Origin of the sequence: Nonomuraea sp. NPDC050394 (assembly GCF_044459065.1) — a bacterium.
Classification (GTDB): domain Bacteria; phylum Actinomycetota; class Actinomycetes; order Streptosporangiales; family Streptosporangiaceae; genus Nonomuraea.
Map to the genome: position 1 here is coordinate 300337 of NZ_JBITIO010000002.1, position 115343 is coordinate 415679.

The window sequence follows — 115343 nt, forward strand, 5'->3', positions numbered from 1 at the left end:
CGGGCATCGCCCGCCTGGACGCTCTTGTGGGTCTCCAGGAAGTCGATCGCGATGAGAATCTTGCTCACCGAGGCCGACCGGAACTTCCTGCGCGCGTTCTGGTGAACGACGATCTTCCCCGTGGTCCGGTCGAACACGACGTACCCGGCGGTGGTGCCCGCGGGAACCTTGGGCCGCTTCACGGCAGGTGTCTTGGAGGCGGTCGCGTTCGAACGCTCCGCACCGCCGGCGGTGCCGGATCCGAGGGGGTGCGCACTGCTCCGCGCGCTCGACGACGACCCGGCGGCACCGGCCGCACATCCGGCCACCAGGGGTACGGCTGCCGCGAGCGCGGCCAAGGGCTTCATTCGCACCCGACCATAACTACCAGATCCACCCACACCCCACCGGCCGCCCAGCCATTCCCCCACCCCGCCAAGCCACCGGCCACACCCCCACCCCATCCACACCCCGGCCCGCCGCGACAGACCGGACCCGCGGGACAAGCCCTGCGAGAGCACCCCACCGGCACCCGCCCGACCTGCCGGGGTACACGGACCCGAAAGTCCGCCGACACCTCGGACACGCCGGCGGGACACGCGCCCGCGCGTGCCCCGGTGCGCGATGGCAGGACGCGCGGCACGGCGGGCCCGGAACCCGTCCGCGCCTCGGGGCACGGTGGGCCGGAGGTGGGGTCAGCCGGAGGATTCCAGGCTTTGTTCGGGGACCTCCTGCGAGGTGGCGGCCGGTTCCGGGGTCGTGGCGTGGAGCATGAGGCGGTCGTCGGTGCCGGCGTCCACCTTGACCGTGCCGCCCTCTCCCACCTCGCCGGTCAGCACCATCGTGGACAGGCGGTTGTCCAGTTCCCTCTGGACCGTGCGGCGCAGCGGGCGGGCGCCGAACTCCGGCTGGTAGCCCTTTTCGGCCAGCCAGTCCTTGGCCGCGTCGGTGACCTCCATGCCGATGTCCTGGCCCTTCAGGCGCTGCCGGGTCTTTTCCAGGAGGAGGTCCACGATCTGGCGCAGTTCCTCCTTCTCCAGGCGCTTGAAGATGATCGTCTCGTCGATCCGGTTGAGGAGTTCGGGGCGGAGCGAGTGGCGCAGCAGCTCCATGAGGCGCTCTTCCAGCTCGGCCTCATCACTGGTGGAGTCGAGGATGAGCTGGGCGCCGATGTTGCTGGTCATGATGACGATCGTGTTGGTGAAGTCGACGGTACGGCCCTGCCCGTCGGTGAGGCGGCCGTCGTCGAGCATCTGGAGCAGGATGTTCATGACGTCGGGGTGGGCCTTCTCGATCTCGTCGAGCAGGATCACGCCGTGGGGACGGCGGCGCACGGCCTCGGTCAGCTGCCCGGCCTCCTCGTAGCCGACGTATCCGGGCGGGGCGCCGATCAGCCGGGAGACGGTGTGGCGCTCCTGGAACTCGCTCATGTCGATGCGGACCATGTGGTCCTCGCCGCCGAACAGCGCGTCGGCCAGGGCGCGGGCCAGTTCGGTCTTGCCCACGCCGGTCGGGCCGAGGAACAGGAAGCTGCCGATCGGGCGGTTCGGGTCCGACAGGCCGGCCCGGGCGCGGCGGACGGCTTCCGCGATCGCGACCACGGCCTCGTCCTGGCCGATGACACGCTGGTGAAGGTGTTCCTCCAGGCGCATGAGCTTGTCGCGTTCCTGCTCGGTCAGCTGGGCCACCGGGATGCCGGTGCGCCGGGAGACGACCTGCGCGATGTCGGCGACCGACACCTCGGGGACGCTGTCGTCGCCGTGGCGGGCGTTCTCCAGCTCGGGACGGAGCTTGTCGATCTCGCGGGTCAGCTCCTTGGCGCGGTCGAAGTCGTCGCCGGCGACGGCCTGGTCCTTGTCCCGGTGGAGGCTGTCGAGGCGTTCCTCCAGCTCGCGTACGTCGGCGCCGGGGGTGCGGGCGCGCAGCCGTACCCTGGCGGCGGACTGGTCCATGAGGTCGATCGCCTTGTCCGGCAGGAACCGGTCGGAGATGTAGCGGTCGGAGAGCGTGGCGGCGGCGTCCAGCGCCTCGTCGGTGATGCGGACCTGGTGGTGGGCCTCGTAGGCGTCGCGCAGGCCGGCGAGGATCTCCACCGTCTGCTCGACCGTCGGCTCCGGGACGAGGATCGGCTGGAAGCGGCGTTCGAGCGCCGCGTCCTTCTCGATGTTCTTGCGGTACTCGTCGATGGTCGTGGCGGCGATGACGTGGAGCTCGCCGCGGGCCAGGGCGGGCTTGAGGATGTTGGCCGCGTCCATGCCGCCCTCGGCGGAGCCGGCGCCGACCAGGGTGTGGACCTCGTCGATGAAGACGATGGTCTCGTCGGCGTGCTCGCGTACCTCGTCGATGACCTTCTTGATCCGCTCCTCGAACTCGCCGCGGTACTTCGAGCCCGCGACCATGCCCGTCAGGTCCAGGGCGATGACGCGGCGGTCCTTGAGCGTGTCGGGAACGCTGCCGTTGACGATGCGCTGGGCGATGCCCTCCACGATCGCGGTCTTGCCGACGCCCGGCTCGCCGATGAGGACCGGATTGTTCTTGGTACGGCGCGAGAGCACCTCGATGGCCTGCTCGATCTCGTCCTCACGGCCGACGACCGGGTCGATCTTGCCCCGCATGGCCTCCTCGGTCAGGTCGCGGCCGTATTCGTCGAGGGCGGGCGTCTCGCCGGAGGCTCTGGCCGCGCCTTCCGTGCGGCGGCCGGGCTGGGCGGCGCCGGACATGAGGGCCTGCTGCAGTTCGTTGGCGGAGGCGCCCTGCTCGGCCAGCAGGCGGGCGGCGCTGGAGTCCGGGTTGGCGGCCAGGGCGAGCAGCAGGTGCTCGGGGCCGATGTAGGAAGAACCCAGCGCCCTGGACACGCGCTGCGCGTCGAGGATGGCCCGCTTCGCGGCCGGGCTCAGCGTGTCGGGCGGCTGACCGGCGGCACCGGCACCGGCTCCGGCACCTGCTCCGGCTCCGGCTCTGGTGAGGGCGGCGATGCGGTCGTGCAGGCGGTCGGCGTCCACGCCCGCGGTCCGCAGCAGCGCGCGGCCCGGGTCGTCCTGGGAGGCGGCGTCGAGCAGGTCGAGCACGTCCAGGTCGTGGGCGCCGCGGCGGGCGGCGATCTCCAGGGCACCGGTCAGCATGTCGCGGGCCGACTGACTGAGGAGCTTGCCCACGTCCACGCGCTGGACGCTGGGACGGGAGGGCGGCCACGCGTCCATCCCGCCGAAGACCCGGCCTGTGAGCTCCTCGAATCCGCGGAACGGATCCCTGCCAAAGAACGACCCGAACGGCGATGCTTCCGACATGACCTCTCCCCTCTCCGGAGAGGCCCATTACCGGAAAACCAGACAAACAACCCCAGGTTTCCGCAAAGTTCCCAACCTGCCTGAAGCCCCCAGAAGCAACCACCGTGGCCCCCCGGGCGAACGTCCGAGGCGACCCCACCCCCAGGGGTTGACCCCTCGGAACCGGCCACCCCGGGAGGGGTCAACGCGTGAGCGTGTCCTCCGGCAGAGGCCAGCACGTGGGGGTGCGACACGCGTGGAGGAAGCCACGGCGCGCAGGGCGAAGAGCAGGGGCCTGCGGGCTGCGGGCGGGCCGTGGGTGGGGGCGGGCCGTGGGTGGGCGGAGGGCGACGCGTGGGTCGGATCCAGCGACGCGTGAGCGCAACGCGTGCTTGTGTGGGGGTGCGGTCTCCGGTGCCTGTGGATGTAAGCCGGAGGGGTCAGTGGGTGTAGCGGGCGCAGGCTTCCTGGATGGGGGTGGGGCCGGAGATCAGTTCCAGTACGTCCCCCGCACCCGCCCCCGTGCGCAGCAGTTCCACCACCACCGCGGCCACGTCGGCCCGCGGCACGGAGCCGCCCGGCACCGACGGCTCCAGCAGGACCGAGCCCGTGCCGCCGGTGTCGGTCAGGCGGCCGGGGCGCAGGATGGTCCAGTCCAGGTCGCGGCCGCGCAGGTCGTCCTCGGCCGCCGTCTTGGCGGTGATGTAGGCGGCCCACACCTCACCCCGTGACAGGTCGGGCGGCGAGCCCGCCCCCACCGAGGAGATCTGCACGATCCGCCGCACGCCCGCCCGCTCGCAGGCCGCAGCCAGCAGTACGGCGGCGCCCCGGTCCACGGTGTCCTTGCGGGCCGCCCCGCTGTTCGGCCCGGCCCCGGCGGCGAAGACGGCGGCGTCCGCGCCCGCGAGGAGCGAGGCCACCTCCTCCACCGGCGCGTGCTCCAGGTCGCACACGAGGGCGGCGCCGCCCGCGGCCTCCACGTCGGCGACGTGGCCGGGGTTGCGGACCAGCCCGACCGCGTCCTTGCCCATCAGCGCCGCGAGCCGCAGCGCGATCTGACCGTGTCCACCCGCGATGATGGTTCGCATACGCCTCATGGTTGCATGGGGAATATCCCTCCGAACCCCCGGGCTTGATCGTGCGTATCACCGGCAAAGGAGCCTGAACATGGATTTGGCAGACATCGGCGTCACGGGCCTCGCGGTCATGGGCCGGAACCTGGCCCGCAACCTGGCCAGGAACGGGTACGCGGTGGCGGTGCACAACCGGACGGCCAGCCGTACCGACGACCTCGTGAAGGAGTTCGGCGGCGAGGGGACGTTCCTTCCCGCGCACGACGTGGCGGGGTTCGTCGCGTCGCTGAAGCGGCCGCGGCGCGCGATCATCATGGTGAAGGCCGGAGCGGGCACCGACGCGGTGATCGAGGAACTGGCGGGGCACATGGAGCCGGGCGACATGATCGTCGACGGCGGCAACGCGCACTTCGCCGACACCCGCCGCCGCGAGGCTGCGCTGCGCGAGCGCGGCATCCACTTCGTCGGCACCGGCATCTCCGGCGGCGAGGAGGGCGCGCTGAACGGCCCGTCGATCATGCCGGGCGGTTCCGTGGAGTCGTGGGAGGCGCTCGGGCCGATTCTGCAGGACATCTCGGCCAAGGTGGACGGCGTGCCGTGTGCGGTGCACGTGGGCCCCGACGGCGCCGGGCATTTCGTGAAGATGGTGCACAACGGCATCGAGTACTCGGACATGCAGCTCATCGCCGAGTCCTACGACCTGCTGCGCCAGGCCCTCGGCGCGACCCCCGCCGAGCTGGCCGAGGTCTTCCGCGAGTGGAACAAGGGCGAGCTGGAGTCGTACCTCATCGAGATCACCGCCGACGTGCTCGACCAGGTGGACGCGGCGACCGGCAAGCCGTTCGTGGACGTGGTGGTGGACCAGGCCGAGCAGAAGGGCACCGGCCGCTGGACCGTGCAGAGCGCCCTGGACCTGGGCGTGCCCGTGACCGGCATCGCCGAGGCGGTCTTCGCCCGCGCGCTGTCCGGCCACCCGGAGCAGCGCGCCGCCGCCCGCTCGCTCGAAGGTCCGGCGCTGTCCGGGGTGGGAGGCCGCGAGCTCATCGAGGACGTACGGCAGGCGCTGCTGGCCTCCAAGATCGTCGCCTACGCGCAGGGCTTCGACCAGATCGCCGCCGCCTCCAAGGAGTACGGCTGGGACGTCGACCCCGGCGCCATGGCCACCATCTGGCGCGGCGGCTGCATCATCAGGGCCCGCTTCCTCAACCGGATCCGCGCCGCCTACGACGCCGACCCGGACCTGGCCACGCTGCTGGCGGCCCCCGAGTTCGCCGCGGTGGTCAACGCCGCGCAGGACGCGTGGCGGCGCGTGGTCACGACCGCGGTGCGCATCGGCGTGCCCACCCCGGGCTTCTCCTCCGCGCTGGCCTACTACGACGGGCTGCGCCGCGACCGGCTGCCCGCCGCGCTCGTCCAGGGCCTGCGCGACTACTTCGGCGCGCACACCTACCACCGGGTGGACCGCGAGGGCACCTTCCACACCGACTGGTCCGGCGACCGCGAGGAGCGCGCCACCGGCTCCTGACCCGCAGGCGCCGGACGGGCGAAGAACCGCTGAACATCCGCCGACATCGCTTGCCCCCGGCGCCCGCTTCGACTGGGCTTTGCGCCATGGACGTGGACGTGGCGGGTGCGGGGGCCGGCGGTCCCGTCACCGTGTTCGCCGACGTGGGCGCGGCGCCCGGCGGCGAGCCGGACCACGGGGGGAACCGGGCCCCCGACGTCGCGGTGCTCGACGGGCGGCTGATCGTGGCCGGCTGGCGCGCGGGCGCCGCGGGCCCTGCGCCCCATGGCCAAGGCTCCATCGGCGTGGCCCGCTCGCGCGACGGCGGGCGTACGTGGACGGTGGGCACCCTCGCGGCGGCCACCGGCCACCACAGCGTGACCTTCCTCAACGACGGCGCCGCGCTCTACGCCTTCCTGGGCGGGATCGACGGCCTCCCCGCCGAGCTGACCGCCAGGCGCAGCGCGGACGGCGGCGCGACCTGGACCGGCTGGCCGATCGAGGTGGACGTTCCCGGCGACGGACGGGGCGTCGTGGTGACGGGCAAGCCGGTCCGTCATCGCGGGGCCTGGCTGCTGCCGTATTCCGAGCGCGCGGGATCGGGCGTGCTGCGCTCGTCCGACCTGCGCACGTGGCGGCGCGGAGGGCTGGCCGTGCCGCCACGCGGAATCGTCGTCGGGGAACCGCAGGTGGTGCTCTCCCAGGACGACCCGGACGCGCTGCTCATGGTGGTGCGCACCCGGGCCGGGGACGCCCGCGTGACACATGCGGCGACCTGCCTCAGCCGCGACGGCGGGCTCACCTGGACGCCGATGGTGCTGGACGAGAACCTGCCGGGGAAGGGCTTCTTCACCAAGGACTCTCAAGGCCGATATGTCACGATCTACTGTGCGTTGGCCGGGCCCATCCGTGGCGATCGCCCCGATCAGGACCGCGAGGTGCTGCACTACAAGGTCAAGGAGCCGGGACGGCCGTGGAGCCCGGGGCGGCTGTTCGCGGCGGGCACGGCACGCGGCGGGGACGTCCGCGCCGAAGAGGAGGCTCCCGGCAGGCTGCGCGTCGTCTGGGAGCACGACCGGACCGCCATCCGCACCGCCACGCTCGACCTGGCGACCTGCTTCACCGGCGTGCGCACGCGGCGGCCCGGCGTCTGGGAACCGGGGCTGCGGGGACCGTACGCGGTGACCGCCTCGGGCGCCGGGTTCGCGGTGGAGGCCGGCGGCATGGTGCTGGAGTGGCACGACGACGGGCTCTACGAAGGCGGCAGGCTGCTGACCCGCTCGCGCCCCGGCCCGTGGCGGGTGCTGGTGGACGGCGAGGGCCGCGCCACCCTGCTGGGCACCGATCTCGCGTGGAGCGCCCGCGTGCCGGCGGGGCGGGTGACCGTACGGGGGAAGCCGGAGTTTCTGGAAGTGACCGACTGCCTGGCGGCGTGGCCACGGCCCCTGGCGCTGCGCGGGACGAGCGTGACGCGGCCGGTGCCGGCCAGTGACTTCACGGTGGAGTTCCTCGGCGAGGCCATCGACGGCACCCTCGACACCAAGGTGGCGAACGGCGCCCGGCGGCTCATGCTCTCCATCGGCCGCTCGGAGGTGCTGGCGATGCGCGAGGGCTCGCAGCGGTGGGAGCACGTCCACGCCCACCCCGGCGGCCCCGCGGTCTGGCGGGTGAGCGTGGACAGCGCGGGCGTGGCGCGGCTGTTCCGCGACGGCAAGGACACCGGCGTCTCCTGGATGACGCAGGACAGCCGCGAGCGCGCCCACGCCGCGCACCGGGCCGACGGCGCCGCCCGCGTCGAGTGGAGCCTGGTGACCGCGACGATCGGCAGCTGACCTAGCCCGCGCCCAGGGGCACCGGGTTGGCCACGGCGGTGACCACGCAGTAGCCGATCGGCCCGTCCGCGTCGTGCAGGACGCAGTCGCCGGTGCCGATCCCGTCGGCGCTGAGGTGCCCGGCGGCCTGCATGCCGATCAGCTCGCCGACCGGCTCGCGGGCGAGGGTGAGCGTGAAGTCGGCGTTGATGAACTGCACGCCGAGCGTCCCCGACCCGCTCAGCGGGCTGGCGAAGTCGGCCGCCAGCGCCGCCCGCGTGAACGGGCTGAGCTCCTCCTGCCCCACCAGCGGCCGGTTCTCGCGCATCCACACGCGCCGCGGTCCGGCGGTGTCCCACGCGGTCAGCCGCCACAGGTCGAAGGGCGGCCGCCAGTCCAGCTCGGCGGGAGGGTGCCGAGGCGGCCGCTCGTCCCACGCCGGCGTGTCGTTGCGCTCACCGCCGGGCTGCTCACCCTCTCTCAGCAGTACGGCGGAGGCCCGCCCGATCACGCCCTGCCCGGTGCTGAGGGTGGCGTCGGCGACCCGGATCCGGCGCCCGTCCCTGACCCGGACCGTCTCCACCCGCACGGGCAGCAGCGGGCTGTTCTTGAACAGGTCGACCGTGAGCCGGGCGAAGCGCAGCCCGTCCGAGCGGTGCTCCAGCTCCAGGCAGCGGGCGGCCAGCCCGCCGAGCAGGCGGCCGTGGAGCATGTCGGGGGACCAGGGGCTGTGGGCGTGGGGGGCGGGCAGGAACTCCCCGCCCTTCAGCTCGAAGAAGGCTTGGGACACAGAACGGGATTCTAGTCGAGGGCCTTCTCGTGGGCCCGGATGAGGGCCGCCAGCCCGCGTTCCATGAAGGCCCGCACGACCGGCTCCCGGTCGGCCGGCAGGAAGTCGGCCTGCCAGGCGAACGTGCACCGCCCCTCGCCCGCCTCTATGACCTGCGAGATCGCGTGATGGTGGACGAGTGCGAGCGGGCTGTCCACGATCGCGTAGGCGACCCGGCGGTCCGCCTCGTCGACGTCGACGATCAGCTCCGTGGCCACCGCCCCGTTGTCGAAGGTGATGACCCTGCGCTCGCCGTCGCGCTCGCTCTTCACCACGAAGCCGGGCGCGAGCCGGGGCAGGTCGTGGACGTCCCGCAGCGCCGCCCACACCGTCGCGGCGGGAGCGCCGACCACGGCCGAGATCCGGATGGAGGCCATGGGTCAGCCCGCCATGACGCAGAACGGGTGACCCTCGGGGTCGGTGAGCACCGTCCAGTCGCCGCCGCCCGGCTGCTCCTGCGGCAGGCCGGCACCCAGCGCGACCAGGTCCTTGACCGCCGCGTCGAGGTCGGCGACGGCGAAGTCGAGGTGGACGTGATGGCCCGGCCCCGGCCAGACCGGGACCTGGTATCCCGCCACACGCTGGAAGGACACCGCCGTCGCGCCGCCCTTCAGCGTGGCGAAGTCCGCGTCGTCCGAGGTGACCTGCCAGCCGGTGGCCTTGGAATAGAAGGTGGCGAGCGCGACGGGGTCGGCGCTGTTGATGACGATGGAGATCATGTCGTTCATGGCTGCCAGCCTGCCGCCTGGGGCTCCGGGCGGTCTTGAACATCCTTGCGGGATTGTCGTACCCGCCGCGTAACGTTCCCGGCATGCGTTCAAGCGTCCGCCTGGGCTCGGGGCCCGGATTCACCCTCGACGCGGTGACCTGTGTCGACGACCACCGCCGCTGGGGCGCGGCCGAGGTCAGTTCCGACTTCCGGGTGGTGCTGGCGCGCCGGGGGCGCTTCCGCCGCATGGCCGACGGGCGGGCCGCCGACGTGGATCCGGCGATGGCGTATGTGGGCAAACCGGGCGAGGAGGAGCACTTCGCGCATCCGGCCGGGGGTGATGAGTGCACGTCGCTGTGCGTGTCGGCGCGGCTGTGGAGGGAGCTGACGGACGGGCGGGAGGTGCGTTCCGCCGTGTACGTGGACGGCGGGCTCGACCTGGCCCACCGCCGCCTGCTGGCCGCCGCGCGCACGGGCGACGTGCCGTACGCGCTGACCGAGGCCCTGCTCGCCCTGCTCGGTGCCACCCTGCGCGCCTCCGTCGCGCCGGGTGAAGGTGCGGCGGGCGCCGGTGCCGGGGGCGCCGGTGCGCCGGGCAGCGGTGCGGCGGAGGCGATCGTCGAGCGCGCGAGGGAGGCGATCGACGCCGGTCATCCCGCCGCCGCCGGGCTCGTCCCGCTGGCCGCGCTGCTGGACGTGTCGCCGTTCCGGCTCAGCCGGGCCTTCACCGGCGTCGTCGGCGTCTCCCTCACCCACTACCGCAACCGCGTGCGGGTGGGCCACGCCCTCGACCGGCTGGAGCAGGGCGAGACCAGCCTGGCCGCGCTCGCCGCCGACCTGGGCTTCGCCGACCAGGCGCACCTGACCCGCACCGTACGCCGCCACCTCGGCCACACGCCCGCCGCGCTGCGCCGCCAGCTCGCCCCGGAGAGGACCTTCTCATGATCGTCGACGAGTCGCTCCTCATCCCGGCCCCGCCCGAGCGCGTGTGGCGCGCCCTGACCGACGCGCTCGACCGCGCCGAGTGGTGGGGCTACATCGACCTCGACGTCACCCCGGGCGGCAAGGTCGAGGAGCGCTGGAGCGACGACTCCGGCCACCCGATGCTCACCCAGGGCGTGGTGACGGAGGTGGAGGAGGGCCGGATGTTCCGCTTCACCTGGTCCGACACCGACCGTCCCGTCGCGACCGCCGTCGAGATCACCCTGACCGCGGCCGAGACGGGCACGGTGGTCCGGGTGCTGGAGTCCGGCTGGGACAACCTCCCCGGCGGACCCGCCGCCGGCTGGCGCATCCACCTCACCAACCTGCGCCGCCACCTATCCCCGTGATCTGCCGGAGAAGCTTTCTCATGCGTTACGGCAGGCCGCCCCGCCCCCACCCGCCGCACCGCGCGGGCGACATTCCAGGAAACGGCCGTCCACCGCGCGTGGCAGCCCGCCGTGACGACCGCACCCTTGGCCCGCGACGTGGAAACCCCTCGTGCGGCACCCCACTCCTCGCCCTGCTCCCGGCAATGGCCTCCCGGCCCCGGCCTTTGGGTTACACGCTTCTTCAGCCGCGATGGGGTGGCAAGGACCCCTCTTGTGGTGGTTGAGGGTGGTGGCCTTTCAGGGGCCCGGGGCCGTAAGCTCCGTCGCGTGCGTGATCTGGGAGAGGACCCGCGTCCGGCGCGGGGCGCGGTGCGGGAGATCTACACGGTGGACCGGGCCGCGAGCCTGGCCTACTCCCCCGACCTGGACGGCCTGGCCGATCCCGGGGAGGTCGTCTGGGCCTGGGTGCCCTACGAGGAGGACCCGTCGCGGGGCAAGGATCGTCCGCTGCTGATCGTGGGCAGGAGCGGTCGCAGGCTGCTCGGGCTGATGGTGTCCAGCCGTGGGGACGACGGGCCCGAGTGGTTCCCGCTCGGCGCCTGGAACCGCGACGGCAAGCCGTCCTTCCTGCGGCTGGACCGCGTCTTCGTGCTGGACGAGGATGACATCAGGCGTGAGGGCGCGGTGCTGGACGGCGAGCGGTTCGCCCGCGTCGCCGCCCTGCTCAAGCGCACCCACGGCTGGGCCGCCGACGGTTAGGCCTGGCGCCACCCGGCGATCGTGCCCGCCTCGTGCAGGCAGTAGTCGGGGGCGCCTTCCAGCGCCTTCTCCTCGCCGCCGGGAGTGTAGGTGACGATGAGCCGCAGCGGGCGCCACGTGCTGTTGAACGTCGAGTGGTACGCGCCCGCCGGGATGTGGACGGTGTCACCCTCCTTGATCGGGAACGGCTCGCCGTCGCCGACCATCTGCGTGGCCTCGCCGGAGATCACGTAGATCACTTCCTCGGCGTCCGGGTGGTTGTGGCGCGCGTGGCCCTTGCCCGGGTTGACGATCACCTCGCCGAGCGTGGAGCCGGCGCCGGGGATGAGCGACGGTGTGACGAACCACTTGATCGACCCCCAGTCGAAGGTCATCGTCGTCACCCTGTCCGGACTTACCAGCATCAGACCTCCAGGTTCTTGAATGCGGCCACCTGCTCGGTGATGGCGCGCTCGGTCGGCAGACGTTCCACCGACGAGGCGCCGAAGAAGCCCGCCACGCCCTTGGTGTGGCGCAGGACGTGGGCGGCGTCGGCGGGTTCCGCGATGGGCCCGCCGTGGCACAGCACGATCACGTCCGGCCGCTCGGCCACCGCCGCGTCGCGCATCGCCTGTACGCGGGCCACCGCCTCATCCAGGGTGAGCGCGGTCCCGGCGCCGATGGAGCCCTTCGTGGTCAGGCCCACGTGCGGGACGAGCACGTCGGCCCCGGCCCGTGCCATGGCCCGCGCCTGGTCCTCGTCGAAGACGTAGGGGGCGGTCACCAGGTCGCGTTCGTGGGCCAGCCGGACCATCTCGACCTCCAGGTCGAAGCCCATGCCGGTCTCTTCGAGGTTCTGCCGGAAGACCCCGTCGTACAGGCCGACGGTCGGGAAGTTCTGCACGCCCGCGAATCCCATGGCCTTCAGCTGGTCGAGGAAGAGCGGCATGATCCGGAACGGGTCGGTGCCGCACACGCCCGCCAGCACCGGCGTGTCGCGCACCACGGGCAGGACCTCCGCGGCCATGTCCACGACGATCTGGTTGGCGTCCCCGTACGGCAGCAGCCCCGCCAGCGAGCCGCGCCCGGCCATCCGGTAGCGGCCGGAGTTGTAGATGATGATCAGGTCGACGCCGCCCGCCTCGGCGCACTTGGCCGACAGGCCCGTCCCGGCGCCCGCGCCGATGATCGGCCTGCCGTCCCCGACGGTACGGCGCAGCCGTTCCAGAACCGTCTGCCTGTTCACTGGTCCCCCTTGATCAGCAGGTGGAGCCGGTCGGCCATGGCGCGGCCGAACTCCGGGTCGTTGATGTGCGCGGCCAGGCGCACGGTCCGCGGGTGGGCGGCCAGCGCGGCGAAGGCCGCCGCGTCCGCCGCCGGGTCGTGGAAGGGCATCCCGGGCGCGTCGAGTGCGGAGACGCCGCCCTCCGGGATGAACAGCACCGCCGGCCCGCCGGCCCGCGCGAGCTTGGCGGCGATCTCCCGGCCCAGCTCCGCCATCTCGGCCTCGGTGGTGCGCATGAGCGTGACGGCCGGGTTGTGCGCGTAGAGCGTGCGATCGGCGAACCGCTCCGGCACGGTGTCGCGGGGGCCGAAGTTGACCATGTCCAGCGCGCCGGGGGCGACGACCTGCGGGACGCCGTGCCGTCCGGCGGCGGTGAGCCGGTCGGGGCCCGCCGAAAGGACGCCGCCGACCAGTTCGTCGGCCAGCTCGGTGGTGGTGAGGTCGAGAACCCCGGCCAGCATGCCACTCCCGGCCAGGCCCTCCAGGGCGCGCCCGCCGGAGCCGGTGGCGTGGAAGACGAGCACCTCGTAGCCGAGCTCGTCGAGCCTGGCCCTGGCCGCGTCGACGGCCGGGGTGGTGACGCCGAACATCGAGGCCCCGACCAGCGGCCGGTCTCCGTCGTGTGCCGGGCCGCGCGCCGCGTACTCCTTGGCCATGCCCGCGACGGCGGCGGCGGCGTTGCCCAGGATCGCGCGGGACACGCGGTTGATGCCCGCGATGTCCACGACGGAGTACATGAGCGTGACGTCCTTGGCCCCGACGTACGGCGTGACGTCGCCGGAGGCCATGGTCGAGACGATGAGCTTGGGCAGGCCGATCGGCAGGTCGCGCACGGCCCGCGCGGCGATCGAGGAGCCGCCGCTGCCGCCGACGGCCAGCACGCCGTCCACCCGTCCCGCCCGGTGCAGATCCGCCAGGACCCCGGCCGCCCCCTCCCCCATCGCGGTGACGGCCGCGCCCCGGTCTCCCGCCGCCCGCAGTGCCTCCAGATCGGCTCCGGCCAGCGAGGCCACCCGGGCGGCGGGGAAGTCGGCCGCGAGCCCGGACGGCCCCACGCCCGTGTCGACCACGATCACCTCGCTGCCCAGCCCGGCGAGGCGCTCACGCAGCCAGGAATACTCCGGCCCTTTGGTGTCCAGCGTTCCGATCAGTACCACTGCCATGTGACCGACGTTATCCCCGCTGCGATCATCTTGGTATGAGGGTTGTGGTGATCGGCAAGGGAATCGCGGGAGCGAGCGCCGCCTACCACCTGAGCCGCCGCGGGGTGGCGGTGACGGTGGTCGACGCCGGGCTGGCCGGGCAGGCGACGGAGGCGGGGGCGGGGATCGTCTGCCCGTGGGTGGACCACGAGGACGACGCCGCCTGGTACGAGCTGGCACGGGCGGCCGCCCGGCACTACCCGGAGCTGGCGGAGCCGGTCGGCGCCGGATACGCGCGGGTCGGAGCGCTGCTGGTGGCCGGGGACCGGGCGGAACTGGAGCCGGTACACCGCCTGCTCGCGGGCAGATATCCGGACGCGCCGGAAATGGGAGAGATCACGGAGGTCCCGGACCCCGAGGCGCTCTTCCCGCCCCTGGCCCCCGGCCTGAGCGCCCTGCACGTGCCCGGCGCGGCCCGGGTGGACGGCCGCGCCGTCAGGGACGCGCTCCTCGCCGACGCCGTGGCCCGCGGAGTCGCGCTCCTCCACGGCCGCGCCGAACTCCTGCCCGACGGAACCGTCATGCTCCACCACGACGCTTCACCCGGCGAGGGCGTGCCTCTGCCAGCCGACGCCGTGGTCGTGGCCGCGGGTGCCTGGACGGGCCGGGTGTGCGCGCCGCTCGGGACCGACCTGCCGGTCAGGCCGTGGCGGGGCCAGATCGTGCACGCCGTGCTCGACGGGGTGGACACCTCGGGCTGGCCGATCGTGCTGCCGCGGCGCGGGCCGTACCTGCTGGGCTTCCCCGGCTCGCGGGTGGTCATGGGGGCGACGCGGGAGGACGCCGGCTTCGACGCGCGGGTGACGGTGGCGGGGCTGGCGGACGTGCTGTCTTCCGGGGTACGGCTGGCGCCCGGCCTCGCCTCGGCGAGCGTCGCCGAGACCCGGTCGGGGCTGCGACCGGTGATGGACGGCGAGCGCCCGCTCATCGCCCGCCTGAACGGAAAGGTGGTCGCGGTCACCGGCCTCAGCGCCTACGGGCTGACCGCGGGGCCCTATGCCGGGATGCTGGCCACATCGCTGGTTCTGGGCGAAACGCCGGAGATTGACCTGGGGCCTTATGCGGTCGTTCCCGGCGTATGATCGTCTTCTCCCCGCTCGTGATCATGTGGGGAGAGCTGGGTGCGGGTGCCGGTACTGCTGGTGGTGTTGCTCGCGGCGGGCGCGTGCGGTGAGGCCGCCGCTCCCGGGTCACCGGCCCGCGCGCCCGCCTGGGACGTCGAGCAGGCGGACATGTGGCGCTCGACCGTCGCGCTGCCGGGCGTGGCGTGGCCCGGCGTGTCGCCGTCAGCCGTGGAGCGGCCGGACGTGGTGTGGCCGGACGTGGAGCCGGACATCGAGCGGCCGGGCAGCGAGCGGGCGGGCAGCGAGCGGGCGGAAGGTGAACGGCCGGAAGGTGAACGGCCGGATGGACGGCCCGGAGGGGAGCGCACCGCGGCGGACGGACCCGAGCCCGGCAAGCGGGTCAAGGTCCCCTTCTCCGCCTCGGGCCGCTACACCGTGGTCAAGGGCCGGGCACGGCCGCGCCCCGGACGCGCCCCGGCGGTGCGGTACAGGGTCGAGGTGGAGCGCGGCCTCCCCTTCGACCCCGGGGAGTTCGCCGAAGCCGTCCACCGTACGCTCAACGACCCACGCGGCTGGGGCCGCTTCCGGCGCGTCGCCCACGGCCCGGTACGCCTGAGCGTGGCCCTGACCAGCCCCAGCCTGACCGACCGCCTCTGCCTCCCGCTGAACACCGGCGGCGACCTGTCCTGCTGGGACGGCCACCGCTCGGTGATCAACGCGGTCCGCTGGGCCAGAGGCGTCCCTCATTACCGCGGCGACCTGGACCGCTACCGCCACTACGTGATCAACCACGAGGTCGGCCACGGCCTGGGCCACGGCCACCGCTCCTGCCCGGGCAGAGGCCGCCTGGCCCCGGTGATGCTCCAGCAGTCCAAGTCCCTGGACGGCTGCCGCCCCAACCCCTGGCCCCGCCCCTGACCTACCCGGCCGGCCAGTGGATCGGACCCACGGCGCGCGGCGACCCCAGGCGGTGCCTCCCGCCTCAGGACGCGAAACGCGGATGAGCACCGATCCCGGCCAAGCGTAAGTTTGGTACATGACGACGATCTCCACGGGCAAGCTGACCGGTCGGACCACCGACGACGTCACCTCCTTCCTCGGCATCCCCTACGCCGAAGCCCCCTTCGGACCGAACCGGTTCGCGGCGCCCGTCCCGGCCGGTCCGTGGGAGGGCACGTTCGAGGCCGTGCGGTTCGGCCCGGCGCCGCCGCAGCCGCCGATGCTGCCGGGGGTCGCGCCGTGGAGCTCCGCGGACGGCCTGGACTGCCTGTCGGTCAACGTCTGGACGCCCGATCCGGGCGGCTCCGGCCTGCCGGTGATGGTGTGGATCTACGGCGGCGCCTACCTCATCGGCACCGCCGGCCTGCCCGAGTACGACGGGACGCGGCTGGCCCGCGAGGGCGTCGTGGTGGTGACGTTCAACCACCGGGTCGGCATGGAGGGGTACGGCCTCATCGAGGGGGCACCGGCCAACCGGGCGCTCCTGGATCAGGTGCAGGCGTTGCTCTGGGTGCGGGAGAACGTCGCGGCGTTCGGCGGCGATCCCGGCAACGTGACCGTGTTCGGGGAGTCGGCCGGGGCGGGGGCGGCGGCCTGCCTCATGGCGATGCCGTCGGCGGCGGGGCTGTTTCGCCGGGTGATCGCGCAGAGCGTGCCGGCGCCGTTCTACACCCCGGAGCTCGCGGCCCGGATGACCGCGGGGATCATGGCCAGGGCGGGCGGCTCGCCGTACGAGCGCAGCCCCGAGGAACTGCTCGCGGCCGTGCACGACTTCTCCAGCCTCGACCTGCGCGGGAACACCGCGGAGTGGGGCGCGAGCGGCATCGCCGAGATGCCGTTCGCGCCCGTCGTGGACGGCGAGGTGCTGCCGGAGACGCCGTGGGAGGCGCTGGCCGACGGCGCGGCCTGTGACGTGGACCTGCTCGTGGGATTCACCCGCGACGAGTACGCGCTGTTCATGGCGATGGGCGAGGGCGGGGACACCGCGGCGGCGTTGAAGACGCTCGCGCCGCCGCAGGCCGGCGTCGTGTACCGCACCGCCTACCCGGAGGCCGAACTGCAGCTGCGGCTCATGTCCGACTGGCTGTTCAGGATGCCGAGCACGCTGCTGGCCGACGCGCACACCGGCCCGACCTACGCCTACGAGCTGACCTGGGCGCCCACCGCCCTCGGCGCCTGTCACGGGCTGGACGTGCCGCTCACGTTCGGCACGCTCGACTCGGAGCTGGCCCGGCTGCTCACCGGCGGCTCACCCGAGGCGGAAGGGCTGTCGGCGCAGTTCCGCACGGCCTGGACGCGCTTCGCCGCCACGGGCAGTCCGGGCTGGCCGGAGTACGAGCCGGTCAACGCGATGACGCATCTGTTCGACGTGACGCCGTCGGACGTCGGCGACCCGGAGTCCGCGACCCGGGCCCTCTGGTCGGAGGCCGGCTTCCACGCCATGACCTGACCCTCGCGCTCGCCACAACCTATCGCGATATATCTTCGAGAGAGAGTTGACTATGCAAGGAGTGTGACATGGCGGGATTGCGGACGGCACGGCGCCTGCTCGTGGGAGGGGCCGCCCTGGCCGCGGCCGGATGGGCGCTGCGGGACGTGCCGGCCGAGCTCGGGGCGCGGCCGCTGATGTCGGGGCCCGAGCGGTCGGCCAGGATGCGGCGCTCGCCGCAGTTCAAGGACGGCACGTTCTTCAACCCGATGCCCGAGCCGACCCACACGGGCCGGCCCGACCCCGGCATGCTGGCGGAGCTGACGCGCGACCGGACCCAGCGCAGGCCGGCCGGGCTGATCCCGGTGCTGACGCCGCCGCCGGGCGAGCCGGCCGCCGAGGGCCTGCGGGCCATCTGGTACGGCCACGCCTCCACGCTGATCGAGATCGAGGGCAAGCGAGTCCTGTTCGACCCGATCTGGAGCAACCGCCCCTCGCCCTCGCAGCTGGTGGGCCCGCGGCGCCACCACCCGGTGCCGGTCGAGCTGGGCCAGTTGCCGCAGGTGGACGCGATCGTGATCTCGCACGACCACTACGACCACCTGGACATGGCGACGGTGCGGCGGCTGACCAGCTCCCAGAAGGCGCCCTTCCTCGTGCCGCTGGGCATCGGGGCGCACCTGGAGCGCTGGGGCGTGCCGCTGTTCCGGATCATCGAGCTGGACTGGGACGAGGAGGCGGTGGTCGCCGGGCTGCGCTTCGTCTCCACGGCCGCCCGGCACTTCTCCGGCCGCTCGCTGACCCGCAACGACACGCTGTGGGGCTCGTGGGTGGTGGCCGGCCGGGACAAGCGCGTCTTCTACGCCGGCGACTCCGGCTACTTCGAGGGTTACCGGGGTATCGGCGCCGCGCACGGCCCGTTCGACCTGGCGCTCATGCCGATCGGCGCCTACAGCCCCGCCTGGCCGGACATCCACATGAACCCGGAGGAGGCGGTCAACGCCACCATCGACCTCGGCGCGGCGCTGATGCTGCCGGTGCACTGGGCGACGTTCACGCTGGCGCTGCACCCGTGGGGCGAGCCGGTGGACCGGTTGTGGCGCGAGGCCAAGGCACGTGAGGTCAAGATCGTGGTGCCGCGGCCGGGCGAGCTCGTCGACACCGCCGACGCGCCGGCCCTGGACACCTGGTGGGAGATGCTGGCCTAGACGGCGGGGGCGGCGGTCTGGTCCGAATCCTGCCAGTGCCCACGGGGCGGGCGCTGCTTGGCTGGACTCCCATGTCCACCACACCACTCGTCCGCCGGCTCGCCGTCGCCGCCCTCACGCTGGGCATCTTCAGCATCGTCACCAGCGAGATCCTGCCCATCGGCCTGCTGACGTCCATCGGCGCGGACTTCGGTCTCACCGATGGCGTCACCGGGCTGACGATGACGCTGCCCGGCATCGTCGCCGCGCTCGCCGCCCCGGCGCTCACGCTGGCCACGGCCCGCCTCGACCGCCGGGTGATGTTGTGCGCGATGATGGCGCTGCTGGCCGCCGCCGACGTGCTGGCCGCCGTCGCGTGGTCCTACGAGGCCATGCTCGTCTCCCGGATTCTCGTCGGGCTCACGATCGGCGGGTTCTGGTCCGTGGGCGCCGGCCTCGCCGGGCGCCTCGTACCGCCCGCGGCCGTGGGCACCGCGACGGCGCTGATCTTCTCCGCGGTGCCGCTCGGCTCGGTGCTCGGCGTGCCCGCCGGCACGCTCATCGGCCACGCCGCGGGCTGGCGGGCGGCCTTCGCCGTCCTGGCGGGACTGGCCGTGCTCGTCCTGGCCGCGCTGCTGGTCCTGCTCCCGCCGCTGCCCGCCGACCGGATCACCGCCGCCGGAACGCTGATGGCGCTTCTGCGCCGCCGCGGCACCGCGATCGCCCTGCTTTCCACCTTCCTGGTCGTCCTCGCCCACTTCGGCGCCTACACGTACGTGACGCCGTTCCTGGAGCAGGTCACGCGGCTGCACCCGGCCGCCGTCAGCTCCGTCCTCCTCCTGTACGGCGCCGCCGGCGTGGCGGGGAACTTCGCCGCGGGCAGGGCGGTCACCACGCATCCCCGCGCCACCTTCACCGCGGCCGGCGCCCTCATCGCGGCCGCCACCCTGCTGCTTCCCGTCATCGGCGGCACTGCCTGGGGCGCGGTCGCCCTGCTGGCCCTGTGGGGCCTGGCCTACGGCGCCGTCCCGGTCTGCTCGCAGGCCTGGTTCGCCCGCGCCGCCCCCGACGCGCCGGAGGCGGCCACGGTCGTGTTCACCAGCTCGTTCCAGGCCACCTTCGCGCTCGGCGCGCTGTCCGGCGGCATGGTCGTGGACGCGCTGGGCGTCAGCGCGGTGATGCTCGGCGCCGGGGTGGCCGCCCTCGCGATGGCCGTGTCCCTGTGGACGCTCACCCGTTAGGGCGACTGCGGCAGCTTCACCGATCCGCGTTTCGGGGCGGGGGCCGACGGCGGCGGCACGACCGGCCCGATGTCGCCGTCGGGCGCCTCGTCCAGGTCCACGATCACCGGCGCGTGGTCGCTCGGCCCCGTGCCCTTGCGCGCGTGCCGGTCGACCCAGGCCGCCCGCACCCGCCCCGCCACCGGATCGGAGGCCAGCACCAGGTCGATGCGCATCCCGAGATCCTTGTGGAACATGCCCGCCCGGTAGTCCCAGTAGGTGAACACCCGCTCCTCCGGCCACCGCTCGCGTACCACGTCGTGCAGCCCCAGCTCCCGCAGTCCGGCCAGCGCCGCCCGCTCCGGCGGCGTCACGTGGGTCTGCCCCTCGTAGGCGGCCGGGTCGAAGACGTCGGCGTCGGCGGGCGCGATGTTGACATCGCCGCACACCATCGCCTCGACGGGACCGAGCCGCACCACCTCGCGCAGCGCGGCCAGCCATTCGAGCTTGTACCGGTAGTGGTCGTCGTCCGGTGTGCGCCCGTTCGGCACGTACACCGAGTGCACCCGCACTCCCCCGCAGGTCGCCGCCACCGCCCGCGCCTCCTGGTGCGGGAAGCCGGGCGCCGCGGCCAGCCCGGTGACCACGTCGTCGAGGCCCGCTCTGGACAGGATCGCCACGCCGTTCCAGCGGGGCTCGCCGTGCGCGGCCACCTCGTAGCCGCGCGCGGCCAGTTCCTCGCCGAGCAGGTCGGCGAAGGCCTGGTCGGCCAGCTTGGTCTCCTGAAGGCAGACGACGTCGGGGCGGCGCTGATCCAGCCAGGGAAGCAGACGGGGCAGCCGCTGTTTGACCGAGTTCACGTTCCAGGTCGCTACTCGCACCCGATCCACGATATCCGGGATTCACGATCAGCTCTCCCCGGGCAAACCCCGGCTCATAGGCTGGTCCCCTTCACACTGCGGGAGAGCGATGACCTTCGGATGTGCGGGAAACCTGCCTGATGAGGACTCCGGCTTCATCGGACGGCTCGGCGTGCTCGCCACTGTCAGACGGCACCTGACCGAGGCGCGGCTGGTCACGTTGACGGGCCTCGGCGGCGTCGGCAAGACCCGCACGGCGCTGCGTCTGGCCCACGAGAGGCACGGCCGCCACCAGGACGGCGTCTGGTTCGCCGACGTGTCTGCGGTGACGGACCCGTGCCTGGTGAGGCCCATGATCGAGGCGGCGCTGAATACCGGTTCGCTGTCCGAATGGGCGGGCGGGCGGCGCGGGCTGCTCGTGCTCGACGGCTGCGAGCGGGTCGCGCCGGTCTGCGCCCAGGTGGCTGGGGAACTGCTGGGGGCGGCTCCGGGGCTGCACGTGCTGGTCACCAGCCGGGTGCCGCTGGGCCTACCGGATGAGCGGGTGGTCGCGCTGGCGCCGATGGAGACGGCGGGCGCGGACAACGAGGCCGTGCGGTTGTTCGCGGCCCGGGCCCGCTCCGTGCAGCCCGGCTTCGAGCTGGACGAGCTCACCGTCACCTCGGTGGCCGAGCTGTGCGCCCGCCTGGACGGCATCCCGCTGGCGATCGAGCTCGCCGCGCTGCGGCTGACGAGCATGACGGTGAACGGCGTCGCCGCCGGGCTGAAGGACCGCTTCGCCCTGCTGACCGGACCGGCCGACGGCCGGAGCCTGCATGACTCCCTGACCCGCAGCTACGACCTGTGCGAGCCGGCCGAGCGGCTGCTCTGGGCCCAGCTTTCGGTCTTCGCCGGCGACTTCGACCTCGAGGCCGCTCGCTTCGTGTGTGGGGAGGAGATCGACGGCCTGGTCGAGGCCCTGGTGGACAAGTCTGTCCTGCTCATCAGGACCGACTATCCGGGCACCCGCTACAAGCTGCTCGGCACGCTCGCCGAGTACGGCGCGACGCGGCTGGACGACAGCCGCCAGATCCGCCACCGCCACCTGCTCTACTACCTCGGCCTCGCCACCCGCAGCGATCAGGACTGGTCAGGCCCGCGCCAGATGTACTGGTTCGAGCGCATGCGCCAGGAACACGACAACGTCCGGGTGGCGCTGGAGCATGCCCTGCACACCCCCGACGAGGCCGTGCTGGCACTGAGACTGCTGTCGTCGCTCTGGTTCATGTGGGTGTGCTGTGGTTTCGCCGGTGAAGGCCGGAGATATCTGGAACGCGCGCTGGACGCCAACCCCGAGCCGAGCCGGGAGCGCTGCAAGGCCATGTGGGTGCTGTCGTACGTGCGCAGCGCCCAGGGCGACAGCATGGGCGCGATGTCGATGGCCGAGCTGTGCGGCGAGGAAGCGCGGCAGATCAAGGACACGAAGGCGGTGATCCTGTCGTCCAAGATGCAGGGCACCGCCGCCCTGCTCCAGGGGGAACTCAAGCAGGCCAGCGAGCTGCTGGAGGTGGCCATCGAGTTCATCGCCGAGAGCGGGGAGCTCAACCCCGGCTTGCTGCCCGCCGTCGTCGAGCAGTCGATCGTGCTGACCAAACAGGGGGCGCTCAAAGAGGCAGAGTCGCTCCTGCTGGAGTGTCTGCTCACGTGCGAGGAACGGGGAGAGCTGTTTGTTGGGTCCTACGCGTACTGGGCTTTGGCGGACGCGCGCCTGGCCATGGGCCGGTGCCAGGAGGCATTGGGCGATGTCCGGAAGGCGCTGCGGCTCAAACGCCCGTTCCACGACATCCTGGGCATGCTGATCGCGCTGGAGACGGCCGCCGGGATCTACGCCGCCCTGGGGCAGCCCACGGTCTCGGTGCGCCTGCTCGGCGCGCTCGAGGAGAACTGGAAGGCCGCAGGCCTGCCGATGCTGGGCGCGCCGTGGCTCACCGACGACCACGAGGCGCTCACGCGGAAGTGCCGCGAGGCGCTGGGCGAGAACGCCTACCAGAAGGCGTTCGACTCCGGCATGCCGCTGGACCTTGCGGAGGCGACCGCCTTGGCGCTGGGGACGCGTCCCGCGGGCGAGCTGACGGAGCTGAAGATCAGAGTCGCCGGCCCGGCGGGCACCGCGCTTACCGAGGCCGCGGTCGAGCGGGTGGCGCGCGCCTTCGGCTTCACCCTGCTGGTCGAGGAGGGCGACGGCGGCACCACCTACGGCCTGGTGCCCCGCGACGACGGCGAGGGCGTCCCGGCCGAGCAGCGCCTGGAGGAGATGGACCGCCGTCTGCGGGAGGATCCGCCCCGGGCGCCTTCGGTCGCCAGGCTGGTCACCGTGCTGCGGAACACGGGTCCCGCCGTGGTGCTGATCGAGCGGACCCTCATCGTGCACGCCCAGGGAAGGATCACCACCCGCCGCCTGTCATCGGCCGAACAGGCGTTCCTGCGCAGCCGCCCGCGGCTTTTCGACGACCCGGACGGGCTGGTGGCCGAGTTTCGGCAGCTCGCGACGGAGTCGGCGGTGGACGCCTCCCCGCAGGCGGGGCGCGACTACGACCAGGGGATCGCGGCCGAGCTCGGTGTTCCCGTCGCCGTCGCGATCAAGGGGTGGGGCGACCCTGAAGGCCTGGAGATCACGCTGAACACCCCGGTCTGGACCAAACGGGGTTACACCGACTGCAATCTCGCGGCGCTGCTGATCAAACCGCTCCCGGGCACCAGCACGCCGCCGCGCAAGGTGATCGCGAAGGTGTGCCCGCCGGGTCCGCTCTCCCGTGAGTACTCCCGTCACCGGCTCGCGCTGGAGGTGAGCGTGCCGGGTTTCCGGGACAAGCACCTTGTCGGCCTGCTGCCTCATCCGCCGTACATCACCGACACTGGCGGGTATGTGTACTTCCAGGAGCCCGCCGGCGGAAGCCTCACGGACATGGTGCAGATGGCCGAGCTGACCGCGCCTCACGAGCTCGTCCCGGTGTTCCAGCGCGTCATCAAGGGCGTCATGTCCGAGTGGAACCCGTACCCACCCGAGGTGCACGCGGATCTGGATTCGGAGGGCTACCTGCGCGCCGAACTGGGCGCGCGGTTCTGCGACGGCGCGAAGCTGCACACCTGGGCGCGGGAGTGCGGGCTGCTGGAGCCGGAGCGGAGCTGGATCTGGTTCTCCGGCGACCGGTCGGCGAAGGTGCTGCCCAACCCCCTGGCCATGGTCGCGGGGACCGTCGTCGGTCGCCACCATGTCCAGCACCTGCGCGGCTTCTCCCATGGTGACCTCCACCACGGAAACGTCCTGGTCCCCCGCGCGCACACGGGCGAGCTCAAACCCGATCTGTTCCGGCTCATCGACCTGACCACGTTCGAGAAGGCCGCCTCGTTGTCCCGGGACCCGGCGGAGCTGCTTCTGTCGCTCATCGCCAAGCAGGTTCCGCAGCCCCGGGAGGCTCTGCTCGATCTGATCGCGCGCGGCAAGGGGAAGGACAACCTGGTCGCGCCCCTGGTCCGCGTCCTTTACCACGACAAGCTCGTGCCCCTGGGGTTCCGCGACGACTGGCGACACCAGCTCCTGCTGTCTCTCCTGGCCGCCGCGCTGACCCACTGCACCTTCGCCGACGTGGACGAGCACCTCAAGTGGTGGTTCTTCCGGCTGGCCGCCCGCTGTGGCGCCGCGTATCTGCGGAGCACCGCGTCGTGGGACCCGCCCGCGACGGCCGTGCCCCAGCAGCTCCGGCCGGAGCACATGCGGGGCTTCGAGATGCGCAAACGCTGAACGCGTCTTTTTACACACTCCCTGGGCTGAACCCGGGCGGTGCCCGTCCCGTACAACCGGGCGCCACCACGCAGAACCCTCAGCCAAAGGACCGATCATGAAGAAGCTCGTCGTCCCCGGCCTGGCCGTGGCCGCCGCCCTGACCGCCTCCTCCCTGGTCACCGCCCCCGCGCAGGCGACCACCACCCCGGTCTTCCTCGCCGCGACGCTCACCGGCGCCAACGAGGTTCCCACGCCGGGCCAGAAGGCCGGCGACCGCGACGGGCGCGCCGTCGCCGTCTTCCGCGTCCACGGCAACCGGGTCGACTACGCCATCCGCTGGAACCGGGTGGCCGCCCCGACCGCGTTCCACATCCACCAGGGCAGGGCCGGCAGGAACGGCGAGGTGAAGATCCCGTTCTTCGGCGCCGCGCTGCCCGGCAACCTCACCGCCGTCAAGGGCGCGGTGACCGTCAACGACCTCGGCCTGCTGCGCCGCATCACCGGAAGGCCCGGGAACTGGTACGCCAACCTGCACACCGCCGAGTTCGGCGGCGGCGCCGTGCGCGCCCAGCTCCAGCGCGTCCGCCCGGTCTCCCTGGACTCCGTGCTCGCCCACGGCTCCGGCCGTACGCTGACCTCGGTGGCGACCGGCGCGCAGGAGGTGCCCGCCCCCGGCCAGAAGGTGGGCGACCGGGACGGCCGCGCCGCGTGGCTGGTGTGGGCCCGGGGCACCCGGGTCGCGTTCGCCACCGCGTGGGCCAGGATCGGCGCGCCCACCAACGGGCACATCCACCGCGGCGCCAGGGGCGAGAACGGCCCGGTCGTGGCCGACTTCTTCGGTGACCCCAAGGGCCTGCCCGCCTCGATCACCGGCGTGGCGGGCACGACGAGGGCCAAGGCCGGCGTGGTGCGGGGCATCAACAGGAACCCGGGGAACTGGTACACGAACCTGCACACCAAGGAGTTCCCCGGCGGCGCCGTGCGCGGCCAGCTCCACCGCGGCGGCTGGTAGCCCCCGTCAGCGCACCCGTCCCCGCGGCTTCAGCCGGATGCCCGGCAGCTCGGGGGCGGGCAGCGGTTCCCCGTCGAACCCGCGCACCACGCCGAACCCGCTGCCCCGCATCCATTCCTCGCGGTAGGCGGCGATGTCGTCATGGGAGCGGCCGACGAAGTTCCACCACATGACGATCTCCTCCGCGAACGGCTCGCCGCCGATCAGCAGCACCCGCCCGCGCCCCTCCAGCACGATCCGCTCACGGCCCGGCGGCAGGTAGAGCAGGGGGCCGGCGGGGAGCTGCTCGACCGCGCCGTCGAGCAGCAGCAGCCCATGCTCGAACCCCGGCTCGACCGCCAGCTCGGCCCGCCCGTCCACCGAGACCTCCGCGCCGATCAGCGGCGTGTAGGCCGTGGCCGGGGACGGCCCGCCCATCAGCACGCGGGATCGGTGGCCCGGTCCGTCCAGCACCGGCAGCTCCGCGTGGTGCTCGAACGCCGGTTCCACGCGCCGATGCTCCTCGGGCAGCGCCACCCACAGCTGTACCCCGTGCAGCGTGCCGCCCTCCGCGGACTCCTCCGCGTGCGAGATGCCGCGCCCGGCGGTCATCAGGTTGAGCTGGCCCGGCCGGACCGCCCGCAGGCTGCCGAGGCTGTCGCGGTGCAGCACCTCACCCTCGACCAGCCAGCTCACGGTCTGCAGCCCGGTGTGCGGGTGGGGCGGGACCCGCATCGCCACCGCCTCGGGGCCGTAGGCGTCGACGAAGCACCAGGCGCCGATCATGCGGCGCCGTACATGGGGAAGGGTGCGGGTCACGCTCATCGCGCGCGGCCCGCCCAGCGGGACCGCGCGCCCGCTCAGCAGCTCCGCCCCCGTCGCGCCGTCCGCCGCGCAGACGACCTCCTGCGGGTCGCGTTCCAGGTTGCTCACACCCTGACGCTACAGCGACGCCCTGTTCTCAGTAGACCGAGATGTGAGGGTGGTCGTAGTGGTTGGCGGTGGTGCCGCCCCGGTCGGTCATGGTGCGCCACTGGCCGGTGCGCACGTGCCAGATGCGCTGGCGGTAGATCACGTACATGATGCCGAGGCGCTTGGCGTTCTTGACGACCCACGCGCAGATCTCGTTGCCGCGGGCGATCTCGGCGGCTGAGGGCATGGCGCCGCCCCGGCTGAGCATGAAGTCGCAGGCCCGGCCGAGGGGGTGCTCGCCGCCGTCGCGGATCGAGCGGTAGCAGCCGATGCCGAACGGCACCTCGAAGCGCTCCTGGACGAGCTGTTTGACCAGGCGCATGCGCGGGGTGATGTTGTCCTCACCGGCGGGCAGCTGCGGGACGAAGGTGCCGTCGCGGCGGGAGCCGGGCACGTCGTGAAGCTGCTCGATCTTGTCGCGCATCTTCTCGATCAGCTTCTCGGCCTTCTTCTTGCGGGACTCCAGGTCCTCGACGGTCGCGCGCAGCTCCTCCTCCTGGGCCGCCGACTCCTCCTGGGCGCGCTGGAACTCATCGCGTACCTGAGCGAAGCCCCGCAGCCTGGCGTTCTGGACGTCGACCACGTGGCGGTTGAGCGCGAGCCTGTTGAGCAGGGACGCCGGGTCGCCGCCGCCGCTGAACATGTTGGCCAGGTTGGGCTCGCCGCTGATGTACTGGGTGGTGCCCATGAGGCGGAGGTTGGTGGCCTCGCGGTCGTAGACGGCCTGGGCGCCCTTGAAGCGTTCGCGGGCCGCCTTCTCGGTCTTGTCGACCTTCTGCAGCTCGACGCGGCTGCTGTAGTAGTCGGTGATGAGCTTGTCCGACTCCTTCTGGAGGGCGGCCAGCTCCTTCTTGAGCTGCTTCACCGTCGGTTTGGGCTTGGCCGAGGCCGGTATCGGGGCCACGGCGAGCGCCACCACCGCCGTCAGCGCCGCGAGTTTTCTCCACAGCGGCCCGCGCCGCACGCCAGCGGGTGACGCAGCCGCCACGCTTCTCCTTCGACCGAGCCCACGGGCGGTCGCCGTTCCTTAACCGCAGGCCGGGGGCGCCCTCTGTCCGATCGAAGATAGTAGGGGATAGCGGCCGTTGAGGTGCAATCAGGTCATTCGGTATCGCGGCGGTGGCGGTTCCTGCCGGCCTGCCGCGCGGCGAGGTGGCGGCCCAGCAGTACCGAGCCGGGCAGCACGGCCATGCCCAGCAGGCTGCTGCCCAGGCCGAGGTCGAGGTCGGCGTCGAGCAGCTTGTTGCCGCCCTTGAGCACGGGCAGGTCCAGGGAGACCTTCAGCGACACCGACAGCAGCGGCTCGGGTTTCTTCTCCGGGGGCTTGCCGCCCGAGGGCTGGGACTGCGTCGCGGGCGGCGGGGTGACCTTGGTGGGCTCGCCTTTGGTCGGCGTGTCCTTGGTGGGCGCGTCCTTGGTGGGCGCGGGGCCGTGGGTCGGTCCGGTGTCGCGGGCGGGGCTGCGGGTGGGCTCGGCGGTCCTGCCGGGGGTGCGGCTCGGCGCGGCCGTACGGCTGGGCTCGTGGGTGGGCCCCAGCGTCCGCGTCGGCTCCCCCGCCGCGGTGACCTCGTCCGGCGGTACGGCGGTGCCCACGCGGTCGCCCGCGTCGGTGATCGGCGGCGAGAAGGGTATGCCGGTGGAGGGGCCGGGTGTGCGCGAGGGTGTGGCGGCCGGCGGCGACAGCGGCGGCGCCGAGCTCACCGGAGGTAACGCGCGCGCGGTCTCGATCGGCGGGTCCTCGGCCCACATGACGAAGACGGAGACCACGGCGGCGGCCGTGGCCGTGATCAGCCCGCCGGCGATGGCGAACTTGGCCACCGGTGACAGCGCGCTGCGCGCGAACCCGGTCGCCACCTCGGCCCCCGCCGACGGCACCAGCGGCAGGAGCGCGATGTGCGGGACGGTCAGCAGCCCGAGCCCGGCGCGGCCGCGCCGCTCCCACCCGCTCCCGTACGCCCTGCCCGCCACCTCCTCCAGCTCGGCCAGGAAGGCCTGCGCGGACGGGGGCCGCTCGGCCGCATCCTTGGCCATGCCGAGCTCGACCAGCCCTCTGACCTGCTCGTCCACGTTGGCCAGCGGCGGCGGCACGTTCTGGTGCTGGTAGGCGAGGACGGCGGCGTCCTCGCCGGGGAACGGGCGGTGCCCGGTGAGGCACTCGAAGAAGACGACGGTGGCGGCGTAGACGTCGGTGGCGGGCCCGGCGGGGGCGTCCTCCCACTGCTCGGGCGCCATGTACGACGGCGTGCCCACGTAGGTGCCGGCCTCGCCGAAGCGGGTGGCGAGGCCGAAGTCGACGAGCTTGCTGACGCCGTCGGCGGCGACGATGACGTTCTCCGGCTTGAAGTCGCGGTGGGCGACGCCGAGTCCGTGGGCGGCGGCCAGGCCGGTGAGGGCGCCCTTGAGGACGGCGAGCGCCGCCTCGGGGCCGGTGGCGCCCTCGTGGGTGAGCAGGCGGCGCAGGGTGATGCCGTCGACCAGTTCCATGACGATCGCGGCGTCGTCCTCGCCCTCGACGTACTCGTAGAACCGGGCGGTGTGCGGGCTGTCCAGCGCGCCGATCACCCTGGCCTCGTCGCGGAACCTGGCGACGAACTCCTTGTCCTCACGGAGCCCGGGCGACAGGTGCTTGATCGCCACGGGTAAGCCGTCCGACGCCCGCACGGCCAGCATGACCTGGCCCGTGCCGCCGTGTCCGAGCTCGCGAATCTCCGTGTAGCCCGGAACCTGCATCGCGGAACCCCCTGGGCAAAAGATCCAGTATCCCGGACACTAGCCCGTATTGGCGGGCGGTACAACACGCTCCGTCGAGAAGCCGTGACGGGATCGGCAGAGCAGGTGTACGCCCGCCGCGCACCCCAGTCCCACCACGACCAGCCCCCACCAGGCCAGACCCGCCTCCAGCGCGGCCCCGGTCAGCACGTTGCCGGCCGCCACGCCGATGCCGGAGGCCGTGCTGTAGAGGCCGTAGTAGGTGCCGATCCGCTCGCCGCCGAAGCGCGCCACGGTGGCCATCTCGAAGGGGTAGACGATCATGCTGCCGAGCGTGAGCAGGACGGTGGCGGCCATCACCGCCACGCCGCCCGGGAGCCCGGCCGCCATGAGTCCGGGCGGCGCGAAGGCCAGGCCCATCAGCGCCAGCCCGCGGGTGATCGCCTGTCCGGGCGTCCAGCGCGCCGCCGCCCACGCGGTCACCTTCACCTGGCCGAGCATGGCCATCGCGCCGGACACCACGAAGATCCACACCGCCTGCTCCGGTACGGCCAGCGGCAAGCTGAGATACACCTGGAACCCGAGCACGTACGAACCGGTCATGGCCAGCGCGAACAGGCGGAACGCCCGGTCGCCGAACGCGCTGCGCCAGTCGGCCAGGATCGAGACGTCCGCGTCCGCCCGGCTGCCCCGCCGCGCCGGCAGCGCCCTGGCCTGGGCGAGCGCGAGCACCGCGAACAGCGCCGCCGCGCTCAGGCAGGTCAGGCGGAAGGCGACGGCGTTGAGCACCAGCCCGACGAGCGGCCCGGCCAGGATGCCGGTCTGGTAGAACACGTTGAACAGCGCGAACGCCTCCACCTTCCGCTCCCCCGCCTCCTGAGCCAGGTAGGCGCGGGCGGCGGGGTTGAAGAACGCCCCGGCCAGGCCCGTCAGCGCGGAGGCGGCCAGCAGCGCCGGCAGCGCCTCGACCAGGCCGAGCATCGCGAACCCCGCCGTGCGCAGGAGCAGGCCGGTGAGGATCATCGGCTTGTAGCCGAGCCGGTCGGCCAGGCTGCCGCCGAGCAGGAACAGGCCCTGCTGGCACAGGTTGCGCACGCCGAGCACCAGCGCCGCCGCCCACACCGCCAGGCCCAGGTCGCCGGTGAGGTGGGCGGCCAGGTACGGCATGAGCATGTAGAAGCCGACGTTGATGGTGAGCTGGTTGATCATGAGCAGCCGGATCGGCGTGCCGTAGCCGGACATCACGGCGTCGCTCCCGCCGGGCGGGTGACGGCGGCGCAGCGGGTCCAGCGCTCGGCTTCTGCCGCCGCCGGGTGCGGCAGCTCGTCCGGTTCCGGCTCGGGTTTGCCGTCGAGCAGGCCGTGCTCGGCGCAGTAGGCGTCGCCGTACACGGTGTCGAAGTAGCGCTCGGGACCGTCGGGGAAGACGGCGGCGATGCGGGTGCCCGGCGGCTCGCGCCGGGCCAGCCACGAGGCGACCAGCGCGACCGCGCCGACGCTCCACCCGCCGGTGGCGTAGCGGGCGGCGGCCAGGCGGCGGCAGGCCCACACGGCCTCGGCGGGCGCGACCCAGTGCACCTCGCGGAAGGCGTCGTAGGCGACGTTGGCGGGATGGATGCTGCTGCCGAGGCCGCGCATCAGGCGCGGCCTGGCGGGCTGGCCGAAGATGGTCGAGCCGACGGTGTCCACGCCGACCAGCCGCACGTCCGGGCTGTGGCCGCGCAGCACGCGGTGGATCCCGGCGCTGTGCCCGCCGGTGCCGACGCTGCAGACGAGCACGTCGACGCGGCCGAGCTGGGTGGTCAGCTCGGCGGCGAGCCCGGCGTAGGCGGCCGCGTTGTCGGGGTTGGCGTACTGGTCGGGGCAGTAGGCGCCGGGCTCGCCCGCCATGAGCTCGCGCACGCGGGCGCGCCGCGCGGCCTGCCAGCCGCCTTCCCGGTACGGCTCGGCCACGATCTCCAGCCGCGCCCCGTAGGCGAGCAGCAGGCGGCGCATGAGCGGCTCCATGCCCGGGTCGGCCACGAGCGTGACGGGATGACCGTGCGCCACTCCGGCCAGCGCCAGCCCGAGGCCGAGCGTCCCGCTGGTCGACTCGATGATCGGGGCGCCGGGCCGCAGGGCGCCGCGCCTGCGGGCCTCGGCCACCATGTGCAGGGCGGGGCGGTCCTTGATGCCGCCGGGGTTGTACCCCTCGAGCTTGGCCCAGAAGCCGCGCTCGCCGCCTGACCAGAGCTCGGGTATCCACAACACCGGGGTGTTGCCCACCAGTCCTGAAATATCCACTTGTTTCTCCTGTGCCGAGGTTCGGATGGACGCGCCGGGGGCGCTTCTACATCCGGCTCACGCACAGGAGGGCGAGCAGGGCGGCGGGCCGTACGGGCGGCTGGGCCGGGGACGGCGGGGTGGCGGCGACCGGAGGGGTGGCGCAGCGGCCCTGCTGACCGGGCGCGGGCGCGTCGACGGCCGGTTGCTGCGCGGCGGGCGCGTCGCAGGAGGCCTCGTGCTCGTGCGGGTGCGTGCCGGTGTCGCAGCCGGACACCCCGGCGGGCTGCGGGGTGTCGGCGTGCGCGTGCGGTCCGGCCATGCACAGAAGGGTGAGCACGACCATGAGCGCCACGAGCGGCCTCCAGGTCATGGCGTGCACGCTACATCACGCTGCGTGACCACCACCCCGCCAACGCGGCACTTTTTACTACTTCCTATAGTAGCCAGCGCGGCCACATTTGCTCCGTTACCCCATGGGGGTATACCGTGACCGCGCGAGTTTGACGAACGGAGCTTCAAGCATGTCCACGCACCAGGAACACCAGGGCCACCACGACCACGGTGACCACGGTGACCACGCCGCGCACGGAGAGCACGGCGGCCACAGCGCGCACGGCGCCCATGACGCGGACGGCACACACGGCGCGCCCGTCGCGCACACCGGGCACGGACACGGCGAGCACGCCGCGCACGGGCACGGCGAGCACGGACAGGGCGAGCACGGGCACGGCGCGACGACCTGGAAGATGGCGGCGCTGGCCACGCTGCACTGCCTCACCGGGTGCGCCATCGGCGAGGTGCTGGGCATGGTGATCGGCACCGCGCTCGGCTGGGGCAACGTGGCCACCATCGCCCTGGCCGTCGGCCTGGCGTTCGTGTTCGGCTACGCCCTGACCATGGTCGGCGTGCTCAAGGCGGGCCTGACCTTCAAGCAGGCGCTGAAGGTGGCGCTGGCCGCCGACACGGTGTCGATCCTCGTGATGGAGATCGTGGACAACGGCGTCATGGTGATCGTGCCCGGCGCCATGGACGCCGGGCTGGCCTCAGGGCTCTTCTGGGGCGCGCTGGCCTTCGCCTTCGTGGTCGCCTTCCTGGTGACCACACCGGTCAACAAGTGGCTGATCGGCAAGGGCAGGGGGCACGCCGTCGTCCACGCCTATCACTAGGCCGGGTTGTTCGCGTGGGTGAGCGTCTCCCAGCCGAGGAAGTGGCTCACCCCCGCGGGGCGGCCCTGCTCGACCAGCCGCTGGGTACGGGCCATGCCGATGCCCATGCGGTTGCGCAGGGCGTTGAAGCCCACCTCGAACGTCGGGCCGAGCCCCGGCTTCACCGAGCCGCCGCAGAGCCAGGACGGCACCGGCTCGCCCAGTTGCAGGCCGGCGTGGAAGCCCATCGCGTGGCGTAGCCGGTCCTTGCCTTCGGCGTACAGGTCGAGGCCCTGGTGGCGGGCGGTCTCGGCCACGTGGACGGCGGCGGCGATGCCCCAGCCGGTGTGGCCGAAGTCGCGGCAGGTCTCCTGGGCCAGGCCGTTGACGAAGGTGGTCTGGCCGTACCAGTAGCCGATGAGCTCGTCGCGGGTGTCGTACCTGCTGCCCGGGGCCTGCTTGGGCAGGGAGCCGTCGGTGGTCAGGTAGACGTAGGCGGCCAGGCGGCCGCGCCAGGTGGTGACCGCGCGGTCGAAGGCGGCGCGGTCGTCGAGGTGGACGGCGATGCCGATCGCGGCGTCCGTCATGATCAGTTCCCAGTTGCCGTTGGTGTTGGGGCTGCCCGCGATGACGATCGGCAGGTAGACGGTGCGCAGCTTGGTGGCGAAGCGGCCGGCGTTGGCCCAGCCGGTGTAGGTGTGCTTGATGAGCTCGGCGGCCCGGGAGAACGACGCCCCGGCCCAGCCGGTCTGCAGGCGGGCGTTGTGGCCGGTGTGCTCGGTGATCACGGCCGACCAGGCGTCCATGATCTGGACGGCCTTCTTGGCGTGGCGGTCGTCGCCGGTCAGGTACCACTGCAGGGCGTGCGCGTAGGCGGCCATCGCGTCGTTGCGCTCGTCGGAGCAGCCGTTGTTGGGGTTGGAGGACGGGCCGCACTCGACGTTGGCGCGTGGCTTCGGCGTGTAGGACAGTGAGGCGAACGCGCCGGCGCGCAACGCCGCCCACGCCGTCTTCCAGGGCTCGGCGCCGAGGTTGGCCTTGACGTGGTCGAGCTGGGCCCGGCTGACCAGGACGCCGGGATGCCGGAAGGCAGCTCCGACCTTTTCCGCCGAAGCCGGCGGGGCCGGGACCGCCAGTGCGACGGCTAACAGAAGGGCAGCGAGGATGGGGCGCACGACAGGCTCCTTACCGCAGCGGGCAGACATCGGGTGTCTGACCTCCATCCAAGCCAGCAGTCGGAGGCCCGGTCAACGCCCCGGGGGGAACCGGCGCGGGAATCTAGGCGGAAAGAAGCGTGCGCGCCGCCAGGAGGCGCCGGACGTTGCCCGCGGCGGTCCTGCCGGCCCGGTTGGCCCCGATGGTGCTGGCCGAGGGCCCGTAGCCGACGAGCTGCAGGCGCGGCTCCTTGACCACCCGGGTGCCCTCGACCTTGATGCCGCCTCCGGGCTCGCGCAGCCTCAGCGGGGCCAGGTGGTCGAGGGCGGAGCGGAAACCGGTGGCCCACACGATGGCGTCCACCCGCTCGTGCCGCCCGTCCGGCCAGGTGAGCCCGTCGGGAGTGATGCGCGCGAACATCGGCAGCCGGTTCAGGACGCCCTTCTCGCGCGCCGCCCTGATCACCGGGGTGGAGCTGAGCCCGGTGACGCCGACCACGCTCTGCGGCGGCAGCCCGGCGCGCACCCGCTCCTCGACCAGGGCGACCGCGTCGCGCCTGGCGGCCTCACCGAACGCGTCGTCGCGCCAGACCGGCTCGCGCCTGGTCATCCAGAGCGTGCCCGCGGCGACGCCGGCCAGTTCCGCCAGCACGTGCATGGCCGAGGCGCCGCCGCCGACGACGGCCACCCGCCGCCCGGCGAACTCCTGCGGGCCCCGGTAGCCGGCGTAGTGGATCTGGCGGCCCAGGAAGACGTCGCCGCCCGGGTAGTAGGGCCAGTGGGGGCGGGTCCAGGTGCCGGTGGCGTTCACCACGGCCCGCGCGGCCCAGTCGCCGCGGGAGGTGGTCACCACCAGGCGGTCGTCGCCGGCCCCCCGCCCGACCGCGGTGACGCGGACGGGGCGGCGCACGTCCAGGCCGATCGCCGCCTCGTAGGCGCCGTAGTAGGCGGGCACCACCTCGCGGGCGGGGGCGGCGCCGTCCTGGTGTTCCTCCTGCCGGACGCCCGGCAGGTCGAAGATGCTGTGGATCTTGTCCATGGTCAGCGACGGTGATCGGTGCCGCCACGCGCCGCCCGGCCCGTCCTCCGCGTCGAGCACCACGGTGTCCAGGCCGAAGCGGCGCAGGAAGTAGGCGCCGGACAGGCCCGCCTGCCCGGCACCGATGACCACGACGTCAGTGATGTTCACGATCTCTGGCAACCGTCACGGGGTCTGGATCCTTCCCACGACGGTGACGGAGTCGGTGGGCAGGCCACCGGTCGAGGAGCTCAGGTCCACGTCGGCGGGCCTGGGCCGGTAGCCGGTCAGGCCGTCGAGGCCGATGGTGACGTCGCTGGCCACGAGCCGGGGCGCGCCCCTGGTCCGCAGCTCGAACTCCACCCCGTCGCCGGGCGGCGCGAAGAACTGCGCCTCGAACGGCCAGGCCGCCCCCGGACGCGGCGCGCTCTCCGGCTCGGGGAACGGCACGCCGGGCCGCCCGGCCACCTGGATGACGCCTCCGCCGGCGGGCCGGTCGGCGTACAGGTTGAGCTGGTAGGCCGAGCGCTGGGAGCGGACGCGGACCCGGGTGACGGTGTCGGCGCCCTCCTGCCGCCGGCTCAGCACGCTCACCTCGGGCGCGGGCAGGTTGGCCGCCTCGGCCCTGCCCGCGTGGGCGGGGCGCATGCCGTTCGGCAAAGGCAGCTTCCAGTCCCCGGGCGGCCGGGGGGTGAGGCCGGCGGCCCAGGGGTGCGGACGGTCGTCGGCGGTGATCCAGCTCGCGGTGCCGGTGGCGGTGTCGAGCACGTAGGCCAGGTGGGCGGATCGCGGGTACCGCTCGTCGAAGCGGTCGTGGATCAGCCCTCCCCCGATCAGCACGAACACCAGCGCCGTGGCGGTCAGCGGGCCGAGCGCCACACGTAGCCGCCCCCGCGGGCCACGTGTGCCGGGCGTGACCTCCGCCAGCAGCGGCAGCGCGGAGTAGGCGGCCAGCACGAGCAGGACCACCGCCACCGCGGCCAGCGCGAGGCCGAAGGCCGCGAACGTGCGCGCCCCGACGGTCAGCAGCACGACGCCCACGGCGGCGGCCACCGCCCGCACGGCCAGGGCGGCGTGCGGCCGGGCCGGCTCCAGCAGGAGCGCGGCGATCCCGGCGAGCCCGCCGGCCAGCGCGGGGATGGCGCCGTAGTAGGACATGCCGGGCATCACGCCGGCGAGCGCGGCGCCCGCGACCGCCAGCCAGGCCAGCGAGCCCACGGTGAGCGCCACCGTGCCGAGCCGTCGCCGCAGCAGCGCGTACCAGCCCCAGACCAGGGCCACGGCCATCGCGATGAGCGCCAGCCGGTACAGGTCCGGCCGGTACGGCTCGCCGAACACCATCCCCGCGTACCCGGGCTGGATCATGGTCAGCAGCTGCCACACGCGGTCGCCCAGGAGGTAGGCCAGGGCGACGGGCACCACTCCGGCCAGCGTGGCCAGGCCCATCTGGGGCAGGGTGGCGGCCCGCCGTACCCGGGCCAGGACGGCGAGGCCGAGCACGGCCAGGACTCCCAGCGCCGCGAGCGGCGCGACGAACCCGCCGGGGTAGGCGAAGACGACGCCGAAGGCGGAGAAGAAGGCGGCGTCGCCGGCCACGCGCTGGGCGGGCAGATCGGCGGCCAGCGCGGCGCGGGTCAGGGCGAGGCCGTTGTCGCCGTGCATCTGCAGGACGGCGGGGTCGAAGTTCCCGACCGTGTCGCGCGGGTGGTGGTAATAGGCGCGCCCGCCGGCGGTGCCGAGGTCGACGCCGATGAAGCCGTGTTCCTCCAGCGTGGTCAGGTCGGAGTGGAAGCCGGTCTGCCGGTAGATGCCGATGAGGGCGGACTCCCCCACCGGGTGCGGCATCGAGGACAGGGCGCCCACGAGGCCGGTGCCGCCGGGGGTGACGTTGTAGACGGCGGAGGGCGCGCCGTTGCCGGGCCCCTCCAGGTTGACGACCACGCCGCCGTCCTTGGCGAGCGGGTGGTGGGCGGCGAAGGCCTCGGCGCCGATGAGGCCGGGCTCCTCGCCGTCGCTGAGCAGGATGACCAGGTCGTTGCGCGGCTGCCGGCCGGAGGACTTGAGCGCGCGGACGATCTCCAGGATGGCGGCGACGGAGGCCTTGTCGTCGCTGGTGCCGGGGGTCGTGGTGGTGGAGTCGTAGTGGGCGGCGAGCACGACCCTGCCGGTGGAGGCGCTGCCGGGGACGACGGCCACGACGTTCTCGGCCAGGCCGGAGGTGATCTCCGAGCCGAACGAGCGGGCCCCCACTCCGGTCTGGACCTCGGGCTTCAGGCCGAGCGCGGTCAGCCGGGCGAGCAGGTAGTCGCGGATGCGGTCGCCGCCCGGCGAGCCGATCGGCGTGGGACCACCGGTGGCGATCTTCTCCAGGTGCGGCCAGGCGCGGGCGGCGCTGAACTCCCCGGCCGGGGCGCCGGCGCCCGCCACCGCGGGCGGGCGTTCGAACAGCCAGGCGGCGCAGGCCACGGCCACGACGGCCAGTAAGGCGACGGCTCCGGCGAGCGTGCGCCGGGGTGCGCGGACCGGCGCGACGCCGGTTCTCTCTAGCGTGTGCATGGGTACACAATGGCTTGTGCACAACAGATTGTGCAAGCTGGATTGTGCACAGGGCAGCACGAAAACGCAGATGAGGACGGGAAACAATGCACAGAAATCCGGTAGGTTGACGCCCATGGCCGATCATGAGGTACGTACGCTGACCGACCTCGAAGCGCTGCGGACGCTCGCCCACCCCCGCCGCCAGCGCATCCTGGACCACCTCAGCGCCCACGGTCCCGCCACCTCCGCCGACCTGGCCCGCGACCTCGACCTCAACACCGGCGCCACCAGCTACCACCTGCGCGAGCTGGCCAAGCACGGCTTCGTCGAGGAGGTGCCGGAGAAGGCGCGCGGACGCGAGCGCTGGTGGCGCCACGTGCGCGCCGACGTTCGCTTCCCCCTGCGCAGCGAGCAGGACGAGCAGACCCGCGCGGTCATGGACGAGCTCCAGGCCCGCGCCTATAGTGAGGACATCGCCGCGTTCCGCCACGCTCTTGCCACGTCGGAGCCGGGTGGCTGGGGTGACGCCTTCCCCTTCTCCCGCGGCACGATCACGGTCACGTTGACGCAGCTCGCGGAGTTCTTCGAGGAGTACGTGGCGCTGGTCATGCGCTACGGCGACAGCGCCGAACACTCCCCCGAGGCCCGCCGCGTCCACACCCGTTTCCTTGCGTTCCCGGACATCGCCGACTAGGGTCCCCTGTCTATGTCCAGCCCCGAGTCCGACAGACGCTGACCACCGGCGCTCCGGTGGTCGGCCTCCGCATGCCCGCGCGGCATGCGCGGATGGCATGACCGGGACCGCCGTCAAGGTCCTGTCCGTCTCTCACTCGGGAGTCTCACTGCCATGCCTGTGGCGGTCTTCATCCTCGGCCTCGCCGTCTTCGCCCAGGGCACCTCGGAGTTCATGCTCTCCGGGCTGCTGCCCGACATCTCCGCCGACCTCGGCGTGTCCCTGTCCCAGGCCGGTCTGCTGACCTCGGCCTTCGCCATCGGAATGGTGGTCGGCGCGCCCATCCTGGCCGCCGCCACCCTGCACTGGCCGCGGCGGCGCTCGCTGGTGCTGTTCCTGTCCGTCTTCGCAGCCGCCCACGTGGTGTCGGCCCTCACCCCCGACTACGCCGTCCTGCTCGCGGCCCGGGTCGTCTCGGCGCTGGCCAACGCCGGGTTCTGGGCCGTGGCCGCCGCCGCGGCGGTCGCCATGGTGCCGGTCCGGGCCAGGGCGCGGGCCCTGGCCATCGTGGTGGGCGGCGTGACCGTCGCCTGCGTCGCCGGGGTCCCGGCGGGCGCGCTGCTCGGGCAGGCGTGGGGGTGGCGCTCGGCATTCTGGGCCGTCGCCGTCCTGTCGGCCCTGTCCGCGGTGGCCATCCTGCGCGCCCTGCCCTCCGGTACGGCCGGCCGTACCGGGTCCACGGGGCCTTCCGCGGCGGGAGGTGCCGCCGGCGGTGGCGAGGCGCGGACCGGTGTGCGCACCGAGCTGCGGGCGCTGGCCGATCGGCGGGTCATGGTCACCTACCTGCTGAACGCGCTCATCCAGGGCGCCACCTTCTGCGCCTTCACCTTCCTCGCGCCCATGGTCACCGAGGTGGCCGGGCTCGGCGAGGGATGGGTGCCGGGCATGCTGGTGCTGTTCGGCGCGGGGGCCTTCCTGGGCATCACGCTCGGCGGGCGGCTGGGCGACGCCTACCCCATGCGCGTCCTCGGCTTCGGCATGACCGCGCTGACCGCCGGATGGGCGGTGCTCGCCCTGGCCGGCGGCGACCAGGTGGTGCTGGTCACGCTGGTGTTCGCGCAGGGGCTGCTGGCCTTCGGGCTGGCACCGGCCCTGACCTCGCGCGCCTACCAGCTCGCGGCCGGGGCGCCCACCCTGGCGGGGGCGTTCGCCACGGCCGCGTTCAACGTGGGGGCCGCCGCCGGTCCCGGGCTCGGCGGGCTGGCCCTCGACGCCGGGTTCGGTTTCCGCGCCCCGCTGTGGGTCAGCGCGGGCCTGATGGTGCCCGCGCTGGCCGTGCTGGCGTGGGCGGTCCTGCTGGATCGGCGCAGCGCCCACGCGCCGGTCAGCCGAGTGTGATCCGGTCCAGGTTCGGCCCTCCGCCGGCCGTGGTGGACAGCAGGCGGACGGTGTTGGCCCCCGCCTGAAGGCCGGCGGTCACCGTCGTCTCCGCCCAGGTGGTCCACGCGCCGGTGGGGTCGAAGGGCTTCTCGTCGGCGGCGAGCACGCCGTTGACGAGGACGTCCATCGGCCTCCCGGCGGTGGTCCCGTTGGCGAAGCGGATCGTGAGCGGCCGCGGCCCGGCGGCCGCGGCGCTCACGGTGAACTCCACGTAGGAGCCGGCGAGGTTGTCGAGGTTGACGAACCCGGTGCCGGTGAAGCCGGCGTGGTTGGACTCGACCACCCCTTGCGAGATGGCCGCGCTCTCCGCCTGATACTCCGAGCTGGGCGCCGGCGGGGCCGGCACGTCCAGGTAGTCGATGTTCGGGCCGCCGTTCGCCGTGGTGGCGACCAGCTTGATCGAGTTGGCCCCGGCGTTGAGCTCGGCGGTGATCGGCGCGTTCACCCACGTGGACCAGGCGCCGGTGCCGGGGAAGTCGCGGGTGACAGGGGCGCCGCCGTTCACGGAGATGCTCATCGGGCGGCTGACGGCGGTGCCGTTGGCGAAACGCAGGGTGAGCGTCGCGGTGCCGGCGCCGGCGGCGTTGGCGGTGAACTCGATGCCGCTGCCGGTGACGTTGTCGAAGTTGACGAATCCGGTGCCGGAGTATCCGGCGTGGTTGGACTCCACGAGACCCTGCGTGATCACGGCCTGCTCGGCTTCCAGGCGGGCGACGGTTCCGGAGGTGGGCCTGGCCCTGATCAGGCGGGCCTCGCCGGGGCGCAGGGTGGCGCTGTAGGAGGAGGAGACGGTGCCCTCCGCGCCGCCCGACCACAGGTTCGTCACCTCGGCGGCACCGGAGAAGCCGACCTGCGACCAGTTCACGCTCACCGTTGAGTTGCCCGAGGTTCCGGTGTTGAACAGGGCCACGATGTAGTCGCCGTTCGACTCCCGTTTACGCCACACCTGGTTGACGCCGCTGTTCACAATGCGATCGGCCGCGACGCCGTCCTGGTTGACCGCGATGAGCCGCTCGTTGGTGAGCATGGCCAGGTCGGCCGAGGTGAGCGCGGTCAGGTCGCTGCCCAGCAGCAGCGGCGAGGCGGCCATCGCCCACAGCGTCAGGTGGGAACGCCGCTGGTCGGCGTTGATGCCCATCTGGTCGCCGTTGCCGATCTGCAGGGAGTCGAGGTCGTTCCAGCCGCCGGGCGCGGCGTACTGCTGCCACGCGGCGGCGGAGGCGAAGCGACTGGTGATCTTGGCCCAGGTGGTGAGCGGGTAGCCGGAGCCGTTCGGGCCGGGGCCGCAGTAGCACTCGACGTCACCCTGCGTACGCCAGCTGTTGGCCAGCCGCTTCCAGGTGGTGGCCTGGGCGATGGGCAGGTTGTTGGACAGGGCGAAGTTGATCGGCCTGCCGGTCTGCCGCAGCGCCTTGTCCCAGCCCTCGACGTCGGCGATCGTCGTGGCGTCCACACCGTCGATCTTGAGGTAGTCCACGCCCCACGAGGCCATCTGGTTGGCCCAGGAGTTGATGAACGCCTGCGAACCCGGGTGCGACCACTTCAGCCGGTACATGTTCTTGCAGTTGTAGTTCTTGTGCATGCTCGCGCCGGTGTCGGCGATGTCGGCGGCGCGGTAGCTCGTACCCTCGACGGGGGTGTTGCGGGTGACGGCGTTCTTGGCGATGCCCGGCGTGACGTAGAAGCCGAACTTCAGCCCCTTGGAGTGCACGTAGTCGGCCAGCGCCTTGATCCCGGAGGGGAACTTGGCGGCGTCCACCTGCCAGCGGCCGAAGCCGTCGACCAGGAAGCCGTTGGCGTCGCACTTCTGGTAGAAGTCGTCGAGGTTGATGTAGACGTAGCCCTTGGCCGGCAGGCCGCTGCTGACCATGGCGTCGGTCTGGGCCTTCATCTTGGCCTCGTCCGGCCAGCGGCGTACGAAGCTCCAGCTGCTCCAGCCCATCGCGGGCCGGATCGACTGCCCGTTGTCGGAGGCGCCCGCGGGCGGCGAGGGGGAGATCGCCAGGCCGGTGGCGGCCAGCAGCACGGCCACGGCGGCCGCGCGCGGTTTTCTCAGATTCAACGCGTTCTCCTTCAGCCGAGGCTGATCCGGTCGAGGTTCGGCCCGCCGCCGGCGGTGGTGGCGGTGGCCCTGATCGTGTTGGCGCCCGCGTTCAGCTGGACGGTGAGCGTCCGCGTCGCCCAGGTCGTCCAGGCGCCGGTCGGGTCGAAGGCCAGCTCGCCGGCGGTCTGCGTGCCGTTGACCGCGATGTCCATCGGGCGGCCCGCCGTGGTGCCGTTGGCGAAGCGCAGCGTGAGCGTCGCCGGGCCCGCGCTCGCCGCGTTCACGGTGAACTCCACGAAGGAGCCCACCAGGTTGTCGTAGTTGACGAACCCGGTGCCGGTGAAGCCCGCGTGGTTGGACTCCACCACGCCCTGCGAGATCACCGCGTCCTCCGCCTGGTGGTCGGTGGGTGAGGGTCCGCCCGCGGCCTCGACGTCGAGGTAGTCCAGGTTCGGCCCGCCGCCCGCGGTGGTGGCGGTCGCCCTGATCGTGTTGGACCCGGCGTTCAGCGGCACGGTGAGTGTGCGTTGCGTCCAGTTCGTCCACGCGCCGGTCGGGTCGAAGGTTAACTCGTCGGCGGCCTGGGCGCCGTTGACCGTGATGTCCATCGGGCGGCCCGCCGTGGTGCCGTTGGCGAAGCCGAACGTCAGCGTGGCGTTCCCGGCCCGCGCGGCGCTGACCGTCCACTCCACGTAGGGGCCCGCGAGGTTGTCGCCGTTGACGAAACCGGTGCCGGAGTATCCGGCGTGGTTGTTCTCCACCGCGCCCTGCGAGATGCTCGCGTTCTCCGCCTCGTAACGGTTCTCCGGCGGTTCGACGCCGCCGCCGGGGTAGGCGCCGCCGATCCACGCCTCGTCCACGCGCAGCCGGGCGATGCCGTGGCCGCCGGTCTTCTCCAGGCGTACGTGCCGGGCGGTCGTGGGCGGGATGTCGATGAACTGGACGCCGCGGTGGTTGGGCAGGTTGCCGGTCTTGACCGGGCTGCCCCAGTTGCTGCCGTCGTCGCTGACGTAGACGCGGTAGCCGTTGATCCGCGCGGAGTTCGCGGCGGGGTACGTCGTGGAGTCCTCGCGCTGGTTGATCCCGATGTAGCGGACCGGACGCCGCGCACCCAGGTCGAAGCGGAGCGACACCGTGCCCGCCGAGGTGGCGTCCCAGTACGTCAGGTAGTCGCCGTCGCCCGCGTGGGCGGCCGGATGACCGCTCGCCGAGGCGGAGGCCGACAGGGTGACACCGGTGTGGATGCCCTCCCGGCCCGTGGAGACGACCTTGAACACCGTGTCGTACGGGTCCCAGGCCGAGACGCCGGTCAGCGTGAGCGTCCCGTTGGCCTGCGTGAAGTTCACCGGCGCGCCGGTGCGCAGGTTCACCACCGAGCCGATCCTGTACCCGTTGTCGCGCAGCGACAGCGTGCCGCCCGACGGCCGGTTGATCACGTGGATGTAGTGCAGGTCCGGGTTGGTCCTGCTGATGGTGGTCACGCCGTGCGCGCCGTTGTTCCAGAAGCCCGGGTCGAGCCCGCCGTACATGTAGCCGCCGCCCTCGGTGCCGGACAACGACTCCCAGATGTTCGCCAGGTAGGTGTTGGCGAAGTTGTTGAAGCTCTCCTGGGCCGGTGGCATGCGCCCGGCCTTCATCGGTGTCTCGGCCATGAGCGCCTTGACCGACGATCCGGCGTTGGTGATCAGGCGGCCGAGCGTCAGCTTGTGGTCGACGGCCTGGTCGGAGCCGCCGTACCACCACGGGCCGCTGGTCGGCAGCTTGAAGTCGGCCTCGATGAGGCGCGGCGCCGCCGTGTAGACCGCCTGCGGATAGTCGTAGTTCGGCGTCATGCCGGTCTTCTGCTCGTTGCTGATCATGTCCATGATCGGCGTGTCTTCGTTGTTGTTCGACAGCGTCATGTCGGGCCGCTCGCGCCGGATGCGCTCGTAGAGGCCGTTGCGCTCCCAGTAGGCGTTGTCGTTGTCGATCCAGAACCCGGCCAGCTTCGGGTAGCGGGTGAGCTGCTCGACGAACAGGTCGTAGCTGAACTCGCCGAAGCCGTCGCGCGTGTGCAGGTCCACGGTGCGGCCCTTGTAGGCGGAGTATGCCGCGGAGTTCAGCCACGACTGGCCGGAGCCGAGCCCCTCGTTCCACCACTGCGGGTCGTCGGTCATGTAGTGGATGACCTTCACGCCCTGCGCGTCGGCGGCGTCGATGAGCTCCCCGAGCAGGTCTCTGCCGGTACGGCAGGAGCCCGGCACGGCACTCGGGTACGGCCGGGCGTACCCCAGCCGCGAATGGAAGGTCGCCAGCACGATGTACTGCGTGTGCAGCTTCTTGGCCTCCCGGACCCAGTAGCCCGGGTTCCAGCCGCCGCCGGTGACGGCCGACTCCCAAGCACTGCAGCTCGTGTGCTGGGGCGAGGTGCGCATGCCCCAGTGCAGGAACAACCCTCCGACGGAGGAACGCAGGAACGCCTGGCGCGGGTGCTGAAGCTCGGCCCGCGCCGGTACGGCGGTCAGCATGCCGAGGATGAGCGTGAGGACGGCCAGTAAGGCCGCACGTGGGGCTCGGGACATGCGCGCTCCTCTACGGGCCGGTCACGGCGAGATGGTCGAGGTTGGGTCCGCCGTTGGCGGTGGTGGAGGTGGCTCTGACGGTGTTCGCACCGGCGTTGAGCTGCGCGGTCAGCGTCGCGCTTGTCCAGGTGGTCCAGGCGCCGGTGCCGGGGAAGTTCACGGGGACGGGCGCGCCGCCGTTCACCGAGACGGCCATCGGCCGGTTGACGGTGGTGCCGTTGGCGTGCCGGAAGGCCAGCGTCGCGGCGCCCGCCCGGGCGGCGGTGACCGTCCACTCCACGTAGGGCCCGGCGGCGTTGTCGCCGTTGACGAAGCCGGTGCCGGTGAACCCGGCGTGGTTGGACTCCACGACGCCCTGCGCGATCACCGCCTCCTCCGCCTCGTACCGCGAGCCGGTCGGCGGCGGGCCGTCAGACGGGGTGAAGGACGGGTCGCTGGAGATCGCCACCCGGTCCAGGCGGGCGCCGTCCTCGCGGTAGGCGAAGGTGACGGTGTGGGTGCCGGCGTTCAGGTCGTAGGTGACCGGAAGCTGGGCCCAGTGCCAGGAGGCGCCGAGCGGGACGGTGTTCCAGTTGGTCCACGAGCCGCCGTCCGCGCGCACCCAGAACGAGTCGTCGCCGTTGGTGGGGGCGATGACGCGGGCCCACACCTTGAAGGACCCGGGATCGGGTACGGCGAAGCCGAGCGTGGCGTGGCCGGTCGGTGGCGCCGCCGCCTGGCTGTTGTTGCCCGGCGCGACGGTGACGTAGGAGCCGCCGGAGGCGGCCGGGTCCTGCTGGATCCGCATGGGGGCGGTGACGGTGCCCGCCTCGGCCTCGCCGTACAGGCTGACGGGGTTGCCGGGGACGGGGGTGGAGTTCGTCGCGCGCACCCGCAGCGCGCCGCCCGCGGTGTTGGCGCCGGTGACGGAGTAGCCGTTGATGCCGCTGACGCCGACGTCGTAGGCGCTGCCGGAGCCGCGCTGGGCGATGACGTCGAGGCGGATGCCGGAGCCGTCGTCGACGATGAAGGCGGGGCGGTTGTCGTTCTCGTCGAGGCGCATCTCGCCCGTGACCGACAGGCCCTGGACGTGACGGGCCCAGATGCCGAACGCGGGGCGGGTGCCGTAGTCGCGGGGCGGGTAGGTGGTCGGGAACTCGCCGGGCACGCGGCCGGCGTCGGAGGCGGGGTGGCCGCCGGGGACGGTCAGCCTGACGCCGTCGAGCGTGATGCCGGGGCCGATGTCAACGGCGGGTGTGCCGGTGATGGTGCTGGTCAGCTCGGGTCCGCCGGTGGTGCCCGACGGCTCGGGGGCGGTGAGCTCGTGGCCGGTCACGTTGGTCAGGTGAATGTTCCTGATCCGGCCGGCGGGTGGAGAGCCCGGACAGCGCCTGCGCTCCCCGATCTTCATGAAGATCGGGGTGGTGGTCTTGGTCAGCGAGATGTTGGTGTAGCGGACGTCCTCGATGATCGCGCCGTCCATCGAGACCATGCCGATGCCGGCCTTGCCCGCGCCGAGCACGGTGATGTTGTCGAAGCGGATGTCGCGGAAGTCGCCGCAGGTCTCCGAGCCGAACTGCATCGCGTTGTTCTCGTGGGAGTAGATCGTGGTGTCGCGCACGCGGACGTTCTGGCTGGTGTAGGTGTGGCCGAGGGCGAAGTCGCTCTTCAGCGCCACCGCGTCGTCGCTGGCCTCGATCCGGCTGTTCTGCAGGACGACGTTCCAGCTGTTGATCAGGTTGATGCCGTCGCGGACGCCGTTCTCGGCGTAGACGGTCTTCAGGTTGTCGATGAGGATGTCGTGGCAGCCGTTGAGCAGCGCCATGAAGTGGCCGCCGCGGCGGATGGTGATGCCGGTGATGCTGACGTCCGCGCACTCGGTCAGCGCGATGGCCTTGTTGCCCGCGCCGGAAGGCGGCGAGTTGCTGGTGGACAGGTTGCCGTCGCCGTCGATCGAGCCGGCGCCGGCGAAGTGCACGTTGCTGACGCCCCGGCCGACGAACAGGGAGTTGTTGAAGTGGCTGTGGCCGAAGTCCTGGTAGTCGTCGAAGGCGTTGGGCTCGGGGGCGTCCATGCCGCTGCTCGCCGCGCGCACGGTCGCGCCGGAGTCGAGGCGGATGGTCACGTTGCTCTTCAGGTGGATGGTCCGGGCGCGGTAGTTGCCCGGGGGGAAGACGACGATGCCGCCGGGCGCGGCACTGGCGGCGTTGATGGCGCGGTCGATGGCGTCGTCGTCGTTGGTGCTGCCGTTGCCGGTGGCGCCGTGGTCGCGCACGTTGAACTCGGCAGCGGTGGACTTGGCGCTCGCGGGCGCGGCGGTGAGGGGAACGGCCAGGAGGGCGAGGATCAGCGGCCAGGCGGCGCGTCTCATTGCTGCACCTCGATGTAGTCAAGGTTGGGGTTGCCGTTGGCGGTGCCGGCGGTGATCCGGATCGTGTTGGTCCCGGCGTTCAGCGTGATCGGCAAGGCGGTCGTAGCCCACGTGGTCCAGGCTCCGGTGCCGTTGAACGACTGGTTCACCACCACCGTGGAACCGTTGACGGCGATGGCCGCGGCCCGGTTGGCGGTGGTGCCGTTCGCGTAGCGCACCCGCAACGTCGCCGCGCCCGCCGTGCCGTTCACCGTCCACTCGGTGAAACTCCCGGCCACGTTGTCACCGTTGACGAACCCCGCACCCGAGTGACCCGCGTGGTTCGACTCCACCACACCCTGCGAGATCGTCGCGTTCTCCGCCTCGTAGCGGGTGCCGGTGGGCGGGCTGGTGGTGGAGATGTCGCGGCCGTTGTGGAAGACGTTGATCAGCTGAAGGTTGTCGACATAGTTCGCGACATTTCCTGAATTGGTCATGTTGGTGAAGGTGCTGTTGGAGATCGTCACGTTCTGGATGTGCCTGGCGGAGCGGCCGTCGATGTTGAAGGCCGCCCGGCCGCCGGTGATGGTCATCGCGTCGACGGTGAAGTTGCGCACCGTGGGCGGGATGCTGCCGGACGTCTCGTAGTTCATCGTGATGTAGAGGGCGTCGCGTTCGAGGTTGCGGCCGGTGAAGCGGCGCAGGTGGACGTCCTCGACGAAGCCGCCCCGGTTGAAGCTGGTCTTCACGTACAGCGCGTACTTGACCGGGTAGCGGCCGGGGAAGTCGGCGGCGTTGCACTGGCAGTCCTCGGCGAAGACCTTGCGCACCCCGCCCGACATCTCGCTGCCGACGGTGATGCCGCCCCAGCGGCCGGAGAACTTGCAGTTGCGCACCACGATGTTCTGCGAGGGCCGGTTGACCCGGCGGCCGTCGCGGTCGCGGCCCGACTTGACCGGGATGCAGTCGTCGTTGGTGTTGAACCGGCAGTCGTGGATGTGGACGTCGGTGCAGGAGTCGGGGTTGCAGCCGTCACCCTGGGAGTTGGTGCTGTAGAAGGTGACGTTCCTGACGGTGACGTTCGTGCAGTAGACCGGGTGCAGCGTCCACATCGCCGGGTTGCGCAGGTTGAGGTTCTCCACCAGGACGTTCGTGCAGTTGTAGAGGCCGATCATGTTCGGGCGCAGCTTCGTGCCGGAACCGAACACCCGCTGCTCCACCGGATGGTCGCCGGCGCCCCAGTCCCGCAGCCGGTCGCGGTCGGCGCCGCCGCCGCCCCACGAGGACCACTGTCCCGCCGGGGCGTTGCCGTCGATGGTGCCGGTGCCGGTGAGCGCGATGTTGGTCTTGCCGTTGGCGTAGATGAAGGGCGAGTAGTTGTGGCACTCGATGCCCTCCCACCGCGTGAAGACCGGCGGCAGGTAGGAGCCCGGGTCGGTACGGAAGCGAATCGTGCCCTGGACGTGCAGGTTCACGTTCGACAGCAGGTGGATCTTGCCGGTGCGGAACGTGCCCGCCGGAACCAGCACCCGGCCGCCGCCCGCGGCGTCGCAGGCGGCGATGGCCTCGCGGAAGGCCGCGGTGCAGTCGGTGCTGTTGTCGCCGACGGCCCCGTAGTCGGTGATGGGGAAGGTCCGGTCGGGGAAGACGGGCGGGACGATCCTGGCCAGGATCACGGGCACCTCGTCCCAGGGCGAGGCCGCGGCCGTGCCCTCCACGGCCGCGGCCCCGCCCCTCACTCCGGCGCCCGGCTCACGCGCGCGCGCCGCCGCCGCACGCTCGTTGAGGGCTGCCGGGAGCGTACCCCCGAGTGCCAGGGCCCCGGCGCCGAGCGCCGCGGTGCGCAGGGCCTCGCGCCGGGACAGCGCGGCGGCGCGCAGGGCTCCGCCGGGTAACTCACTGCTCATTGGGTCACCTCGATGTAGTCCAGGTTGGGGTTGCCGTTGGCGGTGCCGGCGGTGATCCGGATCGTGTTGGTCCCGGCGTTCAGCGTGATCGGCAAGGCGGTCGTAGCCCACGTGGTCCAGGCTCCGGTGCCGTTGAACGACTGGTTCGCCACCACCGTGGAACCGTTGACGGCGATGGCCGCGGCCCGGTTGGCGGTGGTGCCGTTCGCGTAACGCACCCGCAACGTCGCCGCGCCCGCGCTGCCGTTCACCGTCCACTCGGTGAAACTCCCGGCCACGTTGTCACCGTTGACGAACCCCGTACCCGAGTGACCCGCGTGGTTCGACTCCACCACACCCTGCGAGATCGTCGCGTTCTCCGCCTCGTAGCGGGTGGTGTCGCCGCCGCCGCCCGGCACGGCCTTGTACGACTTCAGGTTCGTCAGCAGCAGATGGCAGTTCTGCAGCGAGCCCGAGGTGTCGCCCAGTGAGCGGTAGATGCCCCACTTGGGCCGCACCCGGTCACCGAGGAAGGTGTCCACGCCGGTCCTGGTGGCGTCGACGACGGCCGTGCCGCCGCTGCTCAGCACCCAGCGCACCGCGCCTGACGACCCGTCACCGATCCTGATCTCGTAGTCGATGTCGATCCACTTGTCGTGCAGGGGCGTGAGGTCGGTCCGGCCGACCAGGATGTTCGGCTCGAAGACCTTGTGCTCGATGGTCTGCCTGCCGTCCACCCGGCGCAGCGAGGTGACGGTGATGGGCGCGGTGCCGCTGCCCGGCATCTTGGTCTGGAAGATGTGGGTGAAGGACGTGGTGGCCTTGAGCGTGGCCGGGATGAACATCGAGTACGTGACCCGCCACAGCTCCCCCGCCTTCCACTGCAGGGAGCCGGCCGGGGTGCGGTTGCCCGTGACCTCGTGGCGCTGGCGGTCGGTGCTGGTGTCGCGGTCGACCGTGTGCATGGTGAAGCGGAAGTTGTCGCCTTCGGGAAAGATGTGCGGCGCGGCCGAGGGGTGGGAGTCGGCCCGGTCGTCCTCGATCGACTCCCAGGCGCGCATGCCGTCGCCGCGCGCGGTGGGCGACCACATCTGCCGCCAGGTCTGGCCGGGCGGAAGGAGGGTCGGCGCGGCGAAGGCGGGGCGGGCGGTCAGGAGCGGCGCGGTGGCGGCGGCGCCGAAGAGGATTCCGAGCTGGCGGCGTGACAGTTCCATGATTGCCTATCCGATAGTGATCTTGTCGAGATTGGGGCCGCCGTTGGCGGTGGCCGAGGTGAGCCGGACCTTCGTGCCGAGCCGGGCCGCAAGCGAGACCGTGCGCCAGGTGGTCCACGCCCCGGTGGGCGGGAAGTCCGGCGACCCGGCGGCGGCGCCGTCCACGGTGACGGTCATCGGCCTGCCGCTCGTGGTGCCGTTGGCGAAGCCGATCGTGAGCGTGCTCGCGCCCGCGGCGGCCGCGGCCCCGCGTGCAGGAGCACCTCGCGGTCCTTGGCCGGCACGATCTGCACGGTGCCGCCGCCCAGGCGTGCCGGATGTGTCCGCCCGGGGGTGGCGGGGGTCATGCGGTCACCTCCAGGTGGTCGAGGTTGGGGCCGCCGTTCGCGGTGGTGGCGGTGGCCCGGACCGTGTTGGCGCCCGCGTTGAGCTGGGCCGAGACCGTGGCGGTCTGCCAGGTGGTCCAGGCGCCGGTGCCGTTGAAGGCCTTGCCCGCGGCGATCACCGTGCCGTTGACCGCCACGTCCATGGGGCGGTTGGCGGCGGTGCCGTTGGCGAAGCGGAAGCTCAGCGTGGCCGTCCCGGCGCCGGCGGCGGTGATCGCGAACTCGACGTAGGAGCCGGCCACGTTGTCGTAGTTGACGAAGCCGGTGCCGGAGTGACCGGCGTGGTTGGACTCCACCACACCCCTGAAGATGGTGGCGTTCTCGGCCTCGTAGCGGGTGCCCGCGGGCGGCGTGCCGTACAGGGTGCCGTTGATTCTGACGTTGTTCAGTCGCACGTTGTCGGCGTTGCCGATCTGCGGCGCGGGCGTGTCGACGGCGGTGAAGGTGGAGTTGGAGATAGAGACGTTCTTGATGCGGCTGGCCGGGGAGCCGGAGAGTTTGATGGCGAACGGGGAGTCGTTGATGTCGAGGTGCTCGACGGTGATGTTCTGGATGACCGGGTTTGCGATGGGGCCGTGGCCGGGGCCGGTCAGGCTGTAGTTCATGTCGATGTAGAAGCCGCCCCGGTCGCACGGGCCGCCGGTCAGGCCGCGTACGTGCACGCCGTCGACCACGCCGCCGCGGCGGTTGTTGGTCTTGAGGTAGAGCGCGTAGAACGACTTGTAGCCGGAGCCGGGGAAGATCTGGTTGTTCTCGGCGAAGATGTTGCGCACGCCGCCGGACATCTCGCTGCCGACGGTGATCGCGCCCCACCGGCCGTAGTACTTGTTGCCGCGGATGATGATGTTCTCCGACGGCACCCCGACGCGGCGGCCGTCGGTGTCGCGGCCCGACTTGATCACGGTGCCGTCGTCGCCGGTGTCGAAGGAGCAGTTCTCGATGAGCACGTCGGCGCAGCTCTCCGGGTCGACGCCGTCGACCATGGCGCCCCGGCTGTAGATCTTGACGCGCCGGACGGTGACGTTGCGGGACAGGACCGGGTGCACCGCCCACATCGCCGGGTTCCTGATGTCGAGGTCCTCGATGAGGATGTTGGCGCAGCCGTACAGCTGGATCATGTTGGGCTTGAGGTAGTGGCCGTCGCCGAACTGGCGGCGGTCGATCGGGACGCCGTCCACGGCCATCGCCTGCAGGCGCTGCCAGTCGGGGTCGCGCCGGCCGTCGAAGCCGAACCACGGGCCCGCGGCGGCGTTGCCGTCGATCGTGCCGGTGCCGGTCAGCGCGATGTTGGTCTGGTCGCGGGCGTAGATGAAGGGCGAGTAGTTGTAGCACTCGATGCCCTGCCAGCGCGTGAACACGGCAGGCAGGAACGACGCGGCGTCGGAGCGGAAGCGGATCGTGCCGCCGGACTCCACGTGCAGGCGCACGTTGGACAGCAGGTGGATCTTGCCGGTGCGGAAGCGTCCCGTGCCGGGGACGAGCACCGTGCCGCCGCCGGCGGCGTTGCAGGCGGCGATGGCCTCGCGGAAGGCGGGGGTGCAGTCGGTGGTGTTGTCCGGCCGGGCGCCGTAGTCGGTGATGGGGAAGGTCCGGTCGGGGAACGCGGGCGGCACGATTCTGGCCAGGATCGCGGGGACCTGGTCCCAGGGTGAGGCGAGGGCCGTACCTGACGCGGCCACCGCCGCGCGGGGCAGCAGGACCGCGCCGCCGCCCGCGATGCCCGCGGCCTTCAGAAGGTCACGTCGAGAGGGTGTCATCGAGGCTCCGCTCGGGGGTGACTCGCCCGGCGGCCGCGGGTACGGCAGCCGGGCGAGGGCTGGGCGGTGGGGTCACTGGATGTTGGAGCGGCGGATCACGTCCGGGTTGCCGTTGCCGTTGTTGTCGGAGTTGCTGGAGCCGAACCAGATGGCGCTGGCTCCCGGCACCTTCTCCACCGCGCGCAGGCGGCCGTAGGTGCCGTTGAAGTAGCTGTTGACCGTGCCGACGTTCTCGCCGTTCAGGACGATGCGCCACAGGCGCTGGCCGCGCAGGGCGCCCATGAAGACCGTGTTGCCGACGATGGCGATGCCGGACGGCGAAGCCTCGCCGACGCCCCAGGTCCGCTTGGGGTTGGTCATCCCGGAGACGGAGCAGGTGCCCTCACACTGCGGCCAGCCGTAGTTCTTGCCCGGCTGGATCAGGTTGAGCTCGTCGCGCGAGGCGTTGCCCAGCTCGGAGGACCACAGGCGGCCGGCGGAGTCCCAGGCGATGCCCTGCGGGTTGCGGTGGCCGTAGCTGTAGACGCGGCTGTTGAACGGGTTGCCGGGGGCCGCGGCGCCGGTCTTGGTGATGCGCAGGATCTTGCCGTTGAGCGAGCCGAGGTTCTGCGCGTGGCTGGTCTGCTGGGCGTCGCCGGTGGTGGCGTACAGGTAGCCGTCGGGGCCGAACTTGAGCCGGCCGCCGTTGTGGTAGCGGTTCTTGGCGATGCCCTGCAGCAGCGAGGTGTAGCCGGACAGGGCGGTGCCGTTGAAGTTCATCTTGGCGACGCGATTGCCCTCGGAGGAGGTGTGGAAGAAGAAGACTTCCTGGTCGGAGGTGCCGTTCCAGGTCTTCGACATCGCCACGCCCATCAGGCCGCCCTCGCCGCCGGTGGTCTGGCTGTTGGGTACGGTGCCCACCTGCGTCTTGGTGCCGGACGGGGTCAGCTTGAACACCCGGAAGGTGTCGCGCTCGGTCACCAGGGCGAACGAGCCGTCGGGCGCCCAGGAGATGTCCCACGGGATGTCCCAGCTCCCGGCGACCGTGGCCGGGGTCTGCGGCACGGTCCCGCAACTGCCCGTGGTGAAGGAGTCCGACGCCGCGCTCGGCGTGGACAGCTGGTTGGCGGTGTCACGCGCGACCACGTGCAGCTGGTACGTCTTGTTGCATTCCAGCGCCACCTGCGCGGTGCCGGCCGGCGGCGTGCCGGTCACGGTGTGCAGCACGGTGTTGCCCGCGTCGCGGATCAGGTACGCGCGCACGCCGTTGTCGTCGGACGAGGCGGTCCAGGTGAGCGTGGCCTGGGTCGGCTGGACGCCGCTGACGGCCGGCTTGCCCGGCTGCGTCGGCGGGTCGTCCGGCGGCGCCGGCTGCGTCCGGCAGGTGACCTCCGGGCTGCTGTCGGAGACGTTGCCGGAGCCGTCACGGGCGAAGACGGAGATCGTGTAGGTGAAGTCCGCCTGCAGGCCCGTCAGCGTGTGCGGGGGCGCCGCCGCGGTGCCGATCTGGGTGCCCAGCTGGAAGATGTCGTAGCCGGCCACGCCGATGTTGTCGGTCGAGGGCGCCCAGTCCAGCCGGAGGCTGTTGTGGGTGATCTGGGTACAGGACGGCTGGCCGGGCGCGGTCGGCTTCTCGGTGTCGCCGGGTCCGGTGACGTCCAGCTTGTCGAGGTTGGGGCCGCCGCTGGCGGTGCTCGACGTGGCCCTGATCGTGTTGGCGCCGGCGGTGAGCGCGGCGTTGAGGCTGACGGTCTGCCAGGTGGGCCAGGCTCCCGTGGAGGGGAAGTTCAGGCTCACGGGGGCGCCGCCGTTGATCGAGATGTCCATGGGCCTGGCGTCGGCGGTGCCGTTGGCGAAGCGGAAGGACAGGCCCTGGGTGCCGGCGGTGGCCGAGCTCACGGTCCACTGGACGTAGCTGCCGGCGAGGTTGTCGAGGTTGACGAAGCCGGAGCCGGTGTAGCCGGGGTGGTTGGACTCCACCGCGCCCTGGGAGATCGTCGCGCTCTCGGCCTGGTACTCGGTGGTCGGCGCGGACATCTCGACGTCGAGGAAGTCCCAGTTGGGGTTGCCGCCGGTCGCGGAGGCGGTGGCCCGGATCTTGTTGGGCCCGGCCTGGAGCGTCGCGGTCAGCGTGGCGGTGGCCCACGTGGACCAGGCGCCGGTGGGGGCGAACGCGCGGTCGTCGGCGACGAGGGTGCCGTTGACGCTGATGTCGCTGGGCCGGTTGGCGGTGGTGCCGTTGGCGTAGCGCAGGGCGAGGGTGGCGGTTCCGGCGGCGGGAGCGTTGACGGTCCACTCCACGTACGGCCCGGCGACGTTCTCCCCGTTGACGAATCCGGTGCCGGAGAAGCCCGCGTGGTTGGACTCGACGGCACCCTGGACGATCGTGGCGTTCTCGGCTTCGTAGCGGGTCGGCGCGGCCTGGGCGGCCGTGGGGGGCAAGGCGGTCAGCATCCCGGCGGCGAGCAGGAGGGCACAGGCTCCCCGGGACCTACGTAACTTCATGGTGCTCCTTGAGACTGGCGGCGAAAGATTGGAGCTTTTCATCGTGTTCCCACAAAGAGTCACATCCGTCAACAGATTTCAGATCTTGGAACGCTCCATTCTTTAAGAAGGTTTCCTAACTTCGACGAGTTAAAGATCCGATGTTCTGAGGGAACCCTGGACGCAGCAACCGTTTGGTGATAGCTCTGGGGCAGATCTCTTCCGGCGAAAGATTGGATCTGTCTCCCGGGCTGTTCCAGCCTCCAGCTAGCCCGGGAGACCTCACTCTGCCGTCAGGGGCAGGTGATACATGGGATGTCTCATAGTGAGGAGTCTTCGCCGTGATCCTGAAGATCGCCACGGCGCTCATGCTGGCCACCCCGTCGCTCCACGCTCAGCCCGCCGGCGCGGCAGCGCTCCTCGAAGCCGAGAACGCCACGATCTCCCAGGGAGCCGTCGAGTCCAACCATCCCGGCTACACCGGGACCGGTTTCGTCAACTACGACAACCTGCCCGGCTCCTACGTCGAATGGGCCGTCGAGTCCTCCGAGGCCCGCACCGTCACCCTGACCCTGCGCTACGCCAACGGCACCGCGGCCAACCGGCAGATGAACGTGGCCGGCACCGTCGTCGACTTCCCCGGCACCGGCGCGTGGACCACCTGGCGCACCGCCCGCCTCACCGTCTCCCTGGCCGCCGGAACCACCCCGATCAGAGCCACGGCCACCACCGCGAACGGCGGGCCCAACGTCGACTCGCTGTCGGTGGACGAGCCGGGCGGCGTCGACTGGTCCACCGCGGTGGTCGAGTCGACCATGGCCCGCCACTCCCCCGGCGCGCTCGGCGGCTGGGGCTACACCCGCGGCCTGTACCTCTGGGGCCAGTACCTGGTCTGGCAGCGCACCGGTGACCCCCGCCACCTGCGGTACATCAAGGACTGGGCCGACCGCTTCGTCGACTCCTCCGGCAACATCTCCCACAGCTTCGGCAACCTCGACAGCATGCAGCCGGGCAACATCCTGCTCGCGCTGTACAAGGAGACCGGCCAGAGCCGCTACCGGACCGCGGCCGCCAAGATCCGCAACCGGCTGAACACCTACCCGCGCACCTCCGACGGCGGCTGGTGGCACTCCACCTCGGATTCGCGCCAGGGCCAGCTCTGGGCCGACGGCGTGTTCATGGTCAACCCGTTCCTGGCCCGCTACGGCGCGTGGGTCGCCGAGGACGCCTTCACCCGCACCGAGCCGGCCAAGCAGATGGAGATCTACCACGGCCGCCTCAACCGCACCTCGGGCAGCGCCGCGGGCCTGCTCTACCACGCCTACGACCAGCCCGGCGGGCTCACCGCCTCCTGGGTCAAGCCCTCGCTCGGCAACACCAACGGCATCTCCTGGTGCCGGGCCATCGGCTGGTTCGGCATGGCCGCGATCGACATCCTCGAGATCATCCCCGCCGGCCACCCGCGCCGCGCCGCCCTGATCACCATGCTGCGCGACCTCGTCCCCGCCTACGCCACCTGGCAGGACCCGGCGACCGGGCGGTGGTTCCAGGTCGTGACCGAACCCGGCGACTCCGGCAACTGGACCGAGACCTCGTGCTCGGCCATGTACACCTACACGATCTCCCGCTCGGTCGAGCGGGGCTACGTCGATCCCTCCTACCAGGTGTACGCCGAGCGCGGCTACCAGGGCGTCCTGGCCAAGGTGTCGATGGGCTCCGACGGGCGTACCACCATCGTGGACATCAGCGAGGGCACCAACGTGGACGACGTCGTCGGCTACTACTTCAACCGGGCGCGGCCGGTCAACGACTTCCACGGACTGGGCGCGTTCCTGATCATGAACGAGCAGATGATACGCACGCGCTGACCGGTGTGGCCCGCCCGGAAGGCCGGGCGGGCCACGACGGCGTCAGCGGAAGGCGCCGAAGGCCACGGCGGTCGTCGAGGCGATCGCGGTGGTCAGCACCACGAGCAGGAGCACCGTGCCCAGCGGGTTTCTGCGCGGGGGCGGCGGCTCGGGGACGCGCACGCGGGCACGCCGCGCGCTGGGTGTCGGCTTGGGCGACGGGGCCGGCGTGGCCGTCTCACGCTCGACGACCCTCGGCTGGACGACCGGCTGGGTCGCGGGTGAGCGCGTGGGTGCCGGCGTGGGCGTGGGCCGCACAGGCGTCGGCGTCGGCTTCCTGGTCGGTTCCGGCGTCGGTTCCGGCGTCGGTTCCGGCGGCGGCTCAGGTGTGGGCGTCGGCTCGGGCGGCGGCTCGGGAGTCGGGGGCGGGGGCGGAGGTGGTGGCGGGGGCTCCTGGGCGCACCCCAGCCGCACGCTCACCGGCCCCAGCTCCAGGCAAACAGAGATGTCCACCGGCCCCGCCACGACCTCGGAGTCCGGCTCCGGATCCTGCCCATGCCGGGCCGTGGCGTGCTCGGGCGGAGGCGAGAAGGCGGCCGCGCCCGGCGCGACCGCGCACAGGACGAGGGTCATCGCCGCCACCAGCAGCGGCGTGCGCGGCAAGGCCACGGTCACACGCCCCCGGATATGCGGGCGAACTCCTGCAGCGCCGCGCGGAACGCGTCGGGCCCGACCGCGAGCGGCCCGTCGAAGACGCGCATGATGTCCCAGGTGAGGTAGATGCCGAAGCCGAGCATTCCGGCCAGCGCCATCAGCGGCAGCACCGACCAGCCGCGCGGCCGGGCACCGGCCAGCAGCGGGAACAGCACCACGATGACGCCGGACAGCGCCGTCAGCAGGAGCAGGCCGTTCGGCGGCGTGGTCCTCGCGTCGATGACGCGCTGGGCGCGCGCGGCGGCGAGGTCCTGGACGTGCGCGAGGACCTGGTCCTGCGCGTCCGCCACCTCGTCGGACTTGGTCGCGAGCCCCGTCACCTGCGTGCGCAGCGCGTCGACCCGCTCGGCGCCGACGGGGTCGACCGCGCCCTGGGTCATGAGCGGCCACTCGCTGTCGACGACGAAGCCCACGTAGTCGCGCAGCCCGGAACGGACCGCGTCGCGCGTGGCGGGGGGCAGGCCGTCGGCCGCCCAGTAGGCCTCCACGGCCGCCTGGCTCTCCGTCTGGGTGTTCTGGCGGGCGGAGTCGGCCTTGGTCCAGGGGACGATGATCGCGATCGCGAACGCGAGCAGGAACAGCGCCGACAGCATGGCGCCCGCGTGCGCGACCGACGGGCCGCCGGGGTCGTTGTCGTCGCTCCCCTTGCCGATCTTCCTGAACACGAGGGCGGCGAGCGCCACCACGCCCACCGCCGCCCCCACCGCGAGCGCGTAAGCCACCATCGTTTAATCCTCCGAGAATCGCCGTGATTACCGTGCGTCACGTAGCTATCACGGACGGCAGCCGCGTGTCCGACGATCTCGGTGAACTGGCCGGACCCGGCCAGGACGGAACAGGACTTTTCGGCCAGGGCCAAAACGGGATGCCGCGCCGCCGCATCCTGTGCCAGGCTCGGGTGTGCACTCCAGCGAACTCGAAGCCCGGCTGCGGGCCGGCGATCGTTTCCACGATCTCCGGCTGGACCCCGGCGCCTGGGCGATCGTGCGGGTGGACGGCCGGAACTTCTCGCGCTACACCGAACGCCGCTACGGCAAGCCGTTCGACGAGAGGTTCTCGGCGCTGATGGCGGGCACGGCCCGCGCGCTGCTGGAGGAGCTCGGCGGACGCTACGCCTACGCCGAGAGCGACGAGGTCTCGGTGGTGCTGGCGCCCGACTTCGCGATGTTCGGCCGCGGGCTGCAGAAGCTGGTGTCGATCTCGGCCGCGGTGGCCGCCTCGGCGTTCACCCACGGGGCAGGCGAGCCTGCGCAGTTCGACAGCCGGGTGTGGCTGGGCACAGACGTGGAGGACGTGATCGACTACCTGTCCTGGCGGCAGGCGGACGCGGCCCGCTGCGCGCTCAACGGCTGGGCCTACTGGACGCTGCGCGGCACCGGCCGGAGCCGGCACGAGGCCGCGCTGGCGCTGGAACGTACCAGCGTCGCGGCCAAGAACGAGCTGCTGTCACGCCACGGCGTCGACTTCAACGCCCTGCCCGCCTGGCAGCGCCGCGGCGTCGGCCTGTGGTGGGAGAACCACGAGCGCCCCGGCCACGACCCGATCCGCGGCGTGGACGTGACCACCCGGCGCCGGCGCGTACGCGTCGAGCGCGAGCTGCCCATGAAGGGCGACTACCGGCGGCTGCTCGCGCGGCTGCTGCACGAAAGGACGTGACCTTGCGGAACCCTCCCGCCGACATCCGTGCCGACGACCTGCTGCGCGCGCTGCGCGAGCACTGGGACCTGCCGTTCGGGCGCCTGACCCACGCCCCGGTCGGCTTCGGCGACCACCACTGGACCGCCGACGGCCGCTGGTTCGTCACCGCCGCGCGCCCGGCCCGCTCCTTCGCCGCCCTGGCCGCCGCGATGCGCACCGCCGCGGACCTGGACCTCGACTTCGTGGTCCGCCCGCTGCCCGCCCGCGACGCGGCGCCGATCGCGCCCTTCCCGCCGCACTACGCGCTGACGGTCTACCCCCTCGTCGAGGGTACGGCGGGCGAGTTCGGCCAGGAGCAGACCGGCTCCGACCGCACGGCGATGGCCACCCTCCTGGCCGCCCTCCACGGCAGCACCGCCACCGGCGTCCCGGTCTTCGACCCGTCGCTGACCGCCCGCGCCGCCCTGGAGCGGGCCCTGGACGAGCTCGACCGGCCGTGGACCGGCGGCCCGTACGCGGAACCGGCCCGCCGCCTGCTGTCCGCCCACGGCGCGGCGAAGCTGCGCGAGGTCCTGGCCGCCTTCGACGCCCGGGCGGCCGCGCACGGCACCGGCACGGTGATCACGCACGGCGAGCCGCACCCGGGCAACGTCCTGCGCGCGGGGTCCAGGCGGCTGCTGATCGACTGGGACACGGTGGCGCTGGCCCCGCCCGAGCGGGATCTGTGGCTGGCGCTGGGCGAGTGCCGCCGGGCGTGGGAGGCGTACACGGCGGCGACGGGCCACGAGGTCTCGCGGCCGGCCATGGACTTCTTCCGGCTGCGCTGGCAACTGGACGACATCTCCCTCTACGTCCGGGATTTCCGCTCCCCGCACGAGGACGACCCCGACACGAGGACGGCCTGGGAGGGCTTGCGGGAGTACGTGGCGGCCGTGGCCCGCTGACCGGTCACAGGGGCGCGGAGAGCCCGGCCTTCACCGCGCGCGTGAACGCGTCGGCCAGGACCTCTTCGCGCCCCTGCTCGACCGCGTCGAGCGCCTGCGCGGCCACCTCGGCCGGGCTGATCTTGGGCTGGGTGACGCGGGCGGCCATGTCGGTGTCGATGAACGCCGCGTGCACCCCCACCACCAGGGTCTTCTGCTCGCGCAGCTCCTGGCGTATCCCGTTGGTCAGCGACCACGCCGCCGCCTTGGAGACGGAGTAGGAGGCGGCCTGGGGCAGTACCATCCAGGACAGCACCGACAGCACGTTGACCAGCGCGCCGCCGCCGTTGCCGGCCAGCACCGGGGCGAAGGCCCTGGACATCTCCAGCGTGCCGAAGAAGTTGGTCTCCATCTCCGCCCGCGCGGCCCGCGCGTCGGGCTCCGTGACGAGCCCGCGGGTGCGGGAGATCCCCGCGTTGTTGATCAGGAGGGTGATGTCGCCGAGCTCCGCGGCCGCGGCGGCGACCCGGGCGGGGTCGGTGATGTCGAGCCTGACCGGCACGACGCCCGGTTGCGTGACGGTGCCCGGGTCGCGGGCGCCCGCGTAGACGGTCCGCGCGCCCCTGTCCAGCAGGGCCCGCGTGAACGCCCGGCCCAGCCCTCTGTTGCCTCCGGTCACGAGCGCGACCGCGCCCTGGATCGGCAGTCCGGCCATGGCGGCCCTCCTAGTGAGTTTGAATTTCCAACTCACTCTACACCGGGCCGCCGGTCACCTCAGGACGGGCACCTGGTCTCCGCTCTCGTTGACGGCCGACAGGGCGGGAGTGGCGCTCGTGGCCTTGGCCGCGTACCGGCCGGCGCTCTCGCGGCCGTCGAGCGTGATCCGGACGACGCGGCGGCTGCCCGCGCTCACGAAGTACCGCCTGCCGGAGGGCGCCGTCCACGTCGCCCCCGCGACCACGTCCCGGCTCAGGCGGCTGCAGTCCCAGGTGCCGGTCCTGGCCGCGGTCGCCGTGCCCACGACGCGCCCGCCGCGCCGCGTGAGCAGGACCGCCCGTACCGAGTTGCCGCCGGTGGCGTCCGACAGCCGCAGGCACATCCACCGCCCGCCGACCCCCTCGGGCAGCCTCCCGGCCCAGAACTCCCACGCCGTCGCCGCCTGGATCTCCCCCGAGGGCCGGTCGAGCACGCAGCTCAGCGCCCGCCACGCGCCGAACCCCTCCTCCAGCGCGTCCAGCTCCCAGGGCCCGTACCGGTTCACGTCGGCCGGTGGCGGCGGCTGGTACGTGGCACTGGCCGACGACAACCTCCCGAAGTCCAGCATGGTGTACGGCATGCCGTGCGCGATCTCCGGCGCCCGGAACCGCAACACCGGCCCCCGCCAGCACCCCTGCCCGGAGGCGGCCGATCCCGTGGCATCGGAGGTGATCGGGGCGGTGACCCCGTCCTTCAGCGCGATCTTGTGCCAGCGTGGCCCTCCGCCCGACAGGGCAGCCGCCGACACCTCGGTCACCCACGGGGGCACCAGGTAGCGGTTGCCCCGCGGGGTGGCGAGCAGCTTCAGCGGGCTCGTGCCATCGGGCTTGGTCCGGGGCGCGGGCAGCACCTCCAGCCCATCCGGTCCACCGCCGACGCCCTGCCCGCCCATGGGACCCTGCCCGCTCATGGGATCCTGCGCGCTCATGTGACCCTGCCCGCCCATGGGACCCCGCGCGCTCATGTGACCCTGCCCGGCCGTGGCGGACTGCGCGCCCGTGGCACTCCGGCCGGTGGTGGTGAAGCGGGCGATCCGGTCGTGGCGGCGGAGCAGGACGATCCGGGCTCCGTCCAGCTCGCCCGCGTAGATCAACTGGACGGGGCCGGAGCCCCAGGCCCGCTGTGCCCGCCGTACCAGCTCGACGTCGCCGGTGAGTGAGCCGCGCGGTGGCCAGGAGGCGAGCGTGAGGTCGGTGCCCGCGCGCCAGGCGCCGGCCCCCGCGCGCTCGACCGGCAGCGGAGCGGCGCTGACCGGCCCGCCGGAGCCCAGGTCGGGCGCGGCCACGGCCACCGCGCCGAGCAGGAGCAGGGCGGCGAAGGCCATCCGGGTGCGGCGCAACGGGCGGCCGTAGACGCGGGCGACGGTCGGGTCCAGGGCGAGGGTGCCGTGCGCCCGCTCCACCGCCCGTGCCTCGGCCAGGGCGCCACCGGGGTCGGCGACTCCGGCGCCCGCGAGGATCTCCACCACCTCGGCGGGCAGGCGGCCCTCCAGCAGGAGCATCGCGTAGGCGGCGCGGCCCGCGCCGCTGAGGCCGTTGAGCTCGCGCAGGAGCGCGACGTCGGACCCGGACACCACGACGGGCACCATCTCGACCGGCCCGAGCCGCCCCGACCACGGCATGAGCCGCAGCCGCAGCACCCTGCGCAGGAACACGCGGCGCAGCCCGGCCTCGTCCAGCCTGCCGTGGCGGGCGACGACGGCGGCGGCCAGCCGGTGCGCCCAGGCCAGGCGCCGGTCCTCGCCGCCGGTCGCGGGCAGGGCGAGGTAGCCGAGCAGGACCAGGTCCCGGTAGGGCTTGGCGAGGATCCGGTTCCCCCGTATGGACCGTCGCATTTCAGCCTCACCGTCCGTGTCCGCATGCCTGCATATCGTGACTAGGAAGGTACGGCAGGCATTGCGGCCGTGAGGGCGTTATCAGGAAATCTCCGCCGGCGGCCTCAACGCTGAAACTTCAATCCCCACCTCGGCGCCCATGCCCCCGACCTGCCAGAACATCAGCCATGTTCAGCGTTGAAGGTGGATTTATCAGGGAATTGGGCCGGCCGCCGCGCAGGGTGGTTGTTGCCCCACCGCGGACGGGTGGACGGTACACGGCGAGAGACCGCCTCCGGAGCGAGAAGGAGAGCCTTCGATGAGGCACCGCCGCTTATCCACCGTTTTCGCAGTAATCGTCCTTTCCGCCGCGTCCATGGGCGCGGCGGCCCCCTCCGCCCAGCCCGACCTCGACTCCACCGTCGTCCAGCTCATGACCGCCCGCAGCCAGGCCGAGGGCTCCAAGCTCGCGGCCGCCGGCGCCGGCACCGAAGTCAACGTGCAGCGCCGCAGCGCACGGGGCGACTGGGTGTTCGGCTCCTCGGTGATCAAGGCGCCCAACATCGAGGGCGCTTACCCCGAGGGCTGGCTGTTCGTCGCCCAGCGCACCGCCGCCGGATGGAAGGCCGGCCTCGACGGCACGCCCGAGTTCGCCGCCCTGGCCCGGCAGGCGCCCGCCTCCGTGGTCAGCGACGGCGAGAAGCGTACCTTCGCCGCCAACACCAAGGCCCAGGCCCAGGCCCAGGCCGCCCCCACCGGCCTGTCCCTGCCCTACCAGCAGGGCGCCTCCTGGAAGATCATCGGCGGGCCACACGGCTGGTCGGGCCAGCCCCGGCCGTGGAGCTCGATCGACCTCGACAGCCGGGCCAGCGACCGCAGCGTGCTCGCCGCCCAGTCCGGCCGCGCCTACTGGGTCTGCTCCAACGGCGGGCACATCCGCATCATCCACGACAACGGCTGGACCACCGAGTACTACCACCTGCTCAACGAGATCCGCCCCAACGGCACCCAGCTCAAGATGGGCGACTACCTCGGCCTGACCAGCACGCGCATCCCCTGCGGCGGCTCGGCGGGCAGCAACCACGTGCACTTCGCGCTGAAGAGCGGCTCCTCGTGGGTCCCGCTGCAGGACAAGACGATCGGCGGCTGGACCTACTTCGAGGGCTCCGGCGCGTACGGCGGCGGCGCCCGCAGAGGCACCACCACCCGCTACGTCGGCGACTGGATCCAGAACTACGGCCCGGAGACGCCCGGCGGGCGCACGTTCGAGAACGCGGCCAACGTCGACGTCGCCGACCTGGGCCAGGGCGAGTCCCCGATCACGGTCACCGGCGTGCCGGGCAACGCGCCCGCCACGCTGAGCGTCTACGCCGACGTCCACCACGGCTGGCGCGGTGACCTGCAGCTCGACCTCGTCGGCCCGACCGGCGTGGTCTACCGGCTGCGCGATCCGGCGCCGGACGACGACGGCACGATCATCCACGAGACGTACACGAAGAACGCCGCCGACTCGCCCGCGAACGGCACCTGGCGGCTACGGGTCAAGGACGTCGACTCCAACCACTCGGGCTATATCGACGCCTGGAGCCTGACTTTCTGACACTTGCGCTGTAAATTCGGGCTGATCACTCCTGAAACCGGGGAGTTGTCCCGATGGAGCAGCATTTCGACCGCCTTCTCCGTGACGCGATCACCGCGCGCGGACTCAGCCTGGAGCGCCTGCACGCCCGCCTGTCCCAGCGTGGCATCAAGGTCAGCCTGGCCAGCCTCAGCAACTGGCAGCGCGGGAAGTGCCGCCCGGAGCGATCGCAGTCGCTCCGGGCCCTCCACGCGCTGGAGGAGATCCTCGCCCTGCCGGGCGACACTCTCATCGCCAGCCTGGGTCCGCCCAGGCCGAGGGGACGCTGGGTGAGCCATGTGCCGGGCGCGGTGCCGTACCGCGATCTGTGCCCTGAAGCGGGGAGCCTGCAGCGGCTCCTCGGCGAGATCAAGAACGTCACCGACGGACAGCTCGCGCTGCTGTCCTACCACGACCACATCACCACGGGGACGGACCGCGACGAGCGCTCGGTGCGCACCCGGGCGGTCTTCCAGGCCCGCTCGGACGGCGTGGACCGGCACGTGGCCATCCACTACAACGAGCGCTCGCACCTGCCCGAGGACTTCTCGGCGTCCTTCTGCAGGCTGGGACGGGTCAAGAAGGACGAGCCCGCCGGGCTGACCGCGCTGGAGCTGCTGTTCGACCGGCCCTTGGCGGCCGGGGAGACCTATGTGGTGGAGTACGAGTTCCGCTACAGGAAACGCGGGCCGCAGGCGCTGTTCTACAACCGCTGGTTCCGCTTCCCCGCGCACGCGTACCTGCTGACCGTGCAGTTCGCGCCGGGGACGACGCCGGTGCGCTGCTTCCGCACGCACCAGCCGACGACCGCGACCCCGCCCGCCGACGTGGGCGAGTTACGGCTGAGCGGCTGGGACTCGGTGCACATCGCCGACGTCGAGGTACGGCCAGGCGTGCACGGCGTCCGGTGGGAGTGGGCCTAGCGTTCCTCGCGGGCCATGGCGGCGCGGTAGGCGCCGACCAGCGACGCGAGGATGATCAGGTCGAAGATGATCTGCGTGGCGACCAGCCCGCGGGCCAGTTGCCCGACCGCGTGCACGTCGCCGAAGCCGACGGTGGCGATGGTGGAGACGGTGAAGTACAGGGCGTCCGTGCGCGTGCGCAGGCCCGCGAACTGGGCCGGGTCGATCGTGGCCACCATGAGGTAGCCGAGGGCGAAGAAGATCGTCACCACGTACATCAGCAGCAGGAGCGTGCGCAGCCTGGCCTGCTTGTCGCGGTGGGCGACCGCGATCGTGTGCCGGCCGAACACCCAGACCAGCACCAGCACGCCGAGCATGAACAGCCCGGCCGCGCCCCCGAGCCGCGCCACGTTGGAGCCGTCGCCCAGCGGGACCAGGTAGTAGAGGGCGACCAGCCCGGCCATGACGGCCAGGTGCTGCAGGGCGGTCAGCAACGGGCGATGAACGGCCATGACTCACTGTGACCGCACGATGGCTCCGGCTTCGGGCGGGACACGCCGGGGTAGTGGGAAAACGTGAAGGTGCTCCTGCTCACGATGGGCAGCCGGGGAGACGTGCAGCCGTACGTCGCGCTGGCGCGCGGGCTGCTGGCCGCCGGGCACGAGCCGGTCGTGGCGGGGCCGCGGCGTTTCGGGTCGCTGGCGGCGCCGTTCGGGGTCGCCTTCGCGCCGCTGCCCGACGAGATGCTCGACCTTCAGGACCAGGTCAAGGGTCAGGGGGCGGGCGCGGCCATCACGGCGGCGCGCTCGGTGAAGCCGATGGTGCGCCGGGTGCTCGACGCGGAGGCAGCGCTGATCGAGCCGGGCCTCGACGTGATCGTCTACCACCCGAAGGCGCTCGGCGGGCCCTACCTGGCGGAGAAGGCCGGGATCCCGTCGCTGGCGGGGCTGCTGCTGCCGCTGTACGTGCCGACCGCCGCCTTCGCCTCCCCCATCCTCCCGGTACGGCTGCCGCCCGCCGTCAACCGGGCCACCTGGCGGGTCGCGGCGGCGGTCGAGGCGCCCTACCGCTCGGTGGTGCGCACGTGGCGGTCGGAGGTCCTGGGCCTGTGCGAGGGTTTCCGCCCGGCGGCCGAGCTGATCGCGGCGGGGCCGGTGCTGCACGCGTGGAGCCCGCGCCTGCTGCCCGCGCCCGCCGACTGGCCTCCGCGGGCGGATCCGATCGGCTTCTGGACCCTGCCCGCCGCCGGTGACTGGACCCCGCCCGAGCGGCTGGCCGCGTTCCTGGAGGAGGGGCCGCCACCGGTCTACGCGGGGTTCGGCAGCATGGCCGGGCGTGATCCGCGCGCTCTCGCGGCGACCGTCGTGGAGGCGGCGCGGCTGACCGGGCGGCGGGCGATCCTGGCGACGGGCTGGGGCGGCCTGCGCCCCGGGGAAGAGGACGAGGGCGGCGAGGACGTGCTGGTGATCGAGGAGGCGCCGCACGACTGGCTGCTGCCGCGCGTGGCCCTGGCCCTGCACCACGGCGGCATCGGTACCGTCGCCGCGGCCCTGCGCGCCGGGGTTCCGCAGGTCGTCCGCCCTTTCCTCGGCGATCAGCCGTTCTGGGCCGACCGCCTGCACCGGCTGGGTGTCGCGCCCCCGCCGCTGCGCGGGAGGCCGCGCGCGCCGGAGGTGGCCGCCGCGTTCGCCTCAGCCCTGGAGCTGTCCGGTACGGCGGGCGCCGTCGCCGCCGAGGTGGCCGCGGAGGACGGCGTGGCCGAGGCGGTCTCCCGCATCGAGGCCCTCGCGGCCGGCTAGGTTCACTCCTTCCTGAGGGCGGCGCGGCCCTCGGCGGCGCCGACGAAGCGCATCTTGCCCAGCGGCACCTCGGCCGGGCTCGGGTCGGGCGCCTGGCGGCGCTGCGGGCGCGGCCCGTCGCTGGGCAGCACGTACGGCCGCTTGAGCACCTCGTCCAGGATGAACACGGTCTCCGTGGCCTTGACGGCGGGGATGCCGGCCAGGCGGTCGGTGACCAGGGTGTGCACCTCGGCCACGTCGGACACCCGCACCTGGATCATGGCGTCGTGCTGCCCGGTGGTGATAGCGCAGTACTCCACCTCCGGCATGCGGGCCAGCTCCGCGCGGAACTGCTTCCACATCTGCTGGCGCACGGTCACGAAGATGAGCGCGGTGATGCCGAGCCCGGCCCTCACGTGGTCGATCTCGGCGGTGAAGCGCTTGATGGCGCCGTCGGCGCGCAGGGCCTCGAAGCGGGTGTAGGCGTTCGCCCGCGAGATGCCCACCCGCTCGGCCAGCGCGGCGACCGAGATGCGGCCGTTCTCGCGCAGGACCTGCAGGATCTTCAAATGGACGGCGTCCAGCTCAAGGCCGATGCCGATCCGTCCAGAGCGCAACCCACTCTCTCCACCATTTCTGGAAATTTCCGCCACCTGTACCACACTCCTCGACAAACCGTCTCACCGACGTGACACGGGCTGGACGTTCTGCCGGACAATCCACGACAACTTTCACAGAATATCTGGAGGACCCATGGCGACCCGCTCGCAGACGGCGGCTGTACTGCTCGCCGGTGCACTCGCCCTCGCCGCCTGCGGAAGCGGCGGCTCCAAGACCCCCGCTGCCGGCGGCGCCGCGGCAGGCAAGACCCTCGTCATCGACACCTCCTTCGATCTCAAGACCGGCGACCCCGGCCGCACCTACGAGCCGACCGGCCTCATCATCGGCAAGGCGGCCTACGAGACGCTTCTCACCTTCGACGGCGCCGACGTGACCAAGCCCGTCCCCGCGCTGGCCGAGTCGTACGAGCTGTCGCAGGACGGCAAGACGCTCACGCTCAAGCTGAAGCAGGGCGCGGTCTTCGCCGACGGCTCCCCGGTCACCGCCGACGACGTGGTCTTCTCGCTGACCCGCGTGCGCGACATGAAGGGCACCCCGTCGTTCCTGCTGGACGGCGTGGAGGTGGCCAAGGACGGCGACTCGACGATCAAGCTGACGTCGAAGGCGGCCAACCCGGCGCTGCCGTTCATCCTGCCGAACCCGGCGCTCGGGATCATCAACAGCAAGGTCGCCCGGCAGCACGGCGCGACCGCCGACGCCAAGGACAAGGCGGAGCAGTACCTCAACTCGGCCTCGCTCGGCTCCGGCCCGTACGCGATCGAGTCCTTCAACGTCAGCAGCCAGGTCGTGCTCAAGGCCAACCCGAAGTACTACGGGACCAAGCCCGCCTACGACAAGGTCGTCATCCGCAACGTCGAGGCGGCCACGCAGAAACTGAACGTCCAGCGCGGCGACAGCCAGGTGGCGCTCAACCTGTCCGGCGACCAGGTCACGGGCATGCCCAACACGCTGCAGGTCAAGAAGACCGCCTCGGCCAACGTCATCTTCCTGCTGGCCAACCAGGACTCCGCGATCAGCAAGACCACCACGAACGCCAAGTTCGTCGAGGCCGTGCGCAAGGGCGTCGACTACGCGGGCCTGCTGGAGCTGGCCGGCGAGGGCTCGACGCAGGCGCCGGGTGTGATCCCGTCGCAGCTGCTCGGCGCGCTGCCCGCCGATCAGGCCGCCAAGCGCGACGTCGAGGGCGCCAAGGCCGCGCTGGCCGCCAGCGGGCTGACCAACCCGAGCGTCAAGCTGGAGTACCCGAGCGAGCTGACCGTCAACGGCCTGTCCTTCCAGCCGCTGGCCGAGCGCATCCAGGCCAACCTCAAGGAGGTCGGCATCACGGTCGAACTGGCCCCCGCGCCGGTCGCCACCGCCCTGGACAACTACCGCAACGGCAAGGAGGAGATGGGCCTGTGGTACTGGGGCCCTGACTACCCGGACCCCAGCGACTACCTGGCCTTCCTGCCCGGCAAGACCGTCGGCCTGCGCGCCGGATGGAAGCCCGGCGCGGCCAAGGAGATCGAGGCGGCCGGCGACAAGGCGGCGGCCACCATCGGCGACGACGCCCGCAAGACGGTCTACCAGGACGTCCAGACCAAGCTCAACGCGGGCGGCCCGTTCGTCCCGCTGATCCAGCCGAGCCAGAACATCGTGACCGCCGCCACGGTGACCGGCCTGGAGTACCACCCGGTCTGGACCGTCGACGTGGCCGACCTCGGCGTGAAGTGAAGACCACCGGTACCCGGGCCAGGCACCCCCTGGCCCGGTTCCTGATCCGGCGGATCCTCATCGCCCTGCTGCTGGCCTGGGGGATCACGCTGGTCACGTTCGTGCTGACCAACATGGTGCCCGGCGACCCCGTCGCCGCCAACCTGGGCCAGCGGGCGCTCGGCGACCCGGCGATCGTCGCGCAGTGGAAGGCCGAGCACGGCCTGGACAAGCCGCTGCCGGAGCAGTACCTGCTGCACCTGCAGGGCATCCTCCAGGGCGACCTGGGCACCAGCCAGCAGAGCCACCGCCCGGTCAGCGACGACCTCGCCGAGTTCGTCCCGGCGACGCTGGAGCTGGCCGGGGCGGCGATCCTGATCTCGCTGGTGCTGGGCGTGGCGTTCGGCGTCGTGGCGGCCCTGCGCCGCGACCGGCTGCCCGACCACCTGCTGCGGGTGCTGAGCCTGATCGGCATCTCGGTGCCGACGTTCTGGCTGGCGCTGCTGGCCTTCTACGTCTTCTTCTACCGCCTGCAGCTCACGCCGGGCAGCGGCCGCATCGACCCCGGCATGACCGCGCCGGGGCCGATCACCGGCCTGCACACGCTCGACGCGGCGCTGACCGGGCAGTGGGACGTCTTCGCCAGCGCCGTCGGCCACCTCATCACCCCCGCGCTGGTGCTGGCCCTCTACACGATCGGGCTGCTGACCCGCTTCACCCGCAGCGCGGTGCTGGAGGTCCTGGGCCAGGACTACGTGCGCGCCGCGCGGGCCAAGGGACTGCCGGGACGGACGGTCCTGTTCCGTTACGTCCTGCGCTCGGCCCTGGTGCCCATCATCACCGTGGCCGGTCTGGCGTTCGGCTCACTGCTGTCCGGGACCGTGCTGGTCGAGGCGATCTTCGCCTGGCCGGGCGTGGGCCAGTACGCGTACAAGAGCGCGACCTCCCTCGACCTGCCCGCGGTGATGGGCGTCGGCCTGGTGGTCGGCGTCGTGTACCTGGTCATCAACCTGATCGTGGACGTGATGTACGGGATCATCGACCCGCGGGTGAGGCTGCAATGAGACGTGCTCTGAGGCGTGACCCGCTCGCGCCCCGCAGGCGGCGCGTGCCCGAGGCGTGGCGGCAGCCGCTGGCCGTGGCCGGGGCCGTCATCGCGCTGGCCTGGCTGGTCATCGCGCTGGCCGCGCCGTTCCTGGCCCCGCACGACCCGCTCGCGCAGGACCTGCCCCGCCTGGCCGAGCCGGGCCCCGGGCACTGGTTCGGCACCGACCAGCTCGGCCGCGACATCCTCAGCCGCGTCATGTACGGCGCCCGCGTCTCCATCCCGCTCACCCTGCTCCTGGTGGCCATGAGCGTGCTGGTCGGCGGGTTGCTCGGCGCCGCCGCCGGATATTTCGGCAGATGGGTGGGTGAGACCATCATGCGGATCGCCGACCTGGTCTTCGCCTTCCCCACGGTCATCCTGGCCATGGTCGTGGCCGCGGCGCTTGGGGCCAGCCTGACCAACGCGGTGCTGGCCGTACTCGTGGTCGCCTGGCCCGCCTACGCCCGCGTCACCCGCGGCCTCGTGCTCGGCGTGCGCGAGCGGGAGTTCGTGCTCAGCGGGCGGCTGCTCGGCTTCTCGCCCTGGCGCTCGCTGCGCGTGGACGTGCTGCCCAACGTGACCGGCCCCGTCCTGGTGCTGGCCACGCTCGACATCGGCACCGCGCTGCTGCTCCTGTCCGGTCTCAGCTTCCTGGGCCTCGGCGCCAAGCCGCCGTCGCCCGAGTGGGGCGCGATGGTCGCCTCGGGCGTGGAGGTCTTCGACTCCTGGTGGGTGGCGACCTTCCCCGGTCTCGCCATCCTGACCGTGGTGCTGGCCTTCAACTTCCTCGGCGACACCCTGCGCGACGCCCTCGACCCGCGTACGGCCCGCGCCATCAAGGAGCGCGCACTGTGAAGATCACCGACCTGAAGGTGGACATCCACGGACGGCAGATCCTCAAGGGCGTCTCCGTCTCCCTGCGGGAGGGCCGCGTTCACGGCCTGGCCGGAGAGTCGGGCTCGGGCAAGACCATGACCGGCCTGGCCGCCCTCGGCCTGCTCCCGCACGGCGCGAGCGCGACGGGCTCGATCGTCCACAACGGCCGCAACCTGCTCGAACTGTCCGCCAAGGAGCTCAACAAGGTACGCGGCGGCGAGGTCGCCATGGTCTTCCAGGACCCCGCCACCAGCCTGCACCCCATGCTCACCGTCGGCAGGCAGCTCACCGAGCACATGCGCCACCACCTCGGCCTGGGCAAGGCCGAGGCGCGGGCGCGGGCCGTCGAACTGCTCGGCAAGGTCCGCATCCCCGGCGCCGACGAGGCGTACGGGCGCTACCCCCACCAGTTCTCCGGCGGCATGCGGCAGCGCATCGCCATCGCGATCGCGCTGGCCTGCTCGCCCCGGGTGCTGATCGCCGACGAGCCGACCACGGCGCTCGACGTGACCGTCCAGGCGGGCGTCCTGCGGCTGCTGCGTGGGCTGTGCGACGAGCTGGGGCTGGCCGTGCTGCTGGTCACCCACGACCTCGGCGTGATGTCCGCGGTGGCCGACGAGGTCAGCGTCATGAAGGACGGCCTGATCGTGGAGAGCGGGCCCCGCTCCCACGTCCTGCGCACCCCCGACCACCCCTACACCCGCTCCCTCCTGGCCTCCCTGCCCGAGAGTCCGCTCGCCCCCGCACCCGACGAGGAGCGCCCATGAGCCTGCTCACCATCGACGATCTGGTCGTCGAGCACCGCTCCCCCGGCCGGCCCGTCGTCCGCGCCGTCGCCGGGGCCAGCCTCACGGTGCGCGCCGGTGAGGTCGTCGGCCTCGTGGGCGAGTCGGGATGCGGCAAGTCGACGCTGGCGAGAGCCGTCTGCGGGCTCAATCCGGTGACCGGGGGCGCCATCCGGTTCGAGGGGCGGCCGGTGACGCCGCTCGGGCTGCGGCGCCGTACGCTGACCGGGATTCAGATGGTCTTCCAGGACCCGTACGCCTCCCTCAACCCGCGCCGGCGCGTGGGCGACCAGATCGCCGACGGCCTGAGGGTGGCGCGCGGCAGCACCGCCACCCCGGCCGACATGCTCGAACGCGTGGGCCTGCCGAGGGACTTCACCGATCGCCATCCGCACGAGTTCTCCGGCGGGCAGCGGCAGCGCATCGCGATCGCCCGCGCGCTGGCCGCCGAGCCCCGCCTGCTCATCGGCGACGAGCCCATCTCCGCCCTGGACGCCTCGGCGCAGTCACAGGTGGCCCGCCTGATGCGTGACCTGGCCGTGGACTCGGGGGCCGGGCTGCTGTTCATCAGTCACGACCTGTCCGTGGTACGCCTGATCGCCGACCGGATCGCCGTCATGTACCTGGGCAAGATCGTCGAGATCGGCGGGACGGCCGAGGTGTGGGACAACCCCCGCCACCCCTACACCCAGGCGCTCCTGAACGCGATCCCCCTGCCCGACGGACAGGGCACGTTGCCGGCGGAGCTGCCCGGCGACGTCCCCGACCCGGCCGATCCGCCGGGAGGCTGCCGCTTCAACCCGCGCTGCCCGCACGTGATGGACGTCTGCCGCGACAAGGAACCGGACTTCGGCCCGGTCGCCTGCTGGCTCCACGAGCCCACGTGACCCCCACACCCCACCCCGGGCCCGACCCCCTCAGATCCGGCGGTCCGGGATCCGACACCCCGGGTTTCGACCCCGTGATGGCCGACCCGCGCACCTCCGCCGAAGGCGGCCGGACCAGGAGCGGTCAGACGGCGGGCGGTCAGACGGCGGGCGGTCAGACGGCGGGCGGTCAGACGGCGGGCGGTCAGGCGGCGGGCGGCTTGGCGGCGGGCGGCTTGGCCAAGAACGCGCCCGCCGAGGACGGTGCGGGCCAGGCGGGAGACGGCCTGGAGGAGGGCGGCCTGGTCAGGGGTGTGCCTTCCCGGCGCGGACTTTCCGAGGACGGTCCATCCGGTGACGCGCTTCCGGCGAGCGGAGCGGACCGGGACCGGCCACCCGCGAGCGGGCAGCGGCCGGACCGGCCTGTCGCGTGCGGGCCGGGGCGGGACGGGCTGAGTGAGGGCTTGGCCGGGCGGGTGGTGGCGGTACGGGCCGCCATGGCCGAGGCCGAGGTGGACGCGCTGGTGCTACGGCCCTCGCCCGACTTCCGGTTCCTGGGCGGGCGGGGCGAGGGGTTCCTGGTGGTCACGCGGGAGAACTACGCCGAGACCACCGCCCCCGGTACGCTCATCCCGGCCACGGCCCGCCGGGTCGGGGTGGATCCGGAGATGCGGGTGCGGGAGCTGTTCGGGTTGTCGGTGGACGCGGAACTCGTGCCGGCGGGAGCCGTTCTCGCGCCGCTGAGGTTGCGGAAGGACCGGGGCGAGCTCGACGCCATCGCCGCCGCGGCCGTGGCGGCGGACGGGGTGGTGGCGCGGGCGCGGGAGTGGCGGTGGTTCGGGGCCACCGAGCGGGCCATGGCCCGCCACCTGCGGGTCGCGATGCTGGAGAGCGGCTGCGAGGAGATCCTGGGCGTTCAGGTGGCGGCCGGGGAGCACACCGCGATCCCCTCGCACCGCCCCACCGACCGGGTGATCAACCCGGGCGACGCGCTCCAGGTCGCCGTGCGCGGGCGGTGGGACGGCTACTGCGCCGAGGTGGCCAGGGTTCTCGCGGTGGCCGAGCCGCCGGAGGACTTCGACGCCCTCTACTCGGTGGTCCTCGCCGCTCAAGGCGCCGCCCTCGACGGTGTACGGCAGGCCCTCCCCGCCGCCTCCGTCGCCAGGTCCGCCCGGTCGATGATCGAGGAGTCCGGCTACGGCCAGTTCGCCGCCGGCCACTACGGCAGAGGCGTGGGCCTGGCCGACGACGAACCGCCGCACCTGTCCCCCGCCGACCCCACCACGCTGACCCCCGGCATGGCGCTCTGCCTCGAACCGGCCGTCTACCTCCCCGACCTGTTCGGCGCCCGCCTCGCCGACGTGGCCGTCTGCACGGAGTCCGCCCCAAGGCTCCTCACCACCCCGCCCCCCGCCCTCCTCGTGCTCGACCGCTGACGGCCCCGGACCCCAGGGCGAGGTGCGCCTTTTCTCCCGGTGCGCTGTGGCACGCTGGTTGACGACGATCATCGGGGGGTGTCGTGGGCCAGTTCGTGCTGCTCATGCTCGTGCTGCTCGGGGCGCTGGTCACGGTGCCGCTCGGCGACCGGCTGGGGCTGCCGGCGCCGGTGCTCATGACGTTGTACGGCATCGTGCTGGCCGTGGTGCCGTTCGTGCCGAACGTGGACATCCCGCCGGAGCTCGTGCTGCCGGCACTGCTGCCTCCGCTGCTGTACGCGGCGGCCAGCCGTACCTCGTGGCGGCAGTTCGCGGCCGGCTGGCGGCCCATCTTCCTGCTCGCAGTGGCGCTGGTGTTCGTGACCACGGCGGCGGTCGCGGGGGTGGCGCACGCGCTGGTGCCCGGCCTGTCGCTGGCCGCCGCGGCGGCGCTGGGCGCGCTGGTGGCCCCGCCGGACCCGGTCGCGGCCACCAGCGTCGCGGGCTCGCTCGGGCTGCCCAGGCGGCTGGTGTCGCTGCTGGAGGGTGAGGGGCTGTTCAACGACGTGACGGCCATCGTGCTCTACCACGTGGCGATCGCGGCGGCCCTCACCGGCAGCTTCTCGTGGCCCGTCGCGGCGGGTGAGCTGGTGCTGTCGGCGGTGGTGGCGATCGTCGTCGGGTTCGGGGTGGGGTGGGTGGCGGCCCGGCTGGACAACCTGCTCGGCGACCCCACGTTGCAGATCGGGCTGTCGGTGCTGGTGCCGTACGCCAGCTATGTGCTGGCCGACCAGCTGCTCGGCTCGGGCGTGCTCGCGGTGCTGACCACCGCCTTCTACCTGCGTGAGAAGACCAGCGACGCCGACGACTCGATCGGCAGGCTCACCGGCGCCGCGTTCTGGCAGGTCGTGGACACGCTGGTGACGGGGGTGGCGTTCGGGCTGATCGGGCTGGAGCTGCACAACGTGCTCGGCACCGTGACCGGCAGGTTCGGCGAGGTGATGGTGTGGAGCCTGATCGTGGTCGCCGTGGTGGTGGGGGTGCGGCTGCTGTGGCTGCTGCCGACCGCCTCGCTGGCCAGGCGCCTGCACCAGTCGCGCGGCGACGACTCCGAGACGCCGACGAGCTGGCGCGAGACGGTCGTGATGTGGTGGGCGGGCATGCGCGGCGTGGCCTCGGTGGCGCTCGCGCTGGCCATCCCGCTGGAGGTGCCGCAGCGCGACGTGCTTGTTTTCGTCGCGTTCGCGGTCATCCTCGCCACGCTGCTGGTGCAGGGCCTGACCCTGCCCTGGGTGGTACGCCTGCTGGGCGTCACCTCCGACACCGAGGCGGAACGCGCCTTCGAGCGCAGGCTCGCCAAGCAGGCCGCGGGCGCGGCGAGGCAGCGGCTGAGGGAGCTCGTCGACACCGAGCAGGTGCCCGACGACGTGGTGGAGATCCTCGGCCGCCGCCTGTCCGACATCGCGGTGCGGATCAGCCCCGAGCTGGCCGACGAGGAACGCCGCGAGGCGTTCGGCCAGCGCCTCGAACGCGTGAGGGTGGTGCGCCGGGTCAACGACGAGATGATGTCGGCGGCCCGGCGCGCCGTCCTGGACGCGCGCCGTGAGCCGGACGCCGACCCGCAGGTGATCTCCCGCGTGCTGCGCCAGCTCGACCTGCGGAATCTGAGCTAGAGCGTGATCCACTCGGTGGACGTGGTGACCTCGTCGAGGATCGACTGGATCGGCTCGACGCCCAGCCCGGGTCCCGCGGGGACGTCCAGGTGGCCGTCGCGCAGCTCGAACGGCTCGGTGATGTCGGTCGCGTAGTAGCGGCGCGAGCCCGAGGTGTCGCCGGGCAGCGTGAAGCCGGGCAGCGCGGCGAGCGCCACGTTGGCGGCCCGGCCGAGGCCGGTCTCCAGCATGCCACCGCACCACACCGCGACCCCGTGCGCCCGGCACAGGTCATGGATGCGGCGGGCCTCCAGGTAGCCGCCGATGCGGCCCGGCTTGATGTTGACGATGGAGCACGAGCCCAGCGCGATCGCGGCCGCCGCGTGCTCGGCCGACTCGATGGACTCGTCGAGGCAGATCGGGGTCCTCAGCTGCTTGGCCAGCTGGGCGTGCTGGACGAAGTCGTCGTTGGCCAGCGGCTGCTCGATGAGCAGCAGCTCGAAGTCGTCCAGTTTGGCGAGGTGGCGGGCGTCCACGAGCGTGTAGGCGGCGTTGGCGTCCACCTGCAGGAGCACGTCGTCGCCGAAGCGCTCGCGGACCGCGCGCACCGGCTCGACGTCCCAGCCGGGCTCGATCTTCAGCTTGATCCGGACGTAGCCTTCGTCCAGGTAGCCCCCGACGGCCTCCAGCAGTTCGGGGATGGAGTCCATGATGCCGACGGAGACGCCGCACGGCACCCGGTCACGTTCGGCGCCCAGGAAGCGGCCGAACGACTCGCCGGCCGCGCGCAACTGGGCGTCCAGCACCGCGGTCTCCACGGCCGCCTTGGCCATCCGGTGGCCCTTGATCGGCTCCAGGGCGCGGCCCACGCCGTAGGCGTCGACCTCGGCGGGCAGCGACGGCAGCAGGAACCTCTTGATCACCTCCGCCGCGCCGTCGACGAACTCCGAGGAGTAGAGCGGCTCCGACATGGCCACGCACTCGCCCCACCCCTCGGCGTCCGGTGTCACCACGCGCACGAGCAGCACGTCGCGCGAGGTCTCGGTGCCGAACGAGGTGCGGAACGGCGCCACCAAGGGCATCGCGATCCTGCGCAGCTCTACTCCTGTGATTTTCACGCCTTCTCCACTACGTAGTACTTCTTGTCATGAAATCCGGTGACCTTGCGGCCTTCGGCCAGCATGCCGCCCAGCACGTCGCGTACGGCATGCCGCCACGCCTTGGCCGTTCCCGGATCAACGCCGCGCAACCCCTCCACGTCGGCGGGGATCGCCACCAGTACCAGCGGCGCGTCCATGTCACCGGGCACCGGCCTGCCGCCCTCGTTGCCCAGGGCCACCACCGTTCCCGTGGGGATGTCCGGCGCGTGCGGCTCCCGCCGTACCGCCGCCTCGACGTGCGGCGCGGTCAGCTCCCAGACGGCGAGCACCCGATCGGACTCGTCGCCCTGGTTGATCGCGTCGCCCATGACCCCGTAGAAGCTGGGCAGGTACTCGTGCGGCCTGGCCCCCAGCTTGGCGAGGTTGAAGTGCGCGTTGCGGCGCACCAGGGGGTCGTAGGTCCAGGAGATGCGCGTCAGCCCGCGCTCCAGTGCCCAGCGGCGCTGGTGCATCTTGAGCTCGAACCCTATGCCGCGCCCGACGGCCGCACCGGTGATGTGCGAGTGCAGTACGCCGCCGACCGCCATGAAGCCCACCGACGCGCCGACCAGTGTGGCGCCGTCGTATGCGCCGGTGATGTAGTTGCCGGCGTGCGAGAAGGCCCGCATCAGCTCGACCGAGATCGGCTCGCCGCCCGGGTCGAAATGCCAGATATCACCGAACAGCGCGTGGACCTCTTCCAGGTCCGCGATCTCGTGAAGCTCCCTGATCGCGATCACGCATGCCCTCCGAGTCGTCCGTTGTCACGGCGACGGTAAACCATCGTGAGGACGCCTCGATTCGTGCCAGCCCACCAAGCACCCCCGGACCCTTGGTGCTCATGCCCAATCGTCGTGGCGGCGGGTGAAGGCGCGGTCAGTACCGCGCCGGGGCCGACGACCAGGCCGGGTGCCGGAGGGACGGCGTGGACGCCGACGGCACCTCCTACGCCGCCCTTTCGCCGCGCCGGCTCGTCCAGAGCCGCCACGGCCGCGACCGGACGCGACCGGACCGGCGTGGAGGTCCGCTTCGCCGAGGACGCGCAGAAGGAGCCCGACCGCTGGATCGGCGTCCGCTACCGCGCCACGGGCGCCAACGCCAACTGGTCGGTCGTGCGCGGGTTCCGGGTGACGACACCGGACGACGACCGCACCCGCGTCACGGGCACCGGCACGCCGGCGGACGCCGGCCCGGCCGCCGCCGCGGACGGCAACCAGCCACCGCCTGGACCGCCTCGGCCGCGCCCGCCGCCGGTGACGCGCTGGAGGCGGCTCTGTCGCGGCCCAGGGCGCCCGGGTCGCTGCCGTCGGTACCGGGCAGGGGTCGGCGCAGGTCAGAGCCGGTGAAGCTCCGGCGGCGCCTGCCCGCCGCCGGAGCGGCTTCACCGCTGCAGGCGCGGCACGGCCTCCAGCAGGGTGCGGGTGTAGTCGTGCGTGGGCCGCTCGACCACGGCCTCGGTCGGGCCGTGCTCGACGATGCGGCCCCGGTGCATGACCGCCACCGTGTCGCAGACGTAGCGGACCACCGCGAGGTTGTGCGAGATGAACAGGATCGACAACCCCAGGGTGTCGCGCAGGGAGCGGATGAGGTTGAGCACGGAGCCCTGGACGGAGACGTCCAGGGCGCTGGTGATCTCGTCGGCCACCAGCAGGTCGGGGCGGGCGCCGAGGGCGCGGGCGATGGCGACGCGCTGGCGCATCCCTCCCGACAGCTCCCGCGGGTAGCGGGAGGCGAGGTCCGCGGGCAGGGAGACGAGGCCGAGCAGGCGGGTCACCTCGTCGGGGCGGGCGGCCCTGGGCAGCTCCAGCAGGCCCTCGGCCACCGACTCGCCGACCTTCATGCGCGGGTCGAGGGAGGCGTAGGGGTCCTGGAAGACCATCTGCACCCGGGAGGCGCCGGTGATCCGCCCGGAGTACCGTACGAGCCCGCTGACCGCCTTGGCCAGCGACGACTTGCCGGAGCCCGACTCCCCCACCAGCCCCACGATGCCGCCGGGCGGCACCTCCAGGCTGACGGAGTCGACCGCGGTGAACGATTTGAATCGCACCGTCACGTCAGTAAATTTCATGAAACCTCCCAGCAGGCCACCGTGTGCGCGATGCCGTACTCGGTGACCGGCGGCAACGACGTCGAGCAGCGGTCGGTCGCCAGCGCGCACCGCCCCGCGAACGCGCACCCGGCCCCCACCAGCGCGGGCGCCGGCTGCGTGCCGGGGATGCTGGCCAGCGGCAGCGAGCGGTCGGTCTCCATGTCGGGCAGCGAGTCCACCAGGGCCTTGGTGTACGGATGCGCCGCCCCCTTGGCCAGCGCGGACACGGGCAGTTCTTCCACCACCCGCCCCGCGTACATGACCACGACCCGGTCGCACAGCTCCCCCACGACCGCGATGTCGTGCGAGATGAACAGCGCCGCCGCCCCGCTCTCGTCGACCACCTCGCGCAGAAGCTTGAGGATCTGCCGTTGCACGGTGACGTCCAGCGCGGTCGTCGGCTCGTCGGCGATGATCAGCTTGGGCGTGCCCATGAGCCCCATCGCGATCACCGCGCGCTGCCGCATGCCGCCCGACAGCTCGTGCGGATGGCGTTTGGCCTGCTTCGCCGGCTCGGGCAGGTGCACGTGGCCGAGCCGGTCCACGGCCCGCCGGGCGGCCTCGGCGCGGGTGGCGCCCTGGTGCACGATCGCCACCTCGGCCAGTTGCCCGCCGACGCGCAGCGCCGGGTTGAGCGAAGCCATCGGGTCCTGGAAGACCATGGCCAGGCTGGTGCCGAGCTCCTTCTGGCTGAGCTCGGCGATCTCCCGGCCGTCCAGGCGCAGCGCGGCGTGCGTGACCGTGCCCGGATAGGGCACCAGGCCGCCGATCGCCGCCGCGGTCAGGCTCTTGCCGCTGCCGGACTCGCCGACGATGCCGACGATCTCGCCGGGCCGTACCGTCAGCGACAGGCTCCGCACGGGCGTGACGCCGCCGGGGAAGGTGACGGTCAGGTCCCGCACCTCCAGCACGGCCCGCGGATCGGGCGCGCCCGCCGGCTCCGGCGCGGCGAGCTCTTCCTTCCTCGCCGGTACGGCGGTGCGCGCCGCCCGCCTGGCCAGCGTGTCGCCGAGCAGGTTGAACCCGATGCCGGCCAGCGCGACCGCCACCGCGGGCCCGATCGCCACCTCCGGCGTGACGTAGATGCGGGCGAAGCCGTCGAACAGCAGGCGCCCCCAGTCGAAGTCCGGGGGCTGCACGCCCAGGCCCAGGAAGGACATGCCGGCCAGCCCCAGCAGCGCGCCGCCGAGCGCCTGGGCGAGGTTGAGGATGAGCGGTTCGGCGATGTTGGGCAGCACGTGCCGGCCCAGCACGCGCCGGCGCGGGACGCCGAGCATGCGGGCGGCCAGCACGTAGTCGGCCCCGGCGACGGAGGCGGCCAGCGTCTGGGTGAGCCGGGCGAAACCGGGCGCGATGGCCACGCCGATGCCGAGGACGGCGCCGCGCGCCCCCATGCCGGACACGACCGCGGTGAACATCGCCAGCAGCAGTCCGGGGAAGGCGACCAGCGCGTTGACGGTGCCGGTGACCAGGCGGGCGCCGCGCCGCGGCAGCACCGAGGGCAGCGCGCCGAGCACGATGCCGATGAAGGCGCCGATGAGGGTGGCGGCCAGGGCCAGCGCCAGCGAGTAGCGGCCGGCCACGAGCACGCGGGCCAGCAGGTCGCGGCCCAGGTTGTCGGTGCCGAGCGGATGGGCGGCCGAGGCGCCCTGCAGGATGGCGCCGGCGTCGATCTTCTCCGCGGCCTCGCCCCAGATCGGCGGGCCGATGATCGCCAGCACCACCATGAGGGTGACCAGCACCGCCGAGACGACGGCGGCGGGAGTGCGTGGCATCAGGTCTCCTTGATGGAGGAGGTCGGGTCGAGTTTGCCGAGGATCAGGTCGACGGCGAAGTTGACGACCAGGACGATGGCGCCGTAGACGAGGATCACGCCCTGGGCCACGGGATAGTCCTTCTGGGTGATCGACTCGACGATCTTCAGGCCGAGGCCGGGCCAGGCGAAGACGTACTCCACCAGGACGCTGCCCGCGATCAGCGCGGTGAGCAGCAGGCCGCCGATGGTGAGGGTGGCGGTCAGCGTGTTCGGCAGCACGTGGCGCAGGTAGAGGCGCCCGGCGGGCAGGCGTTTGGCGCGGGCCAGCCGTACGTAGTCGGTGCCGAGTTCGCGCAGCGTCTCCACGCGGGAGATGCGGGAGATCATCGCGATCGGCCCGATCGCGAGCGCGAGGATGGGCAGCACGTACGAGGCGGGGCCCGCCTTGCCCGCGGGCGGGAACAGCCCGAGGCCGATGGCGAAGACGGTGACCAGGCCGATGGCGTAGAGGAACTCGGGAACGGCCACCGCGGTGCCGGTGACCGAGGTGAAGGTGGCCTCCGTGCCGCGGTTACGGCCGTTCTCGGTCCTGATCGCCGCCCACATGCCGATCGGCACGGCCGCCAGCATCGCCACGACGGTGGCCAGCAGCGCCAGCCCGAGCGTGTTGGGCAGCCGGGTGAGGATCACCTGCCCGACGGGCTCACCCGTCAGGAAGGAGACGCCCATGTTGCCGGAGAACAGGTTCGCCACGTAGGTGGTGAACTGCTCCAGGAGGGGGCGGTCAAGCCCGAGCGCGGCCGTCCTGGCCTGAACCAGCTCGATCGGCGCGGCGGGGCCCAGCGAGGCGCGCACCGGGTCGCCGGGGATGAGGTGGATCATCGCGAACGACGCCACCAGCAGCACCCCCAGCGACACGATGAAGCGCACCAGATGCCGCAGCACTCAGCCTCCTTCGGTCAGGCGGATGGACGTGGGGATGAGGACCGTGGCGACCAGGTCGAACGTCGCGCCTTTGCCGGCCACGAGCACGGTGTTCTCGGTGACCGGGACCATGTCGGAGTTGTCGAACAGCGCGGACTCGGCCTCCAGCCAGAGCTTGCAGCCCTCCTCGCCCGGCTTGAGCTTGGCCTGGGCGATCAGCTCGGAGTAGCGGGCGTTGTCCAGGTGGGCGAAGTTGGCGCCCTTGGGCGCCGCCGGGCCGGACAGGAAGCCTTCGAGCTGCGAGGGCAGGAAGACGCCGATGGGCAGCCAGACCACGTCCCAGTCCTGGGTGGCGTTGAGCGACTCCGACATCTTGGTGTCCAGCACGCCGTTGAGCTTGACCTCGGCGCCGGCGCTCTTCCAGGCCGCGGCCACGTACTCGGCGGCCGCCTGGACGCCCGCGCCCCTGGTGGTGCCGTAGAGGTAGCGCAGCGTCAGCCGCTTGCCGTCCTTGACCCGGATGCCGTCGGGGCCGGGCTTCCAGCCCGCGGCCTCCAGCCCCGCGGCGGCCGCGGCGGCGTCGAAGGCGGGCACGTGGCCGGTGACGGTGTCGCCCTTGCACGGGCGGGGCTCCATGACCAGGCCGGTGGCGGGCCTGCCGGTGCCGCTGGAGGCGATCCCGGCCAGCTCCTTCAGGTTGAGCGCCTGGGTGAGGGCCTTGCGTACGGCCGGGTCCTTGGTGGGGCGGTCCTCGCCCTGGTGGTAGAAGAACTGGCCGTTGCCCGCCATCGGGGTCTTCTTGAGCAGGCCGGGCGTGGCCTCCAGGCGGGTGCGGTCGGCGCCGTAGAAGACGGCGGCGTTGAGGCCGCCGGAGATCAGCAGGTTGGCGGAGGTCTGCTCGTTGGGCACGATCTTCAGCACGACCTTGTCGGGCATGCCCTCGGTGCTCGCGCCGCCGGGCGCCCACCTGTAGTCCTTGCGGCGGGTGAAGGTGTAGTGGTCGCTGGGCATCGACTCGCTCAGCACGTACGCGCCGCTGCCCGAGGTGGCGCGGGCGATGAGCGAACGGTCCTTGACCGCCTTGCCGCAGACGATGTACAGGTCCCGGGCGCTCTGCAGGATGAAGGCGAACGGCTTGTCGGTCGAGAACGTCACGGTGCCGGCCGCGTCGTCCGAGGTGGCCTTCATCCCGGGCGGCAGGAGCACGCCGTAGATGGGCGACTTGGTGGCCGGGTCGGCGATGTGGTTGACGTTCTGGGCCACGTCGGCGGGGGTGAGCTTGGAGCCGTCGGAGCAGGTGACGTCCTTGCGCAAGGTGAAGGTCACCGAGTCCGGCTTGACCTCCCACTTCTCGGCCAGGCCCGGGACGGTCCGCCCCTCGCGGTCGGTGCTGACCAGGGTGTCGTAGGCGAAGCCCAGCACGGTGTTGGTCACCGACAGGACGGCCGTCGCGGGGTCGAGCACACCGGGGTCGGCGGAGATGGCATAGGTGAAGGTGCCGCCGGCCACAGGCCGGCCGGAAGGCGCTTGGGCCGTTCCGCCGCCGCACGCGGAGGCGAACATGGCCAGGCAGGCGAGCGCCGCGACTTTCTTCATACGGGACTCCGTGTGAGCGGGTGGGGGGTTGGTCACCCACCTTCGTCCCTGCCCGGCGCGGGTTCTTCGTGCCCTGTGACGAAAACTACAGCCGCCCTCGTCCTAGGGCCCGAAGATCCGCATCTGGAGCATCACGGTGAGCCGCGCGTCCGGGTCGGCCAGGTCGAGACCGCTGATCTCGACCAGCCGCTTGAGCCGGTAGCGGAAGGTGTTGGCGTGCACGTGGACCTGCGCGCAGGCCAGGTTGACGTCGCCGAACGCGTCGAGATAGGCCCGCAGGGTGGCCACGAGGTCGCTGCCGTGTTCCGCGTCGTGCTCCAGCAGCCGCTGGTACGGCCCGGTGGGCGTCTGTTCCTCCGCCGTCACGACGTCGGCCACCTGCATGAGCAGCGACTCGAAGTGCACGGTGGTGTAGCCGGCGGCCTGCCCGGAGGTGCCGCGGGCGCGCAGCACACGCAGCGCCCGGTCGGCGTCGGCACGCGACCTGGCCACCTGGGCGAGGTTGGCGGCCAGCCGGCCCACGCCGATGTTGGCCTCGTAGCGCGGGCCCACCCGGGACAGGAAGCTCTGGGCGACCCGCACGGCCCGCTCCTCCTCCTCGCCGCCGGTGCTGAGCGGCAGCACCGCGTAGGCGACCGAGCCGACGAGCGCGGCGGCGGCCCGGGGGTGGATGGCGCCCACGTGCAGGGCGAAGGCGTCGCAGAAGCGCTGGCGGTCGCTCTCCCCGCGCGCGGGGTCGGCGTCGGTCAGGTCGGTGAGCTGGGCGGCCAGCACGCAGAGCCGTTCGGTGGCGACGCCCAGCCGGCCGGCCGCCTCGGCGGCGTCCGCGCCGCCGGCCAGCACGGTCGACAACAGGTCGGCGCGCAGCCGCCGCTGGGTGTCGGCCCCGGCGCGCTCGCGCAGCAGTTGCAACGCGACGATCTTCGCCGCGTCGGCGAAGGCCCGCTGGCGCTGCTCGCTGAGCGGTTCGCGCACCGCCGCCCAGATCGAGCCGAGGATCTCATCGCCCGACCGTACGGCGACCGCCGTCCGGTTGATGCTGGTGCCGTCGTGGAGCTCGATGTAGACCGGCTCGCGGCTCTGGTAGAGCTGCTTGAAGAAGCCGCGCTCGTCCAGCATGCGCTGGAAGCGCTCGGGCACCTGCAGGCCGAGCACCGTCTCGACGCGCCCGGGGTCGGCCTCGTCCTGCCGCCCGGAGTAGGCCAGCACCCGCGAGGAGCGGTCCTCGATGGTGACCGGCGCGTCCAGGAGCGCGCAGACCGCGTTGGCCAGGGCGAACAGATCGCCCTGCGGCTCCTCGCCCGGCTCGTCGAGGTCGCCTTCGGCCAGCAGGGAGCGCAGCAGCGCCGCCACCTGCGACCAGGACGCCGCCCTGGTCAGCCCGAGTACGGCGATGCCCGTCTCCAGGACGGCGGCGCGTACCTGCTCGTCCACCTCGACGGGCACCTTGACCACGATCGCCGCCGCGGTCCTGGCGCGGTAGAGCAGGTCGCGGATGTCGCCGGCGGTGTGGACGCCGACGGCCAGCAGGATGCCGCCCGGCGGTACCAGCAGTTCGTCGAGCGGGTCGTAGATGTGCACGCCGGTGACCTCGGTGCCGAGGTCACCTGGCGACGCGGCCACTCCCATCACGGTGGTGCCGAGGTCGAGCAGGATGCGACCGAGGCTGGCGAGCGGGCGGTCGATCACCCGCTCACCATACGTCACCTCGGACATCAGACCCGCAACCGGTCCACCGCCACCCGCGCGGCCCGGCCGATCGCGGCGTCGGCGGCGGGGTCGCGCAGGCCGAGGCCGACGGTGCGCAGGAACACCGCGACGGCGTAGCGCCGGCCGTCGGGGAACTCCACCACGCCCGCCTCGTTGCGCACGCCCCACAGCGTGCCGGTCTTGCCGGAGACCTTGACCTCGTCGCCGAAGCCGGAGCTGAGCCGGTGCGGCCACACCTGGTTGCCCATGATGCGCCGCACCTCCTGGCAGGCCTCGGCGGGGCCGGCCTCGTCGCGCCAGATCAGGCTGAGCAGCGTGGTGATCTCGCGCGGCGTGCCGGAGGTCGTGCGTTCCGGGTCGCGGATGGCCAGCGACCTGACCTGCTCCCCGGTCAGCTTCTCCAGGTCCACCGGGCCCAGCTCCTGCTTGACCTGCTCGAACAGCTCCGCGCAGCCGCCGATGAGCCGGGTGCGCGACAGGCCGAGCGACCTGAGCGTGGCGTGCACCCGATCCAGCCCGACCCGGCGCAGCAGCACGTCGGTGGCGGCGTTGTCGCTCATCGTCATCATGAAGTGCGCCAGGTCGCGCAGCGTCAGCGAGATGTCGTCGGCGCAGCCGGAGGTGCCGATGCCGCCGTCCTTGTCGGCCGCGGTGACCATGAGGCGCTCGGTGCGCTCCAGCTCGCCGGCCGCGGCCTGCAGGGCGTACTCCAGCACGATCGGGATCTTGAACACCGAGGCCAGCACCACGGGGTCGTCGGCCCCGAAGGCCACCTCGGCGTCGCCGTCCACCTCGCGCGCGTGGACGAACCCGGCCGCGCCGGCGGCGTCGAAGATCTCACGCACGCGGGATCGCCCGGCTGTTGTGCAGGTAGGCGGCGACGCCGTCGCGCATCACGAACGTGACCGTGCCGTGCATCCCGCCGTCCTCCTCGGCGGCGACGAAGTGATCGTCGCTCAGGTGGACGTAGCGCGTGGTCTTGCGGGTCGCGCCCATACTGGCCACGACCTCGCCGGGGATCTCGGTGATGTCCAGGCCGCCGTCCGCGCCGGTGACCTCCAGCGACAGGACCGGCCCGGTGTAGGTCCCGGCGTACGGCGTGGCGTCCACGGGCGACGGCCGCTCCGGGGGATGCGGCAGTCCCGGCACGTCGATCCCGGTCGTCTCGCGCAGCACCGGGAGCACCACGTCCTCGATGAGGCCGGCGAACGCGCCGCCGTTCGCGCTCATCGCGAGCACGACGTCGCTGCCCGGGACGATCCGCCACATCGTGCTCTGCCCGGGAGTGCCGCCGTCGTGGCCGAAGGCGCCCCAGTCGAACAGCTCGAAGCCCAGGCCCCACGCGGTGGCCAGCAGGCCGGGGACGGTCGGCACCTCGGCCTGCGGCTGGCGCATGCCGGCCAGCGTCTCCTCGGCCAGCACGCGGGTGCCGTCCTCGGCCAGTCCGCCGGCCAGCGCCATGCGGCCGAAGCGGACCAGCTCGCGCGGTGCCAGACACAGGGTGGACCCGGCGGGCCCGTTGGAGCGGGGCATCTGCCACTTGGGGTAGACGACCTGGTCGGGGCCGATGTGCCCGGCGGAGGCGCGGAACAGCACGGCCTCCTCCCCGAACAGTGCCGACTGGGTGACGCCGAGCGGCTTGAACAGGTGCTCGGCCATCGCCTCCTCCCAGGTGATGCCGCGCACCCTGGCCACGATCGCGCCGAGCACCACGAACCCCGAGTTGCAGTAGGAGAACAGGGCGCCCGGGTCGTGCACCTTCGTGGTGCCGTGCAGGTAGGCCAGGTACTTGTCGAGGCAGTCGTCGCCGCGGCCGGTGTCCTCGAACAGGTCGCCGTCGAAGCCGCCCGTGTGCGTCAGCAGGTGCCGCACGGTGATCTCGGCCTCGTAGGCGAGCCCGAACTCGGGCAGGTAGTCGGTGACCGGCCGGTCGAGCTCGACCTTGCCCTCCTCGACCAGCTGCATGACCAGGGCGGCGGTCCACACCTTGGTCGTGGAGCCGACCTGGAAGACGCTGTCGGGCGTGGTCTCCACGCCGGTGTTCTTGTTGACGACGCCGGTGGCGGCCTCGTGGAGCTCGCCTCCCGCCCATACCGCGATCGCGGCGCCGGGCACGCCGTGCCTGGCCGCCGCCTCGTCCAGTCGCTTCTGCAGGTCCATGGTCAGCTCACCTTCGGGGTCGCGCGGGCACCGGCGTGCACGTAGAGGGTTCCGTCGGGCAGTTCGAAGAAGACGGCCGACAGCCAGTCGGGGTCGCCGGGGCGGCGGCCGACGAAGGTGACGTCGTCCACGGCGACCAGCGGGATCTCCTCCGGCTCCTGCAGGCCGGCCAGCGCGCCGGTCGACTCCATGAGCAGCGACGGCCCGCCGTCCCTGAGGCTGATCGTCAGGCGGGCGCCGGCCCGTTCGTAGACGCCGAGGTAGCGGGTGACGTCGACCTCCACCGGCTGCGCGGGCGGCCCGAGCGTGGGCGGCACCTCCAGCCCGTCGAGCTCGGCGAACAGCTCGGTGGCCACCGCGTGGGTGAACGCGCCGCTGTGGCCGCCGTTGGCCACCACGCACACGACCGTGCCGGTGCCGGGCACGGCCCAGAGCATGGCGTGCTGGCCGATGGTGTTGCCGCCGTGGGAGATGACCTTCTGGCCGCTCCACTCGTCGAGGATCCAGCCGACGCCCCAGTGGGCGCCGAGGGTGTGCGGGTTGGGGATGGCCACCTGCGGCTCCCACATCACCTGCGGGTTCTCCAGCAGGCCGCCCTCGAGGTGGGCGCGGCCGAAGGCGACCACGTCGGCGGGACGGGCGCTGATGAGCCCCGCCGGGCCGACCGAACGCATGAGGCCCCAGACCGGGGCCGGCTCGCCGCCGTCCATGTGGCCCATGGCCGCGCGGAAGCGCAGCGCCTCCTCGGGCAGCGTGACCGCGTGGGTCAGCCCGAGGGGCTCGAAGATCTGCTCGCGCAGGGCCTCGTCCCACGTCTTGCCGGTCAGCTTCTCCACGATGCGCCCGGCCACGACGAAGCCGGAGTTGCAGTAGGACTGGGTGGCGCCCAGCGGGTGGTTCTGCGGCAGGTCCGCGCAGGCCGCCACGTACTTCTCCACGCAGTCGTCGCCGCGCCCGGTGTCCAGGAACAGGTCGCCGTCGATGCCGCTGGTGTGGGAGAGCAGGTGGCGCACCGTGACCGTCTTGGTGACCTCCGGGTCGGCCACCTTGAACTCCGGGAGCAGCTCGGCCACCGGCGTGTCCGGCGTCAGCAGGCCGCGCTCGGCCAGCTGCATCAGGAGCGTCGCCGTCCAGACCTTCGTCACGGAGCCGATCTGGAAGAGCGAGTCGGTCGTGGTCTCGACGCCGGTGCCGCGGTGGAGCACGCCCGCGGCGTACTCGTGCAGCTCGCCGTTGTGCAGGTAGGCCAGGGCGGCGCCCGGGACCTCGTACTTCGCGATCAGTTCGGCGAGCCGCTGACCCATTGCTCCAGCCACGCGATGATCCTCTCGTTGTAGTCGTAACGGTGTGAGGGACGCCCCTGGACGATGAACAGGTGGGAGCCGCCCGGATAGCGAACCAGCCGGACCGGCACCTCCCGCTCGCGCAGGGCTTCGAACCACTGCTCGGCCTGTCCGACCGGGCAGCGTTCGTCGGCGTCGCCGTGCAGGATGAGCGTGGGCGTCGTGACCTCGCCCACGCGGGTGAGCGGCGACTGCGGCGCGGGGTCGCCCGGGCACTCCCACATCTTGAGGAAGTACCCCGCGTCGGAGGTTCCGGCCATGCTGGTCAGGTCGCTGACGAGGCCGCCGGGGATCGCCGCCTTGAACCTGCCGGTGCGCCCCGTCAGGTAGCAGGTCATGTAGCCGCCGTAGCTGTAGCCGGTGACCGCGAGGCGCTCGGGGTCGGCCGTGCCGTCGGCCACCAGCTCGTCCACGGCCGACAGGAAGTCCTGGGCGTCGGCCACGCCCCATTCGCCGAGGGCGGCGGTGTAGAAGGCCTCGCCGTACCCGTCGCTGGCGCGCGGGTTGAGGGTGAGGACGGTCCAGCCGCGGGCGGCGAGCACCTGGTGGTAGAGGTGGACCCCGTCGAAGACGGGGGCCCAGGCGTTGTGCGGGCCGCCGTGGATGTCGAGCAGCAGCGGGCCGCCCTTGCCCTCGCCGGTCAGGAAGCCCTCGACGCGGGTGCCGTCGGGGGCGGTGAACACCCGGCTGCGCGGCGGGTAGAGCTCGACGTCGGCGAGGGCGAGGCCGGTCAGCTTCTCCCCGTCGAGGTAGACCTCCCCCACCGTGTACGGCGAGGCCGCCACGTAGGCCACTCTCCCGTCGGTGACGCCGGCGCCGGAGACGCTGAGCTCGCCGCCCACGATCTTCTCCGCGGCCACGGCCCCGCCCCGCAGCCGGTACAGATGGGTGGCCCCGGCGTCACGGGCGCAGAACAGCAGGTCGCCGCCGTCCAGCGAGGGCGGCGCACCCGGGTAGCCGGGACCGCCGACCATCACGTTCCTGTCCAGCCCGGTGACGATCTCCTCCTGGCCGTCCTCGCCCACGGCGAACAGCCGCGTGTGCCCGATCGGCCCGTCCTTGAACGCCGTCGCGACCAGCCTCCCGCCCAGCCACCACACGCCCGTGCAGACCACGTCCTGGGTGGTCAGGCGTTTGGGCTCGCCGCCGGTGGCGTCCACGACGTAGACGGCGCCGCTGGGGACGAGGTCGCGGTCGGGCTCCATGGACGTGGTGAACGCCAGCCGCTGGCCGTCGGGCGACCAGGTGGGCCCGCCGGCGTGGAAGTCGCCGTCGGTGACCTGGGTGAGCGCGCCGGAGGCGACGTCCGCCACGAACACGTGCGAGGTCAGCCCGCGCAGCAGCCCGGGGCCGTCGGCCTTGTAGTCGAGCCGGTCGGCGACGATGGGGGCGTTCGGGTCGGGGCCGTCGGCCGAGGGGGCGAAGTGCGGCCCGCCGTACGCGATCTTGGTGCCGTCGGGCGACCAGACCGGCGCGCCGGCGCCGAGCGGCGCGGTGGTGAGCACGCGCGGCTCGCCCCCGTCCATCGGCAGCAGGTGGATCTGCGGCTTTCCGTCCACGGGGCGGACGAAGGCGAGGGTGCCGCCGTCCGGCGACCAGCGAGGGAGGGTGCCGGCCGCCAGACGGCGCGGCTCGGACCCGGGGGCGGCGAGCCAGATCTGGGTGACGTTGTCGTCGGTGTCACGCTCGGCGGTGGTGAGCGTGTAGGCCACGGCGACCCCGCCGGGACGCACCTGCGGATCAGACGGTACGGCCAGGCGGTAGAGGTCGTCCAAGGAGAGACGGGGCATGGCCGAACGCTAAGCGACCGTCACGGGGCCCTGCTTCGGCCTCCGCGACGAACCACCGCCCCTGTGTTGTGCGCCACACCAACTCCCGGGGGAATATCCGTTTGCCCCCCGTTGCTCATGTACGTCACTATGACGCTCATGTTCCGGCACGTTCACCCGATGACTCCCGCGATCGCCGCGGGTGTCTTCGAGCGTGCCTGCGACGGCCTGGAGCGCTGACCTCTCCCCGTAAGTCCTGACGGTGACCCGGCGGGGGGAGGTTGACCGGCCCGGCCCACGGGTCACACATCCCAGGCTCTCGCGAACGGAACAAGATCATGGCCAAGCAGGCCTACGTGCGGAACAAGCCGCATCTCAACATCGGCACGATGGGACACGTCGACCACGGCAAGACGACGCTGACCGCCGCGATCACGAAGGTGCTCGCCGAGCGGGGCGGCGCCACGTACACGCCGTTCGAGAGGATCGACCGCACGCCCGAGGAGGCGCAGCGGGGCATCACGATCAACATCTCGCACGTCGAGTACGAGACGGCCACCCGCCACTACGCCCACGTCGACATGCCGGGCCACGCCGACTACGTGAAGAACATGATCACGGGGGCGGCGCAGCTCGACGGCGCCATCCTGGTGGTCTCCGCGCAGGACGGGATCATGCCGCAGACCCGCGAGCACGTGCTGCTCGCCAAGCGGGTCGGCGTCGAGCACCTCGTCGTCGCGCTCAACAAGGCCGACGGCGCCGACCCCGAGCTGGCCGACCTGGTCGAGCTGGAGCTGTCGGAGCTGCTGGCCGAGCACGGCTACGCGGACGTGCCCATGGTCCGGGTCTCCGGGCTACGGGCCTTGGAAGGCGACCCCGAGTGGACGGCGTCGGTCGAGGCGCTGCTCCAGGCGGTGGACGACCACATCCCGGTGCCGGTGCGCTACGTCGACGCGCCGTTCCTGATGCCGGTGGAGAACGTGCTCACGGTCACCGGCCGTGGCACGGTCGTCACCGGGGCGATCGAGCGCGGCGTCGTGCGCGTCGGCGACACCGTCGAGGTCGTCGGCTTCGGCGAGACGTTCTCCGCCGTCGTGACGGGGGTGGAGACGTTCGGCAAGACGATGGAGCGGGGCGAGGCGGGGGACAACGCCGCGGTCCTGCTGCGCGGTGTGCGCCGCGAGCAGGTACGGCGGGGCATGGTCCTGGCCGGGCCCGGCACGCAGCGGGCGCGCAGCTCCTTCACCGCCCGCGTCTACCTCCTCACGGCCGAGGAGGGCGGCCGGCGCAAGCCGGTCGCCGACGGGTACCGGCCGCAGTTCTACCTGCGCACGACCGACGTGCCCGGCCGGATCGACCTTGCGGCCCCGGCCCGGCCGGGTGACACGGTCGAGGTCGAGGTGGAGCTCGGCAAGGCCGTCGCGCTGGAGGAAGGGCTCGGCTTCGCGATCCGCGAAGGCGGCCTGACCGTCGGCGCGGGCACGGTCGTCGCCGTGACCGGTTGAAGCACGGGACCCGTGGCGCCCCCTCACAGGCGTCGCGGGTCCCGTGTGCACGATGGGGGTTACGGCCGGCGTCTCAGGAGGGAGCCCGGCCGTACCGCCGTGGCGAAGCGGACGGTGCGCGGCAGCACGTACACCTCCTCGGGCAGCGACGACTCCAGCGCGGCGCGCGCGGCGGCGTGCCGTTCCCGGGGGATGCTCTCCAGGGAGGCGCGGCGCGCGGCCGACCACAGCCAGTCCCAGACCTGGCCGCGCTCGACGCTGACCTCGAAGACGACCTCCTCGCACCGCACTCCGGCCAGCCCGTTGCCGGACAGGAGGTCGGCCAGCTCGCGTTCGGTGTTGAGGCGGTGGGTGAACGGCGCGCCGCCCGCCCCGGTGGTGAAGGGGGCCAGGGCGAGCGCCACCTGGCCGAGCAGGTCGGCCTCCGCGGGGCTGGGCTGGGCGAGGAGGCTGGCGGCCAGGCGGCCGCCGGGGCGGAGGAGCCCGGCCATCGCGCGTACGGCGGCCGCGGGGTCGGGCAGGAAGTACAGCATCATGCCGGCCAGGACGGTGTCGAAGCGCGCGGCGGGCAGCAGGATCGACGCCTGTTCGACGTCGCCGGACAGCACGGTGGCGTTGGACAGGCCGTGCCGTTCGATCTCGGCGTTGGCGACGGCGAGCATGCCGGGCGCCAGGTCCAGCCCGACGACCAGCCCGAGCGGACCGACGGCGCGGGCGGCGGGGATCAGGCTGGCCCCGGTGCCGCATCCGGCGTCCAGGACGCTCTCGCCTCGCCGCAGACCCGCCTGGCGCACGAGCTCGGCGCCAACAGGCCCGAAGAAGGGGACGCCCACCCGCTCGTACGTCCCGGACGCCCGGTCGAACACCCCGGCCATATAGGTCTTGGCGTCCACGCAGCAACCCCCAAACGCGCCGATCGAACCCCGCCAATGATCCACCTAACTGGGCACTTTTCAGCGCTTGAGGTGGTTTGTCAACGGGTGATTCTGGCAGAACGCGGCGCGGCCCCCTTGGGCAGGCCGGCACGGGCGAGGTGCAGGAGGCTCGCGGGATCGTCCACGCCCAGGTGAGCGGCCAGAAGCGCGCGCGTGGGCGGGCTGTCGATGATCTGGCTGAGGGGATGAGTGGTATAGCCGCGTGTGGACAGCGTCAGCCAGACCCGCATGAGCTCCCGCCCCATCGCGACCTCGTCCCCGGGCGGCCCGACGAGCACCAGCGCCTCGCCGTCGTAGTCGAGCAGCCCCTTGCCGGCCGCCGCCAGAACCCTGGGCAGCCCGGCCCCGCGCAGAACGGGATAGACCGCCAGCGCCGCCCGCAGGCCGAGTGCCTCGGCCCTGGAGAGCGCGAGCGCCCGGTCCGTCAGCCCGTCGAGGTCGTAGCGCCGATGCCGCGGCGTGAGCCGCAGCCACTCGCGCAGCTCGGCGGTGACCGCCGCGTCTCCGAACTGGTACAGGTCCGCCGCGTGCAGCAGCGCCGCCAGATCCCGGCAGGCCACCCGCCGCACCCCCGGCACCAGGTCGCCGGGCAGCCGTCCCGCGTGGTAGGGGCCGCGGTTGGAGCCGCGCCCGCGCACGTCCGCCGTCGTGAACTCCGTCCGGTACGGCTGCGCCGTCTCGTGCAGCACCCCCACCCGCAGCGGCCCCGGATCGGCCAGGAACCCCACCCGAAGCCCCGCCGACGCGCAGACGATCAGGCAGGTCTCCACGAACGCCCCGAGCCCGAGCCGCAGGTCGCGTCCTGTGGGGTCGCTCACGGGCAGCGCCCGCTCCGGGTCCCAGCCGACGACCGCCCCGGCGGCGGTGTAGGTCAGCGTCCAGGGCTGGGTGTTGTGCGCGCTGGGAGCCCGCCAGAAGTCGGCCTCCAGCTCCCGCAACGCCTTCACGGAGCCTTCTCGTAGAACGTGTAGCCGTGCAGCGGCCGCCCGCCCATGGCCCGGAACTGGGCGGCGGAGCCGGGATTGCTCCGTTCGACGTAGGTGCTGCGCAGCGTGTGGTAGCCGCCCTCGATCAGTCCCCGGTGAAGCTCCCGCGAGAGCAGCCTCATGTAGCCGTGCCCCTGCTCGGCGGGGATCGTCCCCTTGATGATCAGGACGGCCTCGCGCCGGTACCGTCCCCGGTTGACCAGCAGCCGGAGCTGGTTGACCAGGTGCAGATCCCCGCGAATGCGAGCCACGAACTCCGAGATGTCCGGCACGCACAGCACGAACGCCACCGGCCGACCCGCCTTGGTCAGATACAGCAGCAGCGACTCGTCCAGGAGGAACGACAGCCCGTCGGTCTGCCGGGCCAGCTGATCGGCGGAGATCTCCGTGTAGTACCCGAGCTGCGCGAAGGCGGCGTTGAGCATCTCCCGCAGAATCGGCAGCTGCTCCCCCAGCCGCCGCCGCTGCCCCCGATGCACCTGCAGCCCCTCGGCCGCCAGGCGCGCGTCGTCGAAGCCGAAGACCGGTTCGCCCGGCACGGGACAGATCCAGGTGTCGGCCTCGAACCGGCGCACGAACCCGTGCTTGGCATAGGCCACCGGGTAGTAGGGGTGATTCCAGGCGCTGTCGATGAAGCCGCGATCCCCGAACCCGGAGGTGATCACCCCTCCGCTCTGGTTGGGCAGCAGCGAAACGGGCCCGAAGACGCTCTGCCGCCCTGCCGCCCGCGCCTCGGCCACGATCGCCTCGAACAACTCCCCGGCCGCCTCCTCCTCGAACTCCGTGAGCCCGAACAGCTGCGTCCTCCCGCCCAGCTTGGCGTCGAACGCGGCGTCGGTGTGCAGGGTGGTCCTGGCCACGACCCGGCCGTGGCGGCGCAGGACGGCCAGCCGTACCCCTTGGCGCTGCCAGGCCCTGACCTGCGCGCGCAACGGCGGCACATACCCCGAGCCCGCCGGATAGACCCGGTCGGAGAGGGCCAGGAACTCCATCAGGTCCCGGCGTGACTCGACGGTGCGCAGACTCACGCCCGTGTCACCGCCGGCCCGTCGCCGTCCTCTCCGGACAGCGGGGTGAACGTCGCGATGTGCGCCATGGGCCCGCCCTCGGCCCGCCAGACGCCGTTGGAGTAACCCTCGGGCTCGGCGTTGTAGAGCCGGATGTACCCGCCGGTGGCGTTCTTGGTCCCGTCGGTCACCCACCGCATGAGCTCGCGGTGATGGCGGCTGCGCGCGAACACCAGCAGCGAGTCGCGATCCTCGAAGAAGGCCAGGGTCCCGAGCGTGAACGGGAACTCCCAGTAGACCTTGTGCCAGCGGTACCCGCGCATGCGCTTCATGTCCCGCACCATGCGCACCCACGTGAACGTGAGCGTGAGGATCGACAACGGCCCCCGATACCGCGTCGCCCCCACGAACATCGCCCCCGCCTGCCCTTGGGGCGGCGCCTTACTGAAGTCGGTGGTCCTCATCGGTCCTTCACCAGCTAGCCCAACTGACCCACGAGCACCATATCCAGCGAACCGCCCATCCTTGCCCCTTCTGGCCGTCTCATCGCGACGGCCCCTCACCGGCCGGGGCCGATGTCTGGTTGAGCTCGGCGAGCGTGATGAGCCCGTCGTCGAGGGCGCGGCCGACGAGTTCGCTCTTGGTACGCGCCGCCCGTCCCACGTTGGCGTACTTCACCCGTACCCGCGCGATGTAGGTGTCGACGGTCTTCACGGTGATGTTGAGCTTGGCGGCGACGAGTTCCTTGGACGAGGACACGAACCATGCCCGCAGCACCTCGGTTTCCCGCTGGGACAGGCGTGGCCGGCCGGGGTCGTCGTCGGCGATGAGCGCCCCGGACAGCGACGGCGCGGTGTAGGACTCGCCCCGCGCGACCTCCCGGATGGCGGGCACCAGGTGCTCGGGCCCTTCGCGCTTGGTCAGGTAGGCGAGCGCGCCCAGGTCGACGCATTTGATCGCGGTCGCGTCGTCGGTGTGCTGGGAGTACACGATCACGCGCCGGCCGCTGTCGACCAGTCTGCGCAGCTCGCCGAAGTCGGGACGGCCCGGCACCAGCTCCAGGTCGAAGATCACGACGTCGGCTTCGGCGCCGGGCCCGGTCCAGACGTCGGCGAGCCGGTCCCCGGCGTCGATCAGAGCGATCTTCGGGTCGGCCCGGGAGCACCAGGAGTGGACGCCCGCGCTTATGGCCGCGTGATCATCGACGATCACCGCGGTGATCAACCCGCCACCTGCCATGGGGCCTCCGTCCCGACCGTGCCGCCGTTGTCCAACGCCTCAACCCCCCACGGCCCCGCCGGCAACCCCGGCACCGTCACACGGGCGAACGTGACCGGAAGCCGCAGCCAGCCTAGTGGCCACCGTCGGTGTCGAAGCCGTGACGTGCCTGCCCACCCCGGCGCCCCCGCGCGGGCCGGACCCGCCGTGGCTAGCGGGTCATGAGCCGGGCCAGCCGGTCATAGGCCGGGGACGAGGCTCCGGGCTGGGACTGGGCGGCCAGCCGGGCGATCTCCGGGTTGTGGACGGGGCGATTCTCGGCTCGGCTGGGGTGACGGGCGAACCAGTCGCGGGTACGGTCCGCGAGGCCGGGCAGGCGGGGATCGTCGGGCGACCAGTCATAGGCGGCGTCATGGTCGAGGTAGAGAGCGCGGAACTCGGGATCGGTCATGAGCTCGCGTTTCTCGGCGATCCACACCAGGGCGTCCTCCGGGGAGGCCGTCTGCATGAGGATCCAGCCGTCGCGTTCCACCTCGATGGCGCGCTCGCTGGCGCCGAGCTCGCGCAGGTCGTCGAGGTAGTCGGCGACCTCCGGCGAGACGAACAGCCGGTCACCGCCGTGCAACTGGGCGAGTTGCTCGCGGGACCGGGTCAGCTGCGTGATGCGCTCCTCCAGGTCGTGGTCGATCTCGGCGATGGCCGCCGCGAGCGCCTCCGGGCCCGCGTCGAGAAGGTCTCTGACGCGGGCCAGCGGCACACCCGCATGGGCCAGAGTCCTGATCTTGACGAGGGTGATGGCGTGCGCGGCGGTGTAGCGCCGGTAGCCGGAGGAGTCGCGGCCGGGCTCGGTGAGCAGGCCGCGCTCGTGATAGTGGCGGATGGCCTTGGTGGTCACTCCGGCATAGTCCGCGAGCTGGCCGATCGTGAGCATGATGGACATCCTTCCACCTAGGCGTGGACGGGTCAGACCCGGCGGGTCAGGCGGCCGCCGCCGTTCCGGAAACGTGTCTGCCCGTCGCGGACGTCGTGGAAGGAGACGAGCAGCAGCCGCAGATACCCGTCGAACACCTCCGGCGGGTAGCCGGCGGGTGCGAAGAGGCCCGGCCGGATCGGCACGTAGCGCTGCGGCGGGGCGGAGGTCGCGCCACCGGCGAACTCGGTGAAGATGCGCTCCTGCGCGGCGTCCGCCGGTTCGTAGGTCGTCCGCTCCTCCAGCTGGCCGTCCACGATGCTGACGTCGACGCGGAGCTGGTTGGAGCGGTAGGTGCCCACGTAGGGCGCGAGGTCGACGTCCTGCTCCCCTTCGGTGATCAGCTTGGGGATCCGGACGCCGAGGTGCTCGCTCACGAGCCACCCCAGGAGCTGGTCCTGCAGCATGATCGCCGCCGGGTTGTTGCCGTAGGCGGCGAAGACCAGGTCGTACTCGGGGATCACGCACAGGATGGAGACGCCGCCGGGCGAGGCGCCCGACATGGCCAGGACGGTCGTGTCGCCGAACGGGTACAGCACCCAGCCCAGGCCGATCGGCGGGGTGTTGGGGCTGCCCATGTCATAGGAGATCCGCTGCATCAGTGCGGTCGACTCGGCCGACAGGACCCGCGTACCGGAAGGCGACAGGCCTCCCGCGAGGTGAGTGCGCCCGAAGGCGAGCAGGTCGGCGATGGTGCCGATCGGGGTGCCGCCGGCCGGGCCCCAGGTGTCGGGCAGCGTGAACATGTTCGTGGGCCGGGGCTCCATGGTCTCCGGGTCGGGGAAGTGGCCGACGGCCGTGCTGCGCAGGATGGCCTGCTCGGCCGAGGTGCCGGAGTCCTTCATGCCGACGGGGGTGTAGACGTCGCGGGCGAGCAGTTCGGGGAAGGACAGGCCGGTCACCACTTCCAGCAGGCGGCCCGCGACGATCATGCCGCCGTTGGAGTAGCTGAGCTGCTCGCCGGGCTCGAACAGCGTGCCGCAGCCGGCCAGGCCCTTGACGTAGGCGTCCAGGGCGTCGCGGCCCTTGTCGCCGGGGAAGTACAGGTCGGCGTCGATGCCGTTGGTGTGCCCGATCAGGTGCCGGACCAGGATCTTGTCCGCGGCGCCCGGCACGGCCAGCGCGAAGCCGGGCAGGTACTTCGTCACCGGCGCGTCGAGGTCGAGCAGCCCGCGGTCGACCTGCTGGAGGACCAGGGTGGTGGTCAGGACCTTGGTGACGGAGCCGAACAGGAACCCGGTCTCGCCCAGCATGGGCGCGCCGGTGGCGACGTTGGCGGTGCCGTGGGCGACGATGATCTGCTCGCCGCCCTGGTAGACGCCGGCGACGAACCCGGGGATGCCGGCGGACTCGCAGTGGGCGGTGACCTGGTCGCGGATCTGGGCTTCGAGGGTGTGCGATGCGTTGTTGTTGTCCATGGGGAGCATCCTTCAAGCTTGCCCCTGGGGCAAGGTCAAGCCGCGAGGTTCAATCGCCCGCGGAGGACGCGGGCTGGCGCAGCAGCCACTGCCCGGACGTGCGGCGCGGGGGCCGCACCACCACGCGGCCGTGGACCTTCTGACCGACCAGCTCCACCCGCAGGGTGACCGGCGCCTCGGGGTCGCGACGGTGCTTGACCTTGCTGTGCACCAGTTGCGGAGCGTCGGTGTCGGCCACGATGCCTCTCGTCAGCGTGGACGGCTGTGTGCGGCCTCGGCCAGATCCGTCCATTCACCGGCCGAGGAGTGGGGCACGACCACCCAGTCCTTCATCTCCCTGCCCTGCCCCGAGGGGTCGAACAGCGACGCCCCGGGCAGCTTGAGCGCGGTCGCGTGCTCGGCGGTATCCCTGACCAGCCGGAACACCATCGCGCCGTCACGCTGCAGGCTCGCGAACACCTTCCCCGCCTGATCCTTGAGCGCCGGCCTCCCCATCATCCCGGAGACCCGCACGCCCAGGTCGGCCAGCTCGGCGCCGACCTGCTTGAAATCCTCTTCCGCGCTCATCATCAGTCGATCCCCCACTCCATGGCGGCCGGGCGGCTCGTCCCCGTGACGCGATCGCCGCGGCCCCCGCCTCCCGGCAACTCGGCGATCAGGCTAGTCGTCGCGGGGACACCGATCAAGGCCGGGTGCGGGGTGCCGGTGAGGCGTCACCGGAGGTCTCGCGGCCGCGGCCGCGGCGGTACGACCTCTGGCGGCACGCGGGCGAGCAGTACGTCCGGCGACGCCCCCGCGCGGGCTGGGTGAAGGGCTCCTCGCAGACGGCGCAGCGATCTGCCGGCGCGGCTTTTTCGTCACGCGGTGCCGGTTTTTCGTCACGTGCCGACCGGGCCGCGGCGACGAGACTCCGTGCCGGGACGAGCCCGCGCGGCGTGTGGCTGACCAGTTCGCCGTCGAGATCCGGGCATTCGCCGACGATGTCGTCGTCCGGGCACAGCAGCAGGTGCAGCAGATAGTCCTGCGCGCTGCGCAGGTGCCTGATCCTCTCCCCGATCAGCTCGGCGTGCCGTCTCACCGTGTCCTGCCAGTGCCGGTTCCGGCTGCCCGCGGTGACGACGGACGCCTGGCCGAGCGGCATCGCCCCCGTCACGCAGCACAGGTACGCCAGCCCGATCCGGCGGAGCCCGGTCTCGGTGTAGACCCGCCGCCCGTTGACCCGCGGCGGCTCGGGCAGCACCCCCTGGGACTCCCACCATCGCAGTGTCGAGGGGGCGAGGCCGTAGAGGGCCGCCGCCTGGCCGATCGAGACGCCGAGAGGCTCGTCCATGGGCCCATTTGACATCAAGTCACCTTCAAGTCTCAAGCTTGAAGTGAGGTTAGGCATACCTAAGCCCATGTGGTTCCCGGGAGGAACGAAGACTTGAGCACGACAACAGCAGATCCCCCGGCCGCGCTCGCGAAGGCCGGGGCCCTGGCGCGGCTGCTCGCCCCGATCCGGACCCACCTCGTGGTCTGCGCGATCCTGTCGACCTTGAGCGCGGCGGCGGGCATCGTGCCGTACATCGCGGTCGCCGAGATCGCGCGCGTCATGCTCGGCCACCCCGCGGGGGCCGCCGCGGCCATCTGGACCTGGGTGGGCGTCGGCGCCGCCGGCGCCGCCCTGTGGCTGCTGCTGCTGGTGCAGTCCTCGCGCGTGGGGCACTACGCGGACGCGGCGATCCTGCACGACCTGCGCGTGCGGATCGTCCGTCACCTCGGCGCGCTGCCCCTGGGCTGGTTCCGCTCCTCGGGCTCCGGCCGGGTCAAGCGGGCGATGACGGGCGACCTGGAGGAGATGCACGAGGTCATCGCGCACGCCCTGGGTCAGCTGACCGGAGCGGTCACGGTGACGGTCGTCGGCGCGGGATACCTGTTCTTCGTCGACGTCCCCATGGCGCTGATCGCGCTGGCCGTACTGGGACTGATGGCGCTCTTCTACCGCGTCTCCATGCGCTCCATGACGACCCACATGAACCGGCTCATCGCCGCCGACGCCCGCATCAGCGCCGCCGGAGTCGAGTACGCCGACGGGATCCAGGTGGTCAAGACGTTCGGCACCGGAGGCCGCGTCCTGCGCCGGTTCGACGATGCCGTGGACGAGCACACCCGGGCGTTCGCCGCGTGGGTCGCCGAAGTGCGCTACAGCTCGGCGGTGTCACGGCTGCTCGGCTCGGAGATGGCCGTCCTCGCCGTCGTGACCGCCGCCGGGCTGGCCTTCCTCGGCCACGGGTCGCTCGCCGTCGCCGACCTCGTGGCGTTCCTGGTCGTCGCGGTCGGGCTGCCGAACTCGATCCTCCCGGCCGTGAGCGCCGCCCAGGGCGTACGCAAGGGCCGGATGGGCGCGGCCAACATCGAGCGGCTGCTGTCGCGCCCGCCGCTGCCCGAGCCGGCCCGACCGCAGAAGCCGGAGGGGCACGGCGTGGAGTTCGACCGCGTCACGTTCTCCTACGACGGGGTGACCAACGCGCTCGAGGACGTCAGCGCCGTCTGCCCGCCGGGACAGGTGACCGCGATCGTGGGCCCGTCGGGCGCGGGCAAGACGACGCTCGCGAGCCTGCTGCCGCGCTTCTACGACGTGACGGACGGCGCGATCCGGATCGGCGGAACCGACGTGCGCTCGATCCCGTCGGCCGAGCTGCTGGCGTCGATGTCGCTGGTGTTCCAGGACGTGGCGCTGCTGCGCGACAGCGTGGCGGAGAACATCCGCATCGGCCGGCCCGGCGCGAGCGACGCCGAGGTGCGCCGGGCGGCCATCGACGCGCACATCCACGAGGTGGTCGAACGCCTGCCCGAGGGGTACGGCACGCCGCTCGACGCGGGCGGCGGCAGCCTGTCGGGCGGCGAGCGTCAGCGGCTGACCATCGCGCGGGCGATCCTGTCCGGGGCGCCGATCGTCGTGCTGGACGAGGCGACGGCCGCGCTCGACGCCGACAGTGAGGCGGCGGTCCAGGACGCGCTGGCCACCCTGGCGATCGGCAAGACGGTGATCGTGATCGCCCACCGGCTGCACACGATCGCCGGCGCCGGCCAGATCCTCGTGCTCGACAGGGGACGGCTGGCCGAGCGCGGCACCCATGACGACCTGCTCGCGAGCGGCGGCCTGTACGCCAGGATGTGGGCCGCGCAGGAAGGGGCGCTCGCGTGATCCGGCGCCTGTACCGGCTGTGGCCGGAGCCGAAGCTGCTGGCCCGCCTGTGGCTGCTCACCGCCGCGCAGGCCGTCCTGCAAGGTCTCCTGCTCGGCCTGCTCGTCCCGATCCTGGACGCCGTCGTACGGCCGGAGCCCGACCTCGGAGCGGCCACCCCCTGGCTCGTGCTCGGCGCGATCGGCGCGGTCGTGTACGCGGTGCTGAGCGTCATCGCCACCCCCGTCGGGTTCGCGGCGTCGGGCGCGCTGGCGGCGCAGCTGCGGCGGGGGCTGATGCGGCATGTGAGCGCGCTGCCGCTGGGGTGGTTCACCGCCGAGCACAAGGCGCGGCTCGCCAGGGGCGTGACCGCGGACGTCGGCGACTCCGCGCACCTGGCCGTCACCGTCGCCGGTCCCGCGATCACCTCGACGCTGCTGCCCGCGACGATCGTCGCCGTGACGTTCGCCGTCGACTGGCGGATGGCGCTGCTGTTGTGCGCGATCGCGCTGATCGCCTTCTGGGCGCTACGGCGTGCCGCGCGCATCGCCGAGATCGCCGAGATCGAGCTGGAACGGGCGTCGGCCGGGGTCGCCGGCCGGGCGATCGAGCTCGGCCAGGCCCAGCCGGTCCTGCGCGCGGCCGGGTACGCCGACGGCACGCCCAGGATGCGCGCCGCGCTCGTGGACCACCGCGAGACCTACCGCGACGGCATGCGCCGCGCGCGCCGGCCGTTCTTCGTCTACACCGGCGTGATCATGGGCGGCTTCGTCGCGGTGCTGGCGCTGGCGGCCGGGCTCGTGATCGGCGAGCGCGTCCCGGTCCCCGAGGCGATCGCGCTGCTCGTGCTCGCCGCCCGCTTCCTGGAGCCGCTCGGCAACCTCATCGACCTCATCGGGGCGCTGCGCGCGATGACGAACAAGATCACGCGCATCGAGGAGCTGCTGGCCACGCCCACGCTGCCCGTACCGGCCGACCCGGTGCGCGGCATCGAAACGGCCGCCGTCGAGCTCTCGCGCGTCAGCTTCACCTACCCGGGCGGCCGGGCCCCCGCGTTGCGTGAGGTGTCGCTGCGCTGCCTGCCGGGCACCACCACCGCGCTGGTCGGGCCCTCCGGCTCCGGGAAGACGACGGTGACCCGGCTCATCGCCCGGTTCTTCGACGTCGGCGCGGGACACGTGCGCGTCGGTGGCGTCGACGTCCGTGACCTCGATCCGGGCGCCCTGCTCGACGAGATCGCCATCGTCTTCCAGGACGTCTACCTGTTCGACGACACCATCGAGAACAACCTGCGCCTGGCCCGCCCGGAGGCGTCCTGGCACGAGCTCGGCGAGGCGGCCGCCGCCGCACGGCTCGACGAGGTCATCGAGCGGCTGCCCGACGGCTGGCGCACCCGCGTGGGCGAGGCCGGCGCCCAGCTCTCGGGCGGCGAACGTCAGCGCGTCGCGATCGCGCGGGCGATACTCAAGCGGGCGCGCATCGTGCTCGTCGACGAGGCCAGTTCCGCGCTCGACCCCGAGAACGAGGCCGCGATCACCCAGGCCATCGTCAACCTCGGCGACGACCCCGGCCGCACCGTGATCGTGATCGCCCACCGCCCCGCCACCCTGGCCGCGGCCGACCACGTGGTCTCGCTCGACGAAGGCCGCGTCACCGAGACCGGCACACCCGCGGAACTGCTGAGCACGGGCGGGGCGTTCGCGCGGCTGTCCCGGCAGTACGAGCGGGCACGGCACTGGCGCATCGCCCAGAAAGGACACCCGTCGTGAAAGCGCGCCTGCTGACCATCGTGCTCGCGGTGGCGCTCTCGCTCGCCGCCTGCCGTACCTCATCGCCCTCCGCGCCGGAACCGGGCGGTGGGACGGTGACCGTGACGTCCGCGAACGGCGAGGTCACCGTGCCGGTCACCGATTCCCGGATCTGGGCGCTGGACTACCAGACCGCGCTCAACCTCCTGGCGCTGGGCGTCGTCCCCGGGCACGCCGGGAAGTACGGCTACGACACCGACCCCTTCGTGTCCGCCGCCTACACGATCTTGGAGAAGGCGGGCGTCGAGCTGGTCGAGCCCGGCAAGGCCGAACTCGTCGCCGCCGCCGGCCCGGAGCTGGTCGTCGGCCTGCCGAACACCGGCAGCGACACGATCATTCCGCAGCTGCGCGAGATCGCGCCGGTCGTGATCCTGCCCGGCCTGCCCGTGCTGGAGGACACCCTCGACACCCTCGGCGCGATCACGGGACACCGGGCCGAGGCCACAGCGGTGGCCCGGCGCCTCACCACGGCACGCACCGGACTGGCACGTCGCGTCAAGGGCTCGAAGTTCGCGGGCGCCGCCGTTTCGGCCCTGTCCGCGTGCGGCGAGAACACCTTCTGCGTGTACGGCAACGCGCGGGGCTTCGGCCCGATCCTTACCGATCTCGGCCTGAGGCGTCCCGCCCGGCAGGCGCTCAAGGGCAACGAGTGGGGCTACGAGAACCTCTCGCCGGAGAACCTCGGCGAGCACAAGGCCGAGATCATCATCGCGTTCGCCGGCTCGGTGTCCTTCGGGGCTCCGTCTCCGTTCGAGAACCGGCTGCTCGACACCTCGGGATCGCGGACGGGCGAGGTGGACTTCTCCGCGTGGTTCGGGGTCGGCCCGCTGAACCAGGTCTGGGTGCTCCACGACCTCGACGCGCTGCTCTTCGGCGACGGGCGGGTCGCCGGCGCGCCGGAAGGGCCCGCGCTGTGGGCCCAGGTCACCGGCGCCTCATGAGCGCGAGACCGGCGCGGATGTTGTGGCTGACCGTGGCAGCGCTCGCGCTGGCGGTTGTGGCGATCCTGAGCGTCGCCGTCGGGGCCAGGCCGATCGACGTCGCGGCGATCGCCGGCGCGCTCACCGGGTTCGACGGGTCGGGCGACCACCACATCGTGCGCGATTTGCGCCTTCCGCGTACGGCCGCCGGGCTGCTGGCCGGCGCGGCGCTCGGCGCGGCGGGCGCGCTGATCCAGGCGCTGACCCGCAATCCGCTCGCCGACCCGGGACTGCTCGGCGTGAACGCCGGGGCGGCGCTGTCCGTCGCGATCGGCATCGCCGTGTTCGGGGCCGGATCGGCCGGCGGGTACCTGTGGTTCGCGTTCGCCGGCGCGCTGGCCGCGACGCTCGGTGTCTATCTGATCGGGTCGGCGGGGAAGGGAGCCGCCGACCCGATCCGGCTCACGCTCGCCGGTGTCGCGATGGGCGCGGTGCTGGTGGGCGTCACCTCGGCGATGATGCTGCTCCAGCCCCGCGTCTTCGACCACATGCGCGGCTGGAACGCGGGCACGCTCGCGGGCCGCGGCCCGGACGTGCTGCTCCCGGCGCTGCCCTTCGTGGCCGCGGGCCTGCTGCTGGCCCTCGTGGCCGCGCGATCGCTGAACGGCGTGGCCCTCGGTGACGAGGTCGCCGCCGCCCTCGGGGTGCCGGCCGGCCGTACGCGGGCCCTCGTGATCGTCGCGGTGACGTTGCTGGCCGGATCGGCGACCGCGATCGCGGGCCCGATCGCGTTCGCCGGCCTGATGACACCCCACGTCGCGCGGTGGATCACCGGTCCCGACCAGCGATGGATCCTCCTCCAGACGATCGTCCTCACGCCGGTCCTGCTCCTGCTGGCCGATGTGATCGGCCGGGTCGTGACGGCACCCGGTGAGGTGCCCGTCGGCATCGTCACCGCGTTCGTCGGCGCGCCCGTGCTCATCGTCCTGGCCCGGCGCGCGCGGGCGAGCCGGCTGTGACCGAGGTCCGCGCCAGGGCCGTCAGCCTGTCGCTCCTGCTGCTGTGCGGCGCGGTCGTCCTGTGGTCGCTGACCACGGGTGATCTCCGGCTCGGCGTCGACCAGGTCGTCGCCGCCCTGACCGGAGGGGAGGACCGCGTCACCCGCACGGTCGTGCTCACGTGGCGCCTGCCGCGTGCGGTGGCGGCCGTGGTCTTCGGCGCCGGGCTGGGCGTGGCGGGCGCCGTCTTCCAGTCGCTGACCGGGAATCCGCTGGCCGGCCCGGACGTCATCGGATTCTCCAGCGGCGCCTACACGGGCGCGCTGATAGTGATCATCGGCGTCGGCGGCGGCTACCTCGACGTGGCCGCGGGCGCGCTGGCCGGCGGCCTGGCGACCGCCGTCGTGGTCTATCTGCTCGCCTTCCGCCGAGGCGTCCAGGGGTTCCGGCTCATCGTCGTCGGCATCGGAGTCTCCGCGCTCCTGACCGCGGCCAACACCTGGATGCTCCTGCGCGCACAGCTGGAGACCGCCATCGCGGCGGCGGTCTGGGGCGCCGGAACGCTCAACGGCATCGGCTGGGATCGCGTCGCTCCGGCCTGCTTGGCGACCCTCTCCCTGCTGGTCGTTCTCAGGCTGTTCCAGCCGGCCCTGCGCGTCCTGGAGATGGGCACGGACACCGCGCGGGCCCTCGGCGTACGCGTCGAGGCCGGCCGCCTTGTCATTCTGCTCACCGCTGTCGTGATCACCGCCGCCGTCACCGCCGCGGCCGGGCCGATCGCCTTCATCGCCCTGGCCGCGCCACAGATCGCCCGCCGCCTCACCCGCGGTCCCGGAGTCACCTTGACCGCCTCGGCGCTGGCGGGAGCGCTGCTGCTGGCGATGGCCGATCACGCGGCCCAGCACCTGATGCCGCGGGTTCTCCCGGTCGGTGTCGTCACGGTGATCGCCGGTGGCGGCTACCTGGTGTGGCTGCTGATCCACGAACAGCGCCGCCGCTGACCGAATTCTCGACGGGGTCTGAACCTTTCACACGCCGCCACCATCCAACCCTGCGAAAGATCCACATACGATGGGGGCTGATATACGTGCGGATCTCATGGGTGATGGCCGGGGTGGCGGTTGCCGGAGTGCTCACGGCCCAGGCGGCGGTGGCCGAAAGCCGGTCGATTCCGAAAAACTTCCTGCTTTACGAGAAGCAGGCGCGCCAGGACGTCGGCAACGAACACTGGTATGTCAACGAGGGCGAGGGGCGCGAGCCGGCCGAGGTCAACAACATTCAGTGTTCCAACGCCCGGCTCAAAGGCTGGATCGACCGGCGTGACGTCACCTTCAACCCGAAGAACGACGGCAACGAGAAAACCCACTCCTCCCGTGGTGAACAGGTCTTCCTTTTCGCCGGCATTCCCGGGGCAGAGAAGATGATCAAGCAGATGCACGAGCGCATGGCCCGATGCGAGGGCGTCAAGGTCGTCCTGCCGGCGATCGGCGACGGCGCGGTGGGCGGATCGCGCACGGTCGTGCAGGCGGGCGCGGTCGCGCAGGTGCAGAAGTCCGTGGCGGTCCGCAAGGGTGCCGCCGTCGCGCTGTACTGGGACCTGCGCAACGACGCCAAGGCGCTGCGCACCCTCGCCCGGCACGGCAAGGACGCCGAGCGGATGGCCGCCAGGCTCTGCCGGATCGGCGGCTGCTGAGACGCTCTGGCAGGCCACGAACGCCGGTGGTCCTGCCTATCGCGTCAGCGGCCTTCTGTCGTCCGGCCTGAAGCGCCAGGACGCCGCCGCGAGAACGAGAAGAAAGAGCGCCGGAAGCGATTCGTACCAGGCGTCGCCCGCGGCGAGGTGCGAGAATATTCCTCCGGTGAACAGGAAGAACATTCCCGCGTACGCCCATTCCTTGAGCAGCGGATACCGGGGAAGCAGAATCGCCAGCGCGCCCAGGAGCTTCCAGACGCCCAGGATGGTGAGAATGTAGACGGGGTAGCCCAGTTCCGCGATACCCCAGGCATAGGGCGGCGCCAATGCCTCTTTGCCCTCGATTCTCAGGATCTGCTGAACTCCGGAACCGACCAGCCCCGATGCGAGCCCGATGGTGGAAACCCAGTAGACGATCCTTCGTGTCTTCGCCATTTCGCATCGGCTCCTCGCCGCATTTGATCCGTGACTACCCGCGTCACGCTATGGCGGGCCGATCGGCCCGCGCTTCTCGATTCCTGATCGATGCGGCCGGTCGAGCCGGGGCCGCATCCCGGCGAAGACGGCCTCGATCACCCCGTCCACGTAATCGCGGGTCAGTGGTTCCCGGGTGATCAGGCCCTCGCGCACGCCGAGGATCGGGTCCGCTCAGGGTTGGCTGCCGAGCCACTCCCGGAAGGTCGGACCGGCGAGTTTGGCGTGCGGGCCGGGCAGGAACCCGCCCTCGGCGGCGATCTCGGCATCGGGCATGCCCGAGCCGTCCACGCCGACGACCTTGATGTCGCGGCGGGCGCCGAGGAGTGCGGCCGCCTCCGACAGGATCTCCCTCCGGGGCCCGGCGATCTCGGGGATCGGCGCGCCCGGAGCGGGCTCGCCGGGGTCGAGGGCCAGGGCGGCCAGGTCCTCGGCCACGGTACGGCAGGCCACGAGCTGGGAGGGCAGGGCCGGGATGAAGGCGACGTCGCCCTGCCGCCAGTCCAGAAGCTGGCCGACGAACTCGTGGAACTGCGCCGCCCGCAGCACACGGACGGGGAGCGGGCCGGACAGCAGGAGTTCCTCGTGCGCCTTCTTGGCGGCGAGAAAACCGGCGGTGGCCTTGCCGACCCCGATGATGGACGCCACGGCGATCCTGGCGACCCCCGCCTCCCGCCCGTACGCGTGCAGGTTGCGGGCCGACGCGCGGAAGAACTCCGTCGCCGCCTCCTGGTCGGAGGCGTGCCACGAGGCGACGTCGACGATGACGTCCACCCCGTCGAGCGCCCCGGCCAGGCCCGCACCGGTGACGACGTCCACGCCGGTGGCCCGGGACATCGGCACGACCCGGTGCCCCCGTTCGGTGAGGACGTCCACGACGTGGCGTCCCAGCCGGCCGGTCGCTCCCGCGACCGCGCATGTGGTGGTGCTCATGCGGCTCCTTTCCTATTCGCTGTAGTTCTGGCCGGGGGGCATGCCGGGGATCGGCTTGGCGATGAGCGCGGCGGGGGTGAAGAAGCCGATGTGCGCGATCGCCATGACCAGCGTCCAGAGCGCCTTGTCGTCGTAGTGCGCGGACGCCTTGGCGTACAGTTCGTCGGGAACGCGCTCCCCGGACGGGTTCGGGGTCAGGACCGCCTCCACCAGCTCCAGGGCGACCCGTTCCGGGCCGGTGAAGAGGGTGGCGTCCCGCCAGGTCGCCACGGCGGTGATGCGCTCCTCCGGCTCACCCGCCTGGCGGAGGTTGGCGGTTTCCCTGATGGTGAAGTACGTGCTGCCGAGCATCTGACCGGCGCGCAACTGCAGCAGGTGGATGGTGGCCGGCGGAACCGAGCCGTTCTTGATGACCTTGTGCAGGCCCGCGCCGACCTCCGCCATCTCGGGGACGAACGGGAGTGGGTTGGGCATGCGTGAACGGAGAGTGGTCGTCTTGGGTGTGGACATGGTGGGCTCTTCCCCTCCTTGTGGTGCCTGCTGACGAACACGAGACGTCGGCGCCTGCGGCTCCGTAACAGCCGAGGTCATGTGACATAGACCACCGCTCGTGGGTGTTACGGAGCTGTGGGGAGTGGCGTCCTGTGCGTGTGGCGGGACCGAGAGGGAACAGGCGGGAGCCGGGGATGAGCGATCACAGCGAGCGAAGGACGGACGCGGCCGGGCGGCTCGATCGCGGTGGACGCGCAGAGTCCGTGGACGCGGCCACCGAGGCGTTCGTGACCCACCGCAACCTGCTGTTCACCGTCGCCTACGAGATGCTCGGTTCGGCCACCGACGCCGAAGACGTCCTGCAGGAGACCTGGCTGCGGTGGGTGGACGTCGACCTGGCCACCGTGCGGGAGCGGCGCGCTTACCTGGTGCGGATCGTCACCCGGCAGGCGCTGGACCGGCTGCGGGCGCTCGGCAGGCGTCGGGAGTCCTACGTCGGGCCGTGGCTGCCGGAGCCGTTGCTGACCGCGCCCGACGTGGCCGAGGACGTCGAACTGGCCGAGAGCGTCTCGATCGCGATGCTGCTGGTGCTGGAGACGCTCCAGCCGGTCGAGCGGGCCGTGTTCGTGCTGCGCGAGGTGTTCGACCTGGACTACGACGAGATCGCCGAAGCCGTCGGCAGAAGCCCCGCCGCCGTCCGCCAGCTCGCCTACCGGGCACGGGCGCACGTCGCCGCGCGCCGTCCACGCGGCATCGTCTCCCCGGCCGAGACCCGGGCCGCGCTCCACGCCTTCCAGCGAGCGGTCGAAACCGGCGAGCTGCAGAGCCTGCTCGACATCCTCGCGCCGGACGTCGTCGCCTTGAGCGACGGCGGCGGCGTCAAACACGCCCTGCTCCGTCCCGTCGTGGGGGCCGGCCACGTCGCCCGCCTGCTGGCCGTCGGCTGGTGGAAGCACGACGGCGAACGATCGGTCGAGGTGGTACAGATCAACGGCGGCCCGGGGCTGCTCGTCCGGATCAACGGCGAAATCGACGGCGTGGTGGCGGTGCGCATGGAGAACGGCTACGTCACCGGCGCCTACCACGTCCGCAACCCCGAGAAGCTGTCACGCGTGCAACGGGAAACCGTCGTGAGCCGCTGACACCTCGACCCACCGCCGACGCCGCCATCAACGCGGAACGAGCCGTAGCCGGGCGCGCCATTGCGCGAGCGGTCACCCACAGACCAAGGAGGGCTACAACGACCGCGGCTGGCGTCCCCCAGCCCGGCAGGTGATCAGTGATCGTCACGATGCCTCCTGGTTGTAGTACGTCGTGCGACCGTCGGCCCACTGCAGCATGGCGGAGCGTCACCCTGGACGTCCACGGCGCGCGATGGACCGTCTGCCTCACCCCGGCCCGCCATACCGTGCCAGACCCGATCGCCGAAATGAGCAGTGAAGGCCGCTCTCGACCCCCAAGAGAGGGCATGCCTCGGGTGGTCACCGCACCACTGCCCGAGGGCCAGGACCGGGCCGCCAAGACCACCCGGACGAAACCCTCACCGTCCTGTCCGACCAGCTCACCGACCAAGGACGCCGCAAGGCCCGCCCGCGCCGCACTCCGCGGACGCGGCCTCGCCGTACTCCTCGTGCCGATCGCCGCCACCCTCATGACCGTGCGGGAGCGCTCCGGCCGTCACCACCACCAGCATCGCCGCCGCATACACACTCACGCTCGACGGCGCACAGTCGCCACCACGGTACGCCCAACCAGCTCCCACAAGCCGTGGACGCCCCGAGCGTCTCCCCAGCCCCGATGCCCGCCGCTTCGGCACGGTTGAGCAGAGGCTGATGGCCTCCAACTGGCTGGCAGCGAACAACTGCCATGTTGGCCGATCCGGTCAGACGAGGTAGACGTTCTTCATCTTGGTGAAGCCGGCGAAGGGGCCTTCGCCGGGTTCGAAGAGTTTGACGCGGAGGTCGGCCGCCGTCGGGTCCTCCTTGAGGGATTCGGCGAAGTCGCGGGAGACGTGGCTCAGGTGGGCGACCACGCCCTTGCGGCAGATGTCGGCCAGCGCCTCGTGGTCGGTGGTGGCGCCCTCGCGGAGTTCGATGTTGATGACGGGGCGGTATTCCAGGCCGGGTAGTTCTTCCAGAGACAGGCAGAAGCGGGCGATCGAGGCCGCGTGGGGGTTGCCCTGGTAGAGGCCGTATTCGACGTCCTGCGGATACAGGTTGGCGCCCATGTAGGAGATGGTCGAGTCCTTGCGGCCGAACAGGAACAGCAGCGGCAGGTTCATGCGCTCGTCGGTCCACATGCCCGCGTAGTCGGCTCCCAGGGCGCGCTTCACCTCGGGCAGCGTTCGCAGCAGGGCCTCGTCGCCCACGTTGTAGCGGAGCTTGGGCTGCAGGCAGCTCTTGGTGTTGATCGTGCACAGGAGTTCGCCGGAGTCGTTGACCTCCAGGAACGTCTCCAGCGGGTTGTAGTGGAAGATCATGGGAAGGCGTTGCTCGTCCGGGCCCAGCAGGGTCTCGCGCAGGTCGCGGTCGGTGGCCAGGCGTTTGCGGAGCCGTACCGTGAAGCCGGTCTCCGCGCCCATGCCGATCGTGAGGTCGCTGGCGCCGTAGCCCGAGCGGACTTCTTCGAAGCGCTCCTCCAGGTAGTCGCGCAGCGCCTCGGTCATGCCTTCGCCGCCGACCATGCCGCGGATGCGGTAGTCCGCCCAGGGGAAGCCGCTCGCGTCCAGGCGGTCGCGCAGGTGCTTCAGGAACGGCGGGTACGCGGCCACCACGTAGTCGTAGCCGGGGCCGAAGTGTTCGAGGGTGTCGGCGATCTTCTCCAGGTCGGGGCCGGTGTTCTTCACCATGGCGATGCGGGCCATCGCGGTGCCCGTGGTGGTGCCGGTGGCCCAGGCGCCCATCGAGTACGCGTTGATCACGAACAGGCGGCGGCCGGGGAAGACCAGCTCGATGTACCCGGCGGCGTTGCGGTAGATGCCCTTCAGCTCGCGCGGGCCGCGGACCCAGTTGTACGGCTTGCCGCTCGAACCCGAGGACTCGTCCACGATCACGCCCGGCCGGTGCAGGCGGCCCTCCTGGCAGCGGCTGCGCTCGTCGTAGGTGCCGGCGTAGTTCTGCTTGGTGGTCTCGGGGAAGTCGGCCAGGAGCCTGGCCCGCCCGGCACCGCGTTCGCGCAGGAAGTCGCGGTAGGCGGGCACGTCCACGGCGGCGAACTGGCAGGTCACGCGGGCGTGCCGGGCGGCCAGCCGGTCGAGCGCGGGATGGTAGGAGCGGGCCACGAACTTCCACACCGCCGGGTGCATGGCGCCGAGCCGGTAGGCGCCGGTCAGCAACCACGAGTAGGCCTGGAGCCGGGCTCTGCGCCAGTGCTGGCGGGGGGTGAGCGGTCCCAGACGCGGACTCAGTCGGGTCATGGCCGGTTAACCTAGCGAATCGCGATTGATGATCGCTTGATACGCACTGTCAGGAGAAGAGCGGAGAACGCCCGGCGGCTGCGGGCGCCGGGCGTTCATGCCACCGTCAGGATCGGGGTCGGGGTCGGGGTCAGAGATCGAGGCCGAGTTCGGGTCGGGGCCAGAGGTCGGGGTCAGAGGTCGAGGTCAGAGATCGGGTCGGGGTCAGGTCAGGCGGCGGCCCTGGCGGTCAGGGCGACCGTGGCCTCGCGCTTGACGCCGTTGACCGTCACCGCCACCACGATCGAGCCTTCCCGCAGCGCGGTCAGGGTGCCGGTCGCGGGGTCGAGCACGGCCTTGTGCCACGGCCGCGCGCCGGAGCGCGAGCCGATGTGCAGCGCGGGCGAGCCGCTCCACGACGCCGAGACCGGGTAGGCCACGGGCACCTGGCGCGCGCCCTGCTTGACGGCGGCGGTGACCGCCGCCGGACGGCCCACGGCCACGGTGGCGGGCGCGGTCAGCGTGAGCTCGTCCACGTGCGGGCGTACCTGGGTCCCGATCCACGCGGGCGCGTCCACGAACCAGTTGCGCCGCACGTGCTCGGCCTCGCGCGGGGTGACGGGGTCGACGCCCCACAGCGACCAGCCGGTGAAGCCGCCGTCGCCGGGCGCGGTGGCCGGGTTCTTGCCGGAGTTTCCGTTGATGAAGTACGGCACCGCGTCCACCCGGGAGGCGTGGAAGGTCCCGACGTGGGCCCCGATGTAGGCGGCGCCCTTGCCGGTCTCCCGCTGGAAGTCGGCCAGCCACTGCTCCACCAGCGCCGCTTCCTTGCGGTCGCCGAGCTGGCTGCCCTTGCCCGGCGTGGGGTCGCGCGGCGGCACGTGGAACAGCACCGCCACCGACCCGATCGCCGGGTCCTTCGCGGCGGCGTCGAGCCGCTCGCGCAGCAGGGCGACCTGGTCGAACCCGCCGCCGCGCACGTTCAGCCGCGAGGTGTCGAGGGTGACGAACCGGGTGCCCTTGTGGTCGAAGCTGCGGTAGGTGTCGCCGAAGACCGCCCTGAAGTTGTCGATCTTGCCGCCCATCACCTCATGGTTGCCGGGGATGTACTGATATTTCAGCTCACCGCCCAACTCCTCATCGAGGATCTTCTTGGCCAGCGCGAAGTCCGCGGGCGACGCCTCGTCCACGAGGTCGCCGTTGATCAGCAGGAAGTCCGGCTTCGCCGCCTTGATCTCCCGCAGCGTACGGCGCGCGTTGCGCACGATGTCGCTGTCCGGGTCGCGCGCCACGAACTGGGCGTCCGACATGACCGCGAACCGCCACGGCATCGCCTCGACCGACGCCTTCACCACCGGATCGGCGATCTTCTCCGCCGGCGGCGCCTGCACCGGCGGCGGCACCTTGGCCACGAGCCCGTCGATGAGGATCTCGTTAGTGTACGAGGCGTCCGCCTTCGTCTCGGCCACGTAGAAACGGCGTAGCTTGAGCGGGTAGGACACCCCGGGCGGCACCTGGAACTCCACGTACTTCCATCCGGTCCAGGTCAGGTACGGCCCGCGCAGAATCTGCGACTGCCCCTGGGCGTCGTAGAACTCCAGTGAGGGCCACTCCCCCTTGCCGGTGGAGTTGATCCAGAGCCCGAACGCCTGCGGCTGGCCGGGCACCACGATCTGCTGCGGCGGGCTGGCGTACGCCGCCCGGGTGGCCGTCGACTGGGTGAAGTCGTAGGCCAGCTTCAGCCCTCCGCCGCTCTGGCCCGGAGCGGCCGACAGCGAGCCGGTGGCCCGTGCGGCGGCGAAGGCCCAGGAACCGGCGTCGTCGAAGGTGGCGACGCTCTGCTCCTCGGTGCCCACGGTCACGGGCACGGCGGTGGTGACGCGGCCGACCTTGGCGGTGATGAGCCCGGCGCCCTTGTCCTGCTTGGCCTTCACGGTGAAGAAGCCGCTGGGGTTGGGCGTGACCTCGAACAGCGCGCGGTCGTAGTCGAGCGACAGGTCGCCCGGCTCGATGGGCGCGGAGTTTCCGTTGCGGTCGTAGCCGACGAGGCCGAACGTGCCGGTGGCCTGCGCCGCGGCCAGGCCGACCCGGTCGGTGGTGGCGCCGAGGCGGGCCAGCGGCTGGAGCACGGTCAGCTCCAGCGTGCCCTTGGCGTCGCCGCGGGCGGCGGTGACCGTGGTCTGGCCGGGGACGAGGGCGCGGAAGACGCCCTTGTGGTCGACGACTCCGTGCACGACCGGCTTGGAGCGCCAGCTCGGGGTGCCGGCGGCGGGGCCGTACGTCTCGTCGAAACCGGCGGCGCTGAGCCGCCGCGAGAGCCCGGGGAAGACGCGGTCGGGGCGGCCACCGGTGACCGGGCCGACGCCGGGCGCCTTGGCGGGGTCGCTCGCGGTCTCCAGCCAGAAGCCCTTGAGCTTGCCGCTGCCCTCGGGGGCGTAGAGGGCCAGGCCGTTGGGGACGGGACGTTCGCCGCCGTCGGAGGGGCTGTTCTCGACCTGGGGCTCGGCGGCGCCGGGCTCGCGGGCGAGCATCGTGGAGGAGCCGCCGCCGTCGAGGTTGAGCGCGTTGTGGGCGCCGAGCTCGATCATCATGGCGGCCAGCTCGTTCAGCGTGACGCCGCGGCTGTCGGCCTGGCGGCCGTCGACGGTGAGCAGGTACATCTTCCTGCCGTCGGCGGAGAAGCCGACCGCGGTGCGCGGGTGCGCCGCCTGGTCGGTGGAGTGCTGGACGGCCCCGTCCTTGACCAGGACGTAGTTGCCGCCGATGGCGGTCTCGACCTGGCCGCCGTCGGAGGGCTTGGGCCGGTAGGCGACGTCGATCCTGTCGCCGGGCTTGAGCGCGGCGAGGGCGCCGGCCCCGGCGTCCCTGCCGAGCAGGATCGTGGTGCCGGCCGGGATCGGGCCGCTGCCCGCGGTGGTGCGCACCTCGGTGACGGCGCCGCCGGTGAGGACGACCTCGGTGACCTTGGCCGCGCCCTCGACCGCGCGGGCCCGCGTGTGGCTGCCCCACAAGGGGGTGAACAGGCCCACGCCGTCGTTCTGGATGAGCTGGTTGAACTGGGTGAGGGCGATCGGGCTGCCATCCTGCGGGGTGGCGCTGCCCTCGAAGTACATCTTGAGCACGCGGCCGACGCCCTCGCCGGTGAGGGCGACCGCGTTGTTCCAGCCGCTGGTGGGCGACTGGACGAGCGTGCCCTTCTGGACGCCGATGCCGAGCGCGGCGCCCGAGCGGTTGATGTCGAAGAAGTCGCCGTTGACCGCCGCGACCGCGCGTGCGCGCTTGGCGGGGCCGGACAGCGGCTCGGTCTTGGAGACCTCGCCCGAGTTCAGGTAGCCGGCCTTGACGCCGCCGGACAGGTCCGCCGACAACGCGTCGGCGCGCAGCCAGCCTGCCGCGTCGTAGCGGTCGAAGGCGGTGAAGGTGATGCCGGGCGCCACCGGCCGGCTCTTCTTGGCCGTCTCCAGGTGCTTCGGGGCGGGAGCCGCGAGGAGGGTGGAGGCGGGAGGGTAGGACGACGCGGGGGGCGCGTCCTCGATGGGGGCTTGGGGATCGAGCGCCGCTGTTAACACCAAGGCCGCGGCGGCCACGACGTTGAGGGTGATCACGCCCCGAACTCAATCGCTCGCGGATATAACTTTCAAGACCCAGGGGTGAACTAAAAGAAAATTTCATCGTCCGGGATAGGTAGGTCTGGGCGAAGATGGGCCCTGTGGATCTTCAGGCCTTGTACCGCGACCCGTTTCCCACCTACGAAGCCGCCCGGCGCGAACCGGGCCTCACCTTCGTCCCGGAGCTGCAGTCATGGCTGGTCTCCCGGTACGAGGACGTGCGCGAGGTGCTCGGCCGCCCCGAGGACTTCTCCTCCGAGGGCGCGCTCCGGCCCGACCACCTGCCGCGCCGCGCCGCGCTGAGCGAGCTGGTCAAGGGCTTCGGCGGCCGCCCCGCGGTGCTGAGCAGGGACGGCGAGGAGCACCGCCGCCTGCGCAGGCCACTGGTGCGCGGCCTGTCGCCCGCGCGGGTCGCCACCGCCGCGCCGTTCATCGCCCGCCGCGCCGCCGAACTCGTCGACGCCTTCGCCGCCGACGGCCGCGTGGAGTGGATGTCGGCGTACGCGCGGCCGCTCGCCGCCGACGTCATCGGCCACCTCATGGGCCTCGACCCCGCCGACGTACGGCCGGCCGT

General features: G+C 72.3%; 97 protein-coding genes and 1 pseudogene (2 of these 98 only partly in view). 38 read left to right on the forward strand and 60 right to left on the reverse strand.

The features are described 5' to 3' along the window. From ACIBKY_RS09610 to ACIBKY_RS09620, 3 genes are all read right to left on the reverse strand, one after another. Window positions 1–347, reverse strand: the beginning of a protein-coding gene (locus ACIBKY_RS09610) for a hypothetical protein (RefSeq protein ID WP_397095870.1). 643 nt of this gene lie to the left of the window's left edge; 347 of the gene's 990 nt are visible here — the first part of the coding sequence; its start codon is at window positions 345–347; the stop codon falls past the left edge of the window. 327 nt (window positions 348–674) lie between these two features. Continuing rightward, window positions 675–3266 carry an ATP-dependent Clp protease ATP-binding subunit gene (locus ACIBKY_RS09615; RefSeq protein ID WP_397095872.1) on the reverse strand — a complete coding sequence of 864 codons (2592 nt, stop codon included), beginning with the start codon at window positions 3264–3266 and terminating at the stop codon, window positions 675–677. Window positions 3267–3685: 419 nt separating this feature from the next. Continuing rightward, a complete protein-coding gene (locus ACIBKY_RS09620) occupies window positions 3686–4333 on the reverse strand; it encodes an NAD(P)H-binding protein (RefSeq protein ID WP_397095873.1) in 648 nt (215 codons plus the stop codon). Between the two features lie 79 nt (window positions 4334–4412). On the opposite strand from ACIBKY_RS09620, the gene gndA reads away from it, so the two are divergent. Further along, window positions 4413–5843 carry an NADP-dependent phosphogluconate dehydrogenase gene (gene gndA, locus ACIBKY_RS09625; protein ID WP_397095875.1) on the forward strand — a complete coding sequence of 477 codons (1431 nt, stop codon included), beginning with the start codon at window positions 4413–4415 and terminating at the stop codon, window positions 5841–5843. 86 nt (window positions 5844–5929) lie between these two features. Further along, window positions 5930–7654 (forward strand): sialidase family protein, encoded by a 1725-nt coding sequence (locus tag ACIBKY_RS09630; protein ID WP_397095876.1) that lies wholly within the window; start codon window positions 5930–5932, stop codon window positions 7652–7654. 1 nt (window position 7655) lies between these two features. Here the strand turns inward: ACIBKY_RS09630 and ACIBKY_RS09635 are convergent, their stop codons facing one another. The 3 genes from ACIBKY_RS09635 to ACIBKY_RS09645 are packed head-to-tail and all read right to left on the reverse strand — an operon-like array spanning window position 7656 to window position 9190. Then, the gene (locus tag ACIBKY_RS09635) at window positions 7656–8423 is read right to left on the reverse strand and encodes a thioesterase family protein (protein ID WP_397095877.1); all 768 of its coding nucleotides are present in this window, start codon (window positions 8421–8423) and stop codon (window positions 7656–7658) included. An 11-nt stretch (window positions 8424–8434) separates the two neighbouring features. Continuing rightward, the gene (locus ACIBKY_RS09640) at window positions 8435–8839 is read right to left on the reverse strand and encodes an SRPBCC family protein (protein ID WP_397095878.1); all 405 of its coding nucleotides are present in this window, start codon (window positions 8837–8839) and stop codon (window positions 8435–8437) included. A gap of 3 nt (window positions 8840–8842) precedes the next feature. Then, window positions 8843–9190 carry a VOC family protein gene (locus ACIBKY_RS09645; protein ID WP_397095880.1) on the reverse strand — a complete coding sequence of 116 codons (348 nt, stop codon included), beginning with the start codon at window positions 9188–9190 and terminating at the stop codon, window positions 8843–8845. An 83-nt stretch (window positions 9191–9273) separates the two neighbouring features. Here ACIBKY_RS09645 and ACIBKY_RS09650 point away from each other — a divergent pair, with 83 nt between their 5' ends. The 3 genes from ACIBKY_RS09650 (at window position 9274) to ACIBKY_RS09660 (ending at window position 11243) form a co-directional block, all read left to right on the forward strand. Further along, window positions 9274–10116, forward strand: coding sequence for a helix-turn-helix domain-containing protein (locus ACIBKY_RS09650; protein WP_397095881.1), 843 nt, complete (start codon window positions 9274–9276; stop codon window positions 10114–10116). Then, the gene (locus tag ACIBKY_RS09655; protein WP_397095883.1) at window positions 10113–10502 is read left to right on the forward strand and encodes an SRPBCC domain-containing protein; all 390 of its coding nucleotides are present in this window, start codon (window positions 10113–10115) and stop codon (window positions 10500–10502) included. Before ACIBKY_RS09650 ends, ACIBKY_RS09655 begins: the two co-directional genes overlap by 4 nt. Window positions 10503–10811: 309 nt before the next feature. Continuing rightward, on the forward strand, window positions 10812–11243 hold the full coding sequence (locus tag ACIBKY_RS09660; RefSeq protein ID WP_397095884.1) for a type II toxin-antitoxin system PemK/MazF family toxin: 432 nt from the start codon (window positions 10812–10814) through the stop codon (window positions 11241–11243). Here ACIBKY_RS09660 and ACIBKY_RS09665 read toward each other — a convergent pair. Genes ACIBKY_RS09665 through ACIBKY_RS09675 form a run of 3 tightly spaced genes read right to left on the reverse strand, consistent with a single transcriptional unit; the run spans window position 11240 to window position 13670 of the window. Then, complete coding sequence (locus ACIBKY_RS09665; protein ID WP_397095886.1) at window positions 11240–11617, reverse strand: cupin domain-containing protein; 378 nt, start codon at window positions 11615–11617, stop codon at window positions 11240–11242. The two genes, ACIBKY_RS09660 and ACIBKY_RS09665, sit on opposite strands and share 4 nt — an antisense overlap. Window positions 11618–11646: 29 nt before the next feature. Then, the gene (locus tag ACIBKY_RS09670) at window positions 11647–12468 is read right to left on the reverse strand and encodes a phosphoenolpyruvate hydrolase family protein (RefSeq protein WP_397095887.1); all 822 of its coding nucleotides are present in this window, start codon (window positions 12466–12468) and stop codon (window positions 11647–11649) included. Further along, window positions 12465–13670: a Tm-1-like ATP-binding domain-containing protein gene (locus tag ACIBKY_RS09675; protein WP_397095888.1), complete on the reverse strand. Its 1206-nt coding sequence runs from the start codon at window positions 13668–13670 to the stop codon at window positions 12465–12467. The genes ACIBKY_RS09670 and ACIBKY_RS09675 overlap by 4 nt, the downstream gene beginning before the upstream one ends. Before the next feature lie 35 nt (window positions 13671–13705). Between ACIBKY_RS09675 and ACIBKY_RS09680 the strand changes: the two genes are divergently transcribed. From ACIBKY_RS09680 to ACIBKY_RS09700, 5 genes are all read left to right on the forward strand, one after another. After that, window positions 13706–14791 carry an NAD(P)/FAD-dependent oxidoreductase gene (locus tag ACIBKY_RS09680; protein ID WP_397095890.1) on the forward strand — a complete coding sequence of 362 codons (1086 nt, stop codon included), beginning with the start codon at window positions 13706–13708 and terminating at the stop codon, window positions 14789–14791. Window positions 14792–14830: 39 nt separating this feature from the next. Beyond that, window positions 14831–15691: a DUF3152 domain-containing protein gene (locus ACIBKY_RS09685; protein WP_397095892.1), complete on the forward strand. Its 861-nt coding sequence runs from the start codon at window positions 14831–14833 to the stop codon at window positions 15689–15691. 118 nt (window positions 15692–15809) lie between these two features. Next, complete coding sequence (locus tag ACIBKY_RS09690) at window positions 15810–17222, forward strand: carboxylesterase/lipase family protein (protein ID WP_397095894.1); 1413 nt, start codon at window positions 15810–15812, stop codon at window positions 17220–17222. A gap of 68 nt (window positions 17223–17290) precedes the next feature. After that, window positions 17291–18409, forward strand: a complete 1119-nt coding sequence (locus ACIBKY_RS09695; protein ID WP_397095896.1) for an MBL fold metallo-hydrolase — start codon at window positions 17291–17293, stop codon at window positions 18407–18409. A gap of 71 nt (window positions 18410–18480) precedes the next feature. Then, complete coding sequence (locus ACIBKY_RS09700) at window positions 18481–19629, forward strand: MFS transporter (protein ID WP_397095897.1); 1149 nt, start codon at window positions 18481–18483, stop codon at window positions 19627–19629. On the opposite strand, the gene ACIBKY_RS09705 is transcribed toward ACIBKY_RS09700, so the two are convergent. Next, window positions 19626–20489 (reverse strand): exodeoxyribonuclease III, encoded by an 864-nt coding sequence (locus tag ACIBKY_RS09705; protein WP_397095899.1) that lies wholly within the window; start codon window positions 20487–20489, stop codon window positions 19626–19628. The two genes, ACIBKY_RS09700 and ACIBKY_RS09705, sit on opposite strands and share 4 nt — an antisense overlap. Window positions 20490–20577: 88 nt before the next feature. Here ACIBKY_RS09705 and ACIBKY_RS09710 point away from each other — a divergent pair, with 88 nt between their 5' ends. Continuing rightward, a complete protein-coding gene (locus tag ACIBKY_RS09710) occupies window positions 20578–24249 on the forward strand; it encodes an ATP-binding protein (RefSeq protein ID WP_397095901.1) in 3672 nt (1223 codons plus the stop codon). Between the two features lie 97 nt (window positions 24250–24346). Continuing rightward, the gene (locus ACIBKY_RS09715; RefSeq protein ID WP_397095903.1) at window positions 24347–25243 is read left to right on the forward strand and encodes a CHRD domain-containing protein; all 897 of its coding nucleotides are present in this window, start codon (window positions 24347–24349) and stop codon (window positions 25241–25243) included. 6 nt (window positions 25244–25249) lie between these two features. Here ACIBKY_RS09715 and ACIBKY_RS09720 read toward each other — a convergent pair whose 3' ends face one another. The 6 genes from ACIBKY_RS09720 to ACIBKY_RS09745 all read right to left on the reverse strand — a co-directional run bounded on the left by ACIBKY_RS09720 (window position 25250) and on the right by ACIBKY_RS09745 (window position 31537). Then, on the reverse strand, window positions 25250–26155 hold the full coding sequence (locus ACIBKY_RS09720; protein ID WP_397095904.1) for a pirin family protein: 906 nt from the start codon (window positions 26153–26155) through the stop codon (window positions 25250–25252). Window positions 26156–26183: 28 nt separating this feature from the next. Continuing rightward, window positions 26184–27182 (reverse strand): coiled-coil domain-containing protein, encoded by a 999-nt coding sequence (locus ACIBKY_RS09725; RefSeq protein ID WP_397095906.1) that lies wholly within the window; start codon window positions 27180–27182, stop codon window positions 26184–26186. 113 nt (window positions 27183–27295) lie between these two features. After that, window positions 27296–28924, reverse strand: a complete 1629-nt coding sequence (locus ACIBKY_RS09730; RefSeq protein ID WP_397095908.1) for a protein kinase — start codon at window positions 28922–28924, stop codon at window positions 27296–27298. Between the two features lie 39 nt (window positions 28925–28963). Then, entirely contained in the window at window positions 28964–30145 is a 1182-nt protein-coding gene (locus ACIBKY_RS09735) for an MFS transporter (protein WP_397096865.1), read from the reverse strand. Beyond that, complete coding sequence (locus ACIBKY_RS09740; RefSeq protein ID WP_397095910.1) at window positions 30145–31185, reverse strand: PLP-dependent cysteine synthase family protein; 1041 nt, start codon at window positions 31183–31185, stop codon at window positions 30145–30147. The genes ACIBKY_RS09735 and ACIBKY_RS09740 overlap by 1 nt, the downstream gene beginning before the upstream one ends. A gap of 46 nt (window positions 31186–31231) precedes the next feature. Next, window positions 31232–31537, reverse strand: a complete 306-nt coding sequence (locus ACIBKY_RS09745) for a hypothetical protein (RefSeq protein ID WP_397095912.1) — start codon at window positions 31535–31537, stop codon at window positions 31232–31234. 151 nt (window positions 31538–31688) lie between these two features. Between ACIBKY_RS09745 and ACIBKY_RS09750 the strand changes: the two genes are divergently transcribed. After that, a complete protein-coding gene (locus tag ACIBKY_RS09750; RefSeq protein WP_397095914.1) occupies window positions 31689–32333 on the forward strand; it encodes a DUF4396 domain-containing protein in 645 nt (214 codons plus the stop codon). Here the strand turns inward: ACIBKY_RS09750 and ACIBKY_RS09755 are convergent. From ACIBKY_RS09755 to ACIBKY_RS09765, 3 genes are all read right to left on the reverse strand, one after another. Next, window positions 32330–33487 carry an alginate lyase family protein gene (locus ACIBKY_RS09755; protein WP_397095916.1) on the reverse strand — a complete coding sequence of 386 codons (1158 nt, stop codon included), beginning with the start codon at window positions 33485–33487 and terminating at the stop codon, window positions 32330–32332. The genes ACIBKY_RS09750 and ACIBKY_RS09755 overlap by 4 nt on opposite strands. 103 nt (window positions 33488–33590) lie before the next feature. Further along, window positions 33591–34655, reverse strand: coding sequence for an FAD-dependent oxidoreductase (locus tag ACIBKY_RS09760; RefSeq protein ID WP_397095918.1), 1065 nt, complete (start codon window positions 34653–34655; stop codon window positions 33591–33593). Window positions 34656–34670: 15 nt separating this feature from the next. Further along, complete coding sequence (locus ACIBKY_RS09765) at window positions 34671–37040, reverse strand: M20/M25/M40 family metallo-hydrolase (protein ID WP_397095919.1); 2370 nt, start codon at window positions 37038–37040, stop codon at window positions 34671–34673. Between the two features lie 115 nt (window positions 37041–37155). On the opposite strand from ACIBKY_RS09765, the gene ACIBKY_RS09770 reads away from it, so the two are divergent. Together ACIBKY_RS09770 and ACIBKY_RS09775 are read left to right on the forward strand one after the other, a co-directional pair. Further along, window positions 37156–37716 carry an ArsR/SmtB family transcription factor gene (locus tag ACIBKY_RS09770; protein WP_397095920.1) on the forward strand — a complete coding sequence of 187 codons (561 nt, stop codon included), beginning with the start codon at window positions 37156–37158 and terminating at the stop codon, window positions 37714–37716. Window positions 37717–37869: 153 nt separating this feature from the next. Further along, complete coding sequence (locus ACIBKY_RS09775; protein ID WP_397095922.1) at window positions 37870–39093, forward strand: Cmx/CmrA family chloramphenicol efflux MFS transporter; 1224 nt, start codon at window positions 37870–37872, stop codon at window positions 39091–39093. On the opposite strand, the gene ACIBKY_RS09780 is transcribed toward ACIBKY_RS09775, so the two are convergent. From ACIBKY_RS09780 to ACIBKY_RS09815, 8 genes and pseudogenes are all read right to left on the reverse strand, one after another. Continuing rightward, window positions 39080–41197: a CBM35 domain-containing protein gene (locus ACIBKY_RS09780; RefSeq protein ID WP_397095924.1), complete on the reverse strand. Its 2118-nt coding sequence runs from the start codon at window positions 41195–41197 to the stop codon at window positions 39080–39082. The genes ACIBKY_RS09775 and ACIBKY_RS09780 overlap by 14 nt on opposite strands. A gap of 11 nt (window positions 41198–41208) precedes the next feature. Continuing rightward, on the reverse strand, window positions 41209–43740 hold the full coding sequence (locus ACIBKY_RS09785; RefSeq protein WP_397095925.1) for a carbohydrate-binding protein: 2532 nt from the start codon (window positions 43738–43740) through the stop codon (window positions 41209–41211). 10 nt (window positions 43741–43750) lie between these two features. Then, window positions 43751–46090, reverse strand: a complete 2340-nt coding sequence (locus ACIBKY_RS09790) for a glycosyl hydrolase family 28 protein (RefSeq protein WP_397095927.1) — start codon at window positions 46088–46090, stop codon at window positions 43751–43753. Beyond that, on the reverse strand, window positions 46087–47976 hold the full coding sequence (locus ACIBKY_RS09795) for a glycosyl hydrolase family 28 protein (RefSeq protein ID WP_397095929.1): 1890 nt from the start codon (window positions 47974–47976) through the stop codon (window positions 46087–46089). Before ACIBKY_RS09795 ends, ACIBKY_RS09790 begins: the two co-directional genes overlap by 4 nt. Continuing rightward, window positions 47973–49169, reverse strand: coding sequence for a carbohydrate-binding protein (locus ACIBKY_RS09800; RefSeq protein ID WP_397095931.1), 1197 nt, complete (start codon window positions 49167–49169; stop codon window positions 47973–47975). Before ACIBKY_RS09800 ends, ACIBKY_RS09795 begins: the two co-directional genes overlap by 4 nt. A 6-nt stretch (window positions 49170–49175) precedes the next feature. Then, a pseudogene (locus ACIBKY_RS09805) lies at window positions 49176–49403 on the reverse strand (glucose dehydrogenase); the annotation flags it as partial. Between the two features lie 109 nt (window positions 49404–49512). Continuing rightward, on the reverse strand, window positions 49513–51312 hold the full coding sequence (locus tag ACIBKY_RS09810; protein ID WP_397095932.1) for a glycosyl hydrolase family 28 protein: 1800 nt from the start codon (window positions 51310–51312) through the stop codon (window positions 49513–49515). 72 nt (window positions 51313–51384) lie between these two features. After that, entirely contained in the window at window positions 51385–53796 is a 2412-nt protein-coding gene (locus ACIBKY_RS09815) for a PQQ-dependent sugar dehydrogenase (protein WP_397095933.1), read from the reverse strand. Window positions 53797–54116: 320 nt separating this feature from the next. On the opposite strand from ACIBKY_RS09815, the gene ACIBKY_RS09820 reads away from it, so the two are divergent. Beyond that, window positions 54117–55643 carry a glycoside hydrolase family 88 protein gene (locus ACIBKY_RS09820; RefSeq protein ID WP_397095934.1) on the forward strand — a complete coding sequence of 509 codons (1527 nt, stop codon included), beginning with the start codon at window positions 54117–54119 and terminating at the stop codon, window positions 55641–55643. A gap of 42 nt (window positions 55644–55685) precedes the next feature. Here the strand turns inward: ACIBKY_RS09820 and ACIBKY_RS09825 are convergent, their stop codons facing one another. Together ACIBKY_RS09825 and ACIBKY_RS09830 are read right to left on the reverse strand one after the other, a co-directional pair. Continuing rightward, on the reverse strand, window positions 55686–56297 hold the full coding sequence (locus ACIBKY_RS09825; protein ID WP_397095936.1) for a hypothetical protein: 612 nt from the start codon (window positions 56295–56297) through the stop codon (window positions 55686–55688). Then, window positions 56294–57061 (reverse strand): hypothetical protein, encoded by a 768-nt coding sequence (locus tag ACIBKY_RS09830; protein ID WP_397095938.1) that lies wholly within the window; start codon window positions 57059–57061, stop codon window positions 56294–56296. Before ACIBKY_RS09830 ends, ACIBKY_RS09825 begins: the two co-directional genes overlap by 4 nt. 175 nt (window positions 57062–57236) lie before the next feature. Between ACIBKY_RS09830 and ACIBKY_RS09835 the strand changes: the two genes are divergently transcribed. Next, window positions 57237–57992: a tRNA(His) guanylyltransferase Thg1 family protein gene (locus ACIBKY_RS09835; protein WP_397095940.1), complete on the forward strand. Its 756-nt coding sequence runs from the start codon at window positions 57237–57239 to the stop codon at window positions 57990–57992. A gap of 2 nt (window positions 57993–57994) precedes the next feature. After that, window positions 57995–58918 carry a phosphotransferase family protein gene (locus ACIBKY_RS09840; RefSeq protein ID WP_397095941.1) on the forward strand — a complete coding sequence of 308 codons (924 nt, stop codon included), beginning with the start codon at window positions 57995–57997 and terminating at the stop codon, window positions 58916–58918. Window positions 58919–58922: 4 nt separating this feature from the next. Here ACIBKY_RS09840 and ACIBKY_RS09845 read toward each other — a convergent pair whose 3' ends face one another. After that, the gene (locus tag ACIBKY_RS09845) at window positions 58923–59612 is read right to left on the reverse strand and encodes an SDR family oxidoreductase (RefSeq protein WP_397095943.1); all 690 of its coding nucleotides are present in this window, start codon (window positions 59610–59612) and stop codon (window positions 58923–58925) included. Window positions 59613–59666: 54 nt separating this feature from the next. Then, window positions 59667–61487: a hypothetical protein gene (locus ACIBKY_RS09850; protein ID WP_397095945.1), complete on the reverse strand. Its 1821-nt coding sequence runs from the start codon at window positions 61485–61487 to the stop codon at window positions 59667–59669. A gap of 298 nt (window positions 61488–61785) precedes the next feature. Between ACIBKY_RS09850 and ACIBKY_RS09855 the strand changes: the two genes are divergently transcribed. Together ACIBKY_RS09855 and ACIBKY_RS09860 are read left to right on the forward strand one after the other, a co-directional pair. Further along, window positions 61786–63066, forward strand: a complete 1281-nt coding sequence (locus ACIBKY_RS09855) for a proprotein convertase P-domain-containing protein (RefSeq protein ID WP_397095947.1) — start codon at window positions 61786–61788, stop codon at window positions 63064–63066. 53 nt (window positions 63067–63119) lie between these two features. After that, complete coding sequence (locus tag ACIBKY_RS09860) at window positions 63120–64007, forward strand: multiprotein-bridging factor 1 family protein (protein ID WP_379616901.1); 888 nt, start codon at window positions 63120–63122, stop codon at window positions 64005–64007. On the opposite strand, the gene ACIBKY_RS09865 is transcribed toward ACIBKY_RS09860, so the two are convergent. Then, entirely contained in the window at window positions 64004–64498 is a 495-nt protein-coding gene (locus ACIBKY_RS09865) for an ion channel (RefSeq protein ID WP_397095949.1), read from the reverse strand. The two genes, ACIBKY_RS09860 and ACIBKY_RS09865, sit on opposite strands and share 4 nt — an antisense overlap. Before the next feature lie 63 nt (window positions 64499–64561). Between ACIBKY_RS09865 and ACIBKY_RS09870 the strand changes: the two genes are divergently transcribed. After that, a complete protein-coding gene (locus ACIBKY_RS09870; RefSeq protein ID WP_397095951.1) occupies window positions 64562–65785 on the forward strand; it encodes a glycosyltransferase in 1224 nt (407 codons plus the stop codon). A 2-nt stretch (window positions 65786–65787) separates the two neighbouring features. Here the strand turns inward: ACIBKY_RS09870 and ACIBKY_RS09875 are convergent, their stop codons facing one another. Continuing rightward, on the reverse strand, window positions 65788–66381 hold the full coding sequence (locus tag ACIBKY_RS09875; protein ID WP_246509277.1) for an Lrp/AsnC family transcriptional regulator: 594 nt from the start codon (window positions 66379–66381) through the stop codon (window positions 65788–65790). Window positions 66382–66517: 136 nt separating this feature from the next. On the opposite strand from ACIBKY_RS09875, the gene ACIBKY_RS09880 reads away from it, so the two are divergent. From ACIBKY_RS09880 to ACIBKY_RS09910, 7 genes are all read left to right on the forward strand, one after another. Next, a complete protein-coding gene (locus ACIBKY_RS09880) occupies window positions 66518–68098 on the forward strand; it encodes an ABC transporter substrate-binding protein (RefSeq protein WP_397095954.1) in 1581 nt (526 codons plus the stop codon). Beyond that, a complete protein-coding gene (locus tag ACIBKY_RS09885) occupies window positions 68095–69141 on the forward strand; it encodes an ABC transporter permease (RefSeq protein WP_397095956.1) in 1047 nt (348 codons plus the stop codon). Before ACIBKY_RS09880 ends, ACIBKY_RS09885 begins: the two co-directional genes overlap by 4 nt. Then, entirely contained in the window at window positions 69138–70019 is an 882-nt protein-coding gene (locus ACIBKY_RS09890; RefSeq protein ID WP_397095958.1) for an ABC transporter permease, read from the forward strand. The genes ACIBKY_RS09885 and ACIBKY_RS09890 overlap by 4 nt, the downstream gene beginning before the upstream one ends. After that, window positions 70016–70807, forward strand: a complete 792-nt coding sequence (locus ACIBKY_RS09895; protein WP_397095959.1) for an ABC transporter ATP-binding protein — start codon at window positions 70016–70018, stop codon at window positions 70805–70807. Before ACIBKY_RS09890 ends, ACIBKY_RS09895 begins: the two co-directional genes overlap by 4 nt. Next, window positions 70804–71712 carry an ABC transporter ATP-binding protein gene (locus ACIBKY_RS09900; protein ID WP_397095961.1) on the forward strand — a complete coding sequence of 303 codons (909 nt, stop codon included), beginning with the start codon at window positions 70804–70806 and terminating at the stop codon, window positions 71710–71712. The genes ACIBKY_RS09895 and ACIBKY_RS09900 overlap by 4 nt, the downstream gene beginning before the upstream one ends. After that, window positions 71709–73127: a M24 family metallopeptidase gene (locus tag ACIBKY_RS09905; RefSeq protein ID WP_397095963.1), complete on the forward strand. Its 1419-nt coding sequence runs from the start codon at window positions 71709–71711 to the stop codon at window positions 73125–73127. Before ACIBKY_RS09900 ends, ACIBKY_RS09905 begins: the two co-directional genes overlap by 4 nt. A gap of 83 nt (window positions 73128–73210) precedes the next feature. After that, on the forward strand, window positions 73211–74779 hold the full coding sequence (locus ACIBKY_RS09910) for a Na+/H+ antiporter (RefSeq protein ID WP_397095965.1): 1569 nt from the start codon (window positions 73211–73213) through the stop codon (window positions 74777–74779). Here ACIBKY_RS09910 and menC read toward each other — a convergent pair. Continuing rightward, the gene (menC, locus tag ACIBKY_RS09915; protein WP_397095967.1) at window positions 74776–75876 is read right to left on the reverse strand and encodes an o-succinylbenzoate synthase; all 1101 of its coding nucleotides are present in this window, start codon (window positions 75874–75876) and stop codon (window positions 74776–74778) included. The two genes, ACIBKY_RS09910 and menC, sit on opposite strands and share 4 nt — an antisense overlap. Beyond that, window positions 75873–76637 (reverse strand): GNAT family N-acetyltransferase, encoded by a 765-nt coding sequence (locus tag ACIBKY_RS09920; protein ID WP_397095969.1) that lies wholly within the window; start codon window positions 76635–76637, stop codon window positions 75873–75875. The genes menC and ACIBKY_RS09920 overlap by 4 nt, the downstream gene beginning before the upstream one ends. A 276-nt stretch (window positions 76638–76913) precedes the next feature. On the opposite strand from ACIBKY_RS09920, the gene ACIBKY_RS09925 reads away from it, so the two are divergent. Next, window positions 76914–77243, forward strand: a complete 330-nt coding sequence (locus tag ACIBKY_RS09925; RefSeq protein WP_397095971.1) for a hypothetical protein — start codon at window positions 76914–76916, stop codon at window positions 77241–77243. 35 nt (window positions 77244–77278) lie between these two features. Here ACIBKY_RS09925 and ACIBKY_RS09930 read toward each other — a convergent pair whose 3' ends face one another. From ACIBKY_RS09930 to ACIBKY_RS09970, 9 genes are all read right to left on the reverse strand, one after another. Continuing rightward, window positions 77279–77965 carry an ABC transporter ATP-binding protein gene (locus ACIBKY_RS09930; protein ID WP_397095973.1) on the reverse strand — a complete coding sequence of 229 codons (687 nt, stop codon included), beginning with the start codon at window positions 77963–77965 and terminating at the stop codon, window positions 77279–77281. Continuing rightward, complete coding sequence (locus ACIBKY_RS09935) at window positions 77962–79761, reverse strand: dipeptide/oligopeptide/nickel ABC transporter permease/ATP-binding protein (protein ID WP_397095975.1); 1800 nt, start codon at window positions 79759–79761, stop codon at window positions 77962–77964. Before ACIBKY_RS09935 ends, ACIBKY_RS09930 begins: the two co-directional genes overlap by 4 nt. Beyond that, window positions 79761–80687, reverse strand: a complete 927-nt coding sequence (locus ACIBKY_RS09940) for an ABC transporter permease (protein WP_397095977.1) — start codon at window positions 80685–80687, stop codon at window positions 79761–79763. The genes ACIBKY_RS09935 and ACIBKY_RS09940 overlap by 1 nt, the downstream gene beginning before the upstream one ends. Then, complete coding sequence (locus ACIBKY_RS09945) at window positions 80688–82262, reverse strand: ABC transporter substrate-binding protein (RefSeq protein ID WP_397095979.1); 1575 nt, start codon at window positions 82260–82262, stop codon at window positions 80688–80690. Window positions 82263–82364: 102 nt separating this feature from the next. Beyond that, window positions 82365–83969 (reverse strand): PucR family transcriptional regulator, encoded by a 1605-nt coding sequence (locus tag ACIBKY_RS09950; RefSeq protein ID WP_397095981.1) that lies wholly within the window; start codon window positions 83967–83969, stop codon window positions 82365–82367. 8 nt (window positions 83970–83977) lie between these two features. Beyond that, on the reverse strand, window positions 83978–84817 hold the full coding sequence (locus ACIBKY_RS09955) for a serine hydrolase (protein WP_397095983.1): 840 nt from the start codon (window positions 84815–84817) through the stop codon (window positions 83978–83980). After that, the gene (locus ACIBKY_RS09960; protein WP_397095985.1) at window positions 84810–86132 is read right to left on the reverse strand and encodes a serine hydrolase domain-containing protein; all 1323 of its coding nucleotides are present in this window, start codon (window positions 86130–86132) and stop codon (window positions 84810–84812) included. Before ACIBKY_RS09960 ends, ACIBKY_RS09955 begins: the two co-directional genes overlap by 8 nt. A gap of 2 nt (window positions 86133–86134) precedes the next feature. Beyond that, window positions 86135–87448, reverse strand: a complete 1314-nt coding sequence (locus ACIBKY_RS09965; protein WP_397095987.1) for a serine hydrolase domain-containing protein — start codon at window positions 87446–87448, stop codon at window positions 86135–86137. Further along, a complete protein-coding gene (locus ACIBKY_RS09970) occupies window positions 87412–89265 on the reverse strand; it encodes a S9 family peptidase (RefSeq protein ID WP_397095989.1) in 1854 nt (617 codons plus the stop codon). Before ACIBKY_RS09970 ends, ACIBKY_RS09965 begins: the two co-directional genes overlap by 37 nt. 317 nt (window positions 89266–89582) lie before the next feature. Here ACIBKY_RS09970 and tuf point away from each other — a divergent pair, with 317 nt between their 5' ends. Beyond that, the gene (gene tuf / locus ACIBKY_RS09975) at window positions 89583–90749 is read left to right on the forward strand and encodes an elongation factor Tu (RefSeq protein ID WP_397095991.1); all 1167 of its coding nucleotides are present in this window, start codon (window positions 89583–89585) and stop codon (window positions 90747–90749) included. Between the two features lie 59 nt (window positions 90750–90808). Here tuf and ACIBKY_RS09980 read toward each other — a convergent pair whose 3' ends face one another. The 10 genes from ACIBKY_RS09980 to ACIBKY_RS10025 form a co-directional block, all read right to left on the reverse strand. Continuing rightward, window positions 90809–91642, reverse strand: coding sequence for a class I SAM-dependent methyltransferase (locus ACIBKY_RS09980; RefSeq protein ID WP_397095993.1), 834 nt, complete (start codon window positions 91640–91642; stop codon window positions 90809–90811). A gap of 80 nt (window positions 91643–91722) precedes the next feature. Next, window positions 91723–92631 (reverse strand): hypothetical protein, encoded by a 909-nt coding sequence (locus tag ACIBKY_RS09985; RefSeq protein ID WP_397095995.1) that lies wholly within the window; start codon window positions 92629–92631, stop codon window positions 91723–91725. Beyond that, window positions 92628–93698: a hypothetical protein gene (locus ACIBKY_RS09990; RefSeq protein ID WP_397095997.1), complete on the reverse strand. Its 1071-nt coding sequence runs from the start codon at window positions 93696–93698 to the stop codon at window positions 92628–92630. The genes ACIBKY_RS09985 and ACIBKY_RS09990 overlap by 4 nt, the downstream gene beginning before the upstream one ends. Next, the gene (locus tag ACIBKY_RS09995) at window positions 93695–94141 is read right to left on the reverse strand and encodes a DUF4188 domain-containing protein (protein WP_379616846.1); all 447 of its coding nucleotides are present in this window, start codon (window positions 94139–94141) and stop codon (window positions 93695–93697) included. Before ACIBKY_RS09995 ends, ACIBKY_RS09990 begins: the two co-directional genes overlap by 4 nt. Before the next feature lie 79 nt (window positions 94142–94220). Further along, complete coding sequence (locus ACIBKY_RS10000) at window positions 94221–94916, reverse strand: response regulator (protein WP_397095999.1); 696 nt, start codon at window positions 94914–94916, stop codon at window positions 94221–94223. A 190-nt stretch (window positions 94917–95106) separates the two neighbouring features. Continuing rightward, window positions 95107–95835, reverse strand: coding sequence for a MerR family transcriptional regulator (locus ACIBKY_RS10005; RefSeq protein ID WP_397096001.1), 729 nt, complete (start codon window positions 95833–95835; stop codon window positions 95107–95109). Between the two features lie 23 nt (window positions 95836–95858). Next, window positions 95859–97283: a serine hydrolase domain-containing protein gene (locus ACIBKY_RS10010; protein WP_397096003.1), complete on the reverse strand. Its 1425-nt coding sequence runs from the start codon at window positions 97281–97283 to the stop codon at window positions 95859–95861. A gap of 49 nt (window positions 97284–97332) precedes the next feature. Beyond that, window positions 97333–97521: a hypothetical protein gene (locus ACIBKY_RS10015; RefSeq protein WP_397096005.1), complete on the reverse strand. Its 189-nt coding sequence runs from the start codon at window positions 97519–97521 to the stop codon at window positions 97333–97335. An 11-nt stretch (window positions 97522–97532) separates the two neighbouring features. Then, window positions 97533–97853 (reverse strand): hypothetical protein, encoded by a 321-nt coding sequence (locus ACIBKY_RS10020; RefSeq protein WP_397096007.1) that lies wholly within the window; start codon window positions 97851–97853, stop codon window positions 97533–97535. Window positions 97854–97965: 112 nt separating this feature from the next. Then, the gene (locus tag ACIBKY_RS10025; protein ID WP_397096009.1) at window positions 97966–98613 is read right to left on the reverse strand and encodes a MerR family DNA-binding transcriptional regulator; all 648 of its coding nucleotides are present in this window, start codon (window positions 98611–98613) and stop codon (window positions 97966–97968) included. 93 nt (window positions 98614–98706) lie between these two features. Here ACIBKY_RS10025 and ACIBKY_RS10030 point away from each other — a divergent pair, with 93 nt between their 5' ends. The 6 genes from ACIBKY_RS10030 (at window position 98707) to ACIBKY_RS10055 (ending at window position 105868) form a co-directional block, all read left to right on the forward strand. After that, window positions 98707–100470, forward strand: coding sequence for an ABC transporter ATP-binding protein (locus ACIBKY_RS10030; protein ID WP_397096011.1), 1764 nt, complete (start codon window positions 98707–98709; stop codon window positions 100468–100470). Beyond that, window positions 100467–102218 (forward strand): ABC transporter ATP-binding protein, encoded by a 1752-nt coding sequence (locus ACIBKY_RS10035; protein WP_397096013.1) that lies wholly within the window; start codon window positions 100467–100469, stop codon window positions 102216–102218. The genes ACIBKY_RS10030 and ACIBKY_RS10035 overlap by 4 nt, the downstream gene beginning before the upstream one ends. Continuing rightward, a complete protein-coding gene (locus tag ACIBKY_RS10040; protein ID WP_397096015.1) occupies window positions 102215–103198 on the forward strand; it encodes an ABC transporter substrate-binding protein in 984 nt (327 codons plus the stop codon). Before ACIBKY_RS10035 ends, ACIBKY_RS10040 begins: the two co-directional genes overlap by 4 nt. Continuing rightward, a complete protein-coding gene (locus ACIBKY_RS10045; RefSeq protein WP_397096017.1) occupies window positions 103195–104196 on the forward strand; it encodes an iron chelate uptake ABC transporter family permease subunit in 1002 nt (333 codons plus the stop codon). The genes ACIBKY_RS10040 and ACIBKY_RS10045 overlap by 4 nt, the downstream gene beginning before the upstream one ends. Then, window positions 104193–105176, forward strand: coding sequence for a FecCD family ABC transporter permease (locus ACIBKY_RS10050; protein ID WP_397096018.1), 984 nt, complete (start codon window positions 104193–104195; stop codon window positions 105174–105176). The genes ACIBKY_RS10045 and ACIBKY_RS10050 overlap by 4 nt, the downstream gene beginning before the upstream one ends. Before the next feature lie 86 nt (window positions 105177–105262). Next, window positions 105263–105868 (forward strand): hypothetical protein, encoded by a 606-nt coding sequence (locus ACIBKY_RS10055; protein ID WP_397096020.1) that lies wholly within the window; start codon window positions 105263–105265, stop codon window positions 105866–105868. Window positions 105869–105904: 36 nt separating this feature from the next. Here ACIBKY_RS10055 and ACIBKY_RS10060 read toward each other — a convergent pair whose 3' ends face one another. From ACIBKY_RS10060 to ACIBKY_RS10075, 4 genes are read right to left on the reverse strand one after another with little or no spacing between them, the layout of a single operon-like run. Continuing rightward, window positions 105905–106303, reverse strand: a complete 399-nt coding sequence (locus ACIBKY_RS10060; protein ID WP_397096022.1) for a DoxX family protein — start codon at window positions 106301–106303, stop codon at window positions 105905–105907. A 48-nt stretch (window positions 106304–106351) separates the two neighbouring features. Beyond that, window positions 106352–106498, reverse strand: a complete 147-nt coding sequence (locus ACIBKY_RS10065) for a hypothetical protein (RefSeq protein WP_397096023.1) — start codon at window positions 106496–106498, stop codon at window positions 106352–106354. Window positions 106499–106516: 18 nt separating this feature from the next. Further along, entirely contained in the window at window positions 106517–107275 is a 759-nt protein-coding gene (locus ACIBKY_RS10070) for an SDR family oxidoreductase (protein ID WP_397096025.1), read from the reverse strand. Window positions 107276–107287: 12 nt separating this feature from the next. After that, a complete protein-coding gene (locus tag ACIBKY_RS10075) occupies window positions 107288–107749 on the reverse strand; it encodes a carboxymuconolactone decarboxylase family protein (protein WP_397096027.1) in 462 nt (153 codons plus the stop codon). 212 nt (window positions 107750–107961) lie between these two features. On the opposite strand from ACIBKY_RS10075, the gene ACIBKY_RS10080 reads away from it, so the two are divergent. Next, window positions 107962–108909, forward strand: a complete 948-nt coding sequence (locus tag ACIBKY_RS10080; protein ID WP_397096029.1) for an RNA polymerase sigma-70 factor — start codon at window positions 107962–107964, stop codon at window positions 108907–108909. Between the two features lie 740 nt (window positions 108910–109649). On the opposite strand, the gene ACIBKY_RS10085 is transcribed toward ACIBKY_RS10080, so the two are convergent. Together ACIBKY_RS10085 and ACIBKY_RS10090 are read right to left on the reverse strand one after the other, a co-directional pair. Then, a complete protein-coding gene (locus tag ACIBKY_RS10085; RefSeq protein WP_397096031.1) occupies window positions 109650–111182 on the reverse strand; it encodes a phenylacetate--CoA ligase family protein in 1533 nt (510 codons plus the stop codon). Window positions 111183–111391: 209 nt separating this feature from the next. Next, window positions 111392–114766, reverse strand: coding sequence for a phosphodiester glycosidase family protein (locus tag ACIBKY_RS10090; RefSeq protein ID WP_397096033.1), 3375 nt, complete (start codon window positions 114764–114766; stop codon window positions 111392–111394). A 104-nt stretch (window positions 114767–114870) separates the two neighbouring features. On the opposite strand from ACIBKY_RS10090, the gene ACIBKY_RS10095 reads away from it, so the two are divergent. Then, on the forward strand, window positions 114871–115343 hold the start of the coding sequence (locus tag ACIBKY_RS10095) for a cytochrome P450 (protein ID WP_397096035.1). The gene runs 709 nt beyond the window's last position; 473 of the gene's 1182 nt are visible here — the first part of the coding sequence; its start codon is at window positions 114871–114873; the stop codon falls past the right edge of the window.

Coding starts and splice junctions, on each gene's coding strand:
- ACIBKY_RS09795 (WP_397095929.1), bottom strand. CDS start 47,976: ATGAGCAGTGAGTTACCCGGCGGAGCCCTGCGCGCCGCCGCGCTGTCC.
- ACIBKY_RS09770 (WP_397095920.1), top strand. CDS start 37,156: ATGGCCGATCATGAGGTACGTACGCTGACCGACCTCGAAGCGCTGCGG.
- ACIBKY_RS10005 (WP_397096001.1), bottom strand. CDS start 95,835: ATGTCCATCATGCTCACGATCGGCCAGCTCGCGGACTATGCCGGAGTG.
- ACIBKY_RS09970 (WP_397095989.1), bottom strand. CDS start 89,265: ATGCCCCGTCTCTCCTTGGACGACCTCTACCGCCTGGCCGTACCGTCT.
- ACIBKY_RS09930 (WP_397095973.1), bottom strand. CDS start 77,965: ATGAAATTTACTGACGTGACGGTGCGATTCAAATCGTTCACCGCGGTC.
- ACIBKY_RS09715 (WP_397095903.1), top strand. CDS start 24,347: ATGAAGAAGCTCGTCGTCCCCGGCCTGGCCGTGGCCGCCGCCCTGACC.
- ACIBKY_RS10080 (WP_397096029.1), top strand. CDS start 107,962: ATGAGCGATCACAGCGAGCGAAGGACGGACGCGGCCGGGCGGCTCGAT.
- ACIBKY_RS09700 (WP_397095897.1), top strand. CDS start 18,481: ATGTCCACCACACCACTCGTCCGCCGGCTCGCCGTCGCCGCCCTCACG.
- ACIBKY_RS09790 (WP_397095927.1), bottom strand. CDS start 46,090: ATGAGACGCGCCGCCTGGCCGCTGATCCTCGCCCTCCTGGCCGTTCCC.
- ACIBKY_RS09730 (WP_397095908.1), bottom strand. CDS start 28,924: ATGCAGGTTCCGGGCTACACGGAGATTCGCGAGCTCGGACACGGCGGC.
- ACIBKY_RS09960 (WP_397095985.1), bottom strand. CDS start 86,132: ATGGACCTGCAGAAGCGACTGGACGAGGCGGCGGCCAGGCACGGCGTG.
- ACIBKY_RS10060 (WP_397096022.1), bottom strand. CDS start 106,303: ATGGCGAAGACACGAAGGATCGTCTACTGGGTTTCCACCATCGGGCTC.
- ACIBKY_RS10075 (WP_397096027.1), bottom strand. CDS start 107,749: ATGCCCAACCCACTCCCGTTCGTCCCCGAGATGGCGGAGGTCGGCGCG.
- ACIBKY_RS09765 (WP_397095919.1), bottom strand. CDS start 37,040: ATGCACACGCTAGAGAGAACCGGCGTCGCGCCGGTCCGCGCACCCCGG.
- ACIBKY_RS09745 (WP_397095912.1), bottom strand. CDS start 31,537: ATGACCTGGAGGCCGCTCGTGGCGCTCATGGTCGTGCTCACCCTTCTG.
- ACIBKY_RS09775 (WP_397095922.1), top strand. CDS start 37,870: ATGCCTGTGGCGGTCTTCATCCTCGGCCTCGCCGTCTTCGCCCAGGGC.
- ACIBKY_RS10025 (WP_397096009.1), bottom strand. CDS start 98,613: ATGGACGAGCCTCTCGGCGTCTCGATCGGCCAGGCGGCGGCCCTCTAC.
- ACIBKY_RS09750 (WP_397095914.1), top strand. CDS start 31,689: ATGTCCACGCACCAGGAACACCAGGGCCACCACGACCACGGTGACCAC.
- ACIBKY_RS09900 (WP_397095961.1), top strand. CDS start 70,804: ATGAGCCTGCTCACCATCGACGATCTGGTCGTCGAGCACCGCTCCCCC.
- ACIBKY_RS09945 (WP_397095979.1), bottom strand. CDS start 82,262: ATGAAGAAAGTCGCGGCGCTCGCCTGCCTGGCCATGTTCGCCTCCGCG.
- ACIBKY_RS09850 (WP_397095945.1), bottom strand. CDS start 61,487: ATGCGACGGTCCATACGGGGGAACCGGATCCTCGCCAAGCCCTACCGG.
- ACIBKY_RS10085 (WP_397096031.1), bottom strand. CDS start 111,182: ATGACCCGACTGAGTCCGCGTCTGGGACCGCTCACCCCCCGCCAGCAC.
- ACIBKY_RS09800 (WP_397095931.1), bottom strand. CDS start 49,169: ATGGAACTGTCACGCCGCCAGCTCGGAATCCTCTTCGGCGCCGCCGCC.
- ACIBKY_RS09810 (WP_397095932.1), bottom strand. CDS start 51,312: ATGACACCCTCTCGACGTGACCTTCTGAAGGCCGCGGGCATCGCGGGC.
- ACIBKY_RS09935 (WP_397095975.1), bottom strand. CDS start 79,761: ATGCCACGCACTCCCGCCGCCGTCGTCTCGGCGGTGCTGGTCACCCTC.
- ACIBKY_RS10045 (WP_397096017.1), top strand. CDS start 103,195: ATGAGCGCGAGACCGGCGCGGATGTTGTGGCTGACCGTGGCAGCGCTC.
- ACIBKY_RS09855 (WP_397095947.1), top strand. CDS start 61,786: ATGAGGCACCGCCGCTTATCCACCGTTTTCGCAGTAATCGTCCTTTCC.
- ACIBKY_RS09615 (WP_397095872.1), bottom strand. CDS start 3,266: ATGTCGGAAGCATCGCCGTTCGGGTCGTTCTTTGGCAGGGATCCGTTC.
- ACIBKY_RS09785 (WP_397095925.1), bottom strand. CDS start 43,740: ATGTCCCGAGCCCCACGTGCGGCCTTACTGGCCGTCCTCACGCTCATC.
- ACIBKY_RS09640 (WP_397095878.1), bottom strand. CDS start 8,839: ATGGCCTCCATCCGGATCTCGGCCGTGGTCGGCGCTCCCGCCGCGACG.
- ACIBKY_RS09650 (WP_397095881.1), top strand. CDS start 9,274: ATGCGTTCAAGCGTCCGCCTGGGCTCGGGGCCCGGATTCACCCTCGAC.
- ACIBKY_RS09645 (WP_397095880.1), bottom strand. CDS start 9,190: ATGAACGACATGATCTCCATCGTCATCAACAGCGCCGACCCCGTCGCG.
- ACIBKY_RS10020 (WP_397096007.1), bottom strand. CDS start 97,853: ATGATGAGCGCGGAAGAGGATTTCAAGCAGGTCGGCGCCGAGCTGGCC.
- ACIBKY_RS09995 (WP_379616846.1), bottom strand. CDS start 94,141: ATGAGGACCACCGACTTCAGTAAGGCGCCGCCCCAAGGGCAGGCGGGG.
- tuf (WP_397095991.1), top strand. CDS start 89,583: ATGGCCAAGCAGGCCTACGTGCGGAACAAGCCGCATCTCAACATCGGC.
- ACIBKY_RS09690 (WP_397095894.1), top strand. CDS start 15,810: ATGACGACGATCTCCACGGGCAAGCTGACCGGTCGGACCACCGACGAC.
- ACIBKY_RS09695 (WP_397095896.1), top strand. CDS start 17,291: ATGGCGGGATTGCGGACGGCACGGCGCCTGCTCGTGGGAGGGGCCGCC.
- gndA (WP_397095875.1), top strand. CDS start 4,413: ATGGATTTGGCAGACATCGGCGTCACGGGCCTCGCGGTCATGGGCCGG.
- ACIBKY_RS09735 (WP_397096865.1), bottom strand. CDS start 30,145: ATGTCCGGCTACGGCACGCCGATCCGGCTGCTCATGATCAACCAGCTC.
- ACIBKY_RS10070 (WP_397096025.1), bottom strand. CDS start 107,275: ATGAGCACCACCACATGCGCGGTCGCGGGAGCGACCGGCCGGCTGGGA.
- ACIBKY_RS09655 (WP_397095883.1), top strand. CDS start 10,113: ATGATCGTCGACGAGTCGCTCCTCATCCCGGCCCCGCCCGAGCGCGTG.
- ACIBKY_RS09630 (WP_397095876.1), top strand. CDS start 5,930: ATGGACGTGGACGTGGCGGGTGCGGGGGCCGGCGGTCCCGTCACCGTG.
- ACIBKY_RS09860 (WP_379616901.1), top strand. CDS start 63,120: ATGGAGCAGCATTTCGACCGCCTTCTCCGTGACGCGATCACCGCGCGC.
- ACIBKY_RS09665 (WP_397095886.1), bottom strand. CDS start 11,617: ATGACCTTCGACTGGGGGTCGATCAAGTGGTTCGTCACACCGTCGCTC.
- ACIBKY_RS09880 (WP_397095954.1), top strand. CDS start 66,518: ATGGCGACCCGCTCGCAGACGGCGGCTGTACTGCTCGCCGGTGCACTC.
- ACIBKY_RS09890 (WP_397095958.1), top strand. CDS start 69,138: ATGAGACGTGCTCTGAGGCGTGACCCGCTCGCGCCCCGCAGGCGGCGC.
- ACIBKY_RS10010 (WP_397096003.1), bottom strand. CDS start 97,283: ATGGACAACAACAACGCATCGCACACCCTCGAAGCCCAGATCCGCGAC.
- ACIBKY_RS09845 (WP_397095943.1), bottom strand. CDS start 59,612: ATGGCCGGACTGCCGATCCAGGGCGCGGTCGCGCTCGTGACCGGAGGC.
- ACIBKY_RS09675 (WP_397095888.1), bottom strand. CDS start 13,670: ATGGCAGTGGTACTGATCGGAACGCTGGACACCAAAGGGCCGGAGTAT.
- ACIBKY_RS10000 (WP_397095999.1), bottom strand. CDS start 94,916: ATGGCAGGTGGCGGGTTGATCACCGCGGTGATCGTCGATGATCACGCG.
- ACIBKY_RS09710 (WP_397095901.1), top strand. CDS start 20,578: ATGACCTTCGGATGTGCGGGAAACCTGCCTGATGAGGACTCCGGCTTC.
- ACIBKY_RS09830 (WP_397095938.1), bottom strand. CDS start 57,061: ATGGTGGCTTACGCGCTCGCGGTGGGGGCGGCGGTGGGCGTGGTGGCG.
- ACIBKY_RS09680 (WP_397095890.1), top strand. CDS start 13,706: ATGAGGGTTGTGGTGATCGGCAAGGGAATCGCGGGAGCGAGCGCCGCC.
- ACIBKY_RS09620 (WP_397095873.1), bottom strand. CDS start 4,333: ATGCGAACCATCATCGCGGGTGGACACGGTCAGATCGCGCTGCGGCTC.
- ACIBKY_RS09815 (WP_397095933.1), bottom strand. CDS start 53,796: ATGAAGTTACGTAGGTCCCGGGGAGCCTGTGCCCTCCTGCTCGCCGCC.
- ACIBKY_RS09865 (WP_397095949.1), bottom strand. CDS start 64,498: ATGGCCGTTCATCGCCCGTTGCTGACCGCCCTGCAGCACCTGGCCGTC.